The sequence below is a fragment of the Niallia yueguangensis genome (genome assembly GCF_052663115.1).
On sequence record NZ_JBQTCX010000008.1, the window covers coordinates 115,343 to 200,039 of the forward strand.

Below are 84,697 nucleotides of genomic sequence, written 5' to 3' on the forward strand. Positions count from 1 at the left end.
TGAAGGACATTGAATCCTTTACAGCGGTTTTAAGCCGCAGTTATATCTTTTGATGGTCGTGTAGATATAACAAAACTTGCATTGACATCTGCATTTTGTTTATGTCCACATGAGCATGTATACAAAGAGCCTCGACGGTTCTTTTTTTGTTTATGTCCACATTTGGAGCATTCTTGACTCGTTTTATACGGATCTACTTTTTGCACTTCCAGCTCGGCTAATTGTGCTTTGTATATAAGTTTTGTTTCTAAGTCAAAGAAAGCCCAGGAATGAATATTTCTGTCGCTTTTTTTCCAATATTTTTTCATAGAACGAATAGAAGAGAGGTCTTCGATTTTAATGATAGAAGCACCACAATCTTTAGCAAACTGAACCATTTTCTTTGAGATGACATGATTCCAGTATTGAATGATACGTTGTTCTTTATTTTCTAATCGTTTCAACGCTTTCGTATTTTTCGCTTTTTGAATTTTTCTGCGAAGTTTAAAAAATTTTCTACGAATATGACCAATCTGTTTTCCGTTAAAATGAATATACTTGCCTATTTCCCTATCTCCAGGTACCGCAATATATTTTAGTCCTCTATCAACCCCAATAGATTTTGTACCTGTAGACTTTTTCTCTAATTCAAACGAAAGTGCAAAAGAAAAATACCATTTTCCTTTCTTATAGAACAATTGTCCGTTTCCCTTTTTTAATTTGGAGATATTGTCATAGGATGCTTGAAAGAATGGAGAGTTTTTGTCCATTTCTTCCGTCAAAAGAAAACCAATCCAAAAAAGAGTATACGCATTGGTCTTTAAAGGAACGTATTTATCTATTGTAAGATTTCCCTTCTCCATTGTAGGAATTCCCAACTTAAGATAACCATTATCCTGTCTTAACCTCCAATTCTGGTTATTAAATAGAATGGATATTCTTCTGCGAAAAGAAGGAAAGCCTTTCGTTTTCTTATTCTTTTTCCAGTCCTCGTATCGACTAAGTGCCAGTTTTCTAGCTTCTTGAATGAGGGTAGAAGGAAGTTCAATAGGAGCTAATCTTTTATCTAATTCCGACTTTGTTACTGCAGGATTTTCTTTTTTGTATTGAATAGCTATATTACAAGCTTCCGAAAAGTTTTGTCGCATCATTTCATACATCTTTTCTTTCACTTTTGTTGGTTGAAACAAGGGCAGTTTAATCGTAATGGTTGGCATTTGTTTCACCACCTTCTTTTGATAAGAATATTTTACCAAAACAAGAACAAGCGTTCCAGTTATATCTTCTTTTAAACAAAAAAAAAGAAGGCGATTCATCTCCCACCTACTCTCTTCGTTCCTTGAGGAAGGAGTCTTCTCGCTCAACTATGATAAAAAATTCGATAACATGTGCCACACCTAAAGCTTGCACACTGATTTCTTTTTCGGCATACGTAAAAGCTACCGGTGATAATAACGAGTTAAAAAACTCGTTTTCCTCTAACGCTTGCAGCCATGGTGTAATATCTTGATCTTTATAAGGCTCTGAAGAAAATCCAAAAATTATTGTAATAATCATTATAATAGGCAACCACAAAAATACCGTTTTTTTCATTATATTCTCCTTCTAAATAAGAAATGCGCAGGCGCCTTGCTCAGCCCTGAAGAAAAATGTTCATTTTACTCGAAAAGTGCTTTTTACTTTTAGGGGAAAAGGGTTATTTTTCACAAGGGCTAGGCGCCGGAGCTAGACACTCATCTAAGTTTAAAAATTTTATACTTATTTTTCTATGAAACTTCCTTTTATAGGAAATATTCTATTTTCTCATCAAAACTATGCAATATGCTATTTTTTTGCTATTCTTTATTATAGTCTATCAAATTATGTAAAGATATGGAGGATTTTATCGAATGGTTTCCACTAAGCCAAAAAAGAAAAAAAGAATATGGCTACGAATACTACTCAGTCTATTCCTGTTAATTATTATTGCTATTGGTGCTTATATATTTTCTATCTATAAATCTTTAACAGATGCTGTTGGTACAATGCATCAGCCTGTTGAAAGAACAGCAAGCAAACGAGTAGAAGACATTCAATTAAATAAAAAAGAGCCTTTTTCCATTTTAATGCTTGGAGTGGATGAACGGGACGGAGACAACGGCCGCTCCGATACGATGATCGTACTTGCCGTTAACCCTAATAATAATTCTGTTAAAATGCTAAGTATTCCTCGTGACACAAGAACGGAAATCATTGGCCATGGTACAAGCGATAAAATCAACCATGCCTACGCATTTGGCGGTGTCGCTATGTCGATGGATACAGTTGAAAACTTTCTTGATATCCCAATTGACTACTATATGCAAATCAATATGGAAGGATTTAAAGATATCGTAAATGCTGTTGATGGAGTGACAGTTCAGAACGATTTAGACTTTACGTATGAAGGGATTCACTTTCCAAAAGGATCTATTACATTAGATGGCGACAAAGCCTTAAAGTTTTCTCGTATGCGTTATGATGACCCACGTGGTGATTATGGACGTCAATTAAGACAACGAGAAATCATTCAAGCGGTGATAAAAGAAGGAGCAAGCTTAAATTCCCTTACTAATTTTGGTGATATTTTTGATGCATTAAGTAAAAATATTAAAACCAATCTTACTTTTGATGAAATGGTAGAAATTCAACAACATTATAAAGCGGCTGCAAATAACATAAATCAAGAAACCATTACAGGTTCAGGTCAAAAGATAAATAATATATGGTATTTAATCGTTCCTGATGAAGAAAAAACAAAAGTTCAAAAGGAAATGAAAGAACAGTTAGAAATAAAATAATAAAAGCTAGACACACTTCAGGCTTCAATAAATTTATTCTTTCTTAACCTTTTAGAAAGCTGTTTTCGTATAGATTGTTGCTTTTAAACTCGCAGCCTGAATACACTCCGCTTTCCGTGGGCGAGCGTCGAGCCTCCTCGTCGCATACGCTCCGTGGGGTCTCGTCTTTCTCGCATTCCCACAGGAGTCTACGTGTATGCAGGCTGCTAAGAAACGCTTTTCCAAATGTATTATAAAAAACAACAAACTTTTAGAAAACAGCCATTAGAAAAAATCCTTTACACTCACATTTTCACTACAAATGTGAGTGTAAAGGATTTTTTCTTGTTTAGAGATTTGTATTTCTTACGTTCCTCCAAAAGGAAACTTGCTTCCATTCCACATTGATGGCTCATTATAAATCGAGCTTTTGTTGATGAGTCATTATCATTTGCTAATTAGAAACATTCCCCGACATTTCCCGGAAAATATCATGTCGTGTTTTGTTGGAATTTTCTGTTTCTTCTGATTATCGCAACGAATGTTATTTAAATACTATAAATCATTCTATACTTCACGATTTTTTTCACATCTCATAAATTTCAATTGGCAGTCCATCTGGATCAGCAAAAAAGGTATATTTTTTATTTGTATAAGGATCGGTTCTTACTTCTTCCACCTCAATGCAATGGTCTGCTAAATAACCTATTGTTTCATTAATATCTTCTACTTCAAAGGCAATATGACGTAAGCCTGTTGCTTCAGGATAACTAGGTCTTTCTTTTGGGTTAGGAAAAGAAAACAATTCAATTTGATATACATCATTTACTTTTAGATCTAGTTTATAGGATTCTCTTTCTGCCCGAAAAACTTCTAATTGAGGAGTAAATCCTAGTATATCCACATAAAAATATTTTGATTTTTCATAGTCGCTGCAAATTATGGCAATATGGTGAATCCTCTTTATCTTCATCATGTTAGCACCTTCCTTCAAAAAACGTTATAGCTTCAAGACTAATTACTACTCTCGAAGCCACAAGTATAGGCTCTTCAAAAACACTTGGCTTTCTAAGGCGAAATTTGTAAAGTGCAGAGTTACCGTTTTAGGGTAATAGGCATCCGAACAAGACGAGCAACGACGAAAGCGAGCGTTTGCCGCCAGCCTAACTTCCCTTATGCCAATTCCACGCACTTCCAATAATCATTTCTAAATCACATTCAGCCTTCCATCCTAATTCTTTATAAATTTTATCAGAAGAAGCAACAAGTCTTGCAGGATCTCCAGCACGTCTTTCTGCAAAAACAACCTTTGCTTTTTGTTCCGTTACTTTTTCACATGTTTCAATCACTTCTTTTACAGAGTAGCCTACTCCATTTCCTAAATTATATGTTTCTGCTTCCTTGCGACCATCTAAAAGTGCTTCTAATGCTTTAATATGTGCTTCCGCAAGATCGGTTACATGAATATAATCACGGATACAAGTGCCGTCTTCTGTTGGATAATCTGTTCCAAACACAGAAATGGAGTCTCTTTTACCTAATAAATGCTGTAAGATAATCGGAATTAAATGCGTTTCTGGATCATGATTTTCGCCAATTTCACCTGATGCATGAGCACCTGCTGCATTAAAATAACGTAATACAACATAGTTCAATCCGTAGGCTTGATGAAAATCTGCTAAAATTTGTTCTACCATTAATTTCGATTTTCCATATGGATTAATTGGTAATGTTGCAGAGTTTTCCAAAATGATATCCTCTTCCGGTATGCCGTATGTAGCTGCAGTAGAAGAAAAAATAAAGTTTTTCACTTTATGCTTTAACATCACTTTCAATAAAGTTAATGTATTGGCAACATTGTTTTCATAATATTTATATGGATCTTGAACAGACTCCCCTACTAAGCTATAGGCAGCAAAGTGCATCACAGCTTTAATCGGATAGTTAGAAAAAATAGGTTCTAAATCTTCCTCTTTTCCTAAATCACCTTTTATAAATACAGCACGTGAATCAACCGCTTCCTCATGACCTGTTGTTAAATTATCTAAAACAACAACTTCTTCTTTCTCTACTAATTCTTTTACTAAATGGCTGCCAATATAGCCAGCGCCTCCTACTACTAATATCATAAACCTGCTCCTTTGCTATCAATCTAGTATGTATATCATTACAATCAAACTATCAAAAACGAATCGTATATTTTACGATCGTTTCATTCCCCCAATATCTGTATTTTATCATAGGAATACATGGCATTTAAAACTTTTCTTACCAAATTATTATATTCCAACTGATTCTATAGTGATTCGTTTAAACAAGAACCGGCATGATACTTATCAATATAACAAAAAAGATGCTACAACAAATGCTGCAACATCTTATTATTATACGTTTTACATTAAGAACCCATTTTATCGGGAACAGTTTTTTTCTTGTATTTTTGTTTTAATACATAATAAAAAAACGCAGCATGACCAACAAGATTTCTTTTCCATAATCTTTTTGGTTCCTTTACCATCCGGTACAGCCATTCTAGCCGAAGCTTTCTAAACATTTCAGGGGCCCGTTTTACATTTCCAGATGAAAAATCAATAAAAGCACCGACAGCAAGGATAAGGGTACAATTTAATTTCGAACGATTTTCTGCAATCCACTTTTCTTGAAGAGGCATTCCGAAGCCAACTAATAATATATCCGTTTTTTTATTATTAATGTCATCAATAACAGCTCCTGAATGGTTGGGATCATAATAGCCATGGTGCTCCCCTACAAACTCTAGTTGTTTATACTGTTGCTGCAGCCTCTTAAGCGCATCTTTTGCAATCCCTTGTTTCGCACCTAAAAGAAATATACGGTATTTCTGACTGTGACTACTATTTAAATGCTGAAACAATGCTGGAATAAAATCGGTGCCATTTAGATTCTCTTTAAATCGAAAACCAAATAGCTTAGCACCAACCTCAATACCAATTCCATCATTTAATAAAAGATCGCCATTATTTATTACATCACGATAATGACTATCTTCCTGCGCAAGATTATAGCAATGGTCATTTAAAAAATATAAATCAGTAGATTTTTTTTCACTTAAACGTTTATCAATATAATAAATGGCATCATTTGTATTTACTACATTTACGAGAATATTTCCCATCCATCTTTTTTCCATCATTCAATTAACTCTCCTATTTCTGTGTATCTTACATTATATAAAAAAACCGAGCTCGATACAATTCACCAACGGAACCAGTTTGAGTCAAGCATTTGTGGGCAGTTTTTTTATCCCCTAGAAAAGAAAGCGAATTCATTATTTTTGGTTTCTCTCTTGGTACATATTTTTCATTTTTTAAGTCTCTGTTCATTTTTATTGTTGATTTTAAAAGAAGGCCCGCAACCAATGTCATCAACCTAAGTTTCAAAAAACAGGAAAATAAGTAACTGATTAGGAAGTAAGGGTTTCCGTTCTGTTCTCCGAGGCTTACCGCTCGCTTTCCACGGGGCGAGCGAAGTGTATTCCACCTGCGGAACCCTATTTTCAAGGTAGCAAAAAGACAGCACCTCCATTCTTAAGTGAATGTCGTACTGTCTTTTTATCGCATAACCGAAACAAAAAGTATCTGTCTACTTTTTTATAAAAAACCTTTTAAAACATAGCGAAGCAACTCTTTTTTTCTTCGATTTTCTATCGTTAAATTGCGCCACTCTTTTACTTTGATTGGCGTTATATAAGGATGGTTGCTTATCTTTTTATTTACCGATGGAATAATGACGATGTCACCTTTTTTTACTCCCATGGTTATTTGCTGATAACCGTCAACTTGCAACCCTGTTTGCACTCCTTTTTTTGCTAAAAAACCATTTTCGATGACATAAATTTTGTCACTACCCTTTTTAGATAAAACACTCTTTTTCGGAATAGAGATGGCATTTAGTACTTTTTTTGTAATTATCTGCACATTGACATGTGTTCCACTTACCATTTCTTTTGGCTGTTCATTTAATTTAATAGTAAAAGGATACAGACTTTCTTTTTTAATAGATGCATGATCCTTTGGTAGTGCTGAAACATAATCAACCGCACCTGTATACTCTTTCCCGCTACTATCTTTTACAAGTACTTCCATTCCTTCTTTGATTTTTGTTCGTTCCGCTTCCTTAAGCAAACCTTCTACCTTCTGATCCTTCGAAACGACAGTTATAATAGGATTAGCTAAATCTTCTTTCACTTCAGCAATATAGCCAGAAATCGTGCTTCGTTCCAGTGAATTAGCTAATCCTGCTCGATGCATTTGCAGCAAAGCTTGCTTTTTTTCAATCACTGCGGCAACCTTTGCCTGCTCTTGTTGTTTGTCTAAAATTTGCTGTTGAACGGAAGTCGCAATATGCTCATTATTATTGTTATTATTTTCATTATTGTCATTTTCATTATTTTCGTTCTCATTATTTTCATCTAAGTTTGGAGGAGAAGAGGATAAACTAGAGAGTAAACGGGACAGCTCTCCCACTTGTACTTGCAGACTGCTCCGTTCCTTTTCTAATTGCTGAATCTCCAACGCCAACTCGTCTGTCGAATTTTTTGCCGTATTATTCTTATAGGCAAGCAGTGGTGTATTAGATTCGACAAATTCTCCGTTTTTCACTAAAAATCCACTGAAGTCACCTTTACTTTTATCCAAATAAACAGTTTGTTTTTCTAGCGGTAAACTTATTCCTTCTTTTCCTAATCTTTGCACTAAATCTCTTTCCGCAGCTTTAGTCCATGCATGTACATATGTACTGTGATCAAATGGATGTTTCGTTTTAAGCAGCAAGGTAATATTGGCACCAATAAATAAGATAATGACGATGAATAGCGCACTTTTTTTCCAGTTCATTTTTTTCCTCCTCTCTATATTATATTAATTCTTCTAACTTCCAGTATTGTGTTAATGCCGCTATCAGAAGAAAAAATACATAGATAACAACGACAAGCAATAGGATAAATGATCGGTTTTTCCCTGAAAGAGCAGTTAAATATTTATATTGAATATACATCATCCATAATTTAAATATGGTAATTTCCGTACAAAAATAATAGACTATTTTTTTGGTTGTAATAGCTTGTGCAATAATCCCTAATGAAAAGATGGAGGATAATGGTGTCAAACCAAAATACAGCTGCAAGGGTAGCAACAGTAATTTCTCCAAAAGCAGCACAAAGACTGCTATAAACTGAATATATAGTAGCTTTTGATAGTCTATATCTGTAAAGGCATAAAAATATAACGGTACTAAAAATAGATGAATAGAAAGAAATACCCATGCCCAACTAATTTGTCCAATTGCAAATAATAATTTGTTTAATTCAAAATCACTAGCACTGTATTGTGTTAATTCCCGAGAAACAACCTCATTTCCTATACCGAAAAAACTGCTTAATCCATACAGTACAGTTGTTACGATAAAAAGAAGAACAATGTTTTTTGTTAAACTTGCTATTTTTTCTGTTTTCTCAAGCTCATAAGAAAAACTCTTGATGGCTTTTAATCCTCGTATTACTTGGGCATAAAAATTCACCCTGAAACTCCCCCTTACAATCTACATAAATGGTTTAACAGAATCTATTCTATTATATAAAAAATAGTTTACTTGTAATTAATCTAATTATAAATAGGATGACTATCTTATTTTAACTGAAAACCAGATTATGTAAAGGTACTCAAGTATTTCTTGTACATGGTTCTTTACTGGAGGTATGTAGTTCTTTAGCGATCATGTTGATTTTGGAAGGAAATTTGCGAGACTCCTGCGGAAAAACGGGATGGAAAGAAACCGCAGTGAGGTACGAGCAAGGAGGCTTGCAAGTTCGTCCGCGGAAAGCGAGTGAATTTCCTGACCATGATAAATCAACACTGAAATTTAACAGAGCCTATATAAAAAGAAAAACAGCGTAAATTAATTACGCTGCAAAAAAGAAGGAGTATAGGAGGACTTGATTGATTTTATTTTAAGAGGAATTTTTGTTTAAAAAGATTTTTTAAACAGGATGGATAAAATATTTAGAATTTCATTAATATAGAAGATTATCGTTATGTGGATGTCTGAGCAGATAAACGCGGCAAAATTTCAGATTGAATGATATGCTCTAATTGAGCTATTCTTGTTTCATATTGTGCGATTTTTTTATTATTTTTTCCTTGCATCGCAATAAGTGTCACGAGCAAATCATTAATATTCGGTGCAATATTCACCCGCATCCTCCCCTTTTTAAGGAATCATCTGTTCCGTTTTTTTCGGATCTAAAAATTTTACATATTCCGCAATAACTTCGGTTACGTATATTCTTTTACCTTCCTGGTTTTCATAATTGCGTGTTTGAATTCTGCCCATGATTCCGATTAATGAGCCTTTTCTGCAATAATGAACGGTATTTTCCGCTGTTTTTTTCCAAAAAATACATTGAACAAAATCTGTTTCATATTCTCCAGCCTGATTGCGAAAATTGCGGCCAACAGCAATCGTTACATTTGTAACAGATGTTCCTTCCTGCGTCACCCTTAGTTCTGGGTCTCTGGTTAATCTACCTACCAATGTGACTTGATTAATCATATATGCCTCCTTTCTTTTCGGGTGTTTTTATCATACTAAAAAGTTCTTTTTATGAAAAATAGCGAAAAATAAGTTTTCAGATTGCTAACAAGCTGAATTCTTAATTTTCGCTAAGTGATTATTAATTCATTTGCCCATTTTTCGTCCTATACTGACAAAATCATTCATTTTTTTATTTTTTTAGAAACAGCATAATTTTTCACAGAAAATGAAAAAAAGATTCCCTATACAAGGAATCTTTTTTTCTCATCTTACATTTTATTTGTTATAACTATCCACTACCGCTTTTACACTCTTCATTACGCCTTCTTTAAGGGCTGTTAATTTTGCAGTGCTTTCTTTTAATGAAGAGCTTGTAACACTGAAATAGAATTTCGCTTTTGGTTCTGTACCTGATGGACGTAGGCAGAACCAAGATCCATCTTCTAAATGGTATTTAATAACATTTGATTTTGGTAGATTGATTACTGATTCGGTTAAACCTACTAGTTTTTTGCTTGTTAAATAGTCTTCAACTGAAACTACTTTTAATCCACTTACATTTTCGATTGGCTGCTTGCGGAATGTATCCATAATGTAGGCAATCTGTTCTGCACCGTCTTTTCCTTTAAGAGTAAGAGATTCTAAACCTTCTTGATAGAATCCGTATTTTTTAAATATTTCTAATAAGCCTTCATATAAAGTCAGCCCTTTTGATTTATAGTAAGCGGCCACTTCTGCAGCAAAAATGGCAGACTGAACAGCATCCTTATCACGAACAAAATCACCAATCAAATATCCGTAGCTTTCTTCATAGCCGAAAAGGAAAGTATGCTCTCCTGTTTGTTCAAATTCTTTTATTTTTTCACCAATAAATTTAAAGCCTGTTAATGTATCGATTGTTGGTATGCCGTATGCTTTTGCAATCGTTCTGCCAATTTCAGATGTAACGATTGTTTTGATGACCACACCGTTTTCTGGGAGCTTGCCTTTTGCTTGTTTTTCCAATAATAAATATTCAAGCATTAATGCACCTAACTGGTTTCCTGTTAACACAGTGTATTCACCATTTAAATCCTTTACTGCCACTCCAAGGCGATCTGCATCGGGATCTGTTCCAAGAAGAATATCTGCATCAATTTCTTTTCCATATTGAATGGCAATTTCAAATGCTGCATGCTCTTCTGGATTTGGTGATTTTACGGTTGAAAAATTAGCATCAGGCAGCTCTTGTTCTTTAACAACGGTTACATTTTCAAAGCCAAATGCTTTTAATCCATCACGAACCGGTTTATTTGCTGTTCCATGTAATGGAGTAAAGACAATTTTCAAATCTTTTACTTCTGCTAAAGCGCCATTTAATTGAATCGTTTTTACCTTTTCCACATAGGCTGCATCTACATCTGCACCAATATAAGTTAATAAGCCTTTTTCAAGCAGTTCTTTCTCTTCTAACACTTCAATCGTTAATTCATTTTCTACGGCATTTACATACTTAATTATCGTATCGGCCGCTTCTGGAGGAAGTTGACCACCATCTTCTCCATATGCTTTGAAGCCGTTGTATTCAGGAGGATTGTGGCTTGCTGTAATCACTACTCCTGCAAACGTGTTTAAATAGCGGACAGCAAAGGATAATAAAGGTGTTGGGCGCAATTCTTCAAATAAGTATGATTTTACCCCAAGTTTCCCAACCACTTTAGCTACTTCTAATGCAAATTCAGGTGACTGATGACGAGAATCGTATGCAATCGCAACCCCGCGATTCATCGCTTCTTCTCCTTGTTCTACAATATACTTACCAAGCCCTTCGGCGGCTTTGCGAATAGTATAAATATTCATTCGATTAATTCCAGGCCCCAATTCACCACGCATTCCACCAGTGCCAAATTCTAAATGTTTATAAAAACTATCTTCCAATAATTTTTCAGATTGTTGCAACTCTACTAATTTTGCTTTTAATTTAGGTTCTAATTCTGAAAAACCAGTCCATTTTTCAACAATATCTTTATAAACCATATTCCCTGATGCCCACCTTTTGTATAATATTTAATCTACGTTAACATTACCTAAAATTTGTATATAAGTAAAGCGTTTTTATCAATTACCCTATACGTTTCCCTTTTATAGAAACGATCATGAGTTCCCCTCACATTCCCTTATGTAAAAGTGAATAAGCAATTGCGGACTCCCACAATAAAAGAGGCGCGAGCGGAGCAAACCATTCTACTACTAGATAATGTCCTACTTGTCCCATATCGCTACTTGAACGCCGCTCTTATTTGAAATAACACATAGAGAATACAACGAACCTTACAAGTATATAAGCGATAGCTTTAAGGTCTTTATTAAAGGCTGTTTTCTCAAAGTTTGTTGATTTTCATATGAAAAATGGGAGAAGCAGTGCTCAGCAGACTGAATACACGTAGACTCCTGTGGGAATGCGAGAAAGACGAGACCCCACAGGAGCGTATGCGACGAGGAGGCTTGTCGCTCGCCCACGGAAAGCGAAGTGTATTCAGGCTGCGAGTTTAAAAACAACATTCTATACGAAAACATCCTTATTAACTTGTTTACTCAGAATCTAGCCTTTTTTAAAATGCAAAAGAACTACATCTGAATTTGTCATCCTAAACTCCCCTTTTCCTTAATATATGTTTCATATTTCTACTTGATTAAACTACTCGCCTAGTTTTATTATATGTCGCATAATCAGCTAAAAGAATACGCGTGTTTCGAAATTTCGGCAGCACGTATACCATCTACAAATAAACCTCTCCATTACTATAACAAAATAATTTTATTCCGTTTTTTTATTTTTTTATCAATCTAAATATATATATAACCTTAAATTGTCATCAGCACGGTCGATAAATAATGTAAAGATTATATAATTATCTTGAAGAATACACTATTTAAGGAGAAGAGGAATTAGATGAATTTAAGTATTAAACAAAAATTAATTGGGAGCTTCTTATTGATTTCCCTGCTTTTTGGTATAGCTGCCTTTAATTCTTATACGAATGCTAAGAAAACGGATGAAGCATATAATTATGTTATTAACACCGTCATAGAAACGCGTTCTATAACGGAACAAATTCATACAAATATCGCCTTGCAGACAAGTTATTATCAAGGATATATGCTGAATCACAATTCGGAAGATAAAAATCAATTAAATGAAGCAAGTGCCACCATTCAATCATTAGTAGAAAAAGGAAAAAAGCTGGCTACCATCCAGGAAACAAGAGATCGATTGGCAGAAATAGAGAGGGTAAATGATCAATATGTCGAAATAGCAAATTCCAGTATGGATAGAGCAGCGAACAAAGAAGGAGACCTTCAAAACGACTTAAAACAAATGGATGCACTTTCCAATAATTTAACAGATCAAATAGAATCTTTTAAAACTTGGTTAAAAGACGAGAGATTAAACCCTGTATTAACTAAGACGAAAAAGGATTCTCAAACTCGCATCACGTATATGATTATTTTTAGCGTATCAGCTACGGCATTAGCTATTATTATCGGTTTAACTTATTCTTTATTCTTATCAAATACGTTAAATAAACTAAAAGATGCGACAAAAAAAGTAGCAGAAGGAAACTTAAATATTGAAGAAATTACGATAAAATCAAAAGACGAACTGTTTGAATTAAATGAATCGTTTAATCAAATGAAACATAATCTTACAGATATGATTCAAAATATTTCTGCAAACTCAGATCATGTTGCTGCATCTGCTGAACAATTAAATGCAAGTGCAGAACAATCAAGCAAAGCTTCCGAAACAATTGCATCGTCCATACAGCAAATTGCAAGCGGAAATGAATTTACTACTTCCAGCATTCAAACGAATACTCAAAACGTTGCATATATTTTAGAAAATATTTTAAAAATTTCACAGGATACGAAATTTGTATCTGAACTATCACAAACAGCTACACATAAAGCAGAAGAAGGAACCGTTTCTGTTCAAAACAATTTATCCCAAATGGAATTTATCCAAGATTCTGTCACTCGCATCAATACAGTGATCACCTCTCTTTCTGAACGGTCAAAAGAAATAGGGAATATATTAACCATTATTAGCAGCATTGCAGAGCAAACAAATTTATTAGCATTAAATGCAGCGATTGAAGCTGCTAGAGCCGGGGAGCATGGCAAAGGATTTTCCATCGTTGCAGATGAAGTCCGCAAATTAGCCGAACAATCCCAAACATCCGCTAAAAGCATTGCGGAATTAATTCTAGCGATTCAAAAAGAAACACAAGAGTCTGTAACCGTTCTTCATGAGGCAATGAGTACGGTCCAAAATGGGGTAGAAATTTCAAAAGAAACCGCACAAACTTTTTCTGAAATTTTAAACAGCACAAAAAATGTTACGCCTAAAATTGAACAAGTAACTGAAACGCTTTCCGATATTACAAAAAGTGTAAAAGAAGTAGATTCTATAGCGAATGAAATTGTAACTCTTTCCAAACAAAATGCAGCTGATACAGATGATGTAGCTGCATCAACAGAGGAACAATTAGCTTCTATGCAGGAAATTACTGCTTCAGCTGAAGAACTGGCAAGAATGGCAGAAGAACTTACCGGACTGGTGGGAAGATTTAAATTATAAGAAAAGTGTAATCTCCTTGATCAGCTTTATAGAAAATTGTTCTCATGACTCAAGATAGAGCTTTAGAAGCAGTGCCCTAAATTTTTTAGAGCACTGCTTTTTTGCTAACGCTCTTTTCGTATAGATTGTTGTTATTTAACCCACAGCCTGAATACACTTCGCTTTCCGCGGACGAGTGCCGAGCCTCCTCGTCGCCATGCTCTGCTTAAGTCTCGTCTTTCTCGCTTTTCCCGCAGGAGTCTACGTGTATTCAGGCTGCTCAGTGCTTCAGCCATGTTTATTATTTTTTTCAAAAACAACAAACTTTTAGAAAACAGCCTTTGCTAATTTCTTTCCTTTTCGATGGAAGCTGCTTTCCAAATGCTTCGGATAAAATACAAAACAACTAGCAACGTTAATCCACACAATAACAAAAACAAATAATGAAAGCCGGACATTACTTGTTCAAAGCCTGCATGATGCGGACTGCTCATCCATTCTTCCATAGATACATTCAACCAGCTATTCATAAATGTAATACTAATAGCAGTACCAAGCACCATTCCAATGTTTCTTAATAGAGCAATCGTACTGCTCATCATCCCTAAGAACTGGATTGGAACATAAAACATCATGATACTATAATTAGGAGAGGTTAAGATTCCCATTGAAAAACCAAGTAAACTGAAAAGAAAAATGAGCGTTGGCAAGGTTGTTGTTTCAGATAATAAACTTAAACCTATCATACTTGCACATAAAAGACTTAATCCAACCAACACAACTTTTATGCTTCCATACCGATCTGATAAGGAACCGCTAACCGGTCCAAATAAAGCTAACAATAGCGGATAACACATTAATAACAAGCCTGATTGATCAGCAGAATAGCCAAGTATTCCCCTTAAATAAAATGGTAATATGACCATTGAAGCAAAAGTAGCACAATAGCTGATGATTAAAATAATTCCTCCTGCCCGCACCATGCCAGAAGAAAAAATCCGCGGATGAATAAACGGATGCTCCACCCGTTTACTCCAATAAATAAAACCGAAAAAACTACCTATACTGAGGATAAAAATAAAGATCAAGTATGAATAAACGATCCCTTCCCCAATGCTGTTTAACACAATAACAAAAGAAACAATGCTTATACCAAATAATACACTTCCTAAATAATCAAAGGAGGATGTTTGCTGCTTTCGATCTGTCGGAATAAAACGCTGTGCCACCAAAAAAGCAATCACACTGATAGGAACAATTGTCCAGAAAAGCATTTGCCAAGTAAAAGCATTAATGATAAAACCACCGACAGACGGACCTAATAATGCACCGATGCCAACAGACGTACTAATAATCCCCAACGCTTTTCCCCGATGTTTGTCCGGATAGGAATCGGTAACAATCGCCATATTTACAGCTTGCAGCATAGAAGCACCGATGCCTTGTATGATTCGGCATAAAATAAGTACCGAAATCGAAGGAGAAAGGGCAGAAGCACTTGCACCAACGGCAAACACAAGATATCCAACATTATGTATTCTCTTTTTCCCGTATCGATCAGCCAATTTCCCCATAAAAGGCAAAAAAAGCATGATAGAGAGTAAGTATCCATTCACAATCCATTGTGTCAATGAAAGAGAAGAAGAATAATAAATGGAAATATCGGTAAGTGCAATATTCACAAATCCAGCAGAAAAATGAGAGAGAAAGGCTCCTGCACAAACAGATAGAAGCAAGAAGATAGAATGAGATTTATTTTCTTCTGCTTGGCCCATCCTGTGTGCGGATATAAAGTTGGAAAGATCTCCTTTTTTCATGATCATCACCTTTTTAACAGAGGGGATACTTCCCCTCGTTTTTACTCCATACTTATAGTGCGTATTCAAAAAGGTAACAAATTAGAAGCAAGAAGGTCGAGGCGGCGTAGCTTTGAGCAACACAGCGGACTTCCACAGGATGTGGTGACTTCAACGTTGCTAACAGGACGTGAGCGTTTTTAGTTGAAGATCCCCTGTAAATACGTGAGTAGCGGAAAAGCAAGCCAACGAAGAGATTCGCCGCTTATCATTTGGTGCCTTTTTGAACATCATCTTATAGGCATATTCTTAATAAGTACAAAATATTCCCAAATGTAAAGTTAATTATTTTGTTTTGCATGGATGATTACATCCTCCGAACTCGCTACCATTCCAAAAAATTGATCGATATTTTGCAACGTCATATCATGAGCTTCTTTTGAAAAAGCTGCCGTACAATCGGATAAAAAAATAATATCGTAATCAAGCATAAACCCATCCCGAGCAGTCGATTCCACACATACATTTGTACTGACGCCAGCCATCAATAATGTTTCAATTTTCATTGAACGGAGCACAGAATCTAATCGTGTATGAATAAACGCACTATATCGATGTTTTACTACTACGATATCTTTTTGATCAGGAGCAATCTCATAAAAACCTGCTCCCCATGTATCTTTTCTGCATACATCTGCCTGACTTTTATCTTTCAATCGTTTTTTCCAAGTAACTGAATCTGTACAATCTTCATGAATGGTTTGAACATAGATAATTGGGACATGCAAATCTTTTAATTCAATAATGAGCTTTTTTAAAGAGGGGAGCATCTTATCCACCATGCTGACATCCAATCCCTGTTTAGCTAAACTGCCTTCTTTATGACAAAAATCATTTTGAACATCTACAATAATTAAAGCAGCTTTTTCAAGATTCCCAGTTGTTTGCACACTATTACCTCTTCTCTTTGATTTTTCCTTATATGGGAGCTAATCCTTCCTATTATCTGTAATTATTTACTTCGTATCCGCCATTAACTCAACATTTGTATGATTTACGGCTTGGCTGTTTTCTCAAAGTTTTTTGTTTTTCACGTGAAAAAATGGGGAGAAGAAGTATTCAGCAGACTGAATACACGTAGACTCCTGTGGGAATGCGAGAAAGACGAGACCCCACAGGAGCGAAGTGTATTCAGGCTGCGGGTTAAATAACAACAATCTATACAAAAAGAGCATTAAATTTAATTAGCACAATGATAATAGTATTATCGACCTAAAGTTTTTAAATATTCTGTCGATATTATAAAGAAACTTAGCTGTCACCGGGGAGGTATTCTTTATGCGTAAAACCAAAAATTGGATAATAAAACCATCCATCTCAAAAAAATTAATTATTTCATTTTTATTAGTATTAGTTATTCCTAGTTTAATTGTTGGTTATAGCGCCTATCAATCAGCAAAAAGCAGTTTAGAAAGTACTATTTTAAATAGCGCTAAAAGTAATGTAGATGTACTTGATCAATTGATTTCACGGGAAGTAGATGAAAGAAAGACAGATATGGATTATATGGCAAAAGCATTAAATAAAACTAATTTTACCCAAGAAAAAGTTGAGCTGACAAATCGTGTACTAAACCAATATTCCAACTTACATAAAGATATTGAAACGATTTATATTGGAAGTGCAACAGGGCAGTTTATTAATGCGCCAGCAAGAGAAATGGATAAAAATTATGATCCTAGACAAAGAGACTGGTATAAACAAGCAACCAGCAGTAATGGAAACCTAGTAATTACTTCACCGTATACTGCTACTTCAACTGGAAACTTAGTGATAACAATTGCACAGCAACTGGAAGATAAATCAGGGGTTGTTGGCATAAATATTAACCTAGATGAACTTATAAAAATGACAAAACAAATTAAAATCGGGAAAGAAGGATACGCTTATATAATGGATCCCAATAAAATATTTATTGCACATCCTATCGAAAAATTAGGTACTTTTTCTAATCACCCTTTGATTGCCAAGATGTTTGCAGATAAAGATGGGGTTGGCGATTTGTCTTATCAATATCAGGGAGTAGATAAAAAACTTTTCTTTAACACGAATAAGCTAACTGGTTGGAAGATTGCCGGGACGATGAATCTAACAGAAGTAGAAGATGCTGCTGCAGACGTCTTTAATCGAACAGCATTGATTTTACTATTTTCTATACTGATAAGCGGTGTAATTGTTTACTTTATTATTATTTCCATCACACGTCCATTGCGAAAGCTTGTAGATTCTTCTAAAGTAATTAGCGAGGGAGATTTAACGGAAGAAATCACAATACGCAGGAAAGATGAAATTGGACAGCTTGGCGAGAGTTTTAATGAAATGTCTGCTTCCCTGCGTACATTAATAACGACAATAACTGCTTCTGTTGATAATGTAGCTGCATCTTCAGAAGAGCTGACTGCGAGTGCAGCGCAAACGAGTAAGGCAACTGAACATATTACACAAGCAATAGAAGCATATGCTAATGGACAAGAAACACAGTCCGAAGAAGTCGAAAGAAATGTATCACAAATACAAGAAATGAATACTGGCTTACAAAATGTTGCTGCGACGACATCCAATATTACACAGGAAGCCGTTCATTCTACAAAAATTGCAGAAAAAGGCGGAACACTTGTACAACAAACTGTAACACAAATGAATTCCATTGAATCTTCCGTAAAAAGTGCAGAAACCGTTGTAAAGGAATTAGGGAAGAAATCATCTGAGATTACGAAAATACTAGAAACGATGAATGCTATTGCTGATCAAACAAATTTATTAGCATTAAATGCAGCGATTGAAGCAGCAAGAGCAGGTGAATCAGGAAAAGGGTTTGCAATTGTAGCAGAAGAAGTCCGTAAATTATCAGAACAGTCTTCTAATTCCGCCAAAGAAATTGGGACATTAATCCATTTAATCGTTCAAGAAATAAACGTTAGCATTGAGACATTTGGACAAATGACTAAAGAAGTACAATCAGGTATTGATATTACGAAACAAACAGAGGAAGGTTTCCAAGTACTTTTCCATTCAACCGAGAAAATTGCTCATTACCTTGACGATATGAACGCGACGGTAGAACAGATGTCAGTCGGTTCGCAGCAAGTATCTGACGGTTTCGACCAAATTGCAGCCATTTCTAGGAAAAGCACTTCCTCGACACAAGAAATAGCAGCCTCTGCAGAAGAACAATTAGCATCGATGGAAGAAATCACTGCTTCTGCAAACATGCTTGCTTCTTTATCAGAAGAACTACAATCACTAATAAAGAAATTTAAAATAGAATAATTAAGATAAAAGGACACTAGTATATGAGGGTTAGTGTCCTTTCGCATGTATATCATAAGGAATCTTTATATATTCACAATCGTTCTCCCTTTTACTTTGCCTGCTAAAATAGCCGGCAGTGTTTCTGGCAATTCACTTAGTGTTACTTCTTGGTAGACAAAGTCGGATAAATTTTTAGGTTTTAAATCTGTCGCCAATCGATCCCATATGTTAATGCGTTCTCCCGTTGGACAATACACGGAGTCAATACCAAGTAAGTTAACTCCACGAAGAATAAACGGAAATACACTTGTAGGAACCTCTCCGCCACCAGTTAATCCACTAACAGCAACAGATCCTTTGTATTTTATTTTACTGATAATAGCAGCTAAAGATTCACCGCCAACAGGATCAATGGCGCCTGCCCAAAGCTGCTTATCAAGTGCTTTTATCGTTCCGTTATACACATCTTCTCTGGAGATAACTTCCTTTGCCCCAAGCTTTGTTAAATACTCTTCTTCATTTTTCCCTGAGCTTGCTACTACATTAAACCCTAGATTCGATAGCATAGCTACTCCAAAACTGCCAACCCCCCCAGTAGCACCTGTTACAAGAACTTTTCCATTATCAGGAGTTAATCCATTATCCTCTAATCGTTGAACTGAAAGAGCAGCTGTAAAACCTGCTGTACCAATAGTCATCGCTTCTTTTAAAGAAAGTCCATCTGGAAGCGGCACAATCCAATCAGCCGGAACCCGGGCATATTCACTATAGCCCCCAGAATGAGAAACGCCGATATCATAACTTGTTGCAATCACTTTATCTCCTTCTTTATATCGTTCATCTTCAGAAGAAACAACAACTCCTGCCAAATCAATGCCAGGAATATGGGGATAAGACCTTACTATTTTTCCATTTGGAGTAGCAGCAAGTCCATCCTTATAGTTGATGCCAGAATGATAGACTTTGATGACAACCTCTCCATTCGATAAATCATTTAAGCTTATATCTTTTACCTTTACAGAAAAATCATCTTCTTTTTTATCTACAACTACAGCTTGAAAAGTCGTCTCCATTTTTGTTCACCTCGGTTTCATAGTAGCAACATGCTAAGAGCTAGTCAAAACAAATGAATTACACTACAAATACAGTAATAACAGTGATTGAATAAGGGTTTTATCAAATCATGCTGTATATAAATGGATGGCAGCAATTTGGATATATTTGAAACTTTTTCCTGCATCTTTTCGTATAAAATGTACAGGAGGTGTTAACAAATGAAAAAATTCATCTTCGTACCGATTACACTACTTATGATTTATTTCCTTTTCCCAAAGACCGCTATGGCCGTGGAATATTCTATTAGCTCTCTTAAAATTGAAGCAAATTTACAAAAAGACGGAAATGTACAAGTGTAAGAAATACAAACCTATTCTTTCGATGGAGAATTTAATGGCATAACGAGAGAAATTTTCCCCAAAAAAGGGACTTCTATTACAAATTTTGAGGCAAAAGAAAACGGAAAACCGTTAAAAGTAGAGAAAGAAGATAATTTATATCGCATTTATCGTAAAGGTTCGGATGAATCCATTGTGGTAAATCTTTTTTATACGATTAAAAACGGAGTAGATGTTTATCCAGATGTCGCCCAGTTTTACTGGCCATTTTTTGATAACAGAAATGAATCGACATACAACAATCTTTCTATCACCATCCATCCTCCTGCACCTACGAAGGATGTTATTGCGTTTGGATATGATGAATCGTTTGGCACTGAAAAAGTAATACCTAATGGATCTGTGTTATTTCAACTAGGGGAAGTTCCTGCTGAAGTAAATGGAGATATTCGTGTAGCATATGATAAAAGTTTGTTTTCAGCAGCACAAAATATTCAGAACCAGCCGATGAAGGAAAAGATTCTTTCGGAAAAAAATAAGATGATAACAGAAGCAGCAAATTATGCAGAAAAACAGGAGAAGGTAACTTCTGTTGGAACGATAGCCCTTCTTAGTTTATCTGTTATACTTTTTGGATCGATGTATATTCTTTTTTTCAAAGGACGAAATAAAAAGAATGCAGTATTACGGAATATCCCTGCTTATTTTACCGTTCCAAAACAAATAATGAGTCTTCCTGCCACTATTTTTTATACAAACCAACGTCAATTGCCAGCAGAAGCAATGGGTGCAGCATTATTAGACTTATTAAGAAAGGGCATCATTGAAAAGAGAAATGAAGACTCCTTCCGAGTATTACAACAGCAGAATGATAGGAAAAAACACGAAAGATTATTAATTGATTTTTTATTTTATACAGTTGGAAATAGAGGCGAATTTCGCTTTGACGATTTAAAGATCTATATAAATAAAAAGAAAAATCATCAAAAATATCATGATTTCCAAGTAAAATGGAATCAAGCAGTGAAAGAGGAATTAAAAGAATATGCTTTATATGAAAAAAATGCACGCGTAAATTGGTATTTTGCTATCCAAACCGTTCTATTACTGCCATGTTTATATTTTTTCCCAGCGTATCAGTTGTTCGGTTTATTATTTGCAAGCACCGTGTTAATCGTAGCTTCTCTTTTATTCGCCCTGCTTTATCGACCAAAAACTTATGAAGGCTTTGAAATTCTGCATCAATGGAAATCATTGCTAAATAATTTTCCTACTATCACAAAAAATGAGTGGGAAAAGCTTTCAGACGATGAACGCATGCGAATATATATTTACGGGCTTGGTATAAACAATAAAAATATTACTCGAAAAAATGAAGCTTTAGCGAAATCTATCCCCTTTCCAAACATGAATCTATCGCATCAAACATCAGAATATCAGGCATTTGATATTCTGACATTCTATTATTTTGGCACCCTTGCTTCCACCAATTTTTATGATGCAAACAAGTCGGTGGAAAAAACAATGCATGGAAGCTATGGCAGCTCTAGTTCCTTCACAGGCGGTGGCGGTGGAGGCGGCGGTGGTTCAGGAGCATTTTAAAATAATGACCTACCTTGTATATTGACCATCCGTGTAGAACGGATGGCCTTTTTCGTTATGGTTTATGATGTCGGAACCAGTGAGGTTTTGGGTTTACTTGTTTGGTGAAAACAGAAAGTAAAGTACCTTTAATCGCAAGTTTTGAAATTATACTATTCACAGGAAAATTCGCATGAGGATTTGTCCTACTCCGGGATTCTATTAGACAAAATATCGATTTCTACTGTTTTTTTGTCTTTGAGAACCTCTCTTTTAGACAATATTTCGTTTTTTACTGTTGTTTTGTCTTTGAGAACCTCTCTTTTAGACAATATTTCGTTTTTTACTGTTGTTTTGTCTTTGAGAACCTCTCTTTTAGACAATATTTCGTTTTTTACTGCCGTTTTGTCTTTGAGAACCTCTCTATTAGACAAAATTTCGTTTTTTACTGCCGTTTTGTCTTTGAGAACCTCTCTTTTAGACAAAATATCGATTTCTACTGTTTTTTTGTCTTTGAGAACCTCTCTATTAGGACAAAATTTCGATTTTTACTGTTGTTTTGTCTTTGAGAACCTCTCTTTTAGACAAAATTTCGTTTTTTACTGCCGTTTTGTCTTTGAGAACCTCTCTTTTAGACAAAATTTCGTTTTTTACTGCCGTTTTGTCTTTGAGAACCTCTCTTTTAGACAAAATATCGATTTCTACTGTTTTTTTGTCTTTGAGAACCTCTCTATTAGGACAAAATTTCGTTTTTTACTGTTGTTTTGTCTTTGAGAACCTCTCTATTAAACAATATCTCTTGTTTGCACCACTAAAGTAAACCAGTCAAACTTTTACACACTAGTTCACTTTTTCCGCAATTGTTCAATAACCGCCATCACATCTTCATCACCTAAATTATTTGCGAGCGCCTGTTGATATGTTTCATTTGCTGACGTACCAATTGGCAATAATTCATCTGTTTCACTAGCAAGTCGTAAATCTTTAGCCATATGCTTTAAGGCAAAAGCAGCAGGAAAGTCATTATGTAAAATGCTTGGTGTTTTCATTTTAGAAATAGCCGTTCCGACTGCACTTTCGGAGATAATGGTCAGCATATCTTCTGTATTAATGCCTTGATTTTGTGCAAATAACACAGATTCTGCGATGCCTTGTACGGTAATGCCTAATAATAAGTTAATCGCTAGTTTAGCGTTGCTGCCAGAACCAGAATCCCCTAAGTAAAGGGACATTTTACTCATCGGCTCAAACAATGGCTTCACTTGTTGGTAAGTTGCTTCCTCTCCACCAACTAATACGATTAACGTACCGTCCTTTGCTGGCTGCACACTTCCTGAAACAGGTGCATCTAAAAACGAAACAGCTGATTTTTTTGCGACATTATACAGTTCCTTTGATGTTTTTGGAGACACAGTGCTCATATCAATAAAAATTTTGCCCGCGTCCGCCAATCCAAAAAGATTTTGATCAAAGTACAAACTTTTCACTGCCGCATCATCCGAAACCATGGTAAAAATAACATCACTTGTTTCCACTAATTCCTGAAGATTTTCTGCTTGCACCGCTCCTTGCTTCACAAGCTCTTCCCCTTTAGCTGCAGTACGATTATAAATTTTCACGTTGAATCCAGCTTTTATTAGATTAGAAGCAATCGGTATTCCCATATTTCCAAGTCCTATCCAGCCTATTTTCATCGTAATATACCCTTCCCTTCCTATATCATTACCCAACTATAAGAATAGCATATTTGTTTCTGCGTATAATAGAATCTTATCTTTATATTTTTGAATATTCTATCTATTTTTAACTATTTCGTCACAAGTTTGGGGAAGAAATATTAATTAGCAACCACAAAGAAACACCCTATTATGGAATAAGGTGTTCTTAGTCTTGATAGATTTAATTTGATGCTGAAGCAGTTTATGCTGCAGTTGTAGTTTCAAACTTGTACAGAATATCCTCTGAGTTAGTTTTTCAATCGTGATCCTTTTTTACTTCTTTCTTTTTCTTGAAAATAATTTTTATTGTACTTGTCAATTCTAATACTTTTTTATATTCTTTTTTTCATCCTTCTTTTTATGGTCTTTGTGCTCCACCTGTCTTTACCGTCCTTATTTTTCTAAAGTTTCATAAATCATGATGAATATTCATTTAGAAACTTTGTAGTATATCTTATGAAACAAGCTATAAACTTGACAGGTCAAATCTCTTAATTTTGCATATTCCCCCACAACCATGCCCTTTATCTTTTTTTAATAAAAAACATTAGATAACCTAGTAAAATTAGGATATTATTAAAATAACTTAATAAAAAAAGGTGATTACCAATGGATGCATACGATTTAAAAATCATCAACCTGTTGATAGAGAATGGAAGAATAAAATGGGCGGACTTAGCTTCCGAAGTTGGTTTGTCAGCTCCAGCTGCAGCAGAACGTGTCAATCGTTTAGTAGAACAAAGAGTAATTAAACAGTATCAAGCAGTAGTGGATGCAGAGGCAGTTGGATGTGAGTGTACGGCATTTGTAGCCGTTTCACTGGAACACCCGAAATTTCGAGATGCTTTTTTATCCGTTGTTCAACAGTTGGCAGAAGTGCAGGAATGTCATCATATTGCCGGTGAAGATGATTATTTATTAAAGGTGCGATGTAGAAATACAAAAGATTTAGATCGAGTAATAAGTCATGACCTTAAAAGTGTGGAAGGTGTTTTCCGAACAAAAACAACGATTGTGATGGACACATTAAAGGAAACGACTAAACTCCCTTTACAAAAACATACATTTCAAATGGAGTGAGAAGATGGCTATTGTTTATTTGCTGAAAGGAATAATTTTAGGAGTATCAATCGCAGCACCTGTAGGTCCAATTGGTGCACTTTGCATTCAAAGAACATTGACACAGGGGCGTTTATATGGATTTATTTCCGGACTTGGGGCAGCAACAGCTGACGGCATGTATGGCTTGATCGCAGCGTTTGGTTTGACGATTATTACGCATTTTTTAGTAGGCTATCAATTTTGGTTTCAACTGGTTGGAGGATGCTTCCTTTTATATCTTGGAGCTAAAACAGCTAGGACGAAAGCTGCTTCTCTCCATTCAACAGTGGAAAGAAAAACTATCCTAAATGCGTATTTTTCCGTATTCCTCCTCACTTTAACGAATCCCATGACGATTCTTTCGTTTATTGCTATTTTCTCAGGATTTGGTGCAACGTCATCACAGGGAACTATTTCTCTTGCTATCTTATTAGTTGTAGGAGTCTTTATCGGTTCTGCATGCTGGTGGATCCTATTAAGCTTTGCTGTTAACTTGTCTCGAGAAAAAATGATGCCTCATTTAGGATTGGTTAACAAACTGTCTGGGAGCTTGATCATCCTATTTGGTTTGCTTGGAATTGTGAAAGTTTTTTAATTAAGGCTACCCTGAAAATAAGCTCTGTTAAAAGGGGTTTTCCGAAGCTTATCGCTCGCTTTCCGCGGGGCGAGCGCCGAGCCTCCTCGTCACTTTGCTTCTGCGGGGTCTCGCCTTTCTCGCTAATCCCGCAGGAGTCGAGTGAACGCTTCTCCAAACCAATATCATTCTTAGCTCTAACTCCTTATATCTCCACGCTGAATGAACACTACTTATTTTCATCTCCTATGGTGCGAATTTTATTAGCATGGGTGTCTCTGTTAAACTTGCCTGTTGATTGCAGCAAGAGGCATTCGCTTTCCGCGTGCGGTCCGGGAGCCCTCTCGTCGCTTTGACTCGCTTTTCCCTCAGGAGTCTCACGCCTTCCGCTCCAATTAACAAAGTATCAAAATTAGTAATTAACTTTAACACACCTTAATTATAGTGATCATAAACGAAACTAGCCCCTTACTCATAATTTCGTAGGGTTAATTTGGTTAAACTGAATTACTACAAAACCAAACCTAAATCAAAGAAACATTCGAAAGGAGCTCGTTGGATCTAGAAGCATTATTGCCTTGACAGATCGTATTGACACAGATTCTATGTGTAGACAGTCATTACAAAAAATTGAAGGTAATAATTCAAGGGAAAGGATATGTAGCCGCGGGTTCTTACACAATTGATCGACTAATGCATAATATTCGCGCTATCGGTTTTAATGAAAAGGATGTATGGAATATGACCTCATTTGTTCCATTACAAGCTTGTAATTACTTACATACACTTGAAAATCTATCTATAAAGCCATTCAGTTTTATAGATGAAACTAAAAAAAGAACACATTTTAAAGCTCCTGTACCAGAACTGGTTCTAGCTTAAGTATAAAAAGACCACATTTCGAATGTGGCCTTTTTTATGTTGACTTCCTTTTAATAAACTCTAATTCCAATTTATTAATGGTTGGAACATCTTTATTATTAATTAAATTATATAATAAATTTGCTGCTGTCTCACCCAACTCTTTAATGGGTTGATGTATCGTTGTAAGCTCCACTACTTTCGATATTGGCTGATTATCAAAGTCCTATAACTGCCAAATCTTCAGGTATCCGTATTCCTTGATTCTTAGCTTCGTAGATGATTCCGGCGGCTACATAATCACTTCCTACAACCATAGCTGTGGGACGATTTCGACTGTTCTAGAAGTGTTTTTGCTACTCTAATTCCATCCTCAATTGTATACTGTTCAGTAAAGTACCAATTATCCCTCCATTTTAATCCGTATTCCTTTTGATGGTGAAAAAATGATTTCTTCAAACATATTTTGTTCTTTTTAGATCAAAATTTTATTTTAGAGAAGTCCCATTAGTAAATCGAATTTGCTAGCGGGATCCCAAACTAAAAACTCCTCACTACATAAGCAAGGAGTTTTTAATTATGAATAATATTTAATTTGAAACCACTATATCCAAGAACTAAAACACTAGTTGTAACGCCATTTTTTTATTCAGCCTCATTTATGTTACGCCAACTAGTGTTCTTCTTGAGTTTATTTTATGGGAATGGTTTCATGTCAAAAGCAATTAAGAATATTTAATGTAAAAAAATCTCTTCTACGCAGCATGTCTCCCGCGCAATGTCCAAATTTGATAAACCATCATTAACGATTTAATAATCGTTAAGTAGGTCAACGTGATCCAACCGCCCATCAAATAAGGTTTAATTGCTTCTTGCACTGCAGGACTAGTCAAAAAATCTCTATACTCAACACAAGCATAAACTGCCCCTAAGCTGAGGATAATAGCAAAAAAGATCCCTTGTGTTAATTTACTTCTTGTTTTCCCTGATTCTGCTGCATATTGGTTGGCCCAGCCGTCTTTTTTATTTGCTGAAAGTTTGCCTAGCCAAACTTGGCTGAATGTCATTAAGTTCACCCATAAATACAATTCGGGACTGATAAGCAAAAAGGCAAAAATAACATCAACGGTTCTGTGCATCGGTGTTTTAATGGCTAGCATCATGTTTAATACCGATGCAAGACCAACTGGTATTAACCAAATCCATGACCAATAATACTGATCAGTTGCAAGGGCTACAGACAAAAGGGTTAGAAACATAACACGTATTACTAAATCAGAAAACAGCTTCATTTGGTTTCGCCATATTTTCCCTTTATGCCTTGTTTGTACACTTAAATCTTTATTGGTGAGCAAATCTACAGTTTCTGAACTCCATTTATTACGCTGCTCTCGGAAGGTATGATACGATCTCATCGCATCTACAAAGCATCGCCCTTCAGGACTAATTAACGTTTTCCAACCGGATTTTTGGAGCTGCCATGTTAAAAGCATATCTTCTACATCACTATCGTTCTGCCATGGGCCATCTAATTTATTATGATTCACTACCTCCTGCAATGCCTCTGGTCTAAAAAGAGTCGCCTGACCGCCAAGTACATAGGTGCTTCCTCCATGATATTGAAGATCAAGGAGCCAGCTGGCCATATCTTGTTTTTGCTGATGCGTCCACCACCTTGTAATAGGACCGCCATATTCGCCACTCGCTATTTTTTCTTCATAATACACATCATTTTTAGACAGAAGGCTTTTCTTTTTTGGCATACGCATTGTATATTTTGCCATTACTCCGCCAATATTACGGGCACTCATTAAGCCTTCCCATAAATTTTTCAAACAATTTGGGGCAAGCCTGCTGTCTGCATCCATCCCTAAAATGGCTTTAATACTTTGTTTATATAACTCCTGATGTTCGGTTAACTGCTTATTATATAAATCGAGTACATCTCCATAAAGCAGCTTCCATCCAGCATTTAATGCTCCAACTTTTCGAAGCTTATTATTTTCTGTTACAATTACCTTTAAATTTAAGTTAAACTCTTCACCAGCAGCAATTGCTTTTTCTTCTGTTCGATCCGTACAATTGTCTGCAACAACATATACATCCAATTCTACTTCTTTAGGGAGCAATTGATCATGGAGGCCAGCTAAACAATCTCGAATAGATTTCTCTTCATTATGGGCAGGAATCAGTGCGATAATTCTCGGTTTCATATACGATTTTTTTACACCAGGTATACTAAAAAACGAAATACTCCCTTTATCTTGTTCTACGATAACTGACAAGTAATCCACCATCTTCCTCTTAATTTTTGGCGACTGTTTATCCATAGCTATTTTTTACACTTTATCGTTCTTTAAAAAGAACGATTTTTCCTAAAAAAACCATCGCTTGGAATCAGGCGAATAATTATCTTCAGTCGTTCTTAATATACAAAAATTAGTTATTATTAGACTCTGTTAAATTCCATTGTTGATTTTCAAAAGGTCAGGAATCCACTCCCTTTCCGCAGGAGTCTCGCAGATTCCCTTCCTATAAACAACATGATCGTTTAACAGAGCCATTATTTTTAAAAACTTCTGTCCCTATCGTTAATATTATTCATTATAAAGAACAATATTACATATTCTACACATAAAAAAGAAGGCTATCCTTCCATTCAAACTCTAATATATAGATCAAAATGATACTTCTATATAAAGAATTTTATTAATGAAGGACATACCTCTTTTCCAATATGATAGCATTATTTCCAGGTATCTTTTAATTTCCAAGCAGCTAACTCTTTTACATTAACCACTCCATTTTCCGAGACTATTTCTATTCCCGTTCTTTCTTCTTTCGGATAGATTCGGCTTGTCATCGTCGCTTCTCCATCGTTAACAAATATCTCAATGGATGATCGATCTATAAATATTCGTAAGGAAAGCTCTTCTGAGGATGCTAATTTTGTGCTTCTTACGCCATCTTTTTCTTTTCCATAATTAGAACAATCCAGTGTAAGCTTTTGTGTCGTTTTATGATATTGAATGGTTAAAACTTCACTACCGCTCCCAATAAGATTTACTTCAATAGCCTCCGCTTCTGTGCTCTTTAAATCAAAGACAGCCTTCACTTCCAATAATACTTCTTTTGCTTCATAAAAACAGCTGTCTACTACTGATTTGTTTTGTAATACAGGATATGCGGTCTCACGCAATTGAACTAGCTCTTCTACAGGATTCATCAAAAGGATTCCTTCTTTGCTTAACGTTAAAACCCTCGGAAGTGTAAGAGCACCAGCCCAACCATCTTTTTTCGTAGGCATATCCGATTCCCACATATCCATCCAACCAATCGCAATGCGGCGCCCTTTATCGTCTAATAATGTTTGAACCGCATAGAAGTCATGCCCATGATCTAGTTCAGTAAATTCACCGTATACAAACTCATTCGTTTCATAGTTATAATCTCCAATTAAAGAACCAGTCTGGAAAAGGTTTTGATAGCGATTTTCTTCTGCTTCCATCCCTTGCGGAGAGAAAAGCAAAACATACTTACCATCTAATTCAAAGAAATCCGGACATTCCCACATATACCCAAGGGTGCCGTCACTTTGGGCAAGCACCCCGATATATTCCCATTTTCGCAGATCAGGAGATTTATATAAAATGACCCTTCCAACCTCTTCTTTTGTAGCATTTCCAAGAATCATATACCATTCGCCATTATGCTTCCATACTTTTGGATCACGGAAATGATGAGAGCTGTCTTCAGGCGGTTCAGCTATCACAGGATTTTCTCCAACCTTTTCAAAAGTCACACCGTCTTTGCTCACAGCAATATTTTGATTTTGAAAAAAAACATCCTTTTCCTTATCTACATAATGATGCCCCGTATAAATAAGCGTCAATTCCCCATCGTTATCCACTGCACTTCCTGAAAAGCAGCCATCTTTATCGCATGTATCTCCTGGAGCTAAAGCAATCGGCAAATGCTCCCAATGAACAAGATCCTTTGACTTAACATGTCCCCAATGCATTGGGCCCCAATTTTCATCATATGGATGATGCTGATAAAACACATGATATTCTCCATTAAACTGCACTAATCCATTAGGATCATTAATCCAATTTGCAGGCGCCATAATATGATAGCCTAATCTGTATTGATTGTTCATTTTCTTCATCGTTTCTTTTAAAGATTCTTCCGCTTTCTTTAATCTATTCGTCTTCAGCATATGGCTATTCTCCTTCTAAATGGTTTTTATGACTGCTTCTTTACGAAGAGCATTCTTTGTATTTTTTCTTTCATTTAATAACGTAAACATGGATATAGTTGTAAAAATAAACACTAGTATCCCCATTACTAAATAAGTATGACGGAAACCAATACTATCGTAAAGCCCCCCAGCAATTGGCGAAAGAATGGAAGCTCCTACCTGAGAAGCAAACTGGAAGCCTACGAGATAAAGCACAGATGACAGGCGCGTATCAAAATTTGCAGCTAAATATTTAAAAATGGCAATCAACATAATAGGCAGCTCCAAGGCATGAATTAATTTCATGGTTGAAATGCCGATTGGGCCAATTACAATTCCTGAGCCAATAATACGGAATGCCATCAGCATACCTGCAAGAATTAAGCTGTTTTTTGCCCCTACTTTATTCACAACATATGGAGCAAGGAACATCATGCCAGCTTCCAAAAATACTTGAAAAGAATTTAAATATCCAAACACTTGGTTTCCTAGTGCTTCTGATGGAAATAAAGAAGAATAGTAGATAGGGAACTGCTGATCATAGACACTATAAACACAGGTCACCCCAATTACATATAACATTAAAAACCAAAAATCTTTTAAAAGGAAAAGATTTCCTACATCCTTCAACCCTACAGAATCCGCTTTCAAAATTTCCTGTTCTGTCATTTCCACCTTAACTGATAGAATAATAGCTACTAAAATAATAGCCGATAGGGAAGCCACCCAAAAGTTAATGTCTGGATTGATATTAAATAACTGACCAGCAAAAAATGTTGCTGCCGCCCATCCTAATGATCCCCACATTCTTGATTTTCCATATTCAAAATCGTACTTGCGACTAATTTTTTCTATATAAGATTCGATGGCACCAATACCAGCCAAAAAGGACATTCCAAGATACAGCCCTCCAACGATGGCGCCAAGTGTTACATTATATTGCAATAATGGTCCATATACATAAATATAAAATGGACCAACGAATACTAGTAAAATGCTTATGCTAGATAATATATGTTTTTTTAAACCGATTTTATCCGAAATATACCCGTAAAGCGGTTGCATGCACAAGGCAAAGATAGCGTTTACAGAAAAGATAATGCCAGTTTCTGCTCCATTTAAGTTTATTTCCTGCCCCAACCAAATGGAGAATAAGGAATAGCTCGATGACCAGGTAAAAAAGAAAAAGAAGAAATACGCACTAAGTTTCCAGTAGAGACCTTTTGAACTTTTCATATTTATTGCTCCTTTTTTTTAGATTAAAAACCTTCCAACCTAAAATGAAAGCACTTTCAACATTATTTTATGTCAACCGGTTTCATAAGTCAATCCTTTTTATGTCAACCGGTTGCACATTTTTAAAATCAGTTCTTTTTCCCCAGAAAAAATACAATCGCTTGTATCATACAGAGGTTTTCGTTCGGTTTTCCGTGGCTTACCACACGCTTTCCCGCGGGGCGAGCGCCGAGGAGGCTTCCAGACCGCCCACGGAAAGCGAATGCCTGAAGCGGAAACAGGCAAGTTTAACAGAGCCTTTCATAAAAAAATGCAACTCCATTATCAAGAATTGCATTTTACTGCTCATCTAAAAATCTGCATTACCTATCTCAGCTTTTTTTCATTTAAGTTGTTTCTCCTAAAAGAAGCTTTACTGGATGATTTATCTGCTGTGGGGTGTCGTTGAATTCTCCGTCCATCTGCTTTAATAATATTTCTATAGCTGATTCTGCAAGAAGTCTAATAGGTTGTTGAATAGTTGTTAAGTCTGGAAATAAACTTTGCGCTGTTTCTGTCCCATCATACCCTATCACTTTTAAATCTTGAGGGATTTTTTTTCCTCGTGCTTTTGCCTCCCTTATAAAAGATGCAGCAAAAATATCATTGCTGGCAAATACTCCATCTACATCTGGTATTTCCGCCAAGATTTTTTTCATTACATTAGATTGGCTTTGTGGATTAAAGGTTTCTTGTATTTCATAAGTAATCGGTTCTCTCCCATTTGCCAACATAACGTCTTCATAGGCCTTTCTTCTAAGCATGGCAGGTGTTGCAAAATCTACTGGCCCATTAATATGAATAATTCTGCTGCAGCCCTTTGATACAAGCAGTTCAGATGCCAGCTTTCCTCCTTCATAATTATCGGAGCTGACAATCGGTATATTTTCAGCCAATGTCCGGTCAATGGCTACTACTGCTAAATGCTGTTTTTGATAATCGACAATCCCCTGGTTGTGTGTTCCGACTATGATTCCGTCTACCTGATTACGCATAAGCATCTCTAAATATTTCTCTTCTTTTTCTATATCATTTAAACTATTGCAAATCAGCACTTTATAATCGATCGAAGCACACACATTTTCAATCTCAAAGGTAAGCTCCCCAAAAAAAGGATTTACTGTTGTTGGGATAATGAGGCCAATAACATTTGTTCTTTTATTAAATAACGACCTGGCAAGTTCATTTGGATAGTAATTTAGCTCCTTCATCGCTTTATACACATTTTTTTTTGTTTTTTCTCCAATATAGCCTCTGTTGTTCAGGACGCGCGAAACGGTTGTTGGCGATACACCTGCCAGTTTTGCCACATCCTTGATTTTAGGTTTCATATCGTTCCTCCGTTTTCATTGCCGCTAAATATCTTCTACCCTTTATTATAATATAACTTAAGTAGTTGTTCCTTCCTTAACAATATGGATAAGCTCTGTTGCAATAGTTTTCCTAAGGTAGCTTGAGTTTAGTTTTTGGGCTGATCAGAAAATAATTCACACAAAAAATGACTGCCGAATATACGGCAGTCGAGCGTTTAAAGAGAGAGCTTTTTTATCAACAGCATGCTGTTTTAAAGAATTTGCCTATCTGTTTAATAATTGAACTGTTTTTTTATTTACCTGCCAACGGCTGCTCCATCACTTCTAGGATCTACACCGCCGTATAAGTAGCCTTGTTCATCAATTAAAATGGCACTTGCGTGGCCCATTATGCCATCAAAACCTTCTACTACCTTAACATAATGACCTGCATCCTGAAGTTTTTCCACCACCTCATCTGAAACTCGGCCTTCGATTTTTAATTCTTCTGTTTTTACTCCCCATGTCCTTCCCCAAACAAACCTCGGTTCACTTATCGATTCTTGAGGATCGAATCCGTAATCGAGCATTCTTGTGATCATCAATGTCTGTGTTTGCGGCTGTCCTTCTCCACCTTGTGTTCCGTATAACACATATGGTTTATTGTCTTTAAATGCCATTGCCGGCATCAGCGTATGAAAAGTTCGTTTTTGTGGCTCTAATGTATTCACATGATTTGGATCTAGGGAAAAGAACGACCCTCTATTTTGCATCGTAATTCCTGTATCCCCAGCAACAATTCCAGAGCCGAATTCAAAATATAAGCTTTGAATAAACGAAACAGCATTACCATCTTTATCAACAACTGCCGCATGAGCCGTATCGCTCCCAACAGGACGAGTCTTAAAATCATTCGTACTGTCAAATGAAATAGAATCTGCCATTTCTTTTGCATAGGCTTTACTTAACAATCGTTCTAATGGAATATCTTTAAATTTAGGATCTGTTAAATACTCGTTTCTATCTTGAAAGCTTCTTTTCACTGCCTCCACTAGAAGATGATAATACTCATAAGAACCATAAGGGATTGATGAAAAATCAAAATTCTCCAATATATTTAAGATCATTAAACCGACAAAGCCTTGAGAATTTGGCGGCACTTGATACATCGTATAATCACGATATGTACTGGATAGCGGCTTGCTCCACTCCCCTTTATGTGCAGCAAAATCTGCTTCTGTTAACAAGCCGCCTTTTGCTTGAAGACTGGAAATAATCCGTTTTGCCAAATCTCCTTTGTAAAAATCATCTCTGCCCTTTGCTGCTAATTGAGTTAATGTATTTGCTAAATCTTTTTGCACAAATTTGGAGAATTTGTTAGGAATTTTTCCATCCGTCAAAAAGACAGCTGCCGTTTCATTATTAGCCTGTAATAGGTCTACATTTTTAACTGTATTTTCATGCTGATCATTGGAAAGCGGAAACCCTTTTTCTGCATATTCAATAGCTGGCTGCAGAACTTCTGCAAGAGATTTGCTTCCATATTCTTTTATGATTGCATCCCAGCTGTCTACCATACCTGGAACAGTAATAACACTTTCTATCCCTCGAAATGGAATGGACTCTTTTCCTTCATACGTTTTTCTCGTAATGTTGGCACCAGTTCTGCCACTGCCATTATAGGAACGTACTTTGCCTTCTCCCGTTTGGTAAGTCAACCAAAAGGAATCTCCTCCAAGTCCTGTCATATGTGGGTAAACAACTGCTAAACAAGCACTTACTGCTACAGCCGCATCAAATGCATTTCCACCCTCCGCTAAAATACGCTCTCCTGCCTGGGAGGCTAAATAATGGGGGCTGACAACCATCGATTTTGTTCCGACTATTACTTTATTCAAACCACTGTTTCCTCCTTATTTAACACGCCAATAGTTTTTTCTTCCTTATTTTTATTGCTTGTAAACAAAAATAATACAGCACCAATAATTAATAGTCCACCTGCTAAATAAAATCCAAATTCAAGGCTGCCTGTTTTATCAGCAAAGTATCCAGTAATATATGGAGCAAAAATCGATGAAAGCATACCGCTGAAATTAAAGAATCCGTACACTCTTGAATACATAGATGTTGGTGTAATATCTGCCATATAAGAAATTAAAACAGGATCAAGCGCTAATTTTCCAAGAAGACCATATAAACATAATCCAACGATTAAAAAGTTAAAGTTTTCTGTATATGGAATAGCAAATTGACAAATTGCTCCAGCTAAAGCCAACCCAATAATAAGCGGTTTTTTACTTTTAATTCGATCCGATAAAAATCCGAAAAGAATTGCTCCTGGAATGGAAGCCCATGGTACTAAAGAGGATATAATACCAGTTTGTGATGCTTCAATGCCTCGTGCAGTTTGTAAATAGTATGGAAGCCAAGTTAACATTCCAAAGAATCCATATAAAGAACAAAAGATTAACACATAAACAAAAATATGATTCTTTGTGAATATTTTCTTCATTTCTACTTTTTCTTGAACAGATGCTGTTTCCTTTTGTTGCTTATGTGAATTATCACGAACAAAGATAGCAATTAATATCCCCACAATAATAGTAGGTATTGCAAATACATAAAACGGGAACTGCCAGCCTTTGTTTAATTCATACGTAAAATAACTAGATGCCATAAATCCTAAAGAAATACCAAATGCCATTCCACTGTTAATAATAGCTGATACAAGTCCACGATATTTTTTCGGTGTAATAGTAGAAGAAATTCCGTATTGTGATCCGTAGTAAGTTCCTTCTCCTAATCCAGTTAATGCTCTCATCATTAAGAAGATTCCAAAAGTAGTAGAAGCACCACTTAAATAAGTACCAACCCCAAAAACAATAAAGCCGATAACAAGTACTTTCACTCGTCCAAATTTATCTGCTAAAAAGCCTGTTGGAATTTGCATGAGTGCATATGCCGCAAAGAAGACGGTTGCCATTAATCCTAATTGGGATTTTTCTAAGTTCCACTCCTCCCCAATACTTCCCATTACAGGCGATAGAATATTTCGGTCTGCATACATAAATACCCAGCCTAAAAAGAATAAAAAGATAACGAGTGCAGGATGCGTTTTTTTCATGTAATAGTCTCCTTTTTCTGAAAGTTAAGATAATAGTAACACGTATAGGTTAAAAAAGAAGAGTTTATGTCAGATTATCTGACATAATATTTTTCGATTGGTAAATAACAATTAATGATTATTTACGTTTTGTAAAATAATTATCATTTTAAATTACATATCGTATTTTTGTTAACCCTTTCATATTTTTTTACTTACCTATTATTACATTAAGGCTCTTTTCGTATAGATTGTTGTTATTTAACCCGCAGCCTGAATACACTTAGCTTTCCGCGGACGAGTGCCGAGCCTCCTCGTCGCTATGCTGAGGCCACTGAAAAAGTGAATGCTATAAAATATAGGTAGCGACAATCCAAGCAACGTAGAGGTTTTCGTTCGGTTTTCCGAGGCTTACCACACGCTTTCCGCGGGGCGAGCGCCGAGCCGCTTCGTCGCTACGCTCCTGCAGGGTCTCGCCTGTCTCGCTAATCCCGCAGGAGTCGTACGGACGCCTCTCCTAACCAAAATGATGGTCGTTTTCAAACTCTCTATACCATTTTTACCCTAGTAAATTTAAGTGTTTCACCTATAATTATATCTAATAAAACACTTTTTCAGTGCCGTCGCTATGCTCCTGTGGGGTCTCGTCTTTCTCGCTTTTCTAAGCAGGAGTCTACGTGTATTCAGGATGCTAAGTGCTTCAGCCATGTTTATTATTATTCAAAAACAACAAACTTATAGTAAACAGCCTACAATAAATACACATGGCACTATAAATAAAACAACAAGCAAAAATATTAATAGAATCTATCAATATTACAATCAGATTTTGTGTTACATTTGTTTCTTTCATTACATTGGCCCTATTGTATATTCTTTAAGGAAAAGCTGTAATATTTTGTCCGATTATTACTTTTGAAGCTTAGAACATAGTAAAAATCATATTGACTGTCATAATTCAAGTTATTATAATCCAATTATATAAAGAATCAGAAAATTCTTTTTTTAAAAGAATTGTATACAATTATACAGAAATTCTAATTCATGTTTAGGAGGTAAATATGAACAATATAAATAATCGTCTACTAACAAAAGACCATGCTTATTCGGTGTTAAAGCAAAAAATTATTGATGGTATATTAAAACCGGATGAGATTGTTCGGGAAGAACAATTAGCTTCGATATTGGAAATCAGCAGAACTCCATTGCGAGAAGCAATTCAACGGTTGGAATTGGCAGATTTCCTTGTACGACAGCCGAATGGACGTCTAAAGGTTGCTTCCATTAATAAGAAAGAAATGAAAGAGATTTTTTTAATACGAAGCATGTTAGAAGGGGCCATTACGAAAAGTGCAGCATTACTTGCAACCGAACAAGATATTGTAAATTTAACCAAATTACTAGAAAAATTAAAAACTTCTTTCCAGCAGCACTCCAATCAGGAGTTTGTCTCCTACGGATTTGAATTTCATGATTATTTAGGGAAAATCAGTAAACTGACCACATTTGAAAAAATACTAAATATCCTTAGAGATCATTCTCTTCGTTATTGCCGGCTTGTTTCTGCCCATGGAGATTGGGATGCAAAAGCAGCAGTGGAACATAGCTTAATCTTGCAGAAAATTATCGAAAAAAATCCAGAAGCAGCAGAAAATGCGATGAAAGATCATATTTTAAGCAGCCTAGCTACTGCAATAGAAAGAATAGAAAGGTTGGAAGAAGTGAAAGCTCAATAAACCAGAATCGTTTCATTTGAAATAAATAGAGATTTCTGAAAACAGCCACAACTTTTAAGACTAGCTTATATTTTTTTGTAGGCACTCCAAAACATTAGTTCAATATCCTGCATCTAAAACTTATCTCCATCCCACCAGAAGATAACATAAAGTTCAACATATCAGATGAAGCAATCAATCTCAATAGATAGTATTGATGACACGGAACAAACGATTCAAAAACAACTGATTCACAAAAATACACACAAATAGTTCTTTTTACCTATTCACCTTTGTCGAATAGAAAGGTATTTCAATACCTATATGATTAATAGGAATTAAAATTTGCTGACCCATTTTCATTACCTTCATCAGCCCACTATAATACGACTATACAAAGCAGGGGGAAAAGAAATGCCAATGATTGAGTTAAAAAATATTTATAAAACGTATAACCGAAAAGGCATCTCTAATGATGCGTTAAAAGGAATTAGTTTAAAAGTTGAAAAGGGAGATATTTTCGGTGTAATTGGATATAGTGGTGCAGGAAAAAGCACCTTAATTCGTTTAGTTAACTATTTAGAAAAGCCAACAAAAGGCGATGTTTTTGTGAACGGGGTAGCCCTCTCCAGTTATAGCGAAAAAGAGCTTCGCGTCACAAAAAAACAAATAGGTATGATTTTTCAACACTTTAATTTATTAGAATCAAAAAATGTATTTGATAATGTAGCCATTCCGCTAGTGCTTCAAAGAAAAAACAAACAAGAAATAATAAAGAGGGTAACAGAATTATTAGAATTTGTCGGCTTAAGCGATAAAGCAAATAGTTATCCAAATGAATTATCCGGCGGCCAAAAACAGCGGGTTGGCATTGCAAGAGCCCTTGCTTCCAATCCTTCCATATTATTATGTGATGAAGCAACATCAGCACTAGATCCACAAACAACCCAGTCTATTCTGCAGTTATTAAAAAGAATAAATGCAGAATATAACATTACTATAATGATTATTACGCATGAAATGGCCGTTATTCAGGAAATATGCAATAAAGTTGCTGTTATGGAGCAAGGAAAAATTATTGAACAAGGATCGGTTTTAGAAGTGTTCGGCAAACCGCAGCATCCTACAACTCAAAACTTTGTGAAGACCGTTATTAATACAAATATTCCAAGCACGGTTCAAGAAAAAGCAAAAGGAAGTTCCGGCAGCCGCTACAAATTGGAGTTCGTTGGAGAATGTGCATCAGAACCAGTTATTTATAAACTGATTCATGAATACAAGCTAAAGCTAAATATCCTTTTCGCGAACATGACAGAAATTCAAGGTACAACATTAGGATATATGATTATTCAGTTCACTGGGGAGACTTCCGCTATATCGGATGCTCTTACTTACTTAAAATCAAAAGGCATCATCATAGAGGAGGTAGATCAACTATGATTAGTACAACCATTACAGCAGATCAATTTATCCAGGCAATTATCGATACACTTTATATGGTAGGGTTCTCCTTGTTAATCGGAAGTTTAATCGGTATTCCACTTGGTATATTATTGGTCGTTACAAGAAGTGGCGGTGTATTGGAAAATAAGGTTTTATATGGTCTATTAAATCCAATCATCAACATTGTCCGCTCTCTTCCATTCATTATTTTATTAGTGGCTATTATCCCTTTTACTCGATTTATTGTCCAAACATCCATTGGGACAGCAGCAGCAATTGTACCTCTTATCATTTATATCGCCCCATATATTGGGAGATTAGTAGAAAACTCTTTATTAGAGGTGGACCCAGGCATTTTAGAAGCTGCAGAGTCAATGGGAGCGACTCCGTTTCAAGTAATTTGGCATTTTCTATTGCCGGAAGCGTTTGGATCATTGATTTTATCGTTAACAACAGCTACTGTCGGATTAATTGGAGCGACCGCAATGGCTGGTACAGTTGGAGGAGGCGGTGTCGGAGATTTAGCCATCTCATACGGATATCAGCGCTTTGATACAATTGTAATGATAGCTACCGTTATTGTCCTTATTATTTTTGTACAAGGAATGCAATCACTAGGAAACTATCTAGCCCGAAAAGCAAGACGAAACTAAGAAAAGCTCAAGCGCCTTGGTCTGCCCTTGAGCTGAACAGCCATCTAACTTCAAAATTTTTATACTTTATTAATCTTTTAAAAGAGGGAAATTTTCCTTCTTCAGCGTGTAGACAATAATTGCAAGCGATTGTCTATAGCCTGAAGAAGGAAACCACCTTTCCCTCTTTTGAAGACAAATTAAAAAGGAGGTAAAAAATGGGCTTATGGACGAAAAAGGAAAGATTTGATGCTTTACTATCAGGCGAAAAAGCTGATCGTCCGATTGTAAGTGCATGGCGTCATTTTATCGATAAAGAGCAAAATGCAGAAGATTTAGCAGAAACAACGATTCATTTTACGAAAAAATATGATTGGGATTGGGTAAAAATTAATCCGAGAGCCACTTATTTAGCAGAAATCTGGGGAAATTCATATGATTTTCAAACATATCAAACCGTTTTTCCGAAGCAGTTGACTACCGCTATTCCTAATGCAGCGGACGTATGGAATATCGAAACAAAAAAAGTGCTCGCTTCCGCACCGTTAGTGGAACAATTACAAGCAGCTAAAGCGATTCGCCAAGGCTTGCCCGATACTCCACTTGTGCAAACCATTTTTTCTCCTTTAACTGTTTTGCTTTTTATAGCAGGAAGATCTGCTTATGTATATGAAACAGTTTTTGGAATTAAAAACCCTGTGAGTTTAGAAAGCTTATTCATCGAAAATCGAGCAGCTGTTCATCATGCTTTACACTCTATCTCTTTGACTATTGCTGATTATGTTCAAGAATTATACAAGGTTGGAATAGATGGACTATTTTATGCTGTTACCGGAACAGCAAACCCTGAAATTTTTGATGAAGCAAGCTTTAACGAATTTTCCCGCCCATATGATTCGATTGTATTGGATGCTGCAAAAAGCGGGAAAAGAATTCTCCATACTTGTGGAACATACGCTCAGCCAGAAAGATTTAATGATTATTCGATTGAAGGTATCAGCTGGGATACAAAAGCGGAAGGCAATCCTGGCTTAGATGCAGACTTAAAAACAACAAAGGTTGGAGGTGTCGATCATCATCTATTTATAGAAGCTAATGTTAAAAACATCACAAATTCTGCAGAAAAAGCATTGAAACAAATGGAAAATGAACCTTTTATTCTTGCACCAAATTGTGCTATTCCTCTCACTGTAAAAGATGACGCATTACATGCATTTCACGATTCTATTTTGGAAAAGCGGAAGTGCCTTGATCAACCCTGAAGAAAAATGTTCATTTGGCTCAAAAAGTGCTCTTTACTTTTAGAGACAAAGGGTTATTTTTCACAAGGGTTAGGCGCTGCAGCTAGACAGTTATCTAACTTCAAATAACAATCTTGATTATATTAGAAAAGGAGACAAAACAATGAAAAAAATCTTATTTTTCGTACTAATTGGACTTATCTTTGTTTTAGGAGCTTGTGGTAATGACAAAAAAGCTGGCGAAGATAAAAAAGAAATCACGGTTGGCTTTGGTGTCGGCACCTATGAAGAGCAATTCCGTAAAGGGATTATACCTATTTTAGAAGACAAAGGGTATAAAGTAACCGTAAAAACATTCAGTCAAAACATGCAAGTAAATCCGGCGATGAAAGAAGGATCCATTGATGCAAGCATCTTCCAAAGTACTGCTTACATGGAAGGAATCAACAAAGAACTAGCTACTAATATGAGTGGAATTACATTTGTTCCAAGTGCACCTCAAGGATTATACTCGAAAAAACATACATCTCTTGATGAAGTGAAAGATGGATCAACGGTTGCTCTTCCTAATGACCCTGTAAACCAAGAACGTGCTGTCCGCATTTTAGAGGAACTTGGCTGGGTGAAAATAGCAAAAGATGCTGGTACAACTGATTTTAACTTAAAAAGTGTAACTCCAGATAAATATAAAATCGATTTTAAAGTATTAGATCCTGCACAAATTTTAATTTCTCTTCAAGATGTTGATTTTGGAGTGGTAAACGGCAACTATATTGCCAATGCTGGTCAAAAGATTACGGATGCTCTAAAAATAGAAAACACACCTAAGCAACACCGCATCATTGTATCTATCAATGATGCAGACAAAAATACAAAATGGGCAAAAGACTTAAAAGCAGCATATGAATCAGATGCATTTAAATCATACATTAAATCAGAAGGAAAATATGATGGATTTATCTTATTAGATTCTTGGAAATAATCTCAATTTGCAAACAAAATTTCAATTAAAGCATTTTAAGCTGATTCGACATCCCTTGTTTAACAAATTATCGTCTAAACTGAAGCAAAACAAGGGATTGTCGGACAGTATTATACATTAAATAAAAAAGGAATGGTGATGTATGAGTACGATTCATTTTATCGGCGGAGGTCAAATGGCAGAAGCTATTATTCGCGCCTTATTAACCAATAATGTATACATAAACGATCAAATTAGTGTTTTTGATGTAAATGATTCTCGCTGCGAACTTCTTCAAAAAAAATATCAGATTGTCACAACCTCCTCGCCAATAGAAAAACTAGCTTCAGCAGATTTAATTGTCATTGCCGTTCGTCCTCAAGATGATTTAGAAACTATTTGTCAGAACATTAAAGAAGAATCCTCATCAGACGCAGTCATCATTTCTATTGTTGCAGGCGTGACAATTAAGAAACTTACTTCCTACCTTGGCGAAAACCGTTCTATTATCCGCGTGATTCCAAATACATTAACAGATACAGGTTTAGGCTACAGCGGTGTCGCACTAAATAAATATGCAACGAAAGAACAAGCAGCTTCCTTTTTAACTGGATTCGGGAAGGTTGAGTATATTGATGAATCACTGATTGATATTTTTACTGGATACGGGGTTGCAGGACCAAACTATGTCTACTATTTTATTGAATCATTAGCTGATGCGGGAGTTTTAGCTGGTCTGCCAAGAGAACAAGCATGGAAAATTGCATTAGAAAATACAGCAGGTGCTGTTGCAATGCTGCAGAAAACACAATTGCATCCACGACAATTACTAGATATCAACAACTCTCCAGCCGGCGTCGGCATCCATGCATTGTATGAACTGAATAACAGTGATTTTGCAGCAGGTTTACAGCGAAGCGTACTAAAAGCAGTACAAAGAACAACGGAATTAGGAGATGAATAATGATGGCAAAAATACTGTGGGATCATGTTGTCCACTATGTAAACGACTTAGACTATCCAATTGAAATTTTTCAAAAAAATGGCTTGATTGCTTTTAAAGGCGGATCACATAAACAATGGGGAACGTTTAACGCCCTTAGTTATTTTGATTTAACATATATAGAATTTTTAGGAATCGAAGACCGTGAACTAGCCGAAACAATAACAGATCCAAATGATGTGGTAAGAGATTCCATTGCGACTTTACCAGATCATGAAGCCCTTAGTCGTGTTGCTTTACGAACAGATAATATTGAAGCGGTTGCCGCAAACTTAGAAGCTGCTGGACTAAATATTTCGCCAATCATGGCTGGTAAACGTCTAGATAATCAAGGCCAATTAATTGAATGGAAGATGTTAACGATTGCCGGCAGCTTTCAAGGGCTTGTTTATCCATTTGTGATTCAATGGAAAGGAACCGACGACGAGCGCTATCAAAACTTAGTAAACACGAAGGTAATCCAATCACATCCAGCAGGAAAAACATTCATCGCCGAAGCAGTCTTTACTGTAAACAACCCGGTAGAAGCAGCAAAACACTGGCAAAGCTTATTTGGATTATCGCTCAAGTCTACAACCGAAACAATAGCCTCCCTTTCTATAGGAGATAAAACCTTTACCTTTCAAAAAGGTCCTGACAACCAATTTACCGATTTGGTTTTTAAAACCGAAAATAACAGTCTACAAGAAAAAACGCTTATTATTGGCGAGGGAAAATATAAATTTCAAGCATTATAGATAAGAAAAGCGCAGGCGCCGGAGCTAGACACTCATCTAATTTGAAAAATTTTATTCTTTCTATTTTTGAAATAACAGGATGACTCAAAATAAACTCAGTAGTCATCCTGTTAATTTCTGCTGCTTTTCCCTCGAATCATTGCTATTACTAACAAACAAACTGGAATACAGACATATAAAAGAATTTCAAGTACAGGCACTGTTTCTTCAATAAAGGTTGTTAAAATAGCCACATTTGGACTTAACCAAATGGCTATCACAATAATAAAAAATCCAAAGGGAAAAACAAGGGGCTTTTCATTTTTAATCCCTATCCATTGTGCCGTTCCTAGTACGAGTAATTGATAAAACAAGGAAACCTTGATAAATAGACCTAATACCCAAACTACAATAACTACTGACTCAAACCGTTCAAAAAAAGGTGGGATATAAATGTAGCGAAAAGCTGTAAAAACTGGATAATTATACACATTCACATCTTCGCCAAAAACAAATAAACAAACAAAATTAAGAAAAACCATACAAATTAAATTAAAAAGGATCGTTATATATCCCATTTTGTTTCCTTTTTGCTTATCTGTTAAATATGGAAGCAGTATTGCCATAAGAAAAATTTGATTAAACCAAAGGGATGGCTGCAGGGCTCCTTTTAATGGGGCTTTCAATCCATGTTCTAAAACAGGAAACATATTACCTAATTTGAAATCATATATGAGCAGCAGCAGCATTAATAAAGGAATTATATAGATTGGAAAAAATACTTGGGCTGCTCTTGCAATCACTTCTAATCCGGATCGTACAGAAAAGGCACAAAGGATAATCATGCTCCCTACTACTACAACTAATGGGGTTAAGTGCAAAAAAGATATCATAATGAAGTCAGCATATTCTCTTACAATGATGCTTGTCACTAATAATAGATACAGCAAAAGAATAAAACCTATGCATTTAGATAAAAAAGTTCCAACAATATGTTTACTGTACTGAAAAATAGTCTCATCAGGAAACTTTTTATGAAGTCTATATATAATAAAAGTCGTAAATAACCCACTAATACTTGCGAAAAATGGAGAAATCCACATATCGCGCCCTGCAGTTTTAGCAGTAACCGATGGTATAGAAAGAATAGCAGTTGACAATATAGTCATAGTAAGCAAATACATCATTTGAAATGCCGAAATTTTTATTTTTTTATTCATTCTTATAACCTCATTTTTTTAATACTCCTATTAGACTGTAATAATTTTTATAAGCTTTTTGCATCTATTGTTTAATAACACATAATTTAATGAAATAATGCAGTGTTATTTAAGTATTTTACTTAGAGGTTTAAACATAGTATGGACCCATTGAGAAGGACCGGGTAATGTTGGAAAAAACAGCAAAACGATAGCTAGTATTCCACTAGACATTGTTAATACCAAAAATGCCCACTTTTCTTTTTTTTCTGTTTTGTTTATTCGCGGCCATTCATACGCTATCATAATCGCCAGTACACAGATGATCCCTATCACAGACATCCACTTCATTTTTCTACCTCATCTCTTTCTAATCCAGTTGGCAACGTCGTTAATCCAGAACGAAGAACATTTGTACTTACTTTCGTCTTAACTTTTATTTCAGGTAAAAACTCATCCCAGTTCTTTTCTACCTTTCGCCATTCTTTTGGATATTTTTGATGAAAACTATCCGCAAACCCAAGCACATCAACCTGTAAATCTTTTTGTACAGCTTGAAGAGCATCTTCTATTCTCGATTTTGTTACTTTTCCTATTTCTTTTTCTGCTTGTTTCACTATTTTAGGGTTCATCATATCCAAGTTTGTTCCATTTTGAGATACTGCACATGTAATAGTTACATTGATATTCATTTTCCATTCGCTCTTTTTAATAATAGGATCTAATTTTGTACCCACATTAACGACTCGAGCAGACACATAGTTTTGACCTTTTAAAGGAACGGTGATACTGTTTATTTTTGACTCATTGCGAATCAATAAAACTCCTCTCATTTCATTATTATTTAGCAGTCCGACCATTTTATCTTTTTTGAATACGGCTGCATCATAAGTGGCAATAAGATTTTCTTTACCCTTTTCCCCAGATTTTATCTGTTTCATATATGGAAGGACGACGGATTTCGCATCGCTTGTAAGCAATTCCTGTACATCTTTTACTGACTTTTTTACGACAATTTTCTTTTCAATCATTTTGCGCATGCCTTCACCAACGTATAATTCTATATAAGGCTGCTTTTCTAAAAATTTTTTCGCATTGTCTTCTGCTATATAGACATATGCTCGTTCCCTAGGCTGTGGATGTCGTAAAATAAAGTCAAGCTCTTTCCTAATCCCGTTTTCTTTTACCAAACTTTCTCCAAAGATAAACATTTTGCAATGTCCCCAAAAAATGTTTCTTGGCAATTTCATCTCTAAATTAGAGGTAGCATCGGCTATATTCTTCCCTTTATCTGATCGTACGACAACAACCTTGCCACCACCTAATTGAATTCCTGCTTGACTGCCAACACCTTTTGGCACTAATATTTGCACAGTAACCTCAACTTCGTTTTCGTCTGTTTTATCAATAGCAGTACCAAGTACCACTGCCATATCAAATACTTCTCTTCTGTCCCAGCAGCCTGTTAGAATAAAACAATTAGCGATAATAAACAGCAGCATAATCGTTTTTATCAGTTTATTAAGTACATGAATATTCATTTAAGTGATCCTTTCCTATCACGTTGCATTTCCGTTGTTACTTCCTTTGTGGTCCTGGCTTTTGTCCGCCATTCTGGCGATATTTATTATAATGTCCTGTTAAATGAGGACGTGTATTCATTTTCCACCATGGAGCCCGAATAAAAGAGTCTTTTAATTCTTTTCCTTTTAATGGCGCAATTGGCGTAAGATAAGGAACACCGAATGAGCGTAAAGCACATAAATGGATAATAATTGCAATAATACCTAGCATAATGCCGAGCAATCCTAATGTGCTAGCAAGGATCATCATAGGAAAACGAAGCAACCGCAATGATATTCCTTGTGAATAATAGGGAATCATAAACGATGCAATACCTGTTAGGGCAACTACAATTACCATTGGAGCAGATACTAATCCAGCTTGAACGGCAGCTTGACCAATAACAAGGGCGCCAACAATACTAACGGCAGACCCTATTTGTTTTGGCAAGCGAACCCCTGCTTCTCTTAATGCTTCAAATGTTATCTCCATAAGAAACGCTTCGATAAATGCCGGAAATGGCACAGACTCTCTCGCTGCTGCAATGCTTATTAATAAATTGGTTGGAATCATTTCCTGATGATACGTAACAACTGCAATATAAAGTGATGGAAGCAACAAAGATATCATCATAAAGGTAAACCTCAATATCCTGATAACGGAGCTAATAAAAAAGCGCTGATAGTAATCCTCTGACGATTGCAATAAACTGAAAAAACTAATTGGAGCAATTAGTACAAAAGGAGTTCCATCAACCAAAATTGCTACTCTTCCTTCTAACAGATGCGCGGCGACTACATCAGGACGTTCTGTGTTAAGAATTTGTGGAAACGGTGAATAAGAATTATCCTCAATTAATTCCTCTATATATCCACTCTCTAGTACACTATCTATTTCAATCTGATTCAGCCTGCTTTTCACTTCTTCTAAAAGCCCTTCTTCCGCAATTCCTTTTATATAAGCAATCGCAATATTTGTACTTGTGTATTTCCCTATTGTCATGGATTCTGTTTTTAACAATGGACTTTTTACTTTACGACGAATAAGTGAAAGGTTTACCCCCAAAGACTCGATAAACCCCTCTCTTGGACCTCTTACCAAACTTTCACTTTGAGGTTCTTCGATGGAGCGCTGTTCCCAGCGTGTTAAACCTAATGAATAGCCTTTATTTAGTGTATGAATTAATAAAACCGGATTTCCTATCAAAATATTTTCCACACAAGCTTTTATTGTTTTTATTTCTTTCTTTTTCGCAACCTGCAATGTATCTTCAATGCTATCCTCTAAAGTTTCTTGTTGTTCTGCTATTTTTGTTAATAAGGGAGTTAAAACATGTTGTTCCAATAATTCTGTATTCACTAATCCCTCTATATAAATGACAATCGCTTTTATATCGTTGGCCAAAACAAACGAATGAAACACAATATCAAAACTCGTTTCAAATATCGACTGCAGCTCCTTTACATTCTCATCTAGGTTCATAGAAAGAATCTCGATATTCTTTATTTCATTAGGAATTTTAACCTGCCTATTTTTTGGAGATTTACGAAACAATCCAATCATCTCCTTTCCAGTTTTTTATAAGTTATGGATAGTTTTTGCAATTACTAGTTAGTCTTATGCACTGATTTTGGCTATTTGTTAAAAATTTAGGAAACGAAAGTGAAGCCGATTCTTTTCTATAACAAAAAAATCCCTCATGTAAAACAGTTAATGCTAACAACTGCTTTACATGAGGGATTTCCTTATATTCATTTTTTCTATTTTATTCTTTTTGGAGTTCCAGTACCGTTTCTAATAAAACGTTAACCCCTTTTTCACAATCTTCCCATGTTGTTAATTCTTCTTCACAATGACTTTTGCCATTTATGCTAGGCACAAAAATCATCGCACTTGGGAATAAACTTGCGATAAACTGAGCGTCATGTCCTGCCCCACTAGCCATTTTTTTATAGGAGTAGCCTAATGATGATACGGATTTCTCCATTATATTTAGGATATGTTCATCGAACCAAACAGTAGTGCGATCCCATAACTTTTCTGTTTTTAACGTACAGCCTTCCAGCTCAGAAAACGCGGCAAGGTTTAGAATGATGTCCTCTACTTGCTTCATAACCTCTGGGTCTTTATGTCTTGCTTCAATTGTAAAAACAACTTTATTTGGAATAACCGTATGAATATTTGGGGTTATGTTCATTCTTCCCATTGTATATACTAACTCTTGATCAAGAGCACCAAGCTTTTTGCGTAATTCGGCAATGACATTGTTTGCAGCAAAGAGAGCATCTTTTCTCATGTCCATTGGAGTTGTACCTGCATGATCAGACTCACCAGTAATTTCGATTTCATAACAAACCATTCCGACCACGCATTCTACAATTCCTATCGCCAAAGATTCTCGTTCAAGAATCGGTCCTTGTTCTATATGCATTTCCAAAAAGGCGGTTGCTTCTTTTAATCGAGATGCTTCCTCCCCTGCATATCCACTGCTTTTTAATGCTTCTTCAAAGGTGATTCCTTCGACATCCTTTTTTTCGAGCATTGTTTTCTTATCAAATTTACTAGAGAGAACCCCTGATGCCATCATAGAAGGTTCAAATCTGGCTCCTTCTTCGTTAGTAAAATTAACAACCGTTATCGGAAAGGGAAGAGTCAGTTTATTTTCCACGATGGTTCGAACGACCTCTAAGCCAGCAGCAACACCTAATACCCCGTCAAATCTTCCCCCTTTTTTTACCGTATCAAGATGAGAACCCATGACAATCGGAGATTTATCTTCCTTGCCTGCCAATGTAGCATACATATTTCCCATATCATCTACTTTGACGGACATCCCTAATTCTTCGCAGCAAGCACGAAAAAATCCCCGGACATTCACATCTTCTTCCGATAATGACAGTCGTGTGACTCCATTATTTTTAGTACGTCCAAAATCAGCAAACTTCTCGAGTGACTCTTTTAATCTCTCTCCATTAATTAACAGTTTTTGTCCCTCCATATAGAACTCTCCCTTCGAAGCAGCTTTTTTCTATCATTACATTTCAAGGAGTGTACCTCCGTCCCCTTTTCTCACAAGTGGTGACCCCTTCTTGTTTGATTAATTTTGCAGAAAAATATTTCCTTGCATTTGCTGTGCCTAGATACAACGTTTCTATTCTGCTTTCTTCCTCAGCTACCTTATTGTTTTCAAATTCTACGACTGTACCATTTAAATTTTCTACAACACTTTTAATTCGGTAGCCTTGTTGGAGCAAAAAGTCTATTTGATCACGCTCTTGCAAGAACTGCTGATATTCTGACATGCTGCCTCTCCCTTCCCGGACTTTTTGAACAACCTTGACAAAGAAGTTTCTATTATATCGTTAATGTTTTGCTTTCCTTTGGCTCTTGAGTTTCACCGTATTTTGCCCGTTTAATAAATTGTCCAGCGCCCGGTTTCCCTACAAATTGTTTATCTCGAATGACAAACTCTCCTCTAGATAAGACAGACACAGGCTCACCCGTAATTTGCATGCCTTCAAACGGATTATAGTCTACGGCCATATGATGTGATTCTGCAGAAATCGTTCGTTCGATTTCCGGATCGAAAATAACAAGATCTGCGTCTGCTCCAATGGCAATCGTTCCTTTTTTCGGGTAAAGTCCGAATAGTTTCGCGGCCCTCGTAGACATAATATCTACAAACTGATTAAGCGAAATTCTTCCTTTTTTCACACCTTCAGAAAATAAAATACTTACCCTATCCTCGATAATGGGACCACCATTCGGAATTTTCGAGAAGTCTCCTTTTCCTAATTCCTTTTGCCCTTTAAAGTCAAAAGAACATTGATCCGATCCTAATGTTTGCAGTTGCCCTGTTTTTAAGGAATTCCACAGCACTTCCTGATTCCATTTTTCGCGTAATGGAGGAGACCATACATACTTCGCTCCTTCAAAATCAGGTTTCTCTAAATAAGTTTGGTCTAATACTAAATATTGCGGACATGTTTCTCCCCATATATCGATGCCATTGCTTCTTGCTTCTTCGATTTTTTTGGCAGCTGCAGAACAAGATACATGCACGACATAAAGCTGAGATTTTGCTAACCCTGTTAAAACAGCTGCTCTTCCTGTTGCTTCCCCTTCCACTTCAGCAGGTCTTGTTAAAGCATGGTAAATCGGATCTGTCTTTCCTTCTTTTAGTGCCTTCTTCACTAAATAATCAATTACATCTCCATTTTCTGCATGTACCATTACAAGTGCCCCTAACTCCTTGGCAGCAACTAAAGTGCGGAAAAGTGTTTCATCATCTGCTTGAAAATGATTTTTATACGCCATAAATACTTTTAAAGATGTTATTCCTTCTTCTTCAATGATGTCTGGCAGCTCATTTAGCACCTCTTCATTTGCTTCTACAATCTGCAAGTGAAAGCTATAATCAATGACCGCCTTTTGTTTCGATTTGCTGTGCCAAGTTTCGATTGCGCTTTTTAATGGTTTCCCTTTAGAAGTTAAACAAAAATCAATAATGGTCGTTGTTCCGCCAAAAGCAGCTGCCTTCGTACCTGTTTCAAAATCATCTTTCGTCACTGTACCGCCAAATGGCATATCTAAATGGGTATGTGGATCAATTCCGCCTGGGAATACGTAACAACCTTTTGCATTAATCATTTCCGCATCTACCGCATGCAAATCTTCGCCAATTTGTGTAATAATTCCATTTTCAATGCATATATCCGCACAATACGTATCAGCTGCGGTTACAATTATTCCATTTTTTATGATCTTTTTCATATAAATCCTCTCCATCCCATCTAAAATAGACATTCAGTTTCTTCTAGTTATTCGGTGGATTATTTTTCATTATTTCTTGTTTCTTTCTTAAGATACGAGTTTACTTATTCACCATACTCTACGTTTTTGTAAAAGCACCGAGCGCTGCTTGCCGTTCATTCCAAGTCATCGGCGGAAGCTCATTCGGAATATGAATCATATCAATGGCTCCATCTACAGGACAAACAATCGAACATAAATTACAGCCGACACAATCTTCTTCTCTTACTTGTAAATAACTGTTTCCATCAGAATCTTTTAACATATCAATACATTGGTGGGACGTATCTTCACAGGCAATATGGCATTTATTGCAATTGATGCATACATCGTTATTAATTTTTGCCACGATTTGATAATTTAGATCAAGGTCTCCCCAGTCTGAATAATTCGGAACAGACTTTCCAACTAAATCCATAACAGAAGAAAGTCCTTTTTCATCCAAATAATTGCTTAACCCCTCGATCATATCTTCTACGATGCGGAAGCCATGGTGCATTGCCGCCGTACAAACTTGCACCCCTGTTGCCCCCATTAATAAAAATTCAACCGCATCCCGCCATGAAGAGATTCCTCCAATTCCCGATATCGGCACATTAATTCGTGGATTCCTCGCACACTCACCAACCATATGTAAGGCAATTGGTTTTACCGCTGGCCCACAATATCCACCATGCGCCCCTTTTCCTGCTACATGAGGAATGGTTTGCCATGTATCAATATCAACGCCAGCCAAGCTGTTGATTGTATTAATCATGCTGACTGCATCTGCACCGCCATTTACGGCCGCTTCTGCTGTTGCTGTAATGTCTGTTATATTAGGTGTCAGTTTGACAATAACGGGGGTCTTTGCCACTTCCTTTACCCAATAAGTCTGCTTTTCTACTAATTCTGGCACTTGCCCAGAAGCAGATCCCATCCCTCTTTCCGCCATGCCATGTGGACAGCCAAAGTTCAACTCCAGCCCATCAACGCCAACATCCTCGACTTTTTTCACAATTTCATGCCATTTCTCCTGCTTTGGTTCGACCATTAAGGAAGCAATAATTGCATGATCAGGAAATCGTTTTTTCGTTTCGTAAATTTCTTTTAAATTCACATCCAATGGACGATCTGTAATTAATTCGATATTGTTAAAGCCGGCTACTTTTTGACCATTAAAACTAACAGCTGCAAATCTCGAAGAAACATTCAATATTGGGTCACCTAATGTTTTCCATACCGCTCCTCCCCAGCCTGCCTCAAAGGCACGCTGCACTTGATAACCTGTGTTGGTTGGAGGAGCAGATGCCAGCCAAAAAGGGTTGGGTGATTTTATACCTGCTAAATTAATGCGTAAATCTGCCATAAATCAGCCTCCTAATTTTGAGTTATTATCCCGTATTAACGGGCAGTAATCTCCCGACTGAATCAGGTTTCATTTTATGCGGTTTCTACCCTTGCAGCAAAAAACACTTGGTGAATAGCATATGCACTTTCTTTTCCTTGTTGTGCAGCGGATACAACCATCGCTTCGCCTTGCCCATTTCCGAAAATAACGTCCCCACATGCAAATACTTTGTTATTGGATGTCTGATAAGTGTCCGGATTAATCTTGACTATCCCTTTGTCATGTTCCAGATGAAATTGCTCGAGAAGCTCTGCATAGCGGGATTGACCGATCGCTTTTATAACATGGTCTACCTCAAGCATAAATTCAGACCCTTCTATCGGAACCGGCCGGCTGCGTCCATCCTCTCCGCGTTCACTTAGTACCATTTTGATGCATTCTATTCCCTTAACTTGACCGTTTTCATCACCAATAATCTGTTTCGGTGCAGTCAGCCACCTAAATTCTACGCCATCTTGTTTTGCGAATTCATATTCAAAATCATAAGCCGTCATTTCTTCTATACTCCGTCTATATAAAATTTTCACATTTTCTGCCCCAAGGCGGACCGAGCAAGTTGCTGCATCAATCGCTGTATTTCCGGCACCAATTACAGCTACTTTTTTCCCGACTAATTCATCTGTAATTGGGTTTGTTTTTGTTTCTTTTACAAATTGAATGGCATCGTAAACCCCTTCTAAATCTTCCCCATCTATTCCTAAATCAGGAACATGGGACATGCCAATTGCCAGCAAGATAGAATCATAGTTTCTCAAAATCTCCTCGACAGAGATATCCTTGCCTACTCTTGTATTAGTACGAATGTCGACATTTAGTTTCATTACTTGCTCTACTTCCCAATAAGAAATCTCCTTTGGCAATCGAAAAGAAACAATGCCATACGTATTTAATCCTCCTGCCTTTTCTTCTGCTTCAAATATCGTCACTTCATAACCTAAACGTCCAAGTTCTCTTGCAGCTGATAATCCAGCCGGACCCCCTCCAACAATTGCAACCTTTTTGCCATTGCTTTTATTCGCCTCAAAGAAAGTCTGATCATTTTGGATCGCCCAATCTGTTGCATAACGCTGCAGATTGCCAATCATAATTGGTTTAGTAGAGTGATTGAGTACACATGCCCCTTCACATAATTCTTCCGTAGGACATACTCGTGCACAGCTCGCCCCCATCGGATTGGAATCCATAATCGTTTTGGCAGATCCTTTCATGTTGCCTGAAGCAATTTTTTTAATAAAAGATGGAATATTAATACTAGTTGGACAAGCTGTAATGCAAGGAGCATCGTAACAATAAAGACATCGATTCGCTTCTTCCAATGCTTCCTGATTCGTTAATCCACGCTCTACTTCCTCGAAATTTTTAGCTAAATTCTCTTTTACTATCTGTGAAAAGTTTGTTGAACGCATAAAAAACCTCCTTCTATTTTTAGATAACAAGCAAGTTTTCCTGTAAATTCAAAATAGAATGAATGCATTTTGCTATTTTATGAGTTTGATAATTTGCTTATGAGGTTAAATTTTTTTAGATGTTTAAAATGTTTACCATATATATTGCGGTTATCTATGCCTGGCTTGATAACAATAATTAAACAAAAATTAAGAAGTAGTATGTTTTGTAATGTAAAAATGAGGTGCGTAAAAGTAAACACGATAAAGAAGGACAAAAATGCAAGAAAACAATCACATTTTGTATGTTAGATGAAATTTTTAAAAAGGCTGTTTTCGTATAGAATATTGCTTTTAAACTCGCAGCCTGAATACACTTCGCTTTCCGTGGGCGAGCGTCGAGCCTCCTCGTCGCATACGCTCCTGTGGGGTCTCGTCTTTCTCGCATTCCCACAGGAGTCTACGTGTATTCAATCTGCTAAGTACTTCTTCTCCCATTTTTTTGCGTAAGAAACAACAAACTTTGAGAAAACAGCCTAAAAAAATAATAAGTCTATTATATATGGAAATTTCTAGTTAGTAAACAAATAATTTTATTTTTCTGATTATTCTAATAATGTTTTTTTCTAGATACCCTAATTAAAAGGAGGGCAAATAAACTTGAATGATTTGCCCTAAATAATATATTGGTTTTCCGCAAGTACTTTTCTCAGCACAGAAATAATAAACTTTAAATCATCGCCGGTGCAGGATAAAGGTGGACTTAATGTTAATACATTTGCAAAACCATCTACCGTGTCTCCATTTTTACCGATAATTAACCCTTCATCTTTACATGCCTGTACGATTGTCCCCATAAAATCCGCAGGAACAGGTTTTTTTGTTGCTTTATCCTCGACTAATTCAATTCCAATGATCATGCCTAACCCGCGGACATCGCCAACATTCGGATGGCTTGCTGCTAGCGGTGTTAATTCTTTTAATAAATATGCTCCGCTGGAAGCAGCTCGTTCTACTAAATTTTCACGTTCTAATATGTCGAGATTTTTTAAAGCAACGGCGCAGGCAGAAGGATTCCCACCGAAAGTGTTAATATGGCGGAAATGCAAATTCTCTTCATTCCCTTTAAATTTTTCGAAAATTTCTTTTTTGACAGCAGTAACAGATAATGGAAGATAGGCACTCGTTAACCCTTTTGCCATCGTAATAATATCTGGCTTCACATTAAAATGCTGATGACCAAATTTTTTCCCTGTCCGGCCAAATCCGCATATCACTTCGTCAATAATTAATAAAATTCCATACTTATTGCATATCTCTTGTACTTTCTGTAAATAAACAGGATCGGGGATTAATACGCCTCCTCCAGTAATCAGCGGTTCCATAATTACACCGGCAATTGTTTCTTTTTGTTCCCAAATAATTTTCTGCTCTAGTTCCTCTGCACGCATTATACTTAACTCTTCACTTGTGAGATTTGTTGGACACCGATATGGATCTGGCGGTGCTATATGGAGAAACCCGCTTGCAAGCGGTTCGTATTTATATTTTCGAAGTGCCTGTCCGGTTGCCGATAAAGCTCCCATGGAATTGCCATGGTAGGCACGATGTCGAGAAATAAACTTATAACGGTTTGGTTCACCGTTTTGCTGATGGTATTGACGGATTATTTTAAAAGCCACTTCATTTGCGTCTGATCCGCTGTTGGAATAAAAAATCATATACTCGCCTTCTAGCCAGTCATTAATTTTTTCAGCAAGTTCAATGGCAGGAACATGACTTTGCGTCATTGGCATATAGCATAATTCTTTCATTTGTTCATAAGCAGCTTTTGCCAACTCTTCTCTTCCATACCCTACATTTACACACCATAAACCAGACATAGCGTCTAAATACCGGTTGCCATCATAATCCGTCAACCAGGCTCCTTCTCCTTTGACAGCGATCATCGCTGGCTTTTCTTCTACGAACGGAGATATATGATGCCAAATGTTTTTTTGATCTTTTTCTACTAATGATAACGTCTTAACATCATCCAATTCATACCATCTCCTTCCAATAGTGAAAATACGCCTTTATTGACGTATGAATATATACTAGGATACTATTTAATTTACAGATAATTTAAATAATTTTCATTTTACATAGTGTAAAATGTTTAAGCGGACGGATTTACATTTAGGAGGATGTCTAGATGAAAGAGCTTGAATTAACTGTTTCAGATGTGTTAAAAAGAAAGACGTTTGACAAAGCCAAATTATTGGCTGGAAAAAATGGATTAAAGAGAAAGATAAAGTGGTCTCATATTTTAGAAGTAAAGGATATGGAGAGATTTGTTAATGGCGGAGAACTTATTTTAACAACAGGCATCAACCTCCAATTGGATGCACAAATTCAGCTAGAATATGTTTCAAAATTGATAGATCTTGACACCGCATGCCTTTGTATAGAAATGGGATCTTGTATTACAAGCATTCCAAAAAATGTACTTGAATTGGCGGACGAAAGAAATTATCCGATTATTATTTTTGAAGAGACGGTTAAATTTGTAGAAATTACACAAGATCTTCATACAGTCATCATCAATCAGCATCATCAGCGGATAACTGATCTTGACCGCTTATCCAATCATTTTAATAAGCTTTCCCTACAACCGAACGGCATGTTGAAAATCTTACAAGAACTACATCACTATTTTCAACACCCTGCATTCTTTTTATGTCATGATAGTGAGTCATATTATTATCCATCCAATCAAAAGCAGACGGAATGCATCATTCATTCCTATTTACAAGAAGAAAACTTTAATATAGGAGATAAACGATTTGTTTCTTTACAGCACCACTCCTTTGTTACAGTGCCTGTACGAGTATTTGAGCAAATATGGGGATATATTTTTCTTGAAATAAACGAATTTTTCTATAATGATTTTTATTTGCTTGTTTTAGATCGAGCAGCGATAGCGATCTCCCAAATTTTACTTCGCTATCGGACAATGGAGGAAAGAAAACAGAATGTGGAAGAAGAATTTATTCGAACGCTGCTGTCTGATAAGTCCATTAACAATAACCAAATTCGTTCTCTATTCCCGATACACTATCCGCAAACAGGTTACCGAATCATCTGCTGGGCGATAGACAGCATCGCGGATTTAAATCGTTCACTCTGGAATGAGTCAAAAGTACAAATATCGATGATGCTTCGTTCCTTATTTCAACAAAAAGGCTTTCATCCAATTATTTCTGTGAGACCACATGAAATTATCGCAATTGTGTTTACACCACCTATTTTCACTACAGAAACAGAACAAAATAAATGGGAGCAGCTTGCTAATACCTTTTTATTCATCGACTCTGCCTATTTCCCTGCTCACCCTTATTTCGGGATAAGTTCGATTTCAAGGGATATTTCATCTGTAAAAAAAGGATATGAGGAAGCACTGAGTGTACTATCCTTAAAGAAAAACAACTTAATAAAGAATCATTTTTTTGAAGAAATCGGTATTTACCGCTTGCTGCTCCCTCTTCAAAAATCTGGAGAGTTAAAGAATTATATTGACAATTACCTTGGAAAACTCCTTGCTTACGATGCAAAAAATGACAGTCAATTACTTAAAACGCTTGCTGTTTATTTGGAGTGCAGCGGTTCAAAAAAAGAGTCTGCCGATCGACTATTTATTGTCCGTCAAACACTTTATCACCGAATCGAAAAAATAGAATCCTTATTAGGAAAAGATTTTATGAATCCTGCTAATCGTTTAGCGATTGAAACAGCTATTCAAGCCTACTATTTGGAGAACGGGAGCGAACAAAGATTACTCGAAAAGGCAGATTTCTAACTTAAGAAAGGTGGCGTGAGCAGAGCTACTCCATCTCTAATAAGGGTAAACACTTACTACTAAGCACCATTATTCGTCGCTTTCCTCTATTGAAAGCAGGCGCAGCTCCGAACCCTTTTTCTGTGGAAAAAGGTCGGAGCTGCGCATTTTGAAACAATATCTGTATAACAATGGTGCTCATTGTTTTTGTTCTTCTTGTAAGCAGAAAGTTTAGGCTTCTCTCATACCAGCTTCATTGTATGGCGTGTTCAAAATATTTTATTGAAATTAAACTAGAAGCTATTTATATAAACTTTTTCGACTATTAGCTTTTCTCAAAATTTGGTTTGATTCCTTCAAATACATAGTTTATCAAGTTTCTTACAAAAATTTCGTCAAGTACTTCTCCAGTTATCAATAATCTATAGAATACAGGTCCCCAAATTAAATCAATACTTAGATCTATATTCAGGTCTTTTCTTAATTCTCCTCTTGAAATTCCACGTTCTAAAATTTGTGTTGAAATATTTCGGCGAGGCTTAAAATACGCTTTACGATATATATCAGCTAAGTTTGGATCATATTGTCCTTCCGCTATTATTTCAGCAATTACATTTCCCTTTCTACTCATTAAAAATTCTACAAAATTATTAACTTGAATGAACATATCATCAATAGTTGACCCTGTATTAGGTATTGGAAGCTTTTCACTAGTGGCATTTAAGAAACTATCTATAACAACGGCAGCTTTATTTGGCCACCATTTATAAATAGTAGCTTTGCTAACTCCAGCTTTTTCAGCAATCTTTTCAACAGTTATTGCTTTAAAGCCATTTTCAATTAATAGATCATATGAAGCAGTAAGAATATCTGTTTTTGTTTTTTCACTGCGAGGACGCCCTAATTTTTTATCCATTATTAATAACCTCTCTTATATAATGATAAATCAATTTTAAAACTATACGTATAGTATATATTAAAAAATAAAAAAACACACTTTACAATACTGAACGTTCAGTTTATTATATATTTATAAACTGAACGTTCAGTATTTATCTATTTGTAAAGAAGCCTGAAAGAGAAGAGGAAAACATTGACTAATTTTATTCTTTAAAAGGAGTGAAGTATAATGGAAAGCTTAAATAATGAGTTTGTGGAAAATAAACCTGTACTAAATAATGTATTGATTTTGGCTATGGCTATAGCTTGTGGACTTACTGTTGCAAATTTATATTATATACAGCCCTTGCTGTCAGATATTGCTAAGACATTCAATGTCAGTGAAATTAGTGTAGGTTCTGCAGCAATGCTTACACAAATAGGTTATGCCGTTGGAATGATATTTATATTGCCCCTTGGAGACATAAGAGAAAGAAGAAATTTAATAACTGTAGTGTTTTTATTTTCAATACTCTCGCTTACAAGTATGTTTTTTTCTCAAAATATATGGATGCTGATGATTTCTTCTTTTGCAGTTGGATTTACTTCCATTATTCCTCAGCTTCTTATCCCTTTGGCTGCTCAGTTATCAGATCCAAAGGAGAGAGGTCGAATAATTGGCACAGTTATGAGTGGTTTATTAATTGGTATATTAGTATCACGTTCATTTAGCGGTATTTTGGGTGAATACTTAGGATGGAGAATAGTATATATTATTGCCGCAATGATGATGATCATTCTTATGATAGCTTTAAGAAAATTAATACCAGTAAGTAAACCTGTTTCTAACCTTCAATATATGGAGTTATTAAAATCAATGATACAATTAATAAAAACCGAATCAGTTTTAAGAGAAGCTTCTATTAATGGAGCCCTGATGTTTGCAGCTTTCAGTGCATTTTGGACATCACTTATATTTTTACTTGAAAGCTCTCATTACAACATGGGTTCTCAGGCAGCAGGCTTATTTGGATTAATTGGAATCAGCGGTGCTTTGGCTGCCCCATTGGTTGGAAGAATGGCCGACAAGAAAGGCTCTAGATTTGTTATAGGAATAAGTGTAATTGTTGTAATCATTTCTTATCTATTCTTCCTTCTGTTTGGATTTACAGTATTGGGATTGATTGTAGGAATTACCTTGCTTGACTTAGGAGTTCAATCCAGCAATATTTCCAACCAAACCAGAGTACATTCTTTAAATGAAGAAATGCGCAACAGAATTAATACTATATATATGGTAAGCTTTTTTCTAGGAGGAGCATTAGGTTCTTTTCTAGGATCTTATAGTTACGCACACTTTGGATGGTATGGAGTTTGTAGTTTTGGAATAGCAACGCAAATTCTAGCAGTTATTGTCCATAAAACTGCAAAATAATTTTTATACATTTAAATTTTATTAGAAGGAAAGATTGCCATAACATTTTAGAGCGTGACTTTCATACTTCTAAACTAGACGAGATGTGGATATTAAGAAAGAATTAAGGCAATATGAAAGGGCATGAGTTCAATACCAAACTCATGCCCAAATAGCTTCCTAAAACCCGTTTCTAACTTTTGGGTTCAGTTCAGATTGAAGTGTCTTTCTTCCATACATACGTTACGTACATTGAAAAGATCGGATGCGATTTGTGTCTGTGCCGTAGTAAACCCATCTGAAATTACGCCAGCGGTAGCCTGCAACAGATGTTCTTCCAACAAAAGTCGGATAGAACCAAAAACTGCGTCCATTATTTAACCAAACATAAGTAAATCGATACAAACACCTTCTCATCGAACCAGGGTCCACAGCGAATAAACCGGCAGATTGTTGAAGCTGCGGGGTATAAGAAGGTGGAGGTGTAGTTGGTGCTTCTGAACCCCCGCCGCCTCCTGGAAACCCTGGCTGCGATGGCTGCCCTCCTCCAAATGGCGGAAAAAAATCACCTAAACCAGGAATAGTAGGAAACTGGCCTTGCGGTGGAAATGGCGGTGGTCCCCCAGGCTGCTGACGATATGCATTTATATCATATGGATAATATGGTGGATAATACATAAGTTAATCTCCCTTCGGATTATTCTGTTTTAACTTATGCATTTTGCCTAATTTGGTGAGGAAAAAATAAAATATACTACCATTTATATAAATTTTATACTGCTTCTTTTGCAGCAAGCCTATATACAAAATAACCAATCACTGTTCCGATCGTATTTAAAATAATATCATCTATATCTGTAAATCTGTTCGTAATCAATAATTGGGTGATTTCAATACAAGTGGAAAAAAGTGCGCCAACAAGTGCTGCACGGAAAACAGAATCAATGCGGGCAAATCTCCAAGGGAGGATAAAACCAAATGGAACAAATAAAAAAATATTGCCTCCTACATTAATAAAAAACGTACGCAATGACTGCTCTGTTAAAAATCCATTCATCATTTCAAAGGGAATCAAGTTTACTCCGCCTACGCCAACACCAATTCCTAATGAAGGATGTGGAAGCATCGTTAAATACAATATATAAATAATAGATAGAAAAAATAATAAATTTAATAGATTACGATGAATAAGCAACACCACCAACTCTTCCTATTTTATTTATAATAAAATGTATGTAGGAAATCACTCCATAAATTATTCCATAGATACAAACAACAATCACACTTTTCTCATAATTTGGTAAGTATACAGGAAAATTTAGCAGCAAACAAGTTAAATGCTAAATTGGGTTTGAGTCAAGCATTTGTAAGCAGTTTTTTTATCCCAAAAAAAGGAAAGCGAATTCATTATTTTTGAGTTCTCTCTTGGTACATATTTTTCATTTTTTAAAGGCTTTGTTAATTTTAATGTTGATTTTAAAAGAAGGTCCACAGCAGGAATACACTTCGCTTTCCACGGGCGAATGCCAAGCCTCCTCGTCGCTTCGCTCCTGCGGGGTCTTGCCTATTTCGCTTTTCCCGTAGGAGTCTTCGTGTATTCCTGCTGCTCTGTGCTTCAACTATAGACAGAAACGACAATATTGTTTTACAGAAATTAGAATAGCAATTCCAAAAATTATTGCACCAATTTTCCGAGTACTCACTTATTATCCTCTCCTTCATTTAAAAATAAATTATCCACCTTAACGCCTAAATTTTTTGCAATATTAAAAGCTAATTGTAAGCTTGGATCATATTTATTGTTTTCAATGGCATTAATAGTTTGTCTACTTACATTACATAAATCTGCCAACTTTCCTTGAGAAATGTTTTTCTTTTCTCGGTATTCTTTAATACGATTTTGCACCTGAATACCACCTTTACTATAGAATGAATGTAAAACATTTTTTACACCTTGATTATAAAATAAGACGAAAGAGGTGTCAAATATTCTTTACACCTCTTTCGTCATTAAAATGTTAAAAACAAGGTATGACCAGAACTTTTCCGATCATACCTTTCCATTAGATTTTCACCATTTGTTTAGCTGCAACATCATGAACAGCAGGTCTTCCAATCGAACGATAGTAAATTCCTGCTTTTTCAGCAGCAGCTAAGCTGTAACAGTTTCTTCCATCATATATATAAGGTGTCTTCATTTTTTCTTTAAATTGCTTAAGAGGAGCTTCTTTAATTGCATCCCATTCAGTAAAAATGAAGCAAATGTCCGCATTTTCAATCGCCTGCTCAATCGTTGATTCGTACTTAACTTCTGTCGGAAAAATTTTCTTGAAATTGTTTTCACCGACAGGATCATATACATGCACATTTGCTCCTTCATTTAATAATAATCGTACATTCGGAATAGACGGAGCTTCACGAAGATCATCTGTGCCTGGTTTAAATGTTACACCTAATACAGCCACTTTTAACCCGGTAAAGGATGCGAATTCCTTCCTTGCTTTTTTCACTAATTTAAATTTCTGCTTCTCATTTACTTCAATTGCCGCTTTTACGGTACGCAATACATACCCTTCTTCTTCTGACAGCCAATGCAATGCTTTCGTATCTTTCGGAAAACAAGAACCGCCATAGCCAATGCCGGCCTGCAAAAATTTATTGCCGATGCGGCTGTCATAGCTCATTCCATTTGTAACATCTTCAATATTAGCGCCAACGACTTCACATAAATTAGCAATATCATTCACAAACGAAATTTTTAAAGCTAAAAAGTCATTAGCTGCGTATTTTACCATCTCTGCACTGCGACGGCTCATCGTTAATACCGGCTGTTGGAACGGCTGATACATTTCAGTTAATAACTGCTTTGCCTGCTCACTTTCTACGCCGATTACAATACGAGAAGCATGCAATGTATCTTGTACAGCTGTTCCTTGCGCAAGAAATTCCGGATTAGAAGCAACTTCTATATTTACACTTTTTGCTGCATATTTTTGCATATAAGCTTCGATTTTATCATTTGTTCCAATTGGCACCGTTGATTTAATCACAACGAGGCAATCTTTGTCAAGCGATTCGGCAATTTGCTTTGCCACCGTATAAAGAAAAGTCAAATTGGCAGAACCATCTTCATTTTCAGGTGTACCTACCCCAATAATAATGACATCTGCACTTTTATACGCTTTTTTATAATCTGTCGTAAAAAAAAGTTTATGTGCATGCGCATTTTTACTTATTAATTCATCAAGCTGTGGTTCATAAATAGGAGAAATATGTTTATTTAATAGCTCTATTTTTTCTTCAATAGGATCTACACATGTAACAGTATGGCCCATTTCAGCCAAGCAAACACCTGTTACTAAACCAACATAACCAGTTCCGGCTACTGTAATCTTCATCATAGAAAATCTCCTTTTTCTGTACTTTCGGATAGATTTCTATTCATTGTACCAAACACTTATTAAGTTGTTTTATTGTTTTTGTAAATATCGGTAAACAATATGTAAAAATAAAAGCGGATAGATTTCCTATTAGAAAAACCAGAATAATAGACCTATTCGTTTACTAGGTATTTTGCATTGTTTTTTGAAACAATCCAATTATTTGGAGAAAATGAAGCACTACTTAAGATAGAAGAGGTAAAATAAAAGCGGATGGATATTCCAACTCCATGGCATCCCCACACTCACTCACCGGATGCCTTGGAGATTTTTTTTGTAAAAAAGAGGCGGAGCTACATATAGTTTAAATGTAACGCTCTTTTCGTATAGATTGTTGTTATTTAACCCGCAACCTGAATACACTTCGCTTTCCACGGGGCGAGCGCCGAGCCGCTTCGTCGCTACGCTCCTGCTTTCTTCTCGCCTGTCTCGCTAATCCCGCAGGAGTCGTGCGGACGCCTCTCCTAACCAACATGATGGTCGTTTTCAAACTCTCTATACCAATTTCCCCCTAATAAATTTAAGTGTTTCACCTATAATTTATCTAATAAAGCACTTTTTCAGTGCCGTCGCTATACTCCTGCAGGGTCTCGTCTTTCTCACATTCCCACAGGAGTCTACGTGTATTCAGTCTACTGAGTACTTCTTCTCCCATTTTGTTACGTAAGTAATAACAAACTTTTAGAAAACAGCCTTTTATTATTTCTATTTAAAAAAAATATAATTTTGATCAGCAAATAAATCTGTGTATGAAAATAGACATTATAGGAAATTTTAGTAATGAAAGAATCAATAAAAACTTAAACATGGAGCGTATAAAAGATGAACAGCTCATGGAATCGACTAACTCCAAAAAAGAAAAGAAACAAACAAGCGGTCCAGTATGTAGATAGGGAATTAAAAAACTTTACTGCAGAAGAACTGGATTTGAATCTAAATATTAATATTAATAACATTAAACAGGCATTAGGGAACAGCAGTGATGTCAGTATTCGCGAGTTTAAGATGGGAAGCCCATTCAATAAGAAAGTTGCTACCGTTTATATTAATGGGTTAACAGATAAACAGATCATGGGAAATTTTATTATTAATAAACTAATGAATGATATAACTATCGCGGAACATGCGGATCAATCTATTTCTACTCAAATAGGCACTTTTATCAAAGAACATATATTAACGATCACACATGTGGAGGAAGTAAAAGATTGGAAGAAACTCTTTCTCTCTCTTTTATCAGGTCAAACAATTGTTCTGGTGGATGGATGGGATCAGGCGCTTGGATGTGCAGCACAAGGAGGAGAATTAAGAGGAATCTCAGAACCATTAGCTGAGCCATCTGTAAGAGGACCAAGAGATAGTTTTACAGAGTCGCTAATAACCAATACTGCTTTGATTCGCAGCAGAATTAAAACACCTGATTTATGGCTGGAAACAAGAGAAATAGGCAGCATTACTCAAACACAAATTGGAATTATGTATATAAATGGCATCGTCAACAACAAACTTTTAAAAGAAGTAAGGGAAAGACTGGATAAAATCGAAGTAGATGAAGTAACCGGTTCGAGCACCATTGAAGAATGGATAAGCGATAAAACAGCTACCCCTTGGCCGACCATGTTTGTAACAGAAAGACCAGATGTTGTAGCTGGAAATTTACTTGAAGGTCGTGTGGTTATTTTCGTCAATGGAACTCCAAACCCTTTAATATTGCCAGCAACATGGATTCAATTTTTTCAGACAGCTGAAGACTATTATTTACGATGGAACATTGTGGGATTTTTAAGGATCATCAGAATAATTTCCTTTTTTATTACCCTTCTTGGTCCATCTCTATTTATTGCCTTTTTGTCTTTTCATCAAGAATTAATTCCTACACCTCTTCTTATTAATCTTGCAGCACAGCGGCAGAATGTTCCATTTCCTATTATTATAGAGGCTTTGTTGATGGAATTTACCTTTGAGGTTTTAAGGGAAGCAGGTGTAAGGATGCCTCGACCTGTTGGGCAGGCTGTTTCCATCGTCGGCGCCCTTGTATTGGGAGAAGCTGCAGTTTCTGCTGGAATTGTTTCAAGTGCCATGGTTATTGTTGTTGCAGCAACAGCAATCTCTAGTTTTACCATCCCGCATTATACGATGACAGATGCGTTACGTTTACTTCGTTTTAGCTTTATGATTTTAGCTGCTACGTATGGACTTTTTGGAATTGGATTAGGTGTAATTGTATTAATTGCACATACTTGCAGTCTCCGATCTTTTGGAATTCCATATTTGGCTCCGTTTTCTCCTATTATTTTAGAGGATCAAAAAGATGCCATTATCCGAGTGCCATTTCCATTTATGTCCAAACGACCTCGCTTAATTAGTCAAAACAAGGTAAAGAGAACGGGGAATACGGAAAATCTAGGACCACCTTCCGATAAAGAGAAGAAAAAAAATAATCAACCAAAGAGTGATTCAAATGAAACATAATGTTATTTTTATGTGGTTATTATGTTTAACCACCACCATTTTATCCGGATGTTGGGACAGTAGAGAATTGCCAAAATTGAATATTGTTTCTGCTATTGCCATTGACAAGGATGATGAGGATGAAAATAGATATCGCACGACTGTTCAAGTTATTAATCCTCCTCAAGTCGCAGGAGGTCAACAAGGAGGAAAAGTACAGGCAGCCCCTGTTATAACATTAACTAATTCTGGCAGTACGTTATCGGAATCACTTAGAAAAATCTCGCCAATGCTGCCAGGACAGTTATTTTTCCCTCATATCCAAGTTATGGTAATTAGTGAAGATGTTGCAAAAGATGGCATTCAGCATTTATTTGATGTGATTGAAAGAGATTCCAAGTTTCGTCTCCTTTTCCCAGTTGTAATTGCACGAAACACTTCAGCGAAAGATATACTGCAAATAACCACCCAAGTATATCCAATTCCTTCTGATGAAATAGATGAAAATTTACTATCATCAGAAGATGAATGGGGAGAGTTTATTCGTACACAAGTAGATCAGGTTATAGAAGGGTTGAAGGAAGGAAGTCTTGTAGTGTCAGGCATTCAAATAACTGGCAATAAAGAGCAAGGAAATAAAACGGAAAATTTGCAGCAAATCTCTCCTGGTGCAAAAACAGAAGTAGGTGGACTTGGTCTATTTACGAATGGAAAATTAAATACATGGCTAGACGGAAAAACGGCTAGAGGCACTACTTGGATCATGAATGAAATGAAAAAAACAGTACTAAATTTAGACTGCAAAGACATGAAAGAAGCAATCTCCATAGAGTTATCTCGTTCCAAAACAAAAATAAATGTCACGATAAAAAACAATCAACCCGTTATCCAAATACATGTTAATGCAGAAGGAACTATTTCAGAAACGCTTTGTTCTATCGATCTTTCACAACAAAAGGAAATAAAGAAACTGGAAAAAGAGATGGAAAAAGAGATAAAGGAAGAAATTAAAAATACGATTAATATGGCTCAAAAAGAAAAAAGTGATTTTTTAGGTTTCGGTGAACATATTAACATGAAAGACAAAAAAACATGGAAAAAAATCGAAAAGAAATGGGATGCTGAAGTATTTCCCAAAACGGAAGTGAACATAAATGTAAATGCATTTATACGTCGAACAGGCATGCTTAGCAACCCTTCTAGTAAATGAATGGTACGTATAGCTCTAAAGATTGGAGATTTCATAAATGTGGAAAAAGCTAAAATAAGTGTTATTCAATTATTTTCGATAATGTTTATATTTGAACTGGGAACTGCTTTGGTAATCAGCTATGGAATAACGGCAAAAAAAGATGCTTGGCTTGCCATCCTTTTATCGATGGTTGGAGGGATTATCTTATTTTTTATTTACTATTTATTATTCCGCCAATATCCAAAGCTTCCCCTCACAAGCTATACAAGGAAGATTTTTGGCAAATACTTAGGATGGGCTGCTGGTTTTTTATATGTTATTTATTACTTGGATATTGCCTCGAGAAATATTCGTTAGCTGGGCGACTTGCTTATCTCATCTACCTATAGGGAAACACCATTAATAGCCATCACCATCCCATTGGTTCTTGTCATCTGTTACGTACTTTACTTGGGTGTAGAAGTTTTAGCTAGAACTTCTGAAATATTTTTTGTCATTTTATGTTTGTTTGGGTTGGCAGGAAACTTTTTGGTTTTGGCTTCAGGGAATGTGGAGTTTCATCATCTTCTCCCTTTTCTCGAGAATGGATGGCAGCCTATTTTTAAAACAGTTTTCCCTCATACGATCGCTTTTCCCTTCGGAGAAATGATTGTGTTTACGATGCTTCTTCCCTATTTAAATCAAGCAAAATATGTGAAAAAAGTATGGTTGTCCGCCTTAATCGCTAGTGGTGTTATTTTAAGCTGGACCGTTAGTTTAAATATTGCCGTTCTTGGCATGGAAGCGACAGAACGGGCTTCTTTTCCTACTCTCACAACGGTTGGAAAAATCAATCTGCTAGATTTCGTGCAAAGACTTGATGCTATAGTGGTATTTACTTTATTAATCACTGTGTTTTTCAAAGCATCCATCTATATATATGTTTCAGTCATGGGAATAGCAGATTTATTTAAACTGAACAGCCATCATCGAATTCTGCTGCCGATCGGAATCATTGTCACCTATGTATCGATGATTATGGCATCAAATTTCCAAGAGCTAACGAAAGAAGGGAAACTTATAAGCTATTATATGCATTTGCCTATGCTACTAATTATTCCGTTAGGCATGTTAACGGTTTCCTTTATTCGAAATAGGTTCAAGAAGAAAGCTAACTTCGACCATTAACAATCATCATAAAGAAGGGAAAAAAGATGCAAAAGATTTATATTTATAACCATTATATATACTGAATTAGCATGCATGAAAGATAGGTGAAATTTTTATACAATGGAAAAAGCTAAAATTAATGCTATTCAATTATTTTCGTTGATGTTTATATTTAATTTAGGAACGGCTTTGGTAATTAACTATGGTCTATTGGCAAGAAAAGATGCTTGGTTCGTCGTCCTTTTAGGTACATGCGCAGGAATTATCTTATTTTTCCTTTATTACTTATTATTTCGCCAATATCCAAAGCTCCCACTTACAAGCTATGCAAGAAAAATCTTAGGGAAATACTTAGGCTGGATTGTTGGCTTTTTATATGTCCTATATTTTTTGTATATTGCCTCTAGAAACATTCGTGATATTAGCGACTTGCTGGGTGCATCTACCTTAAGGGAAACACCATCAGTAGCCATTGCCATTCCATTGATTATCGCCATCTGTTATGTCCTTTTTTTAGGAGTAGAAGTATTAGCTAGAACTTCCGAAGTATTAATTGTAATGTTGTTCTTATTTGGTGCGGCAGGAAACTTTTTTGTTTTGGTTTCAGGCAATATAGAATTCCATAATCTTCTCCCTTTTTTAGAAAATGGATGGAAACCCGTTTTAAAAACCTTACCTAAAATAGTCCCTTTGCCTTTCGGAGAAATGGTTGTTTTTACAATGCTTCTCCCCTTTTTAAATCAAGCTAAAAAGGTAAAAAAAGTATGGCTGTGGGCTATGATCTCAAGTGGTGTCATTCTAAGCTGGACCGTTGGTTTAAATATTGCCGTTCTTGGGGTGAGTGCAACAGCAGATGCTACTTTTCCTACTCTTACAACAGTAGGAAAGATTAATTTATTAGACTTTATACAAAGGCTTGATGCCATTGTCGTATTTACTATGTTGATTACTGTATTTTTTAAAGTATCTATATTTATCTACGCTTCTGTTATGGGGATAGCAGATTTATTTAAACTGAACAATTATCAGCGCATTTTGTTTCCAATCGGGAGCATTGTCGTCTATATATCATTGATTATGGCAGCCAGTTTTCAGGAACATATAGCTGAAGGCGATAAAATGCTGTATTATATGCATTTTCCGATGATAATCATTATTCCCTTGCTTCTATTACTTGTTTCTTTTATACGAAGCAGGTTCAAACAAAGCTAACTAGAACCCTTCAGAGTTTCGAAAAAGTAAGACTACAAACATTCAGGCTGCTTGAAAACGTTTGTCTATCGAGGAACGACCCTTTTTGAGGAGCGGCGGCCAACAGGATGTTGGTCAGAACGACGTTGCCACAGGCTCGCAGGATGCGAGTCAATCGACGTTGCCACAGGACGTTGCGCATTTAGTCGATTTTCCTTTAATACGTATTTAGTCGTTCATCCACTTTACCTGGTAATGAGCACCGAAAAAAACGGGGAGTGACGAAGAGAGCGAATGTTTTTCAACAGCCTGGAAAGCTAACTAGAACCTTTTTTCTCTTTTCTAATCATCACGATTTGCTGCACGATAACGATAATAATAAAGCCTGCTAACACAACATACTCTCCTGCGTGCATAACCTTAAACGGATCAATGAAGTGATTAAGCGATTGAGTGAGGCTTTCTCCAATCAATAAATCTAATGCTACAATAATCATTAATGAACAAAACAAAGTAACAAAAAAAACACCAAATAGTTTCATCTGTTTATCTCCTTTACTATTTTTTATACCAATAGTATTTGTAGAAAAGGAAATAATAATCTAAAATTGCTCAGCGATACTAATAAATCAATTACGAAGAAAAACGAAAGTTTGTTATACACCCTGGTTTTATTTTAATGGCTACCCTGAAAAGAAGTTCCGCAGCGTGAATACACTACGCTTTCCGCGGGCGAGCGCCGAGCCGCTTCGTCGCTACGCTCCTGCAGGGTCTCGTCTGTCTCGCTTTCCCGCAGGAGTCTTCGTGTATTCACGCTGCTCTGCACTATAAATGTGAGAGACTTCTTCTTTCCATGCGCCATGTTGCGAATTTTATTAGCATGGGTGTCTACCCTAAAAATAAGCCCTGTTAAAAGCGGTTTTCCGAAATACTTCCATCCCCACACTCATGTGTACATCTTTATTTTTTTAAGTCTTCCCTGTAATATGCTAAAATCATATTAACTATTTAATTATCAAAATATTAACAATTACCATTTACAGAGGAAGAATGAAAATGAAAAAATTTATTACTCTATTACTTTTTATATTTTTATTTCCTTTCACGTCGAATGTTTTGGCAGAGGAAATAAAGCTAAACTCAACTATTTCTACAAAAGAACTATTTGATCCTAGCAAGGAGTATCAATCACAAGAATTGATCATCAAGTTTAAAGCAGGAATAACAGAAAAAGAACGAGTTCATCTTTTAACAGCAAGCAATCTTACAGAACAGTCTTTTTATAATGGCCTTTCTTTAGTAAAAGTATATTCACAAGAACCGTTAAAAAAAGTAGTGGACAAGTTATTAACAGATGCAAGGATAGAATTTGCCGAGCCAAACTATGAAATCAAAGCATCTTATTTACCAAAAGATTCTTCCTATCATAAACAATGGTATTTAAACACAGTGAACAGCGAAAAAGCATGGGATGAAACAAAGGGCTCCTCAAAAATTACGGTTGCTGTCATTGACGGAGGAATGCAAACAGACCATCCCGAATTTAAAGGTCGCATCGTCTCTCCATATAATGCTGTAACAAACAATCATTCCATAAATCCTGATATCCATGGGACACATGTAGCAGGAATTATTGCTGCCGCCAATGATAAAAAAGGAACGATTGGAATTGCCCCAAATGTTCATATTATGCCCATAAATATTTTTACAGGAGATGGAGCGGACGCTTATGATGAATCGGTAGGTATTATGTATGCAGTCGATCATGGGGCAAACATCATTAATATGAGTTACAACAGTCTGCAGTATTCATATGCAGAAGAACATGCAATCAAATATGCAGCATCAAAAGGGGTTGTCTTAGTTGCGGCAGCAGGCAATGACGGAAATAATGCACAAAATTATCCAGCTGCATATGACTCAGTTATTGCCGTAACCGCTACTGATGACAAAGACCAACTGACAAACTTTTCGAATTACGGGGCATCTGTAGATATTTCTGCACCAGGAAATACGATCTATTCCACTTCACCAACGAATAGTTATAAAACAATGAGCGGTACGTCTATGGCAGCACCTGTTGTATCCGGTGTAGCTGCACTTGTACTATCAAAAAATCCTTTGTTATCACTAGAAGATGTGACAAACATATTAATTACTTCTACAAAAGACCTCGGAGCAGCTGGAAGGGATGAACAGTTCGGATATGGTCGTATTGATGCAGAAAAAGCACTTACTAACACCCCTGCTCCCCTTAGTGAATTAATCGTTAGTGGAAAAAAGAAAAACAATGTCTCCATCTCTATATATAAAGGATGCAACGTTTCGCTCACTGTCGAAAATGAACAACGGAAAACGATTAAAACCATCACTTCTATTAAAAAATGGAATGGTGGCACACTTTCTGCCACATGGGACGGTACGGATAATCAAAACCATTTGGTCTCTAATGGAAAATATAAATTTGTTGTAAAAGCTAAAAATGGAAAAGAAGTAATAGCAAAATCAAAAATAATAAACTTTATCAATGAAAGCACACCAAATATTAAAATGAAAAGCAGCGCTCCTGTCCACTTTTCACCAGTACAAAAGAAAAAAGGAACGTTCTCTTTCCAATTAACGAAAAACGCAAAAGTAAATGCGAAAATAATAGACAATAAAGGAAAGTACGTCAAAACAATTTTATCTAAAAAACCATTAACAGCTGGAAACTATTCTTTTTCATGGGACGGCACAAGTTCAAAGAAAAAGAGAGTAAAAGATGGAAACTATCAATTAGTACTCACTATTGCAGAAAGTAAAAAGAAACCAACTTCCACTAAAATGGTCGTTGATACAAAAGCACCTGCTGTAAAAGAACAATTATCTTCTTCTACTTTACAAATGAACGGCCAAACAAATATAAACTCTACTCTCGAATTATCAGAAGATGCAAAGGTTACTGCTTTTATTCAAACAGATAAAGGTCAGAAAATAAAAAAACTCGTAAATAATATAGCGGTAAAAACAACGAAAACAACATTCAACTGGAATGGAAAAAATGATCAACAGGCTTTTGTACAAGAAGGAAACTATAACTATTTTTATGAAATAAAAGATAAAGCAGGCAATATCATAAAGAAGAACAGTGCTGCTTTCTTTGTACAAGATTGGCAAAAACCGTCCTTAGAAGTGAATAATGTAGTTTATGATAAAACAACTGCGGATGTTTCGATTCCATATACCGCTTCAAAACACGGAGGTCTACGAGTCGAAATTTTCAAAGAAAACATATCTATCAAAACGCTTGAGATAGAAACAACTGTAGGAAATCAAATTATAACATGGGATGGAAAAGATAATAACGGCAACACTTTAGAAGATGGAAATTATGAAATAAGGATGACGTTAACAGACGCCTATCAACAAAGTATATTAAAAACAGCAACTTTAACAGTAGGTGCAACTCCCTAACATTAAAGCCTCCAACGAAAGTCAGTATGCCGCCATTATGACGCAGCAAATGTGGCAGATGCATTAGGCAATAAATATAGGAATGAATACGAGCTAAGAAAAGTGCAGGCGCCTTGTTCAGCCCCGAAGAAAAATGTTCTCTTGACTCAAAAAGTGTTTTTTACTTTTAGAGGCAAGAGGTTATCTTTCACAGGGGCTAGGCGCCGGAGCTAGACACTAAACTAGTTCAAAATTTTATCTTTCTATCTTTTGAAAAAAAGGGAATCCATCGCGTTGATTTTGTCAAAGTGCTGGATTCCCTTTTTAATCTTACTACTGTTCAGCGTTTCTTGAATCTATATTACTATTTATTAGATTTCCAATGCAAAAAAATTGCAAAAATTGACTATTTGTTAACAAATTCAGTCCTTTCGTACCTTTCCCCTCTACCATTTTTACTAGATAATGGATAAAAAAAGGAGGAAAAAAGTGCTAAAAAAGGATGCTTATTTAAACTGTCTTGGTAGGTATCTTCGCGGAAAACGAATGGAAATGAATTTGACCATTACACAATTAGGAGAAATAACTGATCTTGATTTCAACCATTTAGGTAAAATCGAAAGGGGGGTTAAGTATCCAAATGGATATACTTTATTAATATTATGTGAAGCACTTAACATTGAATCATTTTCAGAGCTTCAGGCAGAATTACATAATATTCAAGCACAAAAAGCAATTAATTCAACTACTAATATGTGTTTAAAAAGGACCCAAACTAGAAGACAACGAAAAGATTAAAAGGTTTCATTTAGTTACTTTTTAAACATCCTCTACTAAGTTTTAACTAGACTACTTAATATAGGAGGAGTAAAGAATTGACATTAATTATACGAGATTATGATATCGATGAAAAGACATTGGCGCTTATTCCTGTAAAACATATTCATTATCATACCATTGTATTAACAAGCAACCAAAATTTATATGTTAAAAAAACACCATTCGAGCTTATTAAAAAAGCCGCTTTAAACGGAGGATCCGACTATAGAGGCCGACGAACTTCGATGATTTATTTAACTGGTATAAAACAAAAAAATCCGATTCCAATTAGTGAATCTAAAAACATCTTTGCCTTTCCTACTCAATCTCCGAAACAATTAAATTGTTATTGGATATTCTTTCACCATGTTGACAGTATTAAACCAATTGAATCTGCCTCCTCAGAACGCCATTCTATTATTTTATTTAAAAATAAACAAAAACTACATATTAAAGAATCTGTTTATTTATTAGAAAAACAAATGTACCGAACATGGTTATGCAAAAAAGCGCTTCAGAAGAGCTATTGACCTAGCCTTAGTAATATAGGTGTGTCTCTATTGAAAAAAATGACTTTAACAAAGCAGGAGCTGTCCCAAAGTAAATACCTTGAAAATTGAAAATCAAGAATGTTGATATATCAGTATTTTTAAACATAAATAGGGGCATCCCATAGCCGAAAAATCGACTTATTGGACAGCCCCTGCTTTTCTATAATTTATCATGACGTTTTGATGTAAAGGATTGGAATGAAATAATCTTGTTGCTGTTATCGTAAAAAAGATCATCTACATCGAGTTTCTCTGTTTCTAACGCATCCTCGTCTTCCCATACACCTTCTGTATAAAAAGGATAGAGATTTTCTGGATACGCTTCTTTGCTGGTTGCAAAGGTTGTATGCATATTTTCCAATTCTTCAACAAGTACATGTTCTATTGCTGTTACCTTTGAGGAAATACTGCTTTTGGAAACACCAAATTTTAACGCCAACTCTTTTTGAGTAAGGATATCAGCATACGGGAGATTTTGACTACTCAAATAAACCAGGGCAGCCACGTAAATCATTGGCTTTTTTATGTTTGGATTTTTCCGCTGACAATATTGATACCATAAATGTACCACTATATCGATCATTCCTTCATCCGCATCCAATTCCATCATAAAATCAACAAAAAGTAATGCCACTTTTCTTTGCTTAGCGTTCTTCCAATCCAACCGCTCAAACGATACATCGGATGAACCAAAGAAAAAAAGTGCAAGTACTTCTGGATAATTCTTACTTACAAAAGTAGTCTTCTCTGTCTCTTCGCTATTTTCATATAAGTCTAGAACAGCTTCTACTATTCCATCACTGATATTTGCCGGCATTTCAACATATGTCGTAAAAAACAATGCTGTTTCTCCTGCTGGGAGAATAGTTCCTAAGACAATTCCTCCAAGCTGAATAGTTGCTTCCTCATCAAACAATTTTATTTGATAGATTTGCTTTGTAAAAATATCCTGTACGGTTACATAGTCATCTTGATAGCTTTGAATAATACAAATGGCAGATTGTGCTTGCTTCCATCCTTGCAGCAAAGACTTTATTCGTTTGCCTTTAATCGAATCACTAAAGCTTTCAATATATTCGACCATAATTGTTTTGCCTTGTAATTCCACACAAGAAATAAGCCATGTGGTGGTAAAAAAGTGAAGTAAATCCTTAATTTCTGGTGTTACGGTCAGATGCTTGTAACATTTCTCTAAGTAATCGTCTATCTCAGATGCATATTGGTTAATTGCATATTCAAAAATATCGATCTGAATATTATTCAGTTCATTTTCAATCTTATGATTTAATGAAAGAATATGTTTTTTTCCACAGCAGTTTATCCATTTTTTTTCACTGCCACAACTGCATAAACCATCTTGTACTTTTCCGACCATCACTTTCCCCCCAATCACAGCTTCTTCTTTCCGCTACATTCTCCATTGGTGCCATACTGCTTTTTATTGCTTATTTACTTTCCTTATTATAACATGTATACCCTTCAGTTGGATGCAACGCTAATATTTATAGTGACACAAAATGGAACCATGATCCTCTCAAAAGATATCATAAAGAAAGGTGTTCCTTTTTATCTTTTCTCTAATTTTGTTAAAATATAACGTAACAAATATAGAAGGGAGTTTTCAACAATGGAAAAGTCTCCAAAACAATTAGAAGAAGACATAGAAGTTGCAGGCAAACATTATTCAGAAGATAAATTTTGGGAGAAATTAAAAAAATTCGGAAAAAAAGCTGGTTCTTCCGTTGTTTATGCCGTTTTACTTTTATACTACACCTTAAAAAAGCCGGAAGTTCCTGCTAAAACAAAAGCAACCATTATCGGAGCTTTAGGATATTTTATCCTCCCATTTGATTTAATCCCAGACTTCGCTGTTGGGATTGGCTATACAGATGATTTAGGTGCATTAGGCTTCGCTTTACTGCAAGTTGCCATGTATATAGATGACGACATAAAAAACAAAGCAAAAGCTAAATTAAGTGATTGGTTTGGCAGCCATACAGATACTGCTGCTATTGATGAGAAAATTAAGTAAACTTCCTTCAGTGATAGGTAAAAAACAAATGCTCAAGCGCCTTGAACAGCTCTGAAGAAAATATTTTCATGACTCAAAAAGTATTTTTTACTTTTGGCTGTTTACGTAAAGATTGTTGCTTTTAAACGCGCAGCCTGAATACACTTCGCTTTCCGTAGGCGAGCGTCGAGCCTCCTCGTCGCATACGCTCCTGTGGGGTCTCGTCTTTCTCGCATTCCCACAGGAGTCTACGTGTATTCAGTCTGCTGAGTACTTTTTCTCCCATTTTTTTACGTAAATAACAACAAACTTTGAGAAAACAGCCTTTCTTTTAGAGGTATGGGGTTATTTTTCACAAGAGCTAGGCGCTGGCCGATTAAAGGCTCCACGTCCTGTGGTAACATCGGCACTAGTACGTCATGTACGTCGAAGCTGGATGCGGACTCAACTGCTAAGTTAGCCACAACTCCGTTTCGTTTATAATTTCCTGGTGTACAATGAAAAAAGCTAGGGAACAATATCTCCTAGCTTTTCTACGTTATTGAGTAACTTCTGATTTTCTTTGTAAAAACAACTGCAGTAAATCTTCCTCACTATACTGCTGTTTTAGAAGGAAATCGATCATTTCCCGAACTGCTCCATTTCCGCCACTCGCTTTTGTTACTAGCTTTGCCTGTTTTTTGACAAAATCAATGGCATTTTGTGGGGCACACGGAAATCCTACCGTTTTTAAAATAGGAATATCGTTGAGATCATCTCCAATATAACAAACTTCCTCTAAATCTATTCCTATTTGATCGATTATTTCATATAATATGGTTAATTTATCCATAATCCCTTCATATACAAAATCAATCTTTAGCTCCTCTGCTCTTTTCAAGACAGCTTTTGATTTTCTTCCAGTAATAATCGCCGTTTTTATTCCTGCTTGGTGGGCTAAACTAATGCCCATGCCGTCTTGTGTGTGAAATGCTTTATATTCGGTGCCATCTGAACCGATAAACAACCGGCCATCTGTTAATACACCGTCTACATCAAATACAATCAGTTTAATCTTAAACATAAGTAACCTCTACAATCCTAAATTCATTAAATCATGCAAATGCAGCATGCCTACTGGTGAATTATTTTCATTGACAATCGGCAGTACGGTTATTTTTTTACTTTCCATTAACTGCAACGCCTCTACCGCTAATGTTCCTTCCTCTACTGCGATAGGAACATCTGGGGCAAGACTTTCCACCGTTTCATTTAAAGCATCCATCGAAAGTGAGAAGGCACGTCGGATATCTCCATCCGATAAGACACCGACTAAGTGATCTGCCTCATCAACAATGCTGGCAGCTCCTAATCCTTGATCCGTCATTACAAATAAGGCATCCTTCACTTTGTCTCCTTGCCGCACACTTGGATTTTTCCGTGTATCCGCCACAACATCATCCACTTTTAACAGAAGTTTTCTTCCTAATGATCCACTTGGATGGAATAAAGCAAAATCTTCTGGGCGAAACTTTCTCGCTTCTAAGAGTGCAATGGCCAGAGCATCACCTAATGCTAACGTTACAGTAGTACTTGTTGTCGGCGCTAATCCTAAAGGACATGCTTCCTCAAATTCCCCAAGACATAATACAATATCGGCTTTTATGGCTAATGTAGAAAAGTTGTTTTTGGAAATCGCAATTAATTTTGCGCCAATTGTTTGAATGGACGGAAGCAAACTTAATACTTCTTCACTTTCTCCACTATTAGAAATAGCAAGAACAACATCATCAGCCGTTATCATTCCAAGATCCCCATGGAGTCCTTCAGATGGATGCAAAAAACAAGAAGGTGTACCTGTACTAGATAAAGTGGATTTAATTTTCCTTGCAATAATACCTGATTTTCCAATACCAGTAACTACTACTTTTCCTTTACACGATAATATTAACTCAATCGCTTCTTCTATGGAAGAATCAAGAACATGACGTAAATCTAAAATGGCTTGCGCTTCTTTTTCTAAAACCGTGGCAAATGTATCTGTATAATCGAGTCTAGTCAAATTGGCATCTTGCATTCGATTCACTCCTATTGTTACAGATTTTTTATTAACCGGTCAATCTCTTGAATTGACTTTAATACTTCTTCTAGCTTCTCTAGCTTTACCATATTCGGTCCATCTGACAACGCTTCATCTGGATTTGGATGCACTTCCATAAATATCGCTGAAATACCAACAGCAGCAGCTGCACGAGACAAATATGGAACGAATTCACGCTTCCCGCCTGTTGTTGTGCCATTTCCTCCAGGTATTTGCACACTATGTGTCGCATCAAAGACAATCGGTGTACCTAACTCATTCATTGAGATAAGCGATCTCATGTCCACAACTAAATTATTGTACCCAAAAGTGGAACCACGCTCTGTTAATAAAATTTGCTCATTTCCCGATTCCTTCAGCTTCGTCACGACATTTTTCATATCCCACGGTGCTAAAAACTGTCCCTTTTTTACATTCACAATTTTCCCTGTTGCTGCTGCTGCAACTAATAAATCCGTTTGTCTGCATAAAAATGCTGGAATTTGCAGAATATCCAGTACTTCTGCTGCTTTTGCAGCCTGATTCGGTTCATGAATATCTGACGTAACTGACACTTCAAATTTTTCTTTTACCTTTGCCAATATTTCCAACCCTTCGTCAAGTCCTGGTCCTCTAAATGAATGGATAGAGGATCGATTTGCTTTGTCATAAGAAGCTTTAAAAATGAAAGGAATTCCTAGCCTAGAAGTAATTTCTTTTAATTGCCCAGCCGTTTCCATAATTAATGCCTCATCTTCAATGACACATGGGCCCGCTATTAATACAAAAGGGTAGTTTCCTCCAAAAGCAATTGAATCGTTTAGTGTTATTATATTGGTGATAACACATACCTCCTTTAAATTTTTGTCGAGAGATTGAGAATAATTTACTTTGCAAACATAGTTTAAGTGGATAATTTGAAGGGTCAGTTCCAGTGGGAAAATTCGGATAATTCAGTTTTATTTGCCGTGTAGTTTACATAATACAATAGATTAGAAAATAAATAAAGCAATACGCTAAATTTTCTAATATTTCTTTTTTTGTAATAGCATTCAATTGATGACCGATTTTACTCGATTGGGAGAAGTGAACATAAAGTAAAATATCTAAGTTTTTGACAAACACCATACTAAGAAAAGCGCAAGCGCCCTTGCTCATCGACGGAAAAAGCTGGACTGAATCGAGTGAGATAAAGGAAACACGAAGAGCGTGAGCGATTCGATGTTAACTTATCGTAGACGAGGTGAGGGAAGCGTTGAAGTCGATAGGGCGCTGGAGCTAGACACTAAACTAGGTTCGAAATTTTATACTTTCTTATCTTTGAACAAAAGCGCAAGCGCCTTGAACAGCTCTGAAGAAAAATGTTCACATGACTCAAAAAGTGCTTTTTACTTTTAGAGGCATGGGGTTATTTTTCACAAGAGCTAGGCGCTGGAGCTAGATGCGGACACAACCACCGAGTTATCCACAATCCCATTTCGTTTATAATTTCCTGACGATAAAAAAGGTTGATATGAAAGAGTCGTAAAACCCTTTCATATCAACCTATAAGTTAAGGAATGCTACTGAATAACTTTTAATCTCTCAAACATATGATTTATTCATGAACATGAAACACTCCGTCTAAGATTATTCCCTTTCAACAAAACCTTAATTAGTAGGAGAGGAAGCATTTTCAATGTCTACTCTTTTTTCCTTGCTCGACGGCTGCATCAAAACAATATAAGAAATGAAGCCGAAGCCAATTCCTAAAAACCACGAATAGGTGTAGAGATCTTTAAGCGCTGGAACCATCAACCCTATAAAGGATGCGATTAATCCAATCACTAATGCGATGAACGCTTTTGGATTATAGCCTTTTTTATAAGCATAATCTCCATCCTTTTTATAAAAGCTTGCCAAATCGTACTTCTTGCGTTTCACAATATAATAATCTGCAATCATAATCCCTGCTACCGGACCAAGCGCCCCTCCAATTGCACCAAGAACGTTAAAGATCGTTCCTGCATTGTTGAACCAAAGCCATGGCATAAAAAACACGGCTAATACGATAGAGATAATGCCAGCTCTAACAAAAGTTAGTTTCTTAGGAAATAAATTGACTAAATCATATGCTGGAGATACAACGTTTGCTGCAACATTCACCGACAATGTCGCAATCAGCAATGCAAATGCGCCTAAAATAAGGACAATTGGATTTCCAAATGCTTGCAGAAGTTCGACCGGATTCCAAATAGGTCTGCCAAAAGCAATAATCGTGCCTGAGGTAGTAATAATACTCATAATCGAAAAAATAATAGCTGTTCCTGGCAACCCTATGCCTTGACCAATAACCTGATCCTTTTGACTACGAGAAAAACGGGTAAAATCAGGAATATTCAAAATTAAGGTGGCCCAGGTTCCAACAAGTCCTGTAACGGAAATCCAAAATACATTCCAAAATTCTCCTCCTGATAGTGTAGAAGGTTCAGAAAATAAAGGCCCAACCCCCTTTGAAACGACAATTGCCCAAATGACAAGTCCCAACCCCAGTATAATTACAAGAGGACCTGCCCATAGTTCAAAGAATTTCACACGTTCCATCCCATGAGAGATGATAACTGCATGCAATATCCAAAATAATGCTACTGCGATAGCGTCATTTAAACCCATTCCAATAATATGAATATCCGATAAACTGTTCCACCCAGGTATTAAAACACCTAAGACAGCTCCAACCGCCTTGCTTCCTGCATACGCTTGTACGGCAAACCAAAAAATTGCAACAAATCCTCGGATAATGATAGGGAATTGTGCGCCATTATAACCAAAAGAGGCACGAACTAATACAGGGAAAGGCACACCAAATTTTGCTCCCGATGAACTATTCAACCACATCGCAATAATCAAAATAATATTGGCAAAAATCACCGTTCCTAATGCTTGCCAAACATTCATTCCTAGGCCAAGCAAACTTCCTGCTGTCTCATAAGCTACAATATTATGAACCATTCCCATCCATACTGTTGTGTAATTCAGCCAAGTCCAATTTCTTTTCTCCTTTGGAACGGGTGCAAGGTCTTCATTGTATAAAGATGGATCCTTTACTTTCAAAACATTCGTTTCGTCAACTAAATTAGTATTCATCTTATATCCCCCTTGTTTAATGGCAGATTTTGACCAAAGTAATAAATGATGAGACTTTCATTTGCAGCTTAATGTTGAAACTTTTCGCCTCCTTATAAAAAGTCTAAATTTTCTGATTTTTATATTTTAACACGCTCTTTTTATTTGAACAATCATTTATTTTGTAAAAACCTAAAAATTTACAAAAGATTCTAACGATACATTTTGAAAAGTTTTTTAATAAAGGCTGTTTTCGTATAGATTATTACTTTTAAACGACAGCCTGCTAAGAAACGCTTTTCCAAATGTATCAAATGTATTCAACAAACTTTGAGAAAACTGCCTTAATAAATAAGATTTTACTGAATCATTAGGGGTTTGGAGAGAGATCTTATGTTAGTTTCTATACAAAAAAATCCTAATTAACGCTTGCCGCCCGTTAATTAGGATTTTTTCAATAGTCCATTTATTGTGCTTTTGCAGATGGTTGATAATTGCTTGAATTTTCATCAAGTTCGATTTTGATTGTTCCATCCAATACGCCTTGTGCACGTTCTTTATCAAGCAGTTTTTCCCATTTTGCGATAAAAAATGCTGCTACCGCATATCCAATTATATTTACTGTTGTACGATAATTCCCCATAAAACGGTCTGGTGCTAACATTAATGCCACCGCAGCAATTGGAATGCTGCCTGTTGCTGCAGCTGTTGCAGATAACGCAACAAAAGCAGATCCTGGGATACCAGCCATTCCTTTAGAAGTTAACAACAACACACCAAGTATTAATAACTGATCTCCGTAAGTTAAGTCAACTCCAGTTGCCTGCGCTAAAAACACAAGAGCGATTGATAAATAAATCGACGCACCGTCAAGGTTAAAAGAATATCCAGTTGGAACCACTAGTCCAACAACCGCTTTGTTGCAGCCTGCTTGTTCAAATTTTTTCATCAACTGCGGCATAACAGCTTCTGTGGAACCAGTTGCAAAAGAAAGCATAATCTCTTCACTAATATATTTAATTAATTTCCACAAACTTAAACCTATGAATACTCGGAAAATAATGGCCAATACGACAACAAATGCTAAACATGCTACCGTCATTGCTACAAAAAGTTTTCCAAAAGATGCTAACGTGTTCAATCCATACTGACTTACTGCAAAAGCCATCGCACTGAAAGTAGCAAGAACCGTCAGCTGCATAATATAGCCCATTATTTTGAAAAGAACATTATTGACATTTTCCAACACATCAATGAGCAATTCAGAAGTTCGGCCACCAATATGTACTACTGCAATTCCAAATAAACAAGAGATTAACAAAACTTGAAGCATGGAATTATTCGCAAACGCGCCAACTGCACTATCAGGGATCATATTAAGGAAAAAATCACCTTCGCTCGGCAATTGTGAACCACCTGTTTTTGCTTCTACATCACTTGTGCTTAATGTGGAAGGATCAATGTTTAATCCTGCACCAGGATTCATTAAGTTCGCGACTACCATTCCAATAATTAAAGCAAAAGTAGTAACAATCTCAAAGTATAAAATCGTTTTCCCGCCAATTTTCCCAACCGTTTTTATATTGCCTACATTTGCAATCCCAACAACAACAACACCAAAAATAAGCGGTGCGATGATCATTTTGATCAGCTTAATAAAGCCATCTCCAATCGGTTTTACGGCAGTCCCAAAAGCAGGCCATAAATAGCCAATTAAAACCCCAGCTACAATCGCTACCATAATTTGAAACAACATACCTTTGTAAAATGGTTTCTTTGCTTTTAATACACCTTCGTTTTTCATTACCATTCTCCCCTTTTCCAAATTTTTTCAGCAATGAATATTCTAGATGTTATCTCTGTTAACATGATAACGTAAAATATAGTAACATTCATTGTTGACTATTACTAAAAAAATGAAAAAACGTTAGTTAAGTTAACCAAAAAAAAACGATATATTCCGAATATTCAAATATATATTTTAGAAGATGTTCGTATCTAACCATTTTCTATTAGAACAAAAGTACAGGGCTAGGCGCTCTATGCTGGATACGAATCCAACCGTTAAGTTATCCCCGGATCCGTTTCGTTTGTATTTTCTTATACTGTAAAAAAAAAGACGATTCTTATTCAAAAAACTGAATAAGAGTCGTCTTAAGTTGGTTCATAGACCATATTTTTAGCGAATTACTGTTCATGTTAATTGCCTCCAGTAGATAAATTCTCTGCTGTACGTTCTTCTGCAAACTGTACTTTTCCATCTTGCAAGGAAGCAATTCGCGCTAATGATTCCAATCGATAGCCTTTTGCCATTAGTTCCTCTGCACCCGGCTGGAACGACTTTTCAATCAAAATACCAATGCCGCTGACTTTTGCTTTTGCTTGCTCGATAATGTCTGCCAATCCGATTGCTGCCTGTCCATTAGCCAGGAAGTCATCAATAATAAGAACAGAATCTCCTTCTGTAATATATTGCTTTGATACCGTAATTTTATTGGACTCTTGCTTTGTAAAGCTGTAAACAGTAGAAGTAAGCAAATCGCTTGTTAAAGTTAATGACTTTCTTTTTCTTGCAAAAATAACTGGAACATTTAATTCAAGACCTGCCATAATTGCAGGAGCAATTCCAGATGATTCAATCGTTAAAATCTTTGTAATAGACTCTTCTTTGAATCTTTTTGCAAATTCTATTCCGATTTCTTTCATTAAATGTGGATCCATTTGATGATTGATAAAAGAATCCACCTTTAGTACATTATCACTCAGCACAATGCCTTCTTTTTCAATTTTTTGCTTCAATAATTCCATCGTGTTTTCACCCACTCCTTTAAAAATAATAAAAAATAATCTGTTTCCCTTCGCAGCTCTGTCCCCTTTTCCATAAATAAAAAAGGCTGTTTTCGTATAGATTGTTGCTTTTAAACGCGCAGCCT

69 protein-coding genes and 1 pseudogene are annotated in these 84,697 nt (G+C 36.1%); 24 read left to right on the forward strand and 46 right to left on the reverse strand.

From position 1 onward, the window contains the following. Positions 1-29 precede the first annotated feature (29 nt). Both ACTYA4_RS09615 and ACTYA4_RS09620 read right to left on the reverse strand, forming a co-directional pair. On the reverse strand, positions 30-1,295 hold the full coding sequence (locus ACTYA4_RS09615) for an RNA-guided endonuclease InsQ/TnpB family protein (protein WP_445505613.1): 1,266 nt from the start codon (positions 1,293-1,295) through the stop codon (positions 30-32). A 7-nt stretch (positions 1,296-1,302) separates the two neighbouring features. Next, the gene (locus tag ACTYA4_RS09620) at positions 1,303-1,572 is read right to left on the reverse strand and encodes a hypothetical protein (protein ID WP_445505614.1); all 270 of its coding nucleotides are present in this window, start codon (positions 1,570-1,572) and stop codon (positions 1,303-1,305) included. A gap of 296 nt (positions 1,573-1,868) precedes the next feature. Between ACTYA4_RS09620 and tagU the strand changes: the two genes are divergently transcribed. Then, positions 1,869-2,798, forward strand: coding sequence for a polyisoprenyl-teichoic acid--peptidoglycan teichoic acid transferase TagU (tagU, locus tag ACTYA4_RS09625; RefSeq protein ID WP_443481881.1), 930 nt, complete (start codon positions 1,869-1,871; stop codon positions 2,796-2,798). A gap of 565 nt (positions 2,799-3,363) precedes the next feature. Here the strand turns inward: tagU and gloA2 are convergent. The 8 genes from gloA2 to ACTYA4_RS09665 all read right to left on the reverse strand — a co-directional run bounded on the left by gloA2 (position 3,364) and on the right by ACTYA4_RS09665 (position 11,363). Further along, a complete protein-coding gene (gene gloA2, locus ACTYA4_RS09630) occupies positions 3,364-3,750 on the reverse strand; it encodes an SMU1112c/YaeR family gloxylase I-like metalloprotein (RefSeq protein ID WP_443482007.1) in 387 nt (128 codons plus the stop codon). Positions 3,751-3,940: 190 nt separating this feature from the next. Next, the gene (gene galE / locus ACTYA4_RS09635; RefSeq protein ID WP_443481882.1) at positions 3,941-4,906 is read right to left on the reverse strand and encodes a UDP-glucose 4-epimerase GalE; all 966 of its coding nucleotides are present in this window, start codon (positions 4,904-4,906) and stop codon (positions 3,941-3,943) included. A gap of 269 nt (positions 4,907-5,175) precedes the next feature. Further along, positions 5,176-5,949 carry a WecB/TagA/CpsF family glycosyltransferase gene (locus ACTYA4_RS09640; protein WP_443481883.1) on the reverse strand — a complete coding sequence of 258 codons (774 nt, stop codon included), beginning with the start codon at positions 5,947-5,949 and terminating at the stop codon, positions 5,176-5,178. A gap of 457 nt (positions 5,950-6,406) precedes the next feature. Beyond that, on the reverse strand, positions 6,407-7,651 hold the full coding sequence (locus tag ACTYA4_RS09645; protein ID WP_443481884.1) for an efflux RND transporter periplasmic adaptor subunit: 1,245 nt from the start codon (positions 7,649-7,651) through the stop codon (positions 6,407-6,409). Between the two features lie 19 nt (positions 7,652-7,670). Beyond that, positions 7,671-8,333, reverse strand: a complete 663-nt coding sequence (locus ACTYA4_RS09650; RefSeq protein ID WP_443481885.1) for a hypothetical protein — start codon at positions 8,331-8,333, stop codon at positions 7,671-7,673. A 512-nt stretch (positions 8,334-8,845) separates the two neighbouring features. Continuing rightward, positions 8,846-9,007, reverse strand: a complete 162-nt coding sequence (locus ACTYA4_RS09655; protein WP_443481886.1) for a hypothetical protein — start codon at positions 9,005-9,007, stop codon at positions 8,846-8,848. Positions 9,008-9,023: 16 nt separating this feature from the next. Further along, positions 9,024-9,365 carry a single-stranded DNA-binding protein gene (gene ssb / locus ACTYA4_RS09660; RefSeq protein WP_445505615.1) on the reverse strand — a complete coding sequence of 114 codons (342 nt, stop codon included), beginning with the start codon at positions 9,363-9,365 and terminating at the stop codon, positions 9,024-9,026. 258 nt (positions 9,366-9,623) lie between these two features. After that, on the reverse strand, positions 9,624-11,363 hold the full coding sequence (locus ACTYA4_RS09665; RefSeq protein ID WP_443481888.1) for a phospho-sugar mutase: 1,740 nt from the start codon (positions 11,361-11,363) through the stop codon (positions 9,624-9,626). A gap of 916 nt (positions 11,364-12,279) precedes the next feature. Between ACTYA4_RS09665 and ACTYA4_RS09670 the strand changes: the two genes are divergently transcribed. After that, the gene (locus ACTYA4_RS09670; protein WP_443481889.1) at positions 12,280-13,968 is read left to right on the forward strand and encodes a methyl-accepting chemotaxis protein; all 1,689 of its coding nucleotides are present in this window, start codon (positions 12,280-12,282) and stop codon (positions 13,966-13,968) included. A 323-nt stretch (positions 13,969-14,291) separates the two neighbouring features. On the opposite strand, the gene ACTYA4_RS09675 is transcribed toward ACTYA4_RS09670, so the two are convergent. Together ACTYA4_RS09675 and ACTYA4_RS09680 are read right to left on the reverse strand one after the other, a co-directional pair. Further along, complete coding sequence (locus ACTYA4_RS09675; RefSeq protein WP_445505616.1) at positions 14,292-15,764, reverse strand: MFS transporter; 1,473 nt, start codon at positions 15,762-15,764, stop codon at positions 14,292-14,294. Between the two features lie 320 nt (positions 15,765-16,084). After that, positions 16,085-16,693 carry a cysteine hydrolase family protein gene (locus tag ACTYA4_RS09680; protein ID WP_443481891.1) on the reverse strand — a complete coding sequence of 203 codons (609 nt, stop codon included), beginning with the start codon at positions 16,691-16,693 and terminating at the stop codon, positions 16,085-16,087. A 388-nt stretch (positions 16,694-17,081) separates the two neighbouring features. Here ACTYA4_RS09680 and ACTYA4_RS09685 point away from each other — a divergent pair, with 388 nt between their 5' ends. Further along, a complete protein-coding gene (locus tag ACTYA4_RS09685) occupies positions 17,082-19,073 on the forward strand; it encodes a methyl-accepting chemotaxis protein (protein ID WP_443481892.1) in 1,992 nt (663 codons plus the stop codon). Positions 19,074-19,138: 65 nt separating this feature from the next. Here ACTYA4_RS09685 and ACTYA4_RS09690 read toward each other — a convergent pair whose 3' ends face one another. Continuing rightward, positions 19,139-20,128, reverse strand: coding sequence for an NADPH:quinone oxidoreductase family protein (locus tag ACTYA4_RS09690; RefSeq protein ID WP_443481893.1), 990 nt, complete (start codon positions 20,126-20,128; stop codon positions 19,139-19,141). Between the two features lie 201 nt (positions 20,129-20,329). Between ACTYA4_RS09690 and ACTYA4_RS09695 the strand changes: the two genes are divergently transcribed. Then, positions 20,330-20,470: a hypothetical protein gene (locus ACTYA4_RS09695; protein ID WP_443481894.1), complete on the forward strand. Its 141-nt coding sequence runs from the start codon at positions 20,330-20,332 to the stop codon at positions 20,468-20,470. A 3-nt stretch (positions 20,471-20,473) separates the two neighbouring features. Then, positions 20,474-22,051 (forward strand): DUF2207 family protein, encoded by a 1,578-nt coding sequence (locus tag ACTYA4_RS09700; RefSeq protein WP_445505623.1) that lies wholly within the window; start codon positions 20,474-20,476, stop codon positions 22,049-22,051. Positions 22,052-22,236: 185 nt separating this feature from the next. Here ACTYA4_RS09700 and ACTYA4_RS09705 read toward each other — a convergent pair whose 3' ends face one another. Together ACTYA4_RS09705 and ACTYA4_RS09710 are read right to left on the reverse strand one after the other, a co-directional pair. Continuing rightward, on the reverse strand, positions 22,237-22,515 hold the full coding sequence (locus tag ACTYA4_RS09705; RefSeq protein ID WP_443481895.1) for a hypothetical protein: 279 nt from the start codon (positions 22,513-22,515) through the stop codon (positions 22,237-22,239). 360 nt (positions 22,516-22,875) lie between these two features. Then, a complete protein-coding gene (locus ACTYA4_RS09710) occupies positions 22,876-23,724 on the reverse strand; it encodes an NAD(P)-dependent oxidoreductase (protein ID WP_445505617.1) in 849 nt (282 codons plus the stop codon). Between the two features lie 633 nt (positions 23,725-24,357). Between ACTYA4_RS09710 and ACTYA4_RS09715 the strand changes: the two genes are divergently transcribed. Together ACTYA4_RS09715 and ACTYA4_RS09720 are read left to right on the forward strand one after the other, a co-directional pair. After that, complete coding sequence (locus ACTYA4_RS09715; protein WP_443481897.1) at positions 24,358-24,828, forward strand: Lrp/AsnC family transcriptional regulator; 471 nt, start codon at positions 24,358-24,360, stop codon at positions 24,826-24,828. 4 nt (positions 24,829-24,832) lie between these two features. Further along, positions 24,833-25,444, forward strand: coding sequence for a LysE family translocator (locus ACTYA4_RS09720; protein WP_443481898.1), 612 nt, complete (start codon positions 24,833-24,835; stop codon positions 25,442-25,444). Between the two features lie 895 nt (positions 25,445-26,339). On the opposite strand, the gene ACTYA4_RS09725 is transcribed toward ACTYA4_RS09720, so the two are convergent. The 8 genes from ACTYA4_RS09725 to ACTYA4_RS09760 form a co-directional block, all read right to left on the reverse strand. After that, entirely contained in the window at positions 26,340-26,480 is a 141-nt protein-coding gene (locus ACTYA4_RS09725) for a substrate-binding domain-containing protein (RefSeq protein WP_443481900.1), read from the reverse strand. Positions 26,481-26,502: 22 nt separating this feature from the next. Further along, a complete protein-coding gene (locus tag ACTYA4_RS09730) occupies positions 26,503-26,601 on the reverse strand; it encodes a substrate-binding domain-containing protein (protein WP_443481901.1) in 99 nt (32 codons plus the stop codon). Positions 26,602-27,039: 438 nt separating this feature from the next. Then, positions 27,040-28,497 carry a glycosyltransferase family 2 protein gene (locus ACTYA4_RS09735; RefSeq protein ID WP_443482009.1) on the reverse strand — a complete coding sequence of 486 codons (1,458 nt, stop codon included), beginning with the start codon at positions 28,495-28,497 and terminating at the stop codon, positions 27,040-27,042. A gap of 533 nt (positions 28,498-29,030) precedes the next feature. Next, positions 29,031-30,503 carry a glycoside hydrolase family 32 protein gene (locus ACTYA4_RS09740; RefSeq protein ID WP_443481902.1) on the reverse strand — a complete coding sequence of 491 codons (1,473 nt, stop codon included), beginning with the start codon at positions 30,501-30,503 and terminating at the stop codon, positions 29,031-29,033. A 15-nt stretch (positions 30,504-30,518) separates the two neighbouring features. After that, positions 30,519-31,760, reverse strand: coding sequence for an MFS transporter (locus tag ACTYA4_RS09745; protein ID WP_443481903.1), 1,242 nt, complete (start codon positions 31,758-31,760; stop codon positions 30,519-30,521). A 386-nt stretch (positions 31,761-32,146) separates the two neighbouring features. Next, a complete protein-coding gene (locus tag ACTYA4_RS09750; RefSeq protein ID WP_443481904.1) occupies positions 32,147-33,130 on the reverse strand; it encodes a LacI family DNA-binding transcriptional regulator in 984 nt (327 codons plus the stop codon). 278 nt (positions 33,131-33,408) lie between these two features. Continuing rightward, positions 33,409-34,989, reverse strand: a complete 1,581-nt coding sequence (gene ggt / locus ACTYA4_RS09755; RefSeq protein ID WP_445505618.1) for a gamma-glutamyltransferase — start codon at positions 34,987-34,989, stop codon at positions 33,409-33,411. Continuing rightward, complete coding sequence (locus ACTYA4_RS09760; protein ID WP_443481906.1) at positions 34,986-36,215, reverse strand: MFS transporter; 1,230 nt, start codon at positions 36,213-36,215, stop codon at positions 34,986-34,988. The genes ggt and ACTYA4_RS09760 overlap by 4 nt, the downstream gene beginning before the upstream one ends. Before the next feature lie 1,040 nt (positions 36,216-37,255). On the opposite strand from ACTYA4_RS09760, the gene ACTYA4_RS09765 reads away from it, so the two are divergent. The 7 genes from ACTYA4_RS09765 to ACTYA4_RS09795 all read left to right on the forward strand — a co-directional run bounded on the left by ACTYA4_RS09765 (position 37,256) and on the right by ACTYA4_RS09795 (position 43,926). Next, the gene (locus ACTYA4_RS09765) at positions 37,256-37,930 is read left to right on the forward strand and encodes a GntR family transcriptional regulator (protein ID WP_445505619.1); all 675 of its coding nucleotides are present in this window, start codon (positions 37,256-37,258) and stop codon (positions 37,928-37,930) included. Positions 37,931-38,329: 399 nt separating this feature from the next. Beyond that, complete coding sequence (locus ACTYA4_RS09770) at positions 38,330-39,349, forward strand: methionine ABC transporter ATP-binding protein (RefSeq protein ID WP_443482010.1); 1,020 nt, start codon at positions 38,330-38,332, stop codon at positions 39,347-39,349. Then, complete coding sequence (locus ACTYA4_RS09775; RefSeq protein ID WP_443481908.1) at positions 39,346-40,005, forward strand: methionine ABC transporter permease; 660 nt, start codon at positions 39,346-39,348, stop codon at positions 40,003-40,005. The genes ACTYA4_RS09770 and ACTYA4_RS09775 overlap by 4 nt, the downstream gene beginning before the upstream one ends. A 197-nt stretch (positions 40,006-40,202) precedes the next feature. After that, positions 40,203-41,246, forward strand: a complete 1,044-nt coding sequence (locus tag ACTYA4_RS09780; RefSeq protein WP_443481909.1) for a uroporphyrinogen decarboxylase family protein — start codon at positions 40,203-40,205, stop codon at positions 41,244-41,246. 142 nt (positions 41,247-41,388) lie between these two features. Beyond that, positions 41,389-42,207, forward strand: a complete 819-nt coding sequence (locus ACTYA4_RS09785; RefSeq protein WP_443481910.1) for a MetQ/NlpA family ABC transporter substrate-binding protein — start codon at positions 41,389-41,391, stop codon at positions 42,205-42,207. A gap of 142 nt (positions 42,208-42,349) precedes the next feature. Continuing rightward, positions 42,350-43,150: a pyrroline-5-carboxylate reductase gene (gene proC, locus ACTYA4_RS09790; RefSeq protein WP_443481911.1), complete on the forward strand. Its 801-nt coding sequence runs from the start codon at positions 42,350-42,352 to the stop codon at positions 43,148-43,150. Next, on the forward strand, positions 43,150-43,926 hold the full coding sequence (locus tag ACTYA4_RS09795; protein WP_443481912.1) for a VOC family protein: 777 nt from the start codon (positions 43,150-43,152) through the stop codon (positions 43,924-43,926). Before proC ends, ACTYA4_RS09795 begins: the two co-directional genes overlap by 1 nt. A 110-nt stretch (positions 43,927-44,036) precedes the next feature. Here the strand turns inward: ACTYA4_RS09795 and ACTYA4_RS09800 are convergent, their stop codons facing one another. The 10 genes from ACTYA4_RS09800 to ACTYA4_RS09845 form a co-directional block, all read right to left on the reverse strand. Next, positions 44,037-45,125, reverse strand: coding sequence for a GerAB/ArcD/ProY family transporter (locus ACTYA4_RS09800; RefSeq protein WP_443481913.1), 1,089 nt, complete (start codon positions 45,123-45,125; stop codon positions 44,037-44,039). A 105-nt stretch (positions 45,126-45,230) separates the two neighbouring features. After that, on the reverse strand, positions 45,231-45,455 hold the full coding sequence (locus tag ACTYA4_RS09805; protein ID WP_443481914.1) for a hypothetical protein: 225 nt from the start codon (positions 45,453-45,455) through the stop codon (positions 45,231-45,233). Then, positions 45,452-46,645: a Ger(x)C family spore germination protein gene (locus ACTYA4_RS09810; protein WP_443481915.1), complete on the reverse strand. Its 1,194-nt coding sequence runs from the start codon at positions 46,643-46,645 to the stop codon at positions 45,452-45,454. Before ACTYA4_RS09810 ends, ACTYA4_RS09805 begins: the two co-directional genes overlap by 4 nt. A gap of 37 nt (positions 46,646-46,682) precedes the next feature. Beyond that, on the reverse strand, positions 46,683-48,230 hold the full coding sequence (locus ACTYA4_RS09815) for a spore germination protein (protein WP_443481916.1): 1,548 nt from the start codon (positions 48,228-48,230) through the stop codon (positions 46,683-46,685). 202 nt (positions 48,231-48,432) lie between these two features. After that, a complete protein-coding gene (locus tag ACTYA4_RS09820) occupies positions 48,433-49,665 on the reverse strand; it encodes a Zn-dependent hydrolase (RefSeq protein ID WP_443481917.1) in 1,233 nt (410 codons plus the stop codon). A gap of 43 nt (positions 49,666-49,708) precedes the next feature. Next, positions 49,709-49,969, reverse strand: coding sequence for a hypothetical protein (locus tag ACTYA4_RS09825; protein ID WP_443481918.1), 261 nt, complete (start codon positions 49,967-49,969; stop codon positions 49,709-49,711). A gap of 52 nt (positions 49,970-50,021) precedes the next feature. Continuing rightward, the gene (hydA, locus tag ACTYA4_RS09830) at positions 50,022-51,440 is read right to left on the reverse strand and encodes a dihydropyrimidinase (protein ID WP_443481919.1); all 1,419 of its coding nucleotides are present in this window, start codon (positions 51,438-51,440) and stop codon (positions 50,022-50,024) included. Positions 51,441-51,558: 118 nt separating this feature from the next. After that, complete coding sequence (gene preA / locus ACTYA4_RS09835; RefSeq protein ID WP_445505620.1) at positions 51,559-52,827, reverse strand: NAD-dependent dihydropyrimidine dehydrogenase subunit PreA; 1,269 nt, start codon at positions 52,825-52,827, stop codon at positions 51,559-51,561. 74 nt (positions 52,828-52,901) lie between these two features. Beyond that, complete coding sequence (locus tag ACTYA4_RS09840; RefSeq protein ID WP_443481921.1) at positions 52,902-54,275, reverse strand: NAD(P)-dependent oxidoreductase; 1,374 nt, start codon at positions 54,273-54,275, stop codon at positions 52,902-52,904. A gap of 653 nt (positions 54,276-54,928) precedes the next feature. Then, a complete protein-coding gene (locus tag ACTYA4_RS09845) occupies positions 54,929-56,293 on the reverse strand; it encodes an aspartate aminotransferase family protein (protein ID WP_443481922.1) in 1,365 nt (454 codons plus the stop codon). A gap of 155 nt (positions 56,294-56,448) precedes the next feature. On the opposite strand from ACTYA4_RS09845, the gene ACTYA4_RS09850 reads away from it, so the two are divergent. Then, complete coding sequence (locus ACTYA4_RS09850) at positions 56,449-58,092, forward strand: PucR family transcriptional regulator (RefSeq protein WP_443481923.1); 1,644 nt, start codon at positions 56,449-56,451, stop codon at positions 58,090-58,092. Between the two features lie 304 nt (positions 58,093-58,396). On the opposite strand, the gene ACTYA4_RS09855 is transcribed toward ACTYA4_RS09850, so the two are convergent. Next, the gene (locus ACTYA4_RS09855; RefSeq protein WP_443481924.1) at positions 58,397-58,987 is read right to left on the reverse strand and encodes a TetR/AcrR family transcriptional regulator; all 591 of its coding nucleotides are present in this window, start codon (positions 58,985-58,987) and stop codon (positions 58,397-58,399) included. A 213-nt stretch (positions 58,988-59,200) separates the two neighbouring features. Here ACTYA4_RS09855 and ACTYA4_RS09860 point away from each other — a divergent pair, with 213 nt between their 5' ends. Then, complete coding sequence (locus tag ACTYA4_RS09860; protein WP_443481925.1) at positions 59,201-60,385, forward strand: MFS transporter; 1,185 nt, start codon at positions 59,201-59,203, stop codon at positions 60,383-60,385. A gap of 222 nt (positions 60,386-60,607) precedes the next feature. Here the strand turns inward: ACTYA4_RS09860 and ACTYA4_RS09865 are convergent, their stop codons facing one another. The 4 genes from ACTYA4_RS09865 to ACTYA4_RS09880 all read right to left on the reverse strand — a co-directional run bounded on the left by ACTYA4_RS09865 (position 60,608) and on the right by ACTYA4_RS09880 (position 63,765). Next, on the reverse strand, positions 60,608-61,042 hold the full coding sequence (locus tag ACTYA4_RS09865) for a hypothetical protein (protein WP_443481926.1): 435 nt from the start codon (positions 61,040-61,042) through the stop codon (positions 60,608-60,610). Positions 61,043-61,136: 94 nt separating this feature from the next. Then, positions 61,137-61,562, reverse strand: coding sequence for a VanZ family protein (locus tag ACTYA4_RS09870; protein ID WP_443481927.1), 426 nt, complete (start codon positions 61,560-61,562; stop codon positions 61,137-61,139). A 501-nt stretch (positions 61,563-62,063) separates the two neighbouring features. Continuing rightward, positions 62,064-62,354: a helix-turn-helix transcriptional regulator gene (locus ACTYA4_RS09875; protein WP_443482011.1), complete on the reverse strand. Its 291-nt coding sequence runs from the start codon at positions 62,352-62,354 to the stop codon at positions 62,064-62,066. 73 nt (positions 62,355-62,427) lie between these two features. Then, positions 62,428-63,765, reverse strand: coding sequence for a UDP-glucose dehydrogenase family protein (locus tag ACTYA4_RS09880; protein ID WP_443481928.1), 1,338 nt, complete (start codon positions 63,763-63,765; stop codon positions 62,428-62,430). A gap of 861 nt (positions 63,766-64,626) precedes the next feature. On the opposite strand from ACTYA4_RS09880, the gene ACTYA4_RS09885 reads away from it, so the two are divergent. From ACTYA4_RS09885 to ACTYA4_RS09900, 4 genes and pseudogenes are all read left to right on the forward strand, one after another. Beyond that, entirely contained in the window at positions 64,627-66,276 is a 1,650-nt protein-coding gene (locus tag ACTYA4_RS09885; protein ID WP_443481929.1) for a spore germination protein, read from the forward strand. Then, positions 66,266-67,465, forward strand: a complete 1,200-nt coding sequence (locus tag ACTYA4_RS09890; protein ID WP_443481930.1) for a Ger(x)C family spore germination protein — start codon at positions 66,266-66,268, stop codon at positions 67,463-67,465. The genes ACTYA4_RS09885 and ACTYA4_RS09890 overlap by 11 nt, the downstream gene beginning before the upstream one ends. After that, a pseudogene (locus tag ACTYA4_RS09895) lies at positions 67,466-68,614 on the forward strand (GerAB/ArcD/ProY family transporter). 102 nt (positions 68,615-68,716) lie between these two features. Next, the gene (locus tag ACTYA4_RS09900; RefSeq protein WP_443481931.1) at positions 68,717-69,808 is read left to right on the forward strand and encodes a GerAB/ArcD/ProY family transporter; all 1,092 of its coding nucleotides are present in this window, start codon (positions 68,717-68,719) and stop codon (positions 69,806-69,808) included. Between the two features lie 296 nt (positions 69,809-70,104). Here ACTYA4_RS09900 and ACTYA4_RS09905 read toward each other — a convergent pair whose 3' ends face one another. Next, entirely contained in the window at positions 70,105-70,329 is a 225-nt protein-coding gene (locus ACTYA4_RS09905) for a YczF family membrane protein (RefSeq protein WP_443481932.1), read from the reverse strand. A 514-nt stretch (positions 70,330-70,843) separates the two neighbouring features. On the opposite strand from ACTYA4_RS09905, the gene ACTYA4_RS09910 reads away from it, so the two are divergent. The 3 genes from ACTYA4_RS09910 to ACTYA4_RS09920 all read left to right on the forward strand — a co-directional run bounded on the left by ACTYA4_RS09910 (position 70,844) and on the right by ACTYA4_RS09920 (position 74,568). Continuing rightward, complete coding sequence (locus ACTYA4_RS09910; RefSeq protein ID WP_443481933.1) at positions 70,844-73,240, forward strand: S8 family serine peptidase; 2,397 nt, start codon at positions 70,844-70,846, stop codon at positions 73,238-73,240. Between the two features lie 468 nt (positions 73,241-73,708). Then, positions 73,709-74,017 (forward strand): helix-turn-helix domain-containing protein, encoded by a 309-nt coding sequence (locus ACTYA4_RS09915; RefSeq protein ID WP_443481934.1) that lies wholly within the window; start codon positions 73,709-73,711, stop codon positions 74,015-74,017. A gap of 77 nt (positions 74,018-74,094) precedes the next feature. Then, a complete protein-coding gene (locus ACTYA4_RS09920; RefSeq protein ID WP_443481935.1) occupies positions 74,095-74,568 on the forward strand; it encodes a competence protein ComK in 474 nt (157 codons plus the stop codon). Positions 74,569-74,749: 181 nt separating this feature from the next. On the opposite strand, the gene ACTYA4_RS09925 is transcribed toward ACTYA4_RS09920, so the two are convergent. Beyond that, positions 74,750-75,964, reverse strand: a complete 1,215-nt coding sequence (locus ACTYA4_RS09925; protein WP_443481936.1) for a hypothetical protein — start codon at positions 75,962-75,964, stop codon at positions 74,750-74,752. Positions 75,965-76,216: 252 nt separating this feature from the next. On the opposite strand from ACTYA4_RS09925, the gene ACTYA4_RS09930 reads away from it, so the two are divergent. Then, the gene (locus ACTYA4_RS09930) at positions 76,217-76,621 is read left to right on the forward strand and encodes a YkvA family protein (protein ID WP_443481937.1); all 405 of its coding nucleotides are present in this window, start codon (positions 76,217-76,219) and stop codon (positions 76,619-76,621) included. A gap of 517 nt (positions 76,622-77,138) precedes the next feature. On the opposite strand, the gene ACTYA4_RS09935 is transcribed toward ACTYA4_RS09930, so the two are convergent. The 6 genes from ACTYA4_RS09935 to ACTYA4_RS09960 form a co-directional block, all read right to left on the reverse strand. After that, positions 77,139-77,663 carry a KdsC family phosphatase gene (locus ACTYA4_RS09935; RefSeq protein ID WP_443481938.1) on the reverse strand — a complete coding sequence of 175 codons (525 nt, stop codon included), beginning with the start codon at positions 77,661-77,663 and terminating at the stop codon, positions 77,139-77,141. 9 nt (positions 77,664-77,672) lie between these two features. Next, positions 77,673-78,656 (reverse strand): KpsF/GutQ family sugar-phosphate isomerase, encoded by a 984-nt coding sequence (locus ACTYA4_RS09940; RefSeq protein WP_443481939.1) that lies wholly within the window; start codon positions 78,654-78,656, stop codon positions 77,673-77,675. Between the two features lie 17 nt (positions 78,657-78,673). Beyond that, complete coding sequence (gene kdsA / locus ACTYA4_RS09945; protein ID WP_445505624.1) at positions 78,674-79,501, reverse strand: 3-deoxy-8-phosphooctulonate synthase; 828 nt, start codon at positions 79,499-79,501, stop codon at positions 78,674-78,676. Between the two features lie 808 nt (positions 79,502-80,309). Then, the gene (locus ACTYA4_RS09950) at positions 80,310-81,785 is read right to left on the reverse strand and encodes an NCS1 family nucleobase:cation symporter-1 (RefSeq protein WP_443481940.1); all 1,476 of its coding nucleotides are present in this window, start codon (positions 81,783-81,785) and stop codon (positions 80,310-80,312) included. Between the two features lie 445 nt (positions 81,786-82,230). Beyond that, positions 82,231-83,568 (reverse strand): cation:dicarboxylate symporter family transporter, encoded by a 1,338-nt coding sequence (locus tag ACTYA4_RS09955; RefSeq protein ID WP_443481941.1) that lies wholly within the window; start codon positions 83,566-83,568, stop codon positions 82,231-82,233. Between the two features lie 395 nt (positions 83,569-83,963). Further along, entirely contained in the window at positions 83,964-84,572 is a 609-nt protein-coding gene (locus ACTYA4_RS09960; RefSeq protein WP_443481942.1) for a xanthine phosphoribosyltransferase, read from the reverse strand. Positions 84,573-84,697 lie beyond the last annotated feature (125 nt).

Coding starts and splice junctions, on each gene's coding strand:
- ACTYA4_RS09840 (WP_443481921.1), bottom strand. CDS start 54,275: ATGCGTTCAACAAACTTTTCACAGATAGTAAAAGAGAATTTAGCTAAA.
- ACTYA4_RS09715 (WP_443481897.1), top strand. CDS start 24,358: ATGGATGCATACGATTTAAAAATCATCAACCTGTTGATAGAGAATGGA.
- ACTYA4_RS09960 (WP_443481942.1), bottom strand. CDS start 84,572: ATGGAATTATTGAAGCAAAAAATTGAAAAAGAAGGCATTGTGCTGAGT.
- ACTYA4_RS09745 (WP_443481903.1), bottom strand. CDS start 31,760: ATGAAAAGTTCAAAAGGTCTCTACTGGAAACTTAGTGCGTATTTCTTC.
- ACTYA4_RS09675 (WP_445505616.1), bottom strand. CDS start 15,764: ATGAAAAAAGGAGATCTTTCCAACTTTATATCCGCACACAGGATGGGC.
- ACTYA4_RS09800 (WP_443481913.1), bottom strand. CDS start 45,125: ATGAATAAAAAAATAAAAATTTCGGCATTTCAAATGATGTATTTGCTT.
- ACTYA4_RS09950 (WP_443481940.1), bottom strand. CDS start 81,785: ATGAATACTAATTTAGTTGACGAAACGAATGTTTTGAAAGTAAAGGAT.
- ACTYA4_RS09620 (WP_445505614.1), bottom strand. CDS start 1,572: ATGAAAAAAACGGTATTTTTGTGGTTGCCTATTATAATGATTATTACA.
- ACTYA4_RS09690 (WP_443481893.1), bottom strand. CDS start 20,128: ATGGAGACGACTTTTCAAGCTGTAGTTGTAGATAAAAAAGAAGATGAT.
- ACTYA4_RS09900 (WP_443481931.1), top strand. CDS start 68,717: ATGGAAAAAGCTAAAATTAATGCTATTCAATTATTTTCGTTGATGTTT.
- ACTYA4_RS09810 (WP_443481915.1), bottom strand. CDS start 46,645: ATGAATATTCATGTACTTAATAAACTGATAAAAACGATTATGCTGCTG.
- ACTYA4_RS09685 (WP_443481892.1), top strand. CDS start 17,082: ATGCGTAAAACCAAAAATTGGATAATAAAACCATCCATCTCAAAAAAA.
- ACTYA4_RS09710 (WP_445505617.1), bottom strand. CDS start 23,724: ATGAAAATAGGCTGGATAGGACTTGGAAATATGGGAATACCGATTGCT.
- ACTYA4_RS09615 (WP_445505613.1), bottom strand. CDS start 1,295: ATGAATCGCCTTCTTTTTTTTTGTTTAAAAGAAGATATAACTGGAACG.
- ACTYA4_RS09910 (WP_443481933.1), top strand. CDS start 70,844: ATGAAAAAATTTATTACTCTATTACTTTTTATATTTTTATTTCCTTTC.
- ACTYA4_RS09795 (WP_443481912.1), top strand. CDS start 43,150: ATGATGGCAAAAATACTGTGGGATCATGTTGTCCACTATGTAAACGAC.
- ACTYA4_RS09935 (WP_443481938.1), bottom strand. CDS start 77,663: ATGTTTAAGATTAAACTGATTGTATTTGATGTAGACGGTGTATTAACA.
- proC (WP_443481911.1), top strand. CDS start 42,350: ATGAGTACGATTCATTTTATCGGCGGAGGTCAAATGGCAGAAGCTATT.
- ACTYA4_RS09890 (WP_443481930.1), top strand. CDS start 66,266: ATGAAACATAATGTTATTTTTATGTGGTTATTATGTTTAACCACCACC.
- ACTYA4_RS09930 (WP_443481937.1), top strand. CDS start 76,217: ATGGAAAAGTCTCCAAAACAATTAGAAGAAGACATAGAAGTTGCAGGC.
- ACTYA4_RS09850 (WP_443481923.1), top strand. CDS start 56,449: ATGAAAGAGCTTGAATTAACTGTTTCAGATGTGTTAAAAAGAAAGACG.
- ACTYA4_RS09670 (WP_443481889.1), top strand. CDS start 12,280: ATGAATTTAAGTATTAAACAAAAATTAATTGGGAGCTTCTTATTGATT.
- ACTYA4_RS09925 (WP_443481936.1), bottom strand. CDS start 75,964: ATGGTCGGAAAAGTACAAGATGGTTTATGCAGTTGTGGCAGTGAAAAA.
- ACTYA4_RS09735 (WP_443482009.1), bottom strand. CDS start 28,497: ATGAAACCGAGAATTATCGCACTGATTCCTGCCCATAATGAAGAGAAA.
- ACTYA4_RS09645 (WP_443481884.1), bottom strand. CDS start 7,651: ATGAACTGGAAAAAAAGTGCGCTATTCATCGTCATTATCTTATTTATT.
- ACTYA4_RS09905 (WP_443481932.1), bottom strand. CDS start 70,329: ATGAAACTATTTGGTGTTTTTTTTGTTACTTTGTTTTGTTCATTAATG.
- ACTYA4_RS09770 (WP_443482010.1), top strand. CDS start 38,330: ATGATTGAGTTAAAAAATATTTATAAAACGTATAACCGAAAAGGCATC.
- ssb (WP_445505615.1), bottom strand. CDS start 9,365: ATGATTAATCAAGTCACATTGGTAGGTAGATTAACCAGAGACCCAGAA.
- ACTYA4_RS09730 (WP_443481901.1), bottom strand. CDS start 26,601: ATGGTTGTAGGAAGTGATTATGTAGCCGCCGGAATCATCTACGAAGCT.
- ACTYA4_RS09720 (WP_443481898.1), top strand. CDS start 24,833: ATGGCTATTGTTTATTTGCTGAAAGGAATAATTTTAGGAGTATCAATC.
- ACTYA4_RS09865 (WP_443481926.1), bottom strand. CDS start 61,042: ATGTATTATCCACCATATTATCCATATGATATAAATGCATATCGTCAG.
- ACTYA4_RS09780 (WP_443481909.1), top strand. CDS start 40,203: ATGGGCTTATGGACGAAAAAGGAAAGATTTGATGCTTTACTATCAGGC.
- ACTYA4_RS09640 (WP_443481883.1), bottom strand. CDS start 5,949: ATGATGGAAAAAAGATGGATGGGAAATATTCTCGTAAATGTAGTAAAT.
- tagU (WP_443481881.1), top strand. CDS start 1,869: ATGGTTTCCACTAAGCCAAAAAAGAAAAAAAGAATATGGCTACGAATA.
- ACTYA4_RS09765 (WP_445505619.1), top strand. CDS start 37,256: ATGAACAATATAAATAATCGTCTACTAACAAAAGACCATGCTTATTCG.
- ACTYA4_RS09695 (WP_443481894.1), top strand. CDS start 20,330: ATGAAAAAATTCATCTTCGTACCGATTACACTACTTATGATTTATTTC.
- ACTYA4_RS09955 (WP_443481941.1), bottom strand. CDS start 83,568: ATGAAAAACGAAGGTGTATTAAAAGCAAAGAAACCATTTTACAAAGGT.
- ACTYA4_RS09940 (WP_443481939.1), bottom strand. CDS start 78,656: ATGCAAGATGCCAATTTGACTAGACTCGATTATACAGATACATTTGCC.
- hydA (WP_443481919.1), bottom strand. CDS start 51,440: ATGAAAAAGATCATAAAAAATGGAATAATTGTAACCGCAGCTGATACG.
- ACTYA4_RS09805 (WP_443481914.1), bottom strand. CDS start 45,455: ATGAAGTGGATGTCTGTGATAGGGATCATCTGTGTACTGGCGATTATG.
- ACTYA4_RS09665 (WP_443481888.1), bottom strand. CDS start 11,363: ATGGTTTATAAAGATATTGTTGAAAAATGGACTGGTTTTTCAGAATTA.
- ACTYA4_RS09825 (WP_443481918.1), bottom strand. CDS start 49,969: ATGTCAGAATATCAGCAGTTCTTGCAAGAGCGTGATCAAATAGACTTT.
- gloA2 (WP_443482007.1), bottom strand. CDS start 3,750: ATGAAGATAAAGAGGATTCACCATATTGCCATAATTTGCAGCGACTAT.
- preA (WP_445505620.1), bottom strand. CDS start 52,827: ATGGCAGATTTACGCATTAATTTAGCAGGTATAAAATCACCCAACCCT.
- ACTYA4_RS09750 (WP_443481904.1), bottom strand. CDS start 33,130: ATGAAACCTAAAATCAAGGATGTGGCAAAACTGGCAGGTGTATCGCCA.
- ACTYA4_RS09815 (WP_443481916.1), bottom strand. CDS start 48,230: ATGATTGGATTGTTTCGTAAATCTCCAAAAAATAGGCAGGTTAAAATT.
- ACTYA4_RS09740 (WP_443481902.1), bottom strand. CDS start 30,503: ATGCTGAAGACGAATAGATTAAAGAAAGCGGAAGAATCTTTAAAAGAA.
- ACTYA4_RS09880 (WP_443481928.1), bottom strand. CDS start 63,765: ATGATGAAGATTACAGTAGCCGGAACTGGTTATGTTGGTTTAGTAACA.
- ACTYA4_RS09760 (WP_443481906.1), bottom strand. CDS start 36,215: ATGAAAAAAACGCATCCTGCACTCGTTATCTTTTTATTCTTTTTAGGC.
- ACTYA4_RS09855 (WP_443481924.1), bottom strand. CDS start 58,987: ATGGATAAAAAATTAGGGCGTCCTCGCAGTGAAAAAACAAAAACAGAT.
- ACTYA4_RS09785 (WP_443481910.1), top strand. CDS start 41,389: ATGAAAAAAATCTTATTTTTCGTACTAATTGGACTTATCTTTGTTTTA.
- ACTYA4_RS09885 (WP_443481929.1), top strand. CDS start 64,627: ATGAACAGCTCATGGAATCGACTAACTCCAAAAAAGAAAAGAAACAAA.
- galE (WP_443481882.1), bottom strand. CDS start 4,906: ATGATATTAGTAGTAGGAGGCGCTGGCTATATTGGCAGCCATTTAGTA.
- ACTYA4_RS09775 (WP_443481908.1), top strand. CDS start 39,346: ATGATTAGTACAACCATTACAGCAGATCAATTTATCCAGGCAATTATC.
- ACTYA4_RS09860 (WP_443481925.1), top strand. CDS start 59,201: ATGGAAAGCTTAAATAATGAGTTTGTGGAAAATAAACCTGTACTAAAT.
- ACTYA4_RS09820 (WP_443481917.1), bottom strand. CDS start 49,665: ATGGAGGGACAAAAACTGTTAATTAATGGAGAGAGATTAAAAGAGTCA.